This window comes from Micromonospora cremea, assembly GCF_900143515.1.
Taxonomy (GTDB): Bacteria; Actinomycetota; Actinomycetes; order Mycobacteriales; family Micromonosporaceae; genus Micromonospora; species Micromonospora cremea.
Window position 1 is genome coordinate 1,148,942 of record NZ_FSQT01000002.1, and the last position, 113,298, is coordinate 1,262,239.

At 72.3% G+C, this 113,298-nt stretch carries 102 protein-coding genes and 2 pseudogenes (1 of these 104 running past the window's edge); 50 read left to right on the top strand and 54 right to left on the bottom strand.

The genetic code is table 11. From position 1 onward, the window contains the following. From BUS84_RS18630 to BUS84_RS18645, 4 genes are all read right to left on the bottom strand, one after another. Nucleotides 1–106, bottom strand: the start of a protein-coding gene (locus BUS84_RS18630; protein ID WP_074314245.1) for a hypothetical protein. It extends 818 nt beyond the left edge of the window; the window shows 106 of its 924 coding nt (coding positions 1–106); its start codon is at nucleotides 104–106; its stop codon lies off the left edge, out of view. Further along, nucleotides 96–605, bottom strand: a complete 510-nt coding sequence (locus tag BUS84_RS18635; RefSeq protein WP_074314246.1) for an RNA polymerase sigma factor — start codon at nucleotides 603–605, stop codon at nucleotides 96–98. The genes BUS84_RS18630 and BUS84_RS18635 overlap by 11 nt, the downstream gene beginning before the upstream one ends. 183 nt (nucleotides 606–788) lie before the next feature. Next, nucleotides 789–3,785: a UPF0182 family membrane protein gene (locus tag BUS84_RS18640; protein ID WP_074318921.1), complete on the bottom strand. Its 2,997-nt coding sequence runs from the start codon at nucleotides 3,783–3,785 to the stop codon at nucleotides 789–791. Nucleotides 3,786–3,882: 97 nt separating this feature from the next. Next, nucleotides 3,883–4,896 carry a YlbL family protein gene (locus tag BUS84_RS18645; protein WP_208869693.1) on the bottom strand — a complete coding sequence of 338 codons (1,014 nt, stop codon included), beginning with the start codon at nucleotides 4,894–4,896 and terminating at the stop codon, nucleotides 3,883–3,885. Between the two features lie 184 nt (nucleotides 4,897–5,080). Here BUS84_RS18645 and BUS84_RS18650 point away from each other — a divergent pair, with 184 nt between their 5' ends. Continuing rightward, entirely contained in the window at nucleotides 5,081–6,307 is a 1,227-nt protein-coding gene (locus tag BUS84_RS18650; protein ID WP_074314248.1) for a zinc-dependent metalloprotease, read from the top strand. 123 nt (nucleotides 6,308–6,430) lie between these two features. Here the strand turns inward: BUS84_RS18650 and BUS84_RS18655 are convergent, their stop codons facing one another. Next, entirely contained in the window at nucleotides 6,431–7,039 is a 609-nt protein-coding gene (locus BUS84_RS18655) for a hypothetical protein (protein WP_074314250.1), read from the bottom strand. Nucleotides 7,040–7,237: 198 nt separating this feature from the next. Continuing rightward, entirely contained in the window at nucleotides 7,238–7,768 is a 531-nt protein-coding gene (locus tag BUS84_RS18660) for a M48 metallopeptidase family protein (protein ID WP_074314252.1), read from the bottom strand. A gap of 514 nt (nucleotides 7,769–8,282) precedes the next feature. Here BUS84_RS18660 and BUS84_RS38290 point away from each other — a divergent pair. The 3 genes from BUS84_RS38290 (at nucleotide 8,283) to BUS84_RS18675 (ending at nucleotide 11,109) form a co-directional block, all read left to right on the top strand. Continuing rightward, nucleotides 8,283–8,453, top strand: coding sequence for a DUF5679 domain-containing protein (locus tag BUS84_RS38290; RefSeq protein WP_208869694.1), 171 nt, complete (start codon nucleotides 8,283–8,285; stop codon nucleotides 8,451–8,453). Nucleotides 8,454–8,653: 200 nt separating this feature from the next. Then, nucleotides 8,654–9,766 carry a hypothetical protein gene (locus BUS84_RS18670; RefSeq protein WP_074314256.1) on the top strand — a complete coding sequence of 371 codons (1,113 nt, stop codon included), beginning with the start codon at nucleotides 8,654–8,656 and terminating at the stop codon, nucleotides 9,764–9,766. Further along, complete coding sequence (locus BUS84_RS18675; RefSeq protein ID WP_074314258.1) at nucleotides 9,763–11,109, top strand: ABC1 kinase family protein; 1,347 nt, start codon at nucleotides 9,763–9,765, stop codon at nucleotides 11,107–11,109. The genes BUS84_RS18670 and BUS84_RS18675 overlap by 4 nt, the downstream gene beginning before the upstream one ends. A gap of 340 nt (nucleotides 11,110–11,449) precedes the next feature. Here BUS84_RS18675 and BUS84_RS18685 read toward each other — a convergent pair whose 3' ends face one another. The 3 genes from BUS84_RS18685 to BUS84_RS18695 all read right to left on the bottom strand — a co-directional run bounded on the left by BUS84_RS18685 (nucleotide 11,450) and on the right by BUS84_RS18695 (nucleotide 14,481). Then, a complete protein-coding gene (locus tag BUS84_RS18685; protein ID WP_074314263.1) occupies nucleotides 11,450–11,815 on the bottom strand; it encodes a WhiB family transcriptional regulator in 366 nt (121 codons plus the stop codon). Between the two features lie 130 nt (nucleotides 11,816–11,945). Then, nucleotides 11,946–12,194, bottom strand: coding sequence for a hypothetical protein (locus tag BUS84_RS18690; protein ID WP_074318923.1), 249 nt, complete (start codon nucleotides 12,192–12,194; stop codon nucleotides 11,946–11,948). A 121-nt stretch (nucleotides 12,195–12,315) separates the two neighbouring features. Further along, nucleotides 12,316–14,481, bottom strand: a complete 2,166-nt coding sequence (locus tag BUS84_RS18695; RefSeq protein ID WP_074314265.1) for an ATP-dependent DNA helicase UvrD2 — start codon at nucleotides 14,479–14,481, stop codon at nucleotides 12,316–12,318. Nucleotides 14,482–14,573: 92 nt separating this feature from the next. On the opposite strand from BUS84_RS18695, the gene BUS84_RS18700 reads away from it, so the two are divergent. Beyond that, nucleotides 14,574–14,816, top strand: a complete 243-nt coding sequence (locus BUS84_RS18700; protein WP_074318924.1) for a mycoredoxin — start codon at nucleotides 14,574–14,576, stop codon at nucleotides 14,814–14,816. 70 nt (nucleotides 14,817–14,886) lie between these two features. On the opposite strand, the gene BUS84_RS18705 is transcribed toward BUS84_RS18700, so the two are convergent. Continuing rightward, complete coding sequence (locus BUS84_RS18705) at nucleotides 14,887–16,182, bottom strand: MFS transporter (RefSeq protein ID WP_074314267.1); 1,296 nt, start codon at nucleotides 16,180–16,182, stop codon at nucleotides 14,887–14,889. Between the two features lie 217 nt (nucleotides 16,183–16,399). Between BUS84_RS18705 and BUS84_RS18710 the strand changes: the two genes are divergently transcribed. The 3 genes from BUS84_RS18710 to BUS84_RS18720 all read left to right on the top strand — a co-directional run bounded on the left by BUS84_RS18710 (nucleotide 16,400) and on the right by BUS84_RS18720 (nucleotide 18,184). Further along, nucleotides 16,400–17,380: a helix-turn-helix domain-containing protein gene (locus tag BUS84_RS18710; RefSeq protein WP_074314269.1), complete on the top strand. Its 981-nt coding sequence runs from the start codon at nucleotides 16,400–16,402 to the stop codon at nucleotides 17,378–17,380. A 74-nt stretch (nucleotides 17,381–17,454) separates the two neighbouring features. Continuing rightward, nucleotides 17,455–17,694 (top strand): DUF397 domain-containing protein, encoded by a 240-nt coding sequence (locus tag BUS84_RS18715; protein WP_074314270.1) that lies wholly within the window; start codon nucleotides 17,455–17,457, stop codon nucleotides 17,692–17,694. Nucleotides 17,695–17,908: 214 nt separating this feature from the next. Then, nucleotides 17,909–18,184 carry a hypothetical protein gene (locus tag BUS84_RS18720; protein WP_074314272.1) on the top strand — a complete coding sequence of 92 codons (276 nt, stop codon included), beginning with the start codon at nucleotides 17,909–17,911 and terminating at the stop codon, nucleotides 18,182–18,184. 125 nt (nucleotides 18,185–18,309) lie between these two features. Here BUS84_RS18720 and nudC read toward each other — a convergent pair whose 3' ends face one another. From nudC to BUS84_RS18735, 3 genes are read right to left on the bottom strand one after another with little or no spacing between them, the layout of a single operon-like run. Continuing rightward, complete coding sequence (gene nudC, locus BUS84_RS18725; protein WP_074314274.1) at nucleotides 18,310–19,269, bottom strand: NAD(+) diphosphatase; 960 nt, start codon at nucleotides 19,267–19,269, stop codon at nucleotides 18,310–18,312. Nucleotides 19,270–19,303: 34 nt separating this feature from the next. After that, entirely contained in the window at nucleotides 19,304–20,650 is a 1,347-nt protein-coding gene (locus tag BUS84_RS18730) for a M16 family metallopeptidase (RefSeq protein ID WP_074314276.1), read from the bottom strand. Then, a complete protein-coding gene (locus tag BUS84_RS18735; RefSeq protein ID WP_074314278.1) occupies nucleotides 20,647–21,957 on the bottom strand; it encodes a M16 family metallopeptidase in 1,311 nt (436 codons plus the stop codon). Before BUS84_RS18735 ends, BUS84_RS18730 begins: the two co-directional genes overlap by 4 nt. Before the next feature lie 298 nt (nucleotides 21,958–22,255). Between BUS84_RS18735 and BUS84_RS18740 the strand changes: the two genes are divergently transcribed. From BUS84_RS18740 to BUS84_RS18755, 4 genes are read left to right on the top strand one after another with little or no spacing between them, the layout of a single operon-like run. After that, the gene (locus tag BUS84_RS18740) at nucleotides 22,256–23,320 is read left to right on the top strand and encodes an ABC transporter substrate-binding protein (protein ID WP_074314280.1); all 1,065 of its coding nucleotides are present in this window, start codon (nucleotides 22,256–22,258) and stop codon (nucleotides 23,318–23,320) included. Continuing rightward, complete coding sequence (locus tag BUS84_RS18745) at nucleotides 23,317–24,096, top strand: ABC transporter ATP-binding protein (RefSeq protein ID WP_074314282.1); 780 nt, start codon at nucleotides 23,317–23,319, stop codon at nucleotides 24,094–24,096. The genes BUS84_RS18740 and BUS84_RS18745 overlap by 4 nt, the downstream gene beginning before the upstream one ends. Then, nucleotides 24,086–24,970 (top strand): ABC transporter permease, encoded by an 885-nt coding sequence (locus BUS84_RS18750; RefSeq protein ID WP_074314284.1) that lies wholly within the window; start codon nucleotides 24,086–24,088, stop codon nucleotides 24,968–24,970. The genes BUS84_RS18745 and BUS84_RS18750 overlap by 11 nt, the downstream gene beginning before the upstream one ends. 1 nt (nucleotide 24,971) lies before the next feature. Next, nucleotides 24,972–25,451, top strand: coding sequence for an RrF2 family transcriptional regulator (locus BUS84_RS18755; protein WP_074314286.1), 480 nt, complete (start codon nucleotides 24,972–24,974; stop codon nucleotides 25,449–25,451). A 153-nt stretch (nucleotides 25,452–25,604) separates the two neighbouring features. Here the strand turns inward: BUS84_RS18755 and BUS84_RS18760 are convergent, their stop codons facing one another. The 7 genes from BUS84_RS18760 to BUS84_RS18795 all read right to left on the bottom strand — a co-directional run bounded on the left by BUS84_RS18760 (nucleotide 25,605) and on the right by BUS84_RS18795 (nucleotide 36,964). Further along, nucleotides 25,605–25,805, bottom strand: a complete 201-nt coding sequence (locus BUS84_RS18760; RefSeq protein ID WP_074314288.1) for a hypothetical protein — start codon at nucleotides 25,803–25,805, stop codon at nucleotides 25,605–25,607. A gap of 536 nt (nucleotides 25,806–26,341) precedes the next feature. Next, the gene (locus tag BUS84_RS18765; protein WP_074314290.1) at nucleotides 26,342–27,664 is read right to left on the bottom strand and encodes a DEAD/DEAH box helicase; all 1,323 of its coding nucleotides are present in this window, start codon (nucleotides 27,662–27,664) and stop codon (nucleotides 26,342–26,344) included. A gap of 223 nt (nucleotides 27,665–27,887) precedes the next feature. Next, the gene (cspE, locus tag BUS84_RS18770; RefSeq protein ID WP_007464836.1) at nucleotides 27,888–28,091 is read right to left on the bottom strand and encodes a transcription antiterminator/RNA stability regulator CspE; all 204 of its coding nucleotides are present in this window, start codon (nucleotides 28,089–28,091) and stop codon (nucleotides 27,888–27,890) included. A 226-nt stretch (nucleotides 28,092–28,317) separates the two neighbouring features. Beyond that, on the bottom strand, nucleotides 28,318–31,695 hold the full coding sequence (locus tag BUS84_RS18775) for an ATP-dependent helicase (protein ID WP_074314292.1): 3,378 nt from the start codon (nucleotides 31,693–31,695) through the stop codon (nucleotides 28,318–28,320). Nucleotides 31,696–31,705: 10 nt separating this feature from the next. Continuing rightward, nucleotides 31,706–35,389 carry an ATP-dependent helicase gene (locus BUS84_RS18785; protein WP_143728458.1) on the bottom strand — a complete coding sequence of 1,228 codons (3,684 nt, stop codon included), beginning with the start codon at nucleotides 35,387–35,389 and terminating at the stop codon, nucleotides 31,706–31,708. 166 nt (nucleotides 35,390–35,555) lie between these two features. Continuing rightward, nucleotides 35,556–36,101 (bottom strand): LOG family protein, encoded by a 546-nt coding sequence (locus tag BUS84_RS18790; protein WP_074314296.1) that lies wholly within the window; start codon nucleotides 36,099–36,101, stop codon nucleotides 35,556–35,558. After that, nucleotides 36,101–36,964, bottom strand: coding sequence for an LOG family protein (locus tag BUS84_RS18795; protein WP_074314298.1), 864 nt, complete (start codon nucleotides 36,962–36,964; stop codon nucleotides 36,101–36,103). The genes BUS84_RS18790 and BUS84_RS18795 overlap by 1 nt, the downstream gene beginning before the upstream one ends. A gap of 155 nt (nucleotides 36,965–37,119) precedes the next feature. Here BUS84_RS18795 and BUS84_RS38295 point away from each other — a divergent pair, with 155 nt between their 5' ends. Then, on the top strand, nucleotides 37,120–37,284 hold the full coding sequence (locus tag BUS84_RS38295; RefSeq protein ID WP_159451048.1) for a hypothetical protein: 165 nt from the start codon (nucleotides 37,120–37,122) through the stop codon (nucleotides 37,282–37,284). A 40-nt stretch (nucleotides 37,285–37,324) separates the two neighbouring features. Here the strand turns inward: BUS84_RS38295 and dapE are convergent, their stop codons facing one another. Further along, on the bottom strand, nucleotides 37,325–38,398 hold the full coding sequence (gene dapE / locus BUS84_RS18800) for a succinyl-diaminopimelate desuccinylase (RefSeq protein ID WP_074314300.1): 1,074 nt from the start codon (nucleotides 38,396–38,398) through the stop codon (nucleotides 37,325–37,327). A 79-nt stretch (nucleotides 38,399–38,477) separates the two neighbouring features. Here dapE and dapD point away from each other — a divergent pair, with 79 nt between their 5' ends. After that, a complete protein-coding gene (gene dapD, locus BUS84_RS18805; protein ID WP_074314302.1) occupies nucleotides 38,478–39,437 on the top strand; it encodes a 2,3,4,5-tetrahydropyridine-2,6-dicarboxylate N-succinyltransferase in 960 nt (319 codons plus the stop codon). Nucleotides 39,438–39,487: 50 nt separating this feature from the next. On the opposite strand, the gene BUS84_RS18810 is transcribed toward dapD, so the two are convergent. Then, nucleotides 39,488–42,787: a S8 family serine peptidase gene (locus tag BUS84_RS18810; RefSeq protein ID WP_074314304.1), complete on the bottom strand. Its 3,300-nt coding sequence runs from the start codon at nucleotides 42,785–42,787 to the stop codon at nucleotides 39,488–39,490. 158 nt (nucleotides 42,788–42,945) lie between these two features. Here BUS84_RS18810 and BUS84_RS18815 point away from each other — a divergent pair, with 158 nt between their 5' ends. Further along, a complete protein-coding gene (locus tag BUS84_RS18815; RefSeq protein ID WP_074314305.1) occupies nucleotides 42,946–43,503 on the top strand; it encodes a sugar O-acetyltransferase in 558 nt (185 codons plus the stop codon). An 88-nt stretch (nucleotides 43,504–43,591) separates the two neighbouring features. Here the strand turns inward: BUS84_RS18815 and BUS84_RS18820 are convergent, their stop codons facing one another. From BUS84_RS18820 to fdxA, 5 genes are read right to left on the bottom strand one after another with little or no spacing between them, the layout of a single operon-like run. Beyond that, complete coding sequence (locus tag BUS84_RS18820; RefSeq protein ID WP_074314307.1) at nucleotides 43,592–44,239, bottom strand: nucleoside/nucleotide kinase family protein; 648 nt, start codon at nucleotides 44,237–44,239, stop codon at nucleotides 43,592–43,594. Next, on the bottom strand, nucleotides 44,239–44,877 hold the full coding sequence (locus BUS84_RS18825; RefSeq protein ID WP_074314309.1) for an SIMPL domain-containing protein: 639 nt from the start codon (nucleotides 44,875–44,877) through the stop codon (nucleotides 44,239–44,241). The genes BUS84_RS18820 and BUS84_RS18825 overlap by 1 nt, the downstream gene beginning before the upstream one ends. A 10-nt stretch (nucleotides 44,878–44,887) precedes the next feature. Beyond that, nucleotides 44,888–45,916: a prephenate dehydrogenase gene (locus BUS84_RS18830; RefSeq protein ID WP_074314311.1), complete on the bottom strand. Its 1,029-nt coding sequence runs from the start codon at nucleotides 45,914–45,916 to the stop codon at nucleotides 44,888–44,890. Nucleotides 45,917–45,930: 14 nt separating this feature from the next. Further along, a complete protein-coding gene (dapC, locus tag BUS84_RS18835) occupies nucleotides 45,931–47,037 on the bottom strand; it encodes a succinyldiaminopimelate transaminase (RefSeq protein WP_280175166.1) in 1,107 nt (368 codons plus the stop codon). Further along, entirely contained in the window at nucleotides 47,034–47,360 is a 327-nt protein-coding gene (gene fdxA / locus BUS84_RS18840; RefSeq protein ID WP_007464872.1) for a ferredoxin, read from the bottom strand. Before fdxA ends, dapC begins: the two co-directional genes overlap by 4 nt. Nucleotides 47,361–47,439: 79 nt before the next feature. Between fdxA and BUS84_RS18845 the strand changes: the two genes are divergently transcribed. Further along, entirely contained in the window at nucleotides 47,440–48,477 is a 1,038-nt protein-coding gene (locus BUS84_RS18845) for a GNAT family N-acetyltransferase (RefSeq protein WP_074314315.1), read from the top strand. A gap of 155 nt (nucleotides 48,478–48,632) precedes the next feature. On the opposite strand, the gene BUS84_RS18850 is transcribed toward BUS84_RS18845, so the two are convergent. The 3 genes from BUS84_RS18850 to mshB form a co-directional block, all read right to left on the bottom strand. Beyond that, nucleotides 48,633–49,097, bottom strand: coding sequence for a hypothetical protein (locus BUS84_RS18850; RefSeq protein WP_074314316.1), 465 nt, complete (start codon nucleotides 49,095–49,097; stop codon nucleotides 48,633–48,635). 81 nt (nucleotides 49,098–49,178) lie between these two features. Continuing rightward, complete coding sequence (locus BUS84_RS18855; protein ID WP_074318925.1) at nucleotides 49,179–49,613, bottom strand: hypothetical protein; 435 nt, start codon at nucleotides 49,611–49,613, stop codon at nucleotides 49,179–49,181. Nucleotides 49,614–49,630: 17 nt separating this feature from the next. After that, the gene (gene mshB / locus BUS84_RS18860) at nucleotides 49,631–50,557 is read right to left on the bottom strand and encodes an N-acetyl-1-D-myo-inositol-2-amino-2-deoxy-alpha-D-glucopyranoside deacetylase (RefSeq protein ID WP_208869695.1); all 927 of its coding nucleotides are present in this window, start codon (nucleotides 50,555–50,557) and stop codon (nucleotides 49,631–49,633) included. An 86-nt stretch (nucleotides 50,558–50,643) separates the two neighbouring features. Here mshB and BUS84_RS18865 point away from each other — a divergent pair, with 86 nt between their 5' ends. Beyond that, a complete protein-coding gene (locus BUS84_RS18865; protein ID WP_074314319.1) occupies nucleotides 50,644–52,788 on the top strand; it encodes a S9 family peptidase in 2,145 nt (714 codons plus the stop codon). 112 nt (nucleotides 52,789–52,900) lie between these two features. Here BUS84_RS18865 and BUS84_RS18870 read toward each other — a convergent pair whose 3' ends face one another. The 5 genes from BUS84_RS18870 to BUS84_RS18890 all read right to left on the bottom strand — a co-directional run bounded on the left by BUS84_RS18870 (nucleotide 52,901) and on the right by BUS84_RS18890 (nucleotide 58,902). Continuing rightward, entirely contained in the window at nucleotides 52,901–54,643 is a 1,743-nt protein-coding gene (locus BUS84_RS18870) for an ABC transporter substrate-binding protein (protein WP_074314321.1), read from the bottom strand. A 154-nt stretch (nucleotides 54,644–54,797) separates the two neighbouring features. Continuing rightward, nucleotides 54,798–55,784: an ABC transporter permease gene (locus tag BUS84_RS18875; RefSeq protein ID WP_074314322.1), complete on the bottom strand. Its 987-nt coding sequence runs from the start codon at nucleotides 55,782–55,784 to the stop codon at nucleotides 54,798–54,800. A gap of 9 nt (nucleotides 55,785–55,793) precedes the next feature. After that, nucleotides 55,794–56,801: an ABC transporter permease gene (locus tag BUS84_RS18880; protein WP_074314324.1), complete on the bottom strand. Its 1,008-nt coding sequence runs from the start codon at nucleotides 56,799–56,801 to the stop codon at nucleotides 55,794–55,796. Beyond that, nucleotides 56,798–57,832, bottom strand: coding sequence for an ABC transporter ATP-binding protein (locus BUS84_RS18885; protein WP_143728459.1), 1,035 nt, complete (start codon nucleotides 57,830–57,832; stop codon nucleotides 56,798–56,800). The genes BUS84_RS18880 and BUS84_RS18885 overlap by 4 nt, the downstream gene beginning before the upstream one ends. Continuing rightward, nucleotides 57,829–58,902 carry an ABC transporter ATP-binding protein gene (locus BUS84_RS18890; protein WP_084757801.1) on the bottom strand — a complete coding sequence of 358 codons (1,074 nt, stop codon included), beginning with the start codon at nucleotides 58,900–58,902 and terminating at the stop codon, nucleotides 57,829–57,831. Before BUS84_RS18890 ends, BUS84_RS18885 begins: the two co-directional genes overlap by 4 nt. 463 nt (nucleotides 58,903–59,365) lie before the next feature. On the opposite strand from BUS84_RS18890, the gene BUS84_RS40040 reads away from it, so the two are divergent. From BUS84_RS40040 to BUS84_RS18920, 6 genes are all read left to right on the top strand, one after another. Continuing rightward, nucleotides 59,366–59,515, top strand: a complete 150-nt coding sequence (locus BUS84_RS40040; RefSeq protein ID WP_244298639.1) for a hypothetical protein — start codon at nucleotides 59,366–59,368, stop codon at nucleotides 59,513–59,515. A gap of 33 nt (nucleotides 59,516–59,548) precedes the next feature. Continuing rightward, nucleotides 59,549–60,985 (top strand): TldD/PmbA family protein, encoded by a 1,437-nt coding sequence (locus BUS84_RS18900; protein ID WP_074314330.1) that lies wholly within the window; start codon nucleotides 59,549–59,551, stop codon nucleotides 60,983–60,985. Continuing rightward, a complete protein-coding gene (locus tag BUS84_RS18905) occupies nucleotides 60,982–62,394 on the top strand; it encodes a TldD/PmbA family protein (protein WP_074314332.1) in 1,413 nt (470 codons plus the stop codon). The genes BUS84_RS18900 and BUS84_RS18905 overlap by 4 nt, the downstream gene beginning before the upstream one ends. A gap of 263 nt (nucleotides 62,395–62,657) precedes the next feature. Beyond that, nucleotides 62,658–63,464, top strand: a complete 807-nt coding sequence (locus BUS84_RS18910) for a hypothetical protein (RefSeq protein WP_074314334.1) — start codon at nucleotides 62,658–62,660, stop codon at nucleotides 63,462–63,464. Between the two features lie 11 nt (nucleotides 63,465–63,475). Then, nucleotides 63,476–65,404, top strand: a complete 1,929-nt coding sequence (locus tag BUS84_RS18915; protein ID WP_074314336.1) for a fumarate reductase/succinate dehydrogenase flavoprotein subunit — start codon at nucleotides 63,476–63,478, stop codon at nucleotides 65,402–65,404. Beyond that, a complete protein-coding gene (locus BUS84_RS18920) occupies nucleotides 65,401–66,468 on the top strand; it encodes a succinate dehydrogenase/fumarate reductase iron-sulfur subunit (protein ID WP_074314338.1) in 1,068 nt (355 codons plus the stop codon). Before BUS84_RS18915 ends, BUS84_RS18920 begins: the two co-directional genes overlap by 4 nt. A gap of 108 nt (nucleotides 66,469–66,576) precedes the next feature. On the opposite strand, the gene BUS84_RS18925 is transcribed toward BUS84_RS18920, so the two are convergent. Continuing rightward, nucleotides 66,577–67,032, bottom strand: coding sequence for a (deoxy)nucleoside triphosphate pyrophosphohydrolase (locus BUS84_RS18925; protein WP_074314340.1), 456 nt, complete (start codon nucleotides 67,030–67,032; stop codon nucleotides 66,577–66,579). A gap of 183 nt (nucleotides 67,033–67,215) precedes the next feature. Here BUS84_RS18925 and BUS84_RS18930 point away from each other — a divergent pair, with 183 nt between their 5' ends. Together BUS84_RS18930 and BUS84_RS18935 are read left to right on the top strand one after the other, a co-directional pair. Continuing rightward, a complete protein-coding gene (locus tag BUS84_RS18930; RefSeq protein WP_074314342.1) occupies nucleotides 67,216–67,524 on the top strand; it encodes a 4a-hydroxytetrahydrobiopterin dehydratase in 309 nt (102 codons plus the stop codon). A 129-nt stretch (nucleotides 67,525–67,653) separates the two neighbouring features. Next, nucleotides 67,654–67,977: a hypothetical protein gene (locus BUS84_RS18935; protein WP_074314344.1), complete on the top strand. Its 324-nt coding sequence runs from the start codon at nucleotides 67,654–67,656 to the stop codon at nucleotides 67,975–67,977. 67 nt (nucleotides 67,978–68,044) lie between these two features. On the opposite strand, the gene BUS84_RS18940 is transcribed toward BUS84_RS18935, so the two are convergent. Further along, nucleotides 68,045–68,194 carry a VOC family protein gene (locus BUS84_RS18940; RefSeq protein WP_244298641.1) on the bottom strand — a complete coding sequence of 50 codons (150 nt, stop codon included), beginning with the start codon at nucleotides 68,192–68,194 and terminating at the stop codon, nucleotides 68,045–68,047. Between the two features lie 68 nt (nucleotides 68,195–68,262). On the opposite strand from BUS84_RS18940, the gene BUS84_RS18945 reads away from it, so the two are divergent. Next, nucleotides 68,263–68,544, top strand: coding sequence for a hypothetical protein (locus BUS84_RS18945; RefSeq protein WP_074314346.1), 282 nt, complete (start codon nucleotides 68,263–68,265; stop codon nucleotides 68,542–68,544). Nucleotides 68,545–68,602: 58 nt separating this feature from the next. Beyond that, on the top strand, nucleotides 68,603–68,977 hold the full coding sequence (locus BUS84_RS18950; RefSeq protein ID WP_074318926.1) for a VOC family protein: 375 nt from the start codon (nucleotides 68,603–68,605) through the stop codon (nucleotides 68,975–68,977). A 119-nt stretch (nucleotides 68,978–69,096) separates the two neighbouring features. On the opposite strand, the gene BUS84_RS18955 is transcribed toward BUS84_RS18950, so the two are convergent. After that, nucleotides 69,097–69,474, bottom strand: a complete 378-nt coding sequence (locus BUS84_RS18955) for a four-helix bundle copper-binding protein (RefSeq protein WP_208869696.1) — start codon at nucleotides 69,472–69,474, stop codon at nucleotides 69,097–69,099. A gap of 365 nt (nucleotides 69,475–69,839) precedes the next feature. Further along, nucleotides 69,840–70,682: a DUF4253 domain-containing protein gene (locus BUS84_RS18960; RefSeq protein ID WP_143728460.1), complete on the bottom strand. Its 843-nt coding sequence runs from the start codon at nucleotides 70,680–70,682 to the stop codon at nucleotides 69,840–69,842. Between the two features lie 330 nt (nucleotides 70,683–71,012). Between BUS84_RS18960 and BUS84_RS18965 the strand changes: the two genes are divergently transcribed. After that, nucleotides 71,013–71,525 (top strand): NUDIX domain-containing protein, encoded by a 513-nt coding sequence (locus BUS84_RS18965; RefSeq protein ID WP_074314350.1) that lies wholly within the window; start codon nucleotides 71,013–71,015, stop codon nucleotides 71,523–71,525. On the opposite strand, the pseudogene BUS84_RS18970 reads toward BUS84_RS18965, so the two are convergent. Then, a pseudogene (locus tag BUS84_RS18970) lies at nucleotides 71,522–71,821 on the bottom strand (hypothetical protein); the annotation flags it as partial. The gene BUS84_RS18965 and the pseudogene BUS84_RS18970 overlap by 4 nt on opposite strands. Before the next feature lie 11 nt (nucleotides 71,822–71,832). Between BUS84_RS18970 and BUS84_RS18975 the strand changes: the two are divergent. Continuing rightward, nucleotides 71,833–72,054, top strand: a complete 222-nt coding sequence (locus BUS84_RS18975) for a site-specific integrase (RefSeq protein WP_084757521.1) — start codon at nucleotides 71,833–71,835, stop codon at nucleotides 72,052–72,054. 20 nt (nucleotides 72,055–72,074) lie between these two features. Here BUS84_RS18975 and ychF read toward each other — a convergent pair whose 3' ends face one another. The 3 genes and pseudogenes from ychF to BUS84_RS18990 form a co-directional block, all read right to left on the bottom strand. Beyond that, nucleotides 72,075–73,160: a redox-regulated ATPase YchF gene (ychF, locus tag BUS84_RS18980; protein WP_074314352.1), complete on the bottom strand. Its 1,086-nt coding sequence runs from the start codon at nucleotides 73,158–73,160 to the stop codon at nucleotides 72,075–72,077. Between the two features lie 94 nt (nucleotides 73,161–73,254). Continuing rightward, a complete protein-coding gene (locus BUS84_RS18985) occupies nucleotides 73,255–73,989 on the bottom strand; it encodes a Type 1 glutamine amidotransferase-like domain-containing protein (RefSeq protein WP_074314354.1) in 735 nt (244 codons plus the stop codon). Nucleotides 73,990–74,331: 342 nt separating this feature from the next. Beyond that, nucleotides 74,332–74,760, bottom strand: a pseudogene (locus BUS84_RS18990) (hypothetical protein); the annotation flags it as partial. A gap of 137 nt (nucleotides 74,761–74,897) precedes the next feature. Here BUS84_RS18990 and BUS84_RS18995 point away from each other — a divergent pair. The 9 genes from BUS84_RS18995 (at nucleotide 74,898) to valS (ending at nucleotide 87,908) form a co-directional block, all read left to right on the top strand. Next, entirely contained in the window at nucleotides 74,898–75,407 is a 510-nt protein-coding gene (locus BUS84_RS18995; RefSeq protein ID WP_074314356.1) for a SigE family RNA polymerase sigma factor, read from the top strand. After that, nucleotides 75,404–75,853, top strand: coding sequence for a hypothetical protein (locus BUS84_RS39060; protein ID WP_074314358.1), 450 nt, complete (start codon nucleotides 75,404–75,406; stop codon nucleotides 75,851–75,853). Before BUS84_RS18995 ends, BUS84_RS39060 begins: the two co-directional genes overlap by 4 nt. Before the next feature lie 374 nt (nucleotides 75,854–76,227). After that, nucleotides 76,228–77,598, top strand: a complete 1,371-nt coding sequence (locus BUS84_RS19005) for an FAD-binding oxidoreductase (protein ID WP_074314360.1) — start codon at nucleotides 76,228–76,230, stop codon at nucleotides 77,596–77,598. A 69-nt stretch (nucleotides 77,599–77,667) separates the two neighbouring features. Further along, nucleotides 77,668–79,149: a DNA-3-methyladenine glycosylase 2 family protein gene (locus tag BUS84_RS19010; protein WP_074314362.1), complete on the top strand. Its 1,482-nt coding sequence runs from the start codon at nucleotides 77,668–77,670 to the stop codon at nucleotides 79,147–79,149. Next, nucleotides 79,146–79,655 (top strand): methylated-DNA--[protein]-cysteine S-methyltransferase, encoded by a 510-nt coding sequence (locus tag BUS84_RS19015; protein WP_074314364.1) that lies wholly within the window; start codon nucleotides 79,146–79,148, stop codon nucleotides 79,653–79,655. Before BUS84_RS19010 ends, BUS84_RS19015 begins: the two co-directional genes overlap by 4 nt. A gap of 37 nt (nucleotides 79,656–79,692) precedes the next feature. Beyond that, nucleotides 79,693–81,558, top strand: a complete 1,866-nt coding sequence (locus tag BUS84_RS19020) for an ABC transporter ATP-binding protein (RefSeq protein WP_074314366.1) — start codon at nucleotides 79,693–79,695, stop codon at nucleotides 81,556–81,558. Beyond that, the gene (locus BUS84_RS19025; protein WP_074314368.1) at nucleotides 81,555–83,432 is read left to right on the top strand and encodes an ABC transporter ATP-binding protein; all 1,878 of its coding nucleotides are present in this window, start codon (nucleotides 81,555–81,557) and stop codon (nucleotides 83,430–83,432) included. The genes BUS84_RS19020 and BUS84_RS19025 overlap by 4 nt, the downstream gene beginning before the upstream one ends. Nucleotides 83,433–83,552: 120 nt before the next feature. Then, the gene (locus tag BUS84_RS19030; protein ID WP_074314370.1) at nucleotides 83,553–85,127 is read left to right on the top strand and encodes a trypsin-like serine protease; all 1,575 of its coding nucleotides are present in this window, start codon (nucleotides 83,553–83,555) and stop codon (nucleotides 85,125–85,127) included. A 165-nt stretch (nucleotides 85,128–85,292) separates the two neighbouring features. Next, nucleotides 85,293–87,908, top strand: coding sequence for a valine--tRNA ligase (gene valS, locus BUS84_RS19035; protein ID WP_074314372.1), 2,616 nt, complete (start codon nucleotides 85,293–85,295; stop codon nucleotides 87,906–87,908). Nucleotides 87,909–87,968: 60 nt separating this feature from the next. Here the strand turns inward: valS and BUS84_RS19040 are convergent, their stop codons facing one another. From BUS84_RS19040 to BUS84_RS19060, 5 genes are all read right to left on the bottom strand, one after another. Next, entirely contained in the window at nucleotides 87,969–88,613 is a 645-nt protein-coding gene (locus BUS84_RS19040) for a hypothetical protein (protein WP_074318928.1), read from the bottom strand. Nucleotides 88,614–88,706: 93 nt separating this feature from the next. After that, on the bottom strand, nucleotides 88,707–89,417 hold the full coding sequence (locus tag BUS84_RS19045; RefSeq protein ID WP_074314374.1) for an ABC transporter permease subunit: 711 nt from the start codon (nucleotides 89,415–89,417) through the stop codon (nucleotides 88,707–88,709). A gap of 1 nt (nucleotide 89,418) precedes the next feature. Further along, nucleotides 89,419–90,330 carry an ABC transporter ATP-binding protein gene (locus tag BUS84_RS19050; RefSeq protein WP_074314376.1) on the bottom strand — a complete coding sequence of 304 codons (912 nt, stop codon included), beginning with the start codon at nucleotides 90,328–90,330 and terminating at the stop codon, nucleotides 89,419–89,421. Continuing rightward, entirely contained in the window at nucleotides 90,330–91,235 is a 906-nt protein-coding gene (locus BUS84_RS19055; RefSeq protein ID WP_074314378.1) for an ABC transporter permease, read from the bottom strand. The genes BUS84_RS19050 and BUS84_RS19055 overlap by 1 nt, the downstream gene beginning before the upstream one ends. Continuing rightward, complete coding sequence (locus BUS84_RS19060; RefSeq protein ID WP_074314380.1) at nucleotides 91,228–92,142, bottom strand: ABC transporter ATP-binding protein; 915 nt, start codon at nucleotides 92,140–92,142, stop codon at nucleotides 91,228–91,230. The genes BUS84_RS19055 and BUS84_RS19060 overlap by 8 nt, the downstream gene beginning before the upstream one ends. A gap of 240 nt (nucleotides 92,143–92,382) precedes the next feature. On the opposite strand from BUS84_RS19060, the gene BUS84_RS19065 reads away from it, so the two are divergent. The 4 genes from BUS84_RS19065 (at nucleotide 92,383) to galT (ending at nucleotide 97,522) form a co-directional block, all read left to right on the top strand. After that, nucleotides 92,383–93,897, top strand: a complete 1,515-nt coding sequence (locus BUS84_RS19065) for a glycosyltransferase family 2 protein (RefSeq protein ID WP_074314382.1) — start codon at nucleotides 92,383–92,385, stop codon at nucleotides 93,895–93,897. A gap of 88 nt (nucleotides 93,898–93,985) precedes the next feature. Continuing rightward, nucleotides 93,986–95,515 (top strand): adenylyl-sulfate kinase, encoded by a 1,530-nt coding sequence (gene cysC / locus BUS84_RS19070; protein ID WP_074318929.1) that lies wholly within the window; start codon nucleotides 93,986–93,988, stop codon nucleotides 95,513–95,515. A gap of 109 nt (nucleotides 95,516–95,624) precedes the next feature. Further along, the gene (locus tag BUS84_RS19075) at nucleotides 95,625–96,449 is read left to right on the top strand and encodes a DeoR/GlpR family DNA-binding transcription regulator (protein ID WP_074314384.1); all 825 of its coding nucleotides are present in this window, start codon (nucleotides 95,625–95,627) and stop codon (nucleotides 96,447–96,449) included. After that, nucleotides 96,446–97,522: a galactose-1-phosphate uridylyltransferase gene (gene galT / locus BUS84_RS19080; protein WP_074314386.1), complete on the top strand. Its 1,077-nt coding sequence runs from the start codon at nucleotides 96,446–96,448 to the stop codon at nucleotides 97,520–97,522. The genes BUS84_RS19075 and galT overlap by 4 nt, the downstream gene beginning before the upstream one ends. A 323-nt stretch (nucleotides 97,523–97,845) precedes the next feature. Here the strand turns inward: galT and BUS84_RS19085 are convergent, their stop codons facing one another. Continuing rightward, a complete protein-coding gene (locus tag BUS84_RS19085) occupies nucleotides 97,846–99,063 on the bottom strand; it encodes an NADP-dependent isocitrate dehydrogenase (protein ID WP_074314388.1) in 1,218 nt (405 codons plus the stop codon). Between the two features lie 138 nt (nucleotides 99,064–99,201). On the opposite strand from BUS84_RS19085, the gene BUS84_RS19090 reads away from it, so the two are divergent. Next, complete coding sequence (locus BUS84_RS19090) at nucleotides 99,202–99,999, top strand: MBL fold metallo-hydrolase (RefSeq protein WP_074314390.1); 798 nt, start codon at nucleotides 99,202–99,204, stop codon at nucleotides 99,997–99,999. 208 nt (nucleotides 100,000–100,207) lie between these two features. Here BUS84_RS19090 and BUS84_RS19095 read toward each other — a convergent pair whose 3' ends face one another. Continuing rightward, complete coding sequence (locus BUS84_RS19095; RefSeq protein ID WP_074314392.1) at nucleotides 100,208–101,158, bottom strand: malate dehydrogenase; 951 nt, start codon at nucleotides 101,156–101,158, stop codon at nucleotides 100,208–100,210. Between the two features lie 152 nt (nucleotides 101,159–101,310). Beyond that, nucleotides 101,311–102,171, bottom strand: a complete 861-nt coding sequence (locus BUS84_RS19100) for a bifunctional methylenetetrahydrofolate dehydrogenase/methenyltetrahydrofolate cyclohydrolase (RefSeq protein WP_074314394.1) — start codon at nucleotides 102,169–102,171, stop codon at nucleotides 101,311–101,313. A 448-nt stretch (nucleotides 102,172–102,619) separates the two neighbouring features. Between BUS84_RS19100 and BUS84_RS19105 the strand changes: the two genes are divergently transcribed. The 5 genes from BUS84_RS19105 (at nucleotide 102,620) to BUS84_RS19125 (ending at nucleotide 108,371) form a co-directional block, all read left to right on the top strand. After that, nucleotides 102,620–104,221 (top strand): peptide ABC transporter substrate-binding protein, encoded by a 1,602-nt coding sequence (locus tag BUS84_RS19105; protein ID WP_074314396.1) that lies wholly within the window; start codon nucleotides 102,620–102,622, stop codon nucleotides 104,219–104,221. 196 nt (nucleotides 104,222–104,417) lie between these two features. Then, entirely contained in the window at nucleotides 104,418–105,356 is a 939-nt protein-coding gene (locus BUS84_RS19110) for an ABC transporter permease (RefSeq protein WP_074314398.1), read from the top strand. Then, nucleotides 105,349–106,305: an ABC transporter permease gene (locus tag BUS84_RS19115; protein WP_074314400.1), complete on the top strand. Its 957-nt coding sequence runs from the start codon at nucleotides 105,349–105,351 to the stop codon at nucleotides 106,303–106,305. Before BUS84_RS19110 ends, BUS84_RS19115 begins: the two co-directional genes overlap by 8 nt. Nucleotides 106,306–106,312: 7 nt before the next feature. After that, nucleotides 106,313–107,350 carry an ABC transporter ATP-binding protein gene (locus tag BUS84_RS19120; protein WP_074314402.1) on the top strand — a complete coding sequence of 346 codons (1,038 nt, stop codon included), beginning with the start codon at nucleotides 106,313–106,315 and terminating at the stop codon, nucleotides 107,348–107,350. Next, on the top strand, nucleotides 107,334–108,371 hold the full coding sequence (locus tag BUS84_RS19125; RefSeq protein WP_074314404.1) for an ABC transporter ATP-binding protein: 1,038 nt from the start codon (nucleotides 107,334–107,336) through the stop codon (nucleotides 108,369–108,371). The genes BUS84_RS19120 and BUS84_RS19125 overlap by 17 nt, the downstream gene beginning before the upstream one ends. A gap of 134 nt (nucleotides 108,372–108,505) precedes the next feature. On the opposite strand, the gene purH is transcribed toward BUS84_RS19125, so the two are convergent. Both purH and purN read right to left on the bottom strand, forming a co-directional pair. Further along, the gene (gene purH, locus BUS84_RS19130; RefSeq protein WP_074314406.1) at nucleotides 108,506–110,077 is read right to left on the bottom strand and encodes a bifunctional phosphoribosylaminoimidazolecarboxamide formyltransferase/IMP cyclohydrolase; all 1,572 of its coding nucleotides are present in this window, start codon (nucleotides 110,075–110,077) and stop codon (nucleotides 108,506–108,508) included. Beyond that, nucleotides 110,074–110,694, bottom strand: coding sequence for a phosphoribosylglycinamide formyltransferase (purN, locus tag BUS84_RS19135; RefSeq protein ID WP_074314408.1), 621 nt, complete (start codon nucleotides 110,692–110,694; stop codon nucleotides 110,074–110,076). Before purN ends, purH begins: the two co-directional genes overlap by 4 nt. Nucleotides 110,695–110,873: 179 nt before the next feature. Here purN and BUS84_RS19140 point away from each other — a divergent pair, with 179 nt between their 5' ends. Next, complete coding sequence (locus tag BUS84_RS19140) at nucleotides 110,874–111,173, top strand: CD225/dispanin family protein (RefSeq protein ID WP_074318930.1); 300 nt, start codon at nucleotides 110,874–110,876, stop codon at nucleotides 111,171–111,173. 26 nt (nucleotides 111,174–111,199) lie between these two features. Next, the gene (locus BUS84_RS19145) at nucleotides 111,200–111,757 is read left to right on the top strand and encodes a DUF4190 domain-containing protein (RefSeq protein WP_074314410.1); all 558 of its coding nucleotides are present in this window, start codon (nucleotides 111,200–111,202) and stop codon (nucleotides 111,755–111,757) included. A gap of 69 nt (nucleotides 111,758–111,826) precedes the next feature. On the opposite strand, the gene BUS84_RS19150 is transcribed toward BUS84_RS19145, so the two are convergent. Continuing rightward, nucleotides 111,827–113,116, bottom strand: coding sequence for a cell division protein PerM (locus BUS84_RS19150; RefSeq protein ID WP_074314412.1), 1,290 nt, complete (start codon nucleotides 113,114–113,116; stop codon nucleotides 111,827–111,829). Nucleotides 113,117–113,298: the final 182 nt, after the last annotated feature.

Here is a 113,298-nt window from a genome sequence, read left to right on the forward strand (position 1 = left end):
GGGCCCGCCGGTCGGCGCGCCGCCGAACCAGCTCGGGGTGGGCGAGCTCCTGGTCGTCGGCAGCGGCGCTGAGCGACCGGTAGAGGTCGGAGAGTTCAGCTGACATCGTTCGCCTCCAGCTTCACGGTGGAGAGGTCGGGCAGCAGCGCGGCCAGCCGGGACCGGCCGCGGGACAGCCAGGACTTCACGGTGCCGACCGGCACGTCGGTCTCCCGGGCGATCTCCTCGACCGACATGTCGAAGAGATAGTGCAGGGCCAGCGCCTGCCGCTGGGCGGCCGGCAGCTGGCGGAGGGCGCGAACCAACAGGACGCCGTCCTCGCTCGGCGCCGGGGCGTCCGGCGGCGGTCCGGTGCGGCTCAGCGCCGCCCGCCAGCGCTGCAGGCGCCGCCAGCGGTCCGTGGCGAGCCGGGCCACCACCAGCCGCAGCCACGCCTCCGGCGCCGGATGCGCCGACAACCGTCCCCACTGACGCCAGGCCCGGGCGAACGCCTCCTGCACCAGATCCTGCGCCTCGGTGTGGTCGCCCGTGACTGCGTAGCCGTACCGCAACAGCCGCCGGGCGGTGCCGCGATACAACTCGTCGAAACTCTGTGCGTCCCTCATCGGTGGATTCCCCTCGTCCGCACCCCGTTGCAGAGAGGACGGCGGACCGGTGCCGCAGGTTGCGGGCCAGCCGATCGCAGTGTGTCGGGGAGGCGACAGACGGACACGGCGGAGCCCCCGACGTCAGGACCAGGTGCGGTCCGACGACGAGGGCTCCGAGAGGTATTCCCCGAGAGCGTCGGGTCAGCCGCCCGCGGTAGCGGTCGGGCTTGCGGTCGGCGCCGGCGCGCTGCCGCTGGGCGACGGGCTGCCGCTGGGCGCAGTGGGCGGGTTGGCCGTCTGCTGAGCCTGCTGGAAGGCGGTGAGCGCCTCGTCCAGCGCCTTGAGCGCACGGCCGTACCGCTCGAAGTCGCCGGAGGTCTGGGCGGCCCGGACCTCGGTGATGGCGGTCTGCACCCGGTCCGCCGCGGCGGCCAGCTCGCCGGTCAGCGGCGGGGTGCCGTCGCCGGTGGTCGGCGGCGGCGGGTTGCCCCCGGTGTTCGGGGGTGGCGGTGCACCCTGCCCGGCCTTCTTGCCCTGCTCGACCAGTTGCTTGATGCCGTCGTTGATGTTGTCGGCGAGCGCCACGAAGGACCCGCCGTCGCCGTACGAGAGCAGCACCTTCTGCAGCAGCGGGTACGCGTCCTGCTGGTTGCTCTTCACATAGACCGGCTCGACGTAGAGCATGCCGTCGGCGAACGGCAACGAGAGCAGGTTGCCGTACTGCACCTGCGCCTGGTTGCTGGAGAGCAGGTTGAGCTGCTGGCGGATGTTGGCGTTGTTGGTCATCTGCTGGTGCACCTGCACCGGACCGGAGATCCGGGTCTGGTCCGGCAGCTCCAGCACCTCCAGCCGGGGCTTCCCTTCGACGTACGACCCGGAGATCAGCGCGGCGAGGTTCTGCCGGCCGTTCGGGGTGACCGCGGAGGTGAGCTGGAACCGCGGGCTCTCCTGCCCCGGGAACTGGGTGAACAGGTAGTACGGGGGCTGCTTCTGGCCGCTGTCCGGCGCGTCCGGCACGTTGGGCACCTGCCAGAAGTCCTGTGCCGAGTAGAAGTCGCCCGGGTTGGTCACGTGGAACTTGGTGAGCAAGTTGCGCTGCACCTTGAACATGTCCGCCGGGTAGCGCAGGTGCTCGGTCAGCTCGACCGGGATGTCCTTCTTCGGCAGCACCAGGTCACCGCCGAACGCCTTGTTCCACGCCTTGAGCACCGGGTCGGTGTCGTCGTACTCGTAGAGCTTCACGGTGCCGTCGTACGCGTCGACGGTGGCCTTCACCGAGTTGCGCATGTAGTTGACGTTCTCCCGGGCCAGCTGGAAGGTGCCCCGGTTGGTCAGCTCGTCGGTGGTCTCGGTCTGGAGGTTGACCCGCTCCGCGTACGGGTAGGTCGCCGCCGTGGTGTAGCCGTCGACGATCCACTGCACCCGACCGTCGACCACCGCCGGGTACGGGTCGCCGTCCAGGGTGAGGAACGGCGCGACCTTCTCCACCCGGTCCCGCGGGTTGCGCACGTAGAGCAGCTTGGAGTCCTTGTTGACCGCCTCGGAGAGCAGGAAGTTCGACTCCTGCTCTTTGATGGCGTACAGCAGCCGCCGGGTGAACGAGCCGATCTCGACGCCGCCCTCACCGGTGTAGGTGTAGGACTCGCCGCCACCGTCACCGACCGGCCGGTCGAACTCGGCCTTCTTGTCCGGGTCGGCCTGGCCGACGATCGCGTAGTCGTCGGGGGCCATCCGCTCGCCGTAGTAGATACGCGGCTGCTTGGCCGGGATCTGCTCGGTCTGCGAGGAGCAGGCCTCCTGGGTCTTCTCGCCGAGGAAGCCGGAGACGAAGAACGGCTGCCCGCCGCAGACCACCTGGTTCGCCGGGGCGGCCACCAGCCCGTACCCGTGGGTGTAGACGGTGTGCCGGTTGATCCAGGTGTTCTGCTGGTCGGTCAGCTCGCCGTAGTTGATCTCCCGTACGCCGACCACGTAGTCGGAGACCTTGCCGTTCACCCCGTACCGGTCGATGTCCAGCTTGGGGCCGAAGTCGTAGAAACCGCGCACCTGCTGGAGCTGGGTGTAGGTCTCGCTGACCAGCTGCGGGTCGAGCAGCCGCACGTTCGACACCACCGAGGTGTCGGTGGCCAGGTTGGCCGGCGGGGTGAGGTTGCTCGCCGCGTACGGGGTCGTCTCGGTGGCCGCCAACCCGAAAGCCGCCCGGGTCGCGTCGATGCTGCGCTGGATGTACGGCGCCTCCTTGTCCTTGGCGCTCGGCTTGACCTCGAAGGTCTGCACCGCCCAGGGGTAGATGCCGCCGATGGCCACCGCGGACACGCCGAGCAGGGCGAGCGAGATGCCCGGCCAGACCAGGTTCCGCATCCACGCGTTGGAGAACACGATGATCGCGATCGCCACGACGATCGAGATGTAGGCCAGGATCTCCTTCGCCGGCAGCAGCGCGTTGACGTCGGCGTAGCCGGCGCCGTACAGCTTGGCGCCCTCGTTGTACTCCAGCAGCATCGCCCGCCGGTCCAGCACGTACGCGACCGACTTGAGCAGCACGAAGACCGCGACGAGGCTGCTCAGGTGGGCGCGGGCCGCGTTGCTCATCCGGTCCCCGACGCCCTGGAGGCGGACCCCGCCGAAGAGGTAGTGCACCGCCAGCGCGCCGATCACGGCCAGCACCACCGCGGTGAACGCGACCCCGAGCAGGTAGCGCCAGAACGGCAGCTGGAAGACGTAGAAGCCGATGTCGACCCCGAACTCCGGGTCCTTGATTCCGAAGTCGCCGCCGTTACGGAAGAGCAGCCACTGGTTCCACCGGCTCTGCGCGGAGAGGCCGGCGAAGAGCCCGACCACGGCGGCGGTCAGCGCGATCCAGGTGCCGAGGCGCGGGCTGAGCGCCATCCGGTAGCGCTCCAGGGTCGCCTGCTCGACCGAGTGCGGACGCATCCGCGGGCGCAGCCGGTGGGCCAGCCACAGGTTGCCGCCGACGATGACGGCCATGCCGAGGCCGACGGCGACGAAGAGCAGCAGCCGGGTGACCAGTACGCCGGTGAAGACCTCGGTGTAGCGGACCTCGTCGAACCAGAGCCAGTCCGTCCACGCCTGGACACCCCAGCCGAGCAGGGTGAAGAGCACGAACACCCCGACCAGGACCGCGATGGTGACGCGTCCGCGCCGGCTCATCCTCGGTAGGGGGCTGCTGCTACGCATGACCACTGTTGGCTCCGCACGCTCGAATGTGATCGGCTCCGACCAGGCACCCAGAGTACGGGGTGTTCCTGAACGCGGCGGGGCACGGTCACGCGCGTCAGCAGCGGGTCGGTTGTCCCCCCGCCCGCAGCGTCTCCAGCGCGGTCAGCCCCTCGTCCAACGAGCCCACCCGCAGCAGCGGCAGATCGGGCTGCGGGTTGCGGACCGCCTCGGCGCAGTTGTCCGCCGGCACGAGGAAGACCTTGGCCCCGGCACGCTTCGCACCGACCAGTTTCTGGGCGATCCCGCCGATCGGGCCGACGTTGCCCTCGTCGTCGATGGTGCCGGTGCCGGCGATGACCTGCCCGCCGGTGAGATCGGCCGGCGTCAGCTTGTCCACGATGCCCAGGGCGAACATCAGGCCGGCACTCGGTCCGCCGATGTCCTCCAGGTCGATGCCGAGCGTGAACGGGTGCGGCTGCTGCTGGTCGATCTCGACGCCGATCCGTGGCCGGCCGTCCTGCTCCTGACTGGTCACCGTCGCGGTGGCCGGCGCGCCGTCGCGGGTGTAGCCGATGGTCAGGGCCGTGCCGGCCGGCTTGGCCCGGACCAGCTCGGTGACCTTCGAGGCCACCGGCACCGGCTGACCGTCGACCGAGGTGACCACGTCACCGACCTTGAGCACCCCGGCGGACGGGCCGTCCGCGGCCACCGTCTTGATCACCACCTGCACCGGGAAGCCGAGTTCGCGAAGCGCGGCGGTCTCGGCGCTGGTCTGCGACACCTTGAAGTCCTCGGCGTTGCGCTGCTCGACCTGCTCCGTCGACTCCCCCGGCGGGTACACCAGCTCGCGGGGCACCACCGCCTCGTCGTCGGAGAACCAACCGGCGATCGCCCCTCGCAGCCGCACCGTGGGCTGCACGCCCACCGTGGTCAGCCGGAGCTGGCCGGCGGAGGTGGACGTCTGCCGCCCGGAGACCTGGATGACCTCCTTGCCGTCGGCGGTGCCGAGGGTGTTGACGGTCGGGCCCGGGCCGAGCACCACGTACGGGATCGGCACCCGGAGCACCCCGATGCTCAGCAGGGCGGTGAACAGGGCACCGAGCAGGACCGTCAGGCCACGACGTCTCATGCGGCAGAGCGTACCGACCGCTCGGGGCCCGGCTGCCGGATGCGCCACGCGACTTCGCCCTCAGCGCAACGCCAGCAGCGGCGACCTGGGGCGCGGCGCGCGTACCGTAGACGTCGTGCCTGATATTCCGTTCGGTTTCGCGCTACCGGGTGGGCAACCACCAGACCCCAACGATCCCGCGCAGATGCAGCAGTTCATGTCGCAGTTGCAGCACCTGCTCTCCGCGCCGGGCAGCGGGCCGGTCAACTGGGACCTGGCCCGGCAGGTCGCGGCCAGCCAACTGGCGGCCGCCGGCGACCCGGCGGTGTCGCCCTACGAGCGCAACGCGGTGGAAGAGGCGCTGCGCCTGGCCGACCTGTGGCTGGAGCCCGCCTCGGCATGGCCGACCGGCATCCAGTCCCCGGTGGCCTGGAACCGCAATGAGTGGATCTTCAAGACGCTGGACGTGTGGCGCAAGCTCTGCGACCCGGTGGCCAGCCGGATGGTCGGCGCGATGGGCGACCTGGTGCCGCCGGAGGCGCGCGCCCAGCTCGGCCCGATGCAGTCGATGGTGGCCACCCTCGGTGGCGCGCTCTTCGGCGGGCAGTTGGGCCAGGCCCTCGGCTCCCTCGCCGCGGAGGTGCTGTCCGCCGGCGACATCGGGCTGCCGCTCGGCCCGGCCGGCACGGCCGCGCTGATCCCGGCCAACATCCGGGCGTACGGCGAGGGCCTGGAGCTGCCCGAGGACGAGGTACGCCTCTACGTGGCGCTGCGCGAGGCCGCCCACCAGCGGCTGTTCCAGCACGTCCCGTGGCTGCGCGGGCACGTGCTCAGCGCCGTGGAGATGTACGCCTCGGGCATCCGGGTCAACCGGGAGGCGATCGAGGAGGCGATGGGCCGGGTCGACCCAACCGACCCGGAGTCGATGCAGGCGATCGCCCTGGAGGGCATCTTCACGCCGGAGGACAGCCCGGCGCAGAAGGCCTCGCTGGCCCGACTGGAGACCGCGCTGGCCCTGGTCGAGGGCTGGGTGTGCCACGTGGTGGACAGCGCCGCCAGCGACCGGCTGCCCAACGTCGTCCGGTTGGGTGAGGCATTCCGCCGCCGCCGGGCCGCCGGCGGTCCCGCCGAGCAGACCTTCGCCGCGCTGGTCGGCCTGGAGCTGCGCCCGCGCCGGCTGCGCGAGGCGGCAGCGCTCTGGGCCGCGCTCACCGAGCACCGCGGCATCGCCGGCCGGGACGCCGTCTGGGGTCACCCCGACCTGCTCCCGTCGGACGACGACTTCGCCGACCCGGTCGCGTTCGCCATGAACGACATGGACCTGAGCGAGCTGGACAACTTCGACTTCACCGCGCCCGGTGGAGTGGAGGAGAAGGCCCCGGGCCAGCCCGACGACACCGACGGCGACACCGACGGCGACGCCAAGCCCTGACGACGAAGCCTGGGTACCCGCTGATTCGTGGCGGGTACCCGGTCGGAGTCCACCGCGGACCACCCCTGGCCGGCGGCCGGGGTAGGCAGGCAGGCCCGCGGGTCAGGCAGGCCGGCGGTCGGGTCAGGCAGGCCGGCCCGAGCCCGAGAGCAGAGCGCGGGTGGCCTCCCAGCCTTCGAAGGCCGGGTCCAGGGTGGCCAGGTCGGCCGGTCCGCGCAGCCGCCGCCACCCGGCCGTGACGGCAACGTCCCCTGGCCGGGGGGCACCGGCCCGCGCGTCGGCCGGCGTGGCCGTGTCCAGGTCCAGCGAAGGTAGCCAGTCCGGCACGGGCAGCCGCGCGGCGACGCCGAGCAGGCCCGGCCCGCCGCCCTCCACCGGGGCGACCGCGACCGGCCGGGTGGTGAGCGGACGGAGCAGCTTGCCCACGGTCAGCGCGGGCAGGTCCGGCACGTCGCTGGCGAGCACGGCTGCCTGGTCGTAGCCCTCGATCGCCGCGAAAACCGCGGTCGGTGTCGGCTCGGGCACCTCGTACACGACCGTGCCGGGCCAGACCAGCGCGTCCGCCAGAGCACGGTCGGCCGGGGTCACCGCGACGGCGACGTCCACCTCGTTGAGGGTGGCGATCAGGTCGACGACGTCCTCGGCGAGCGCCGCCCGCCAGGTCGCCCGGTCGACGCCGGGCGGCGCCCAGTGGACCGGCCCGAGCAACGCCACCACCAGCCGCCGTGCCATGTCCCCGACCCTACGCCTGCCCCAGCGCGGCCCGCCGCACCCTGGCCGTCCCCCAGCCAGGCGCCTCACCCCGGCCGACCTAACGTGATCGACTCCGTTTCGGCGACCTGGGGGTGTCCTCCAGCAGTGGACAGCGCAACATCGGGGAAGTGGAGTCGATCCAGGGGCCGGCTCTGTGGCGAGCCGGGGGCCGACGGGTCAGGTGGCGACCGGGGCGCAGGAGGCGGCGGCTACGCCCTCGAGGTAGCCGCGGGCCCGTTCCGCCTTGGGGTAGCGGCCGACCAGCGCCCAGAACCGGGCGTTGTGGCTGGGCACGATGAGGTGGGCCAGCTCGTGCAGCAGCACGTAGTCGATCACCCACTCGGGCATGTCCTGCACGCGGTGCGAGATCCGGATGCTGCGATCGGCGGGCGTACAGGAGCCCCACCGGCCGTTCTGGTTGGTGACCCACCGGACGCTGGCCGGCACCGCCTTGGCGCCGTACCCGGCGAGGTAGAGGTCGATCAGCCGGGTGGCCCGGGCCAGCAACTCCGCGTCCGAGCGGGCGAGCCGGCCCTCCCGGGCGGCGAGCCGGGCGAGCATCCGGTCGACCCACTCGCTCTCCTCGGCCCGGGAGAACTGGTCCGGGATGAGGACGACGACCCGCTCACCGTCACGGTACGCAGACACCGTGCGTCGTCGGCGCTGGCTGCGCCGCACCTCGACGACCGGCTTGCGCGTCCCCGCCATCACTGGCCCGCGCAGCCTCGGCTACGTGTCACGAAGGAAAGCTAATGCGTACTGACCAGGGGTCCGCAAGGGTCAACCACGCGACACGCGCCCAGAAAATGGTGATTGGTCGCTGGGCGTCCCGAAAATTTCTTGGCCGGGTCGCCGCTGCGCCATCTCGTCACCCTTGGTGAACGCCGATGGCGGCCCTGTCCGGGCCCCCTCCACCGTAGGTGATCACCGTGCTCGGCGCCGCCGCGGGGGCACCCGCACGGGTGGCTGAGAGGGTTTGGCCGGCGTGTCCCCGCCAAACTGACTTATCCGACCTATTTCGCCATGCACACTCTCGACGTCGACTAGCTCACAGTGTCGATGCACAGCTGACATGGAACTGCCCAGACCTGGGTAGGGTCCGCGGACCAGCGGTCACGATGGTGGCCGCGGAGTGAGACCCAGCGCCGGCGCCCCCTGTGGCCCGCCGCCGGGCACCCCCGCCGGGACGGCATTGACCGGCGGACGAGACGAGGAGGGCACCGTGGCCGACCAGGCCCAGACGACCTACAACGGTTACTGCGTGAAGTGCAAGGAGAAGCGGGACTTCGAGGGGCACATTGAGGTCTCGAAGACCGGAATGAACATGGCCAAGGGCAAGTGTCCGGTTTGCGGGACAACAGTGAACCGCATCCTCGGCAAGGCCAAGGTCTGACGCGTACGGGTAATCGGGGGCGGGGTGGCCGGCAGCCACCCCGCCCCCGTTGCCGTTCCGGGGTTGCCGACGGGTGGCCGACACCATCACCGGCGGGCTGTGGATAACCCGGCGAATCCTGTGGACAGCGCTAGACAGCGGCCCGGCCACCTGTGGACAACGATCGACCGAGCGCAGGGAAGCGGTCACGATTCGTCATCATGAGTCGTACCGCACTGCCGCGCCCGACCCTGCTGCCCGGCCTCAGCCGGCTCTGGCGGGACCGGCACACCCTCCAGCTCGGCGTCGGCCCCGGGCCCGCCGTGCTGCTGGAGCTGGCCAACCCGCGCGCCGCCCACCTGCTCGACCTGCTGGACGGCACCCGCAGCGAGCGCGCCGTGCTGGCCCACGCGGTCACCGCCCGGGTCACCGCCGACGAGGCACGTGACCTGCTCGACGCCCTGCGCACGGCATGCCTGCTGGTGCCCGCGCACAACCTGCTCCCCCGCGAGCTGACCGGGCCGGTCCGGGCCCGGCTCGCCGCGGAGGCCGACGCGCTGGCCCTGGCCGCGGCCCGACTGCCCGGCACCCCCGCACAGTGCCTGCGCCGGCGGCGGGCCGCCCGGGTGCTGCTCACCGGGGCCGGAGCGCTCGGCGCACCGCTGGCGGTGGCCCTGGCGCAGTCCGGCGTCGGGCAGGTGATTCCGCACCTCACCGGCCCGGTACGCCCCATCGACCTGGTCGGCACCGGCATCCCGGCCGCCGAGCTGGGCCACCCGCTGGCCCCGGCGGTACGGGCCGCGCTCGACCGCGTCGCGCCGGGCACCGGCACCCACCCGGGTCGGACCGCCCCGGTCGACCTGGTGATCCAGCTCGGCACCGACCGTCCTCCGGCGCTGCTCGCCGCCGGTCTCGCCCAACGCCGCCAGCCGCACCTGCTGATCACCCTGCGCGAGGGCGTACCGGTGATCGGGCCGCTGGTCCGCCCACCCGCCGGGCCCTGTCTGCACTGCGTGGAGCTGCACCGGGCCGACCGCGACCCGGACTGGCCGCGGCTCGCGGCCCAACTCGAGGCTTCCGAGCCGGCCGCCGCCGGCGCGACCGGCACACTGCTCGCGGCCACCGGGTACGCGCTGGCCGAGGCGCTGGCGCAGCTCGACGGCGGCAGCCCGGAGACGCTCGGCGGTGCCACGGAGATCACCGGCGCGGGCCGGTTTCGCCGCCGGGGCTGGCCACGCCACCCGGCGTGCGGGTGCTCGCCGAGCCGAGTGTGGGCACCAGCCCGGCGGCAGAGCAGCAGCGGGGCCCTCCGGTCGGTAACAATGACCGAGTGACCGACATCCCGCGCCGGGCCGTGTCCCGGACCGCCAAACTCGCCGCTCTGCCGCTCGGCTTCGCCGGTCGGACCGTCCTCGGCATGGGTAAGCGCGTCACCGGGCTCGCCTCCGACGTGATCTCCGCGGAGATCCAGCAGCGCACCGCCGAGCAGCTTTTCAGCGTGCTGGGCCAGCTCAAGGGCGGCGCGATGAAGTTCGGCCAGGCACTGTCGGTCTTCGAGGCGGCGTTGCCCGAGGAGATCGCCGCGCCCTACCGCCAGGCGCTGACCAAGCTCCAGGAGGCCGCTCCGCCGCTGCCGGTCGCCAGCGTGCACAAGGTGCTGACCGAGCAGCTCGGGCCGGACTGGCGGGACCGGTTCGTCGAGTTCAACGACACCCCGGCCGCCGCGGCCAGCATCGGCCAGGTGCACCGGGCGCGGTGGCGCGAGCCGGGGTACGGCCCGTCGGGCGAGCCGAACAGCCGCGACGTGGCCGTCAAGATCCAGTATCCGGGCGCCGGCGACGCGCTGCTCTCAGACCTCAAGCAGCTCTCCCGGCTGGGCGGGATGTTCCGGGCGATCCAGCCCGGTCTGGACGTCAAGCCGCTCCTGGTCGAGCTGCGCGAACGGATCACCGAGGAGCTGGACTACGAGCTGGAGGGCGAGTCGCAGCGCACCTTCGCCGCCGCGTACGCGGACGACCCGGAGATCTACATCCCGGCGGTGGTCTCAGCGTCGCCCCGGGTGCTGGTCACCGAGTGGGTGACGGGCACCCCGCTGGCCGACATCATCCGGGAGGGCACCGAGGAGCAGCGGGACGAGGCCGGGCGGTTGATGGCCGTCCTGCACCTCTCCGCACCGCAGCGGGCGGGGCTGCTGCACGCCGATCCGCACCCGGGCAACTTCCGGATCCTGCCCGACGGCCGGCTCGGGGTGATCGACTTCGGTGCGGTGGCCCGGATGCCGGAGGGCACGCCGGAGCCGATCGGTCGCATCGCCACGCTGGCCCTGCGGAACGACGCCGACGGGGTGGTGGCGGGGCTGCGGTCCGAGGGGTTCATCAGCCCCACGGAGGAGATCGACGCCGCAGGGGTGCTCGACTTCATCCGTCCGATGCTGGCGCCCATCGCTGCCGACGAGTTCCGCTTCACCCGGGCCTGGCTGCGGGCCGAGGCGGCCCGACTGGCCAGCCCCCGCTCCCCCACCTACCAGCTCAGCCGGCAGCTCAACCTGCCGCCGTCGTACCTGCTCATCCATCGGGTGACGCTCGGGTCGATCGGGGTGCTCTGCCAGTTGGAGGCGAAGGCGCCGTACCGGGGCATCCTGGAGCGCTGGCTGCCCGGCTTCGCGCCGGTCGCCTGAGCACCGCCGGCCATCAGCGCCGGCTGTCAACAAGGTGCCCTTCCTTCGGACGGCGAAAGGGGCGGGTGCCGGTGGCACCCGCCCCTTTCAGTGTGGGTGGTACTAGAGAACGCCCAGGTCGCGGGCCGACTGGTTGCGGCTGGTCATGGCGACGGTACGGGCGGATCGGGTTGCCTCAGTGCTCGTGGTGGTACGACCGGCCTGAGGCCGGCGCATTCGAGCCCGGGACAACGCTTCGTGGAGTAGTTGCATCTCGAAGGCTCCAGTCGGTACGTGCAGCATGGTCTTCTCACTCGCTGCCGGTGTGACACCGGCGTAGTTGGTACGGATCGGGAACATGTCAGGCCGCCAGTCGGACCGCGCCACGCACCTCGGACAGCCCACTGGCCGCCAGGCGCGCCTCGGCCTCGACCCGGAGCGCGGCGTCACGGGCAACGTCCTCCTTGCGCGGACGGCCACGGGGCCGCTTGCGCGGGACAACCGCGCCACGCTCGAAGATCTCGCCGCCCCAGACGCCCCACGGCTCCGCTCGCTCCACCGCCCCGGCCAGGCACTCGACGCGCAGCGGGCAGTCCCCGCAGAGCGACTTGGCCAGCTCGAGCTCGGCAGGCGAGTCGGAGAACCACAGGTCGGGGTCGAACTTCCGGCAGGGCAGGTTCGCCTCCATCTCGACGCTTACGTCGAGGGGGGCCAACGCCAGACTCATCGCCCGGTCACCTCTCTCTCACTTCGATCTCGTGGATCGCATTCCGACGTACTTCGGCGGGGCAAAAAACTGAGGCCGCGGATCCCGGTAAGCGGGTTCCGCGGCCTCGAGGTGAGCCGGTGTCTGATGGTCAGACCGGTCTACCTCGAGGTGGAACGCCGCGGACATCCGTGCGCTTCTTGGCGCCCTGAATGCCCATGCCCGTGAAGCCACTGGTCCCCTCGACTCCGGTGGGTGCGACAGTCAGGTTCAGCTCGGCCTGAACCTGGTGCACCTGCGGAACCGACGGTCGTGCGGCCGCGAGGGCCACCCGGACAGCCGACAGCGGAGCGTGGACAGCTGGCATCGCCGCCAGACGCTCATAGGTGAAGATCTCCACGGGTGCCACCTCCCTCACGTTCCTCGAATCGACCGGACCAACCCCGTGAGCAGCCGGAATGGCGCCGCTCGCGTGGTGTGTTCTGAGGTTATTCCTCGCGCCGGGGCGAGGGCAAACGAATTTACGACGAGATTTCGAAAGTTTTCTCCGGGCAGACGTCGTCCACCCCCGCGCCCCCGACGAGCGCCAGCACCGACTCCCCATAGAGGCCCAGCTTGCGGGGGCCGATGCCGGCGATGGCGATCAATTCCTCCGGCCGGCCGGGCCGCCGCTCGGCCAGCGCGATCAGCGTGGCGTCGGTGAAGACCACGTACGCGGGGACCTTCTGCGCCCCGGCCACCCGCTGCCGCCACTCGCGCAGCCGTTCGTGCAGCTCATCGTCGATGTCGGACGGACAGGTGGGGCAACGGCCCAGCTTGCGGTCCGGGCCGGCGAGCAGGGTGGCGCCGCAGATCCGGCAGGAGACGATCTGGGCCCGGCGCCGCTCGGGGCGCCGGACCGGACCGGCGCCACCGGTGGCCCGCTCGGTCCCGCCGGAGCGGTCCAGTTGGGGCAGGAACCGCGACGGCCGCCGGGCCCGTCCGCCCGGCGAGCGCGCGGCGGCGTACGACAGCCAGAGCCACTGCCGGGCCCGGGTGATGCCGACGTAGAGCAGGCGGCGCTCCTCCTCGACCTGCTCGACGGTCTTCGCGTACGTGGTGGGCAGGGTGCCCTCGGCGAGGCCGACCAGGAAGACCGCGTCCCACTCCAGCCCCTTGGCCGAGTGCAGCGAGGCCAGCGTCACCCCGTCCACCGTCGGCACGTGCTGCTGGGCGGCCCGACGGGCCAGCTCCTCGGTGAAGTCGGCCAGGGTGACCGGGCGCTCGACCGCCGCCGCCTCGCCGATCGGCACCACCTCGGGGGTGGCCGCGTGCTCCTCGGCGAGCTGGACCAGCGCGGCCAGCGCCTCCCACCGCTCACGGGCCGCGCCGCCGGCCGGGGGCGCGTCCGGGGCCCAACCGACCGCGGTGAGCGCCTCGACGACGGCGGTCGGCAGCGGGGTCTCCCCGGGGATCGACCGGGTGGCGGCGCGCAGCGCGACCATCGCCTGGCGCACCTCGGCCCGCTCGAAGAACCGCTCCGCGCCCTGCACCACGTACGGCACCGCGGCCTCGGTGAGTGCCTTCTCGTACGCCTCGGACTGCGCGTTGATCCGGAACAGGACGGCGATCTCCTTGGCCGGTGTGCCCGCGTCGATCAGAGACCGGCAGCGGGCGGCCACCGCGTTCGCCTCGGCCGGCTCGTCGGTGAAGATCCGCAGGTCCGGCTCGGGGCCGGGCGGCCGCTGTCCGCTCAACTCCAGCCGCAGCCGCGCCTCGGTGCCGCGGGCCTGGGAGATCACCGCGTTGGCCAACCCGACGACCTGCGGGGTGGACCGGTAGTCACGAACCAGCCGGATCACGGTGGCGCCCCGGTGCCTGCGCGGGAAGTCGACCAGGTACGCCGAGGTAGCCCCGGTGAACGAGTAGATCGTCTGGCTGGCGTCGCCGACCACGGTCAGGTCGTTCCGGCCGCCCAGCCAGGCGTCCAGCAACCGTTGCTGGAGCGGGTTGACGTCCTGGTACTCGTCCACCACGAAGTGCCGGTACTGGCCGCGGACCTGCTCGCCGACGTCCGGGTGCTCCTCGATGCCCCACACCGCGGCGCGCAGCATGTCCTCGAAGTCGATCACGCCGTTCGAGCGCTTGAGCTGCTCGTACGCGGTGAACACCTCGGCCACCTTCGTCGGCTCGTGCGGCGTGTCGCGCAGCGCGCGGGCCGCCGAGACCACGTACTCCCCCGGCTCGACCAGCGACGACTTGGCCCACTCGATCTCGCCGGCCAGGTCCCGCGCGGCGGCCCGGTCGGTCCGCAGGCCAACCCGGGCCGCGGCGAGGGTGACCAGCCGCACCTTGCTGTCCAGCAGCTCGGGCATGGCCCGGCCGGCCAGCAGCCGGGGGGCGAAGTAGCGCACCTGGCGCAGTGCGGCGGCGTGGAAAGTGCGCGCCTGCACGCCACCCACCCCGAGGACGGTGAGTCGACTCCGCATCTCGGCGGCGGCCCGGGCGGTGAAGGTGACCGCGAGCACGTGCCGGGGGGAGATCTCGCCCGAGAGCGCCCGGTGGGCGATCCGGGAGGTGATCGCGCGGGTCTTGCCGGTACCGGCGCCGGCCAGGATGCAGACCGGGCCGGCGGGTGCGGTCACCGCGGAGCGCTGCTCCGGGTCCAGCCCGGCGAGCACGCGTTCCGACTCTGAGTGAACCACCACAACCAGGAATCATCTCAGCCGTCCCGGACGTTGCAGCGAACAGCCTCGGCTTGATCCGCAAGCCGGCGGCGGATGAGTTGGAGGGCCCGACCATGCTGACGATGTATTCCACCCCCTGGTGCGGCTACTGCCACCGGCTGAAGTCGCAGCTAGACCGGGAGGGCATCGGGTACGAGGTGGTCGACATCGAGCAGGACCCGAAGGCCGCTGAGTTCGTCATGAGCGTCAACGGCGGCAACCAGACGGTGCCGACGCTGCGCTTCGCCGACGGCAGCGCCCTGACCAATCCCTCGATCACCCAGGTCAAGCAGCACCTGACGAGCCTCACCGCCTGACCGACCGGGTCATTCTCGACGAGCGGCCGCCCCCCCTTTCGGGGCGGCCGTTCGTCGTGTCCAGTATCCGTCAGCGTCGCGGCGACCGGTGGCTCCCGGTCGCCACCTGCTGGTCGGCGTCGTCCGCCGGGCGCCGGGGCGCGGGAAGGATCGGGCCGGTCGGCGGTGTGGGCGGGCGCGCGCCGGGCGGCGCGCTGAGGTGCCGGCCCCGCCAGAGGTAACCGCCGGCGATCAGGGTGGCCACCCCGACCAGCGCGAACAGCGCCCGGTAGTCCACAAACCCGACCAGCAGGGCGCCCGCGCCGATGGAGAACGCCTGTGGCCCGCCGACCACCGCCTCGGTGGCGGCGGCGGCCCGGCCGACCAGCCCGGGCGGGGTGCGCCGCTGGATCAGCGTGTGCAGCCCCACCATGGTCAGCGGGAGCGAGACGCCGGCCAGCAGCACCGCCGCGACCCCGAGCCGGAGATCGGGGTACGCGAGCGCGAGCGCGGCCGGCCCGAAGAAGGCGACCCCGGCGGCCAGCGTGCCGACCTCGCCGAGCCGACGGACCAGCGCCGGCGAGCAGAGCCCGCCGAGCAGCCCACCCACGCCCTGCACGGTGACCAGCACGCCCACGAACGCGGCGTCCCGATCGAGCCCCTGGTCGACGTAGGCGAAGATGAGCGACTCGCTGAAGCCCATCACCAGCGACCCGAGCCCGTAACCGAGCAGGGCCCGGCGCAGAGCCGGCTCGCCGGCCAGGTGTCGCAGCCCGGCACCCAGCTCGGCCGGCCAGCGCAGCCGTACGGTCGGCGGCGCCGGCTGCGGCGTGGGCAGCGCGGTCACCACGGCGGCCGCGGTCAGGAACCCGACCATGCCGATCCCGGCCAGCGCCCACCCGCCGATCGCCGCGTAGAGCGCCGCGCCGGCCAGCGGGCCGATCAGCCGCAACCCCTGGCGTACGGTCTGCAACACCCCGTTCGCCTCGGCCAGCAACTCGACCGGCACCAGTTGTCGGATCAGCCCGCTGAGCGCCGCGCTGAGCGTGATGTAGGACAGGCCGTACAGGGCGGCCACCAGGTAGACGAGCCAGACGTCGCCCGCGTCCCGGACCGTGAACAACGGGGTGAGCAGCACCGCGGTGACCAGGTTCGCGGCCAGGAAGAAGGGCCGGCGCGGGTAGCGGTCGACGAACCAGCCGACCAGCGGCGCGAGCGTCATCGGGGCGATGACGGCGAAGATCGTGGCGCCGGCGAGCCCGTCGGAGCCGGTCAGGTCCTTGACCCAGATCGCGAGCGCGAGCAGCAGGATCGACTCGGCGGTCATGCTGGCCAGCAGGCCCCCGAAGAGCAGGCGAAAGTCGGGTCGGCGCAGGACGGTGCGCATGGGTCCCTCCGGCGGGGATGGCGCGCCCGGGCGGGCGTGGTCGACGGGGCCGCGACCTCGGGGCGCACCGTCGTCCGGCGTACCCGAGGTCCATTTTTCGCGAGACACGCCCCCGCCGGAACTTCCGACGCCGGCCGCGCCGTCCATACTGACCGTGGGGGGCGAATTTCATACAGTTACCGTCGCGTCTGCGGCGGTCGACGGGAAAGAGGAGATCGTGCCTCCTGCCGCACCCAGCCCGATCCTGCGTCGTCGCCGGTTGGGCACCGAGTTGCGCCGCCTGCGTGAGGCCGCGGGCCTGACCGGGGACCAGGTCATCGAGCGGATCGGCTGGGCCTCCGCGTCGAAACTGTCCCGGCTGGAGAACGGCCGCAGCCGACCCGACCCGCAGGACGTCGGGGTGCTGCTCGACCTCTACGGTGCCGACGCGGCACTGCACGAGGAGCTGCTCGGGATCACCAGCGAGGCCGGCGACATGCGGGGCTGGTTGAAGAACTTCCCGGTGATGACGCAGCAGCAGCGCAGTTGGGCCGAGTTGGAGGCGGGCTGCGCGGAGATCTCCGAGTACAACCCGGTGCTGGTGCCGGGGCTGTTGCAGACCCCCGGGTACGCGCAGGTCCGGATCGTCTCGGCCCGTCAGGTGGCCGAGGGCGCCGGTGAACCGCAGCCCGGCGAGGAGCCCGAGACCGAGGTGCAGGCACGGCTGGCCCGCCAGACGCTGCTCACCCGGGAGCCCGACGCGCCCCGCTACACAGCCGTGCTGGAGGAGGCGGCCCTCGGCCGCCGGGCCGGGCCGCCCGAGGTGCTGCACGAGCAACTCCGCCAGCTCTGCGAGCTGGCCCTGCTGCCCAACGTGACGCTGCACGTGCTGCTCCGGGACACCCAGATCGGCGATTGGTTCCTTCCGCCGACCGCGTTCTCCCTCTACCGGTTCGCCGATCCGCTCGATCCGGAGACGCTGGCCATTGAAGGGGGGTTCACCGACGTCATGTCGACCGAGGCAATCGCGCTAAATCGCTATAAAGTGGTGTTCGAGTGGCTATGCACGGCGGCACTTACCGCCTCGGACACCCTCTCCTGGCTGATCGAGGCGACGGGACGGCTGACCGAGGCGGCGCCCCCTTCCACAGTGGCGTTCGGGCCGGCAACGGCGCCGCCCCAACGCCGCCGGGCCTCGGGGCGGCTGACGGAACGGTGATCCACGGGGGACCCTCCGTCGGGGCGTGCGGCACCACTCGTCCCATCGGAGCGGTTCACACCAGGAGCAGAAGCATGAACGACATCCGCAACACGCCGTCCGTCCCCGCCCACCGACTGTCGGACGCCCCGTGGCGTACCAGCACGCGCAGCCAGACCTCCAACTGCGTGGAGGTCGCTCCGCTGGGCACCGGCCCATCGGCGGTCGCTCTGCGCGACAGCAAGGACCGGGGTGGCCCGGTGCTGCTGTTCAACCGGGCGGGTTGGCTCGGCTTCATCGCCGGCGCGAAGAAGGGCCAGTTCGATCTGACCTGATCCGGTGACCGGGACGGGGCCGTCGGCGCACTGCCGGCGGCCCCGTCGCGTTACCCGCCGCCGACCCCGCTGAGCAGCCATCCGCCGATCGGACGAGGCTCGAAACCAATAGGCGCGTTTCAGTTGCTGGGACGAACACGCGGCGTAACATGGCCATCGAGATACGTGGAACTTCCACACTGGCTCATCCGTCGCGGTTCATCCGGAGACCCTCATGCGGTTCCTGATCGTTCGCACCGACATCCGCGCCGTCGCTGACGGGGACATCGCCGCCGCCTGGGCGGACGGCCATCGACTCCGCGACGAGACGACCGCCCCCGAGCCACGCCGGCAGATCGTGCACGCCGAGGACCGCGACGCCGCGCTGCTGCTGGCCCGGGCACTCGCCACGGTCGGCGCGGTCCGCGCCGGCAAGCAACGGGTCAAGGTCCTGCCGCTGAGCGAAGCCCGACCCGCGTTCCGGCACAGACCGGGCCACACCGTCACCTGACCCACGAGACGTCCGTCGTGGTCGGACCGGCTCCCCCGCCGCGTTTTCGCCCCAGCCGACCACGACGGCCCGTGTTCCCGGCCCGTGACCGCCGCGGCAACGGCGGCCACGGGCCGGGACCGTGTTCACCGGTCGGCGTCCACCCAGCCGTCCAGCCAGCGGTGGATGAGGAACAGCGCGATCGACGACGGTGGCGGCAGGATCAGCTGGGCCCCGTCGCCCACGTCCACGGTCCTCCCGGCCAGCGCCGCCCCGATCTCCCGCCGAGTGAACCAGCGGGCGTAGGCGATCTCGGACGGGTCGACCTCCACCGGGTCGGTCGGGTCGGCGGTGGCCAGGAAGCCCAGCATCAGCGAGCCGGGGAACGGCCACGCCTGGCTGCCCACGTACCCGATCCGCTCGACCCCGATGCCCACCTCCTCGCGGACCTCGCGCAGCACGGCGGCCTCCGCCGACTCCCCCGGCTCCACGTAGCCGGCCAGGCAGGAGTAGCGCCGGCCGCCCGGGGTCCCCGGCCAGCCGGCGTTGTTGCCGAGAAGGCAGCGCCCGTCCGGGCCGTCGACGCCGTCGTGCACCAGCACGATCATCGCCGGGTCGGTGCGCGGCCAGATCCGCCCGCCGTTGCGGTCCACCCGGGACCAACCGGCCTCGTCCATGACGGTCGGTGCTCCGGTGGCCGCCGAGTAGCCGTGCCGGGTGTGCCAGTTGACCAGCGCCAGCGCGGTGGTGAAGATGCCGGCCTCGCGGTCGCCGAGCAGGTGGCCCACCTCGCGCAGGTTGACCGCCCGGGTGCCCGGCAGCACCGGCAGCGGCGTGTCGACCGCGAAGACCGGCACCCCGTCCGGCTCGACACCGAGGAACATCGCGATCGACTCCGACCCGGCCGGCACGTCCGCCGCCCCGAACAGCACCAACGCCGGAGGCGACGCCTCGGTACGCGCCAGCGTCCGCCCCTCGTCGGTCGAGTCGAGCAGCAGCACCCGGGCACGCAGCCACGCCTCGGTCAGCCACTGCGCATCGCCCCGCCGGTGCGCGGCCCGGTCCAGCGTGGACCGGGCCAGCGGTGGCGACGTCTCCCCACTCACGCCGCGCCCTCCGCGGCCGGCGCGGGCCTCCGGCTCACTGCTGCACCGGCTCGGTCCGGACCGCGGTCAGCGCGGCCAACCCCGGGGTGACGCGCTCGGCGTCGCCGAGCACCACGACCGCCGCCCGGGCCGGCGCGAGGTAATGGGCCGCCACCCGTGCGACGTCGTCGGTGGTCGCCTTCGCCAGCCGGGCCGCGTACTCGGCGAGGAAGTCCAGGCGCAGGCCGTTGCCGGCGTACGCGCTGGTCAACGCGGCCAACCCGGCCTGGGTGGACATGCCGAGCTGGAGGGTGCCGAGGGCGTACTGGCGGGCCTGCTCCAGTTCCTCGGGCTTCGGTGGCAGCGACGCCAGCCGGCCCAGCTCGTACGTCGTCTCCAGCAACGCCGGGCCGGTGACCTCGGTGGCCACCTCGGCGGCGGCGACCAGCACCGACCCGGCTACCGAGTGCTCGATCACCGAGTGCGGGCCGTACGTGTAGCCCTTGTCCTCGCGGATGTTCTCCACCCAGCGGGAGGAGAAGTAGCCGCCGAAGATCAGGTTGGCCAGTTGAAGCGGCGCGTGGTCGGGATCGGTGCGTGGCACGGCCGGCAGCGCGATCCGCAACGAGGACTGGACCGAGCCGGGCCGGTCGACGAGCAGCAGCGGCCCCGGCTCCAGCGGCGGGGTCGGAGGTAGCTCGGCGACCCGCCCGGCGCCGGCCCAGCCGCTGAGCGCCCGCTCGGCCGCGTCCAGGGCCTTCTCCGGCTGCACGTCGCCGACCAGCACCAACTGCGCGCCGGCCGGATGCACCCGCTCGGCGTGCAGGGTGCGCAGCGCCGCCGGCCGGACGGCGCGGATCTGGCCGGGCTCCGGGGTCTGCGTCGCGTACGGGTGGCGGCCGTAGATCCGCTTCAGCAGCGCCTCCCGGGCCAGGTGCGCCGGCTGACTCTGCGCCACCTGGATCCGGTCGACCAGCCGGTCCCGCTCGGTGGCCACGTCGTCGCCGGGGTAGCTGGCCCCGGTCAGCACCTCGGCCAGCAGCTCCAGCATCCGGTCCAGACCGGTGACCAGGCCGGCGCCGGAGAGCATCAGCCGGTCCGGGTCGACGCCGGCCGAGAGCCCGCCGCCCACCTTCTGCAACTCGGCGGCGATCTGCACGCTGGTCATCGACTCGGTGCCGGAGAGCATGGTCTGCGAGAGCATCGCGCCGCGGGCCAGATGGGCCCGCCCGAACGGGACCCAGAGCCGCAGCTCGACCAGGGGCACGGCGGGCCGGCGTACGGCGATCACGGTGAGGCCGTTGCGCAGCGTGCGTTCGGCCTGCTTGGGCACCTTGAGCTTGCGGGTGGGGCCGAGCGGGGGCAGCGTGCGCGGGCCGGTCGGGACGGTGGTGGTGGTCATCGGGCACCTCCGGCGATGACCTCGACGGCGGCGCGGCGTTCCGGGCGCACGGTGGCGGCGGCGGCTCGCACCTGCTCCTCGGTGACCTCGCCGACCAGCCGGGGCAGATCGTTGAGCAGGCCCGGCTCGCCACGTTGCTGTTCCAGCACGGCCATCCGCAGCGCCCGGCCGAGCACCGCGTCGGTGTCCCGCAGCAGGTGGGTCGCCATCCGGGCCTGGGTCCGGGCCAGCTCCCCCTCGGTCAGCCCGTCGGTGGCCAGCCGGTCCAGCTCCTCGTCCATCGTGCGCAGCACCTTGTCCACGTCGCCACCGGGTGGCAGGTGCGCCTGGAGCAGCAGCGCCGTCGGGTCGCGCACGTCGAACGGGTCGCCCATGAAGCCGAGGTACCCGCCGAGGCTGGTCACCGTCCGGTCGCGCTGGACCAGCCGCTCGACCAGCCGCGACGCGTCGCCGTCGGTCAGCACCTCGGCCAGCACCACGTACGGCAGGTAGGCGGCGAAGTCGGTGACCGGGTCGGGCACCCGCCAGGCGCCGGCCACCGCCGGCAGCGGCGCCAGCGCGTCGGTGTACGAGGTGCGCCGCTCGGCGGTGAGGTCGGGCTCGGTGAAGTCGGGCCGCCGCGGCGCCGGGCGGGCCGGCACGTCGCCGAAGTGGCGGGTGACCAGCTCGGTCGCCTCCGCCACGTCGATGTCGCCGCTGACGGCCAGCACCGCGTTGCCGCTGGCGTAGTAGCGGCGAAAGAAGTCCGCGGCGTCGGCGACGGTCGCCGACTCCAGGTCGTCGAAGGAGCCGTAGCCGTCGTGCGCGTTCGGGAAGGTGTCGAACATGACCGGCGGCAGGGTCAGCCAGGGGAAGCCACCGTACGGACGGTTGAGCACGTTGACCCGGATCTCCTCCTTGACGACGTCGACCTGGTTACGCAGGTTCTCCTCGGTCAGCCGGGGGCCGCGCATCCGGTCCGCCTCCAGGAACAGCGCGCGTTCCAGCGCGTTGCTCGGCAGCGTCTCGAAGTAGTCGGTGTAGTCCAGGTGGGTGGAGCCGTTGAAGGTGCCGCCGGCGCCCTGCACGTGCCGGAAGTGAGCGAGCTTCTCCAGGTTCTCCGAGCCCTGGAACATCAGGTGCTCGAAGAGGTGGGCGAAGCCGGTGCGCCCCTCCGGCTCGGAGCGGATGCCGACGTCGTAGACCACCGCCACCCCGATCACCGGGGCACTGCGGTCGGGGGTGAGCACCACCCGCAGGCCGTTGTCGAGGGTGAACCGCTCGACCGGGTACTTCGTCGCTGGAATTCTGGATCTCCGCGCCGCCACGGGATCGACCCTAGCGCGTCGGCACCTCCACCACCTGCGACCTCCGTGGAGCCGCCGCCACCGGGTGGGCCACCAGGGTCAGCACCTCCGCGCCGACCCGTCGATCCGCGCCGCGACCTCGGCGCCCTCGCGGACCGCGCGGACTCCGGCCCATGGCTCGGATGCCCTAGCAAACTGGTGGGAGATACCGACATATCTGGAACGCGGTGTCCCGGCATGTGGATGGGTCTTGACGCTGCGTCCGACCTGCCCCACTCTTCCTACCAACTAAGTAGGAATACTGCGGATTGGACGGACGATGAGACGGCTCCCCCTGCGCCGGTTGGTCACCCTGGCCACCCTCGCCGTGGTCGGCGCGGCGACCCTGGGCAGCACCGCCGCGTGCGGCGACGACAGCGAGGCCGCGGGCGGCAGCTCCGGCCCGGTGACGCTGCGCCTCGGGTACTTCCCCAACATCACCCACGCGCCGGCGGTCGTCGGCCTGGAGAAGGGCATCTTCGCCGAGAAGCTCGGCGCCAACGTGAAGCTGGACCCGAAGACGTTCAACGCCGGCCCGGCCGCCATCGAGGCGGTCTTCTCCGGTGCGTTGGACGCCACCTACATCGGCCCGAACCCCACCGTGAACGCGTTCTCCAAGTCCAAGGGGGAAGCGGTCCGGGTCGTCTCCGGCGCCGCCTCCGGTGGCGTGGCGCTGGTCGTCAAGCCCGGCATCAACGGCCCGCAGGACCTGAAGGGCAGGAAGATCGCCACCCCGCAGCTGGGCAACACCCAGGACGTGGCGGTCCGCTACTGGCTCAAGCAGCAGGGGCTGACCACCACCAAGGAGGGAGGCGGCGACGTCAGGATCGTGCCGCAGGAGAACGCCCAGACGGTGGAGACCTTCAGCATCGGCGCGATCGACGCCGCCTGGGTGCCCGAGCCGTTCGTCTCCCGGTTGGTCAACGCCGGCGGCAAGGTGCTGGTCGACGAGCGGGACCTGTGGCCGGACAGGAAGTTCGTCATCACCAACCTGCTGGTGAGCACGAAGTTCCTCAAGGCCCACCCGGACGTGGTGCAGAAGCTGGTCGACGGCCAGGTCGCCGCGAACGAGTTCGTCAACAGTAGGCCGGACGAGGCCCAGCAGGCCATCTCCGCGGCGATCGGCAAGATCACCGGCAAGCCGCTGGACCTGAAGCTGATCAAGCAGGCGTGGCCGACCTTGGAGTTCACCAACGACCCGATCGCCAGCTCGCTGAAGGCCGGGCTCGACCACGCCGTCGAGGTGAAGCTGACCGATCCGGTGGACCTCAAGGGCCTGTACGACCTGACGTACCTCAACAACGCGCTCAAGGCCCAGGGCAAGCCCGGGGTCGTCCAGCCATGACGTCAACCACGACGACGCCGCGGAGCGCGACCACCGCGGTCGCGCTCTCCGACGTGACCAAGGTGTACGGACGCGGAGCGAACGCCGTCCTGGCCCTGGACGGCGTGTCCCTGGACGTGGCGCCGGGCGAGTTCGTCTGCCTGGTCGGCGCCTCCGGCTGCGGCAAGAGCACCCTGCTCAACCTGGTCGCCGGGCTGGATCGGCCCAGCGGTGGGCAGATCGCCCTGGCCGGCGACGCCAGTCCTGGGCTGATGTTCCAGGAGCCGGCGCTCTTTCCCTGGCTGACCGTCGACGGGAACGTGGAGGTCCCGTTGAAGCTGCGCGGGCTGCCCCGGGCCGAGCGGCGCGCGCGGGTGGCGGAGCTGCTGCGCACCGTGCACCTGGCCGACTTCGGCCGCAAGCGCCCGCACGAGCTCTCCGGCGGAATGCGGCAGCGGGTCGCGCTGGCCCGCACGCTGGCGCTGGACACCCCGGTGCTGCTGATGGACGAACCGTTCGGCGCGCTGGACGCGATGACCCGGGACATCCTGCACGACGAGCTGGAACGGATCTGGTCCGAGCGCAGGCTCTCGGTGCTCTTCGTGACCCACAACGTCCGCGAGGCAGCCCGGCTGGCCGACCGGATCATCCTGCTCTCCAGCCGCCCCGGCCGGATCATCTACTCCACCACGGTGGACATCCCGCGCCCACGGCGGATCGACTCCCCCGAGGTCGCCGCCATCGCCGCCGAGGTCACCGAGCGGCTCCGTACGGAGGTGGGCCGCCATGGCCAGTGACACCCTGACCAGCACGGCGCGTACCGACGCGCAGATCTCCGGCCTCGACGCGCTGGAGATCGCCGGCCGGGAGAAGGAGATCTCCCGGGGCACCCGGGTCTGGGCGGCCACCTGGCCCAAGCTGGCCGCGCTGGCCATCGTCATCGCGGCCTGGCAGTTGGTGGTCTGGTCGGGCTGGAAGCCGCCGTACTCGCTGCCGGGGCCGCTGGTCGTCGGCCGCGAGCTGATGACCCAGGCCCAGGGTCCACAGCTCTGGGAGGGCCTGCTGACCACGCTGCGCCGGGCAGCCGTCGGGTACGTCTTCTCGGTCGCGGTCGGCCTGCTCATGGGCCTGGCGGTGGCCCGGTCCACGATGCTCCGGGCTGCCATCGGCTCGATGATCACCGCGTTGCAGACCATGCCGTCGATCGCCTGGTTCCCGCTGGCCATCCTGCTGTTCGAGCTGAGCGAGAAGGCGATCTTCTTCGTGGTGGTACTCGGCGCGGCACCGTCCATCGCCAACGGCGTGATCTCCGGTGTGGACTACGTGCCGCCGCTGCTCCTACGCGCGGGCCGCAACCTGGGTGCCCGGGGGCTGAACCTCTACCGGTACGTGATCGCACCGGCCGCGCTGCCGGCGATCGTCGCCGGGCTCAAGCAGGGCTGGGCGTTCTCCTGGCGTAGCCTGATGGCCGGCGAGCTGATCGTGGTCGGCATCTCGCAGACCTCCCTCGGCGCCCAGCTCACCTACTCCCGTGAGCTGTCCGACGCGCCCTGGCTGCTCTCCACCATGATCGTCATCCTGGTGCTCGGCCTGGTCGTGGATGCCGCGTTCGGTGCGGCGGACAAGGCGATCCGGCGCCGCTGGGGTGTGCTGGACCAGGCTGGTCAGTGACGTGTACGTCTCCGCGCGCAGCGATTACGCGCTCCGGGCCATGCTCGGCGTCGCCGCCGCTGCCGCCGACAGTGGCGGTGGCGGTGGCGCTGCCGCCGACGGTGGCGTTGGCGGTGGTGACCTGGTGAAGGCGGCCAGCCTCGCCGAGGTGCAGGAGATCCCGCTCAGCTTCCTCCAGGGCATCCTGCTGGACCTGCGCCGCGCCGGCCTGCTGCTCAGCCATCGCGGCACCGAGGGCGGGTACGCGCTGGCCAGAGCGCCCGACGAGATCACCGTGGGGGACGTGCTGCGAGCGGTCGGCGGCTCGCTGACCACGGTGCGCGGACTGCCGACCGAGCGGGCCGGCTACCACGGGGTGGCCGCCGGGCTGACCGAGGTCTGGCTGGCGGTGCACGGGGCGATCGCCACGGTGGTGGACAGCACGACCCTGGCCGACCTGCTGACCCGCGGCTCGACCGGCCGCGCCCACACACCGTCCTGATCGCCTGACGCCGACGGGCGGGGACCACTCGCCAGCAGGTGATCGACGGTGGTGGCGGCGTGGTCGGGCCGGTGCCCCGCCGACCCGACCACGCCTCGTACCGATCCTGACCGGGCCTGCCCCTCCGCCGGCACCGGTCGGTCCGGCCGCTGCTCAGCCCACGTGTGCGACCGTCGGGCCGGAGCCCGGGTCGCCGGGGCTGTGCAGCTCCACCAAGCCGGCGGGAGCATTACCCACCGGGGTGGCGTGCCAGGGCGCGAAGGCTGCAACCATGGCGAGCAACAGTCCGGCGAGCGCGACCGCGACCACCAGGATCAGTTCGCGCAGCGCACCCGAGCCGGCTTCGCCCGCCATGGTCACCCCTTCCGTGCCGGGCCCCCGCCCGGCGTCCCCGGGTGGTCAGCTTCGACCACGATTCCTCGGAACACAGTCGGCCAGCCGACCCAGCCGAGGCTGATTACCGACTCAGAGGAACGGTCGGACGTCGATCCAGGGGTTCCTGGCCACCGTGGCGACGGGCCGGGGCCGGGCCGAGGGCCGGGGCCGAGGGACTGATGCGGCCGCCTTTGCTCTGCTTCAACCGGCGCAACAGCCGGTGTCCGCTATCCGGACAGCGCCCGTTGCGTGGGTTGAAGCAGAGCAAAGGGCGTCACCAGGGGTCGGTGGACCCCCAGGCGACCAGGGCCGCGGATGCCTGGCCCCGCGCGATCAGACCTCGTGCGACCAAGCCCCGGCCCTGCGTCCAGTCCGCATGTCGTCGGAGACCCCGTCGCACGACCAGGCGGGCCTGCGCGTGGCCAGGCCTGCGTCACCGGCCTGGCCTGCGCCACCCCCGCAGACAGACCGACCCGCCCAGCCGGAGCGGGGCGGGTCGGTTCGTGCGGAGAACGTCAGACGGTGCGGGGCCGGCGCGGGCGGCGGGACCGGCCCGACGCGCGGTGCGCCGGCCGGGCGGCGCCGTCGGCGACCGAGCCGCCGGATCCACCGGCGGTGCGTCCCCGACCAGCGGGCGCCGGCGGGGCGGCGATGGTCACCGGCACGCCGGAGGGCTCGCGGGCACCGGTCACCCGGGCCAGCGCCCCGTCACCGGGACGGACCTGGACCGACTCGGGCCGGATGCCCGCGGTGGCCATCAGCCGGGACACGTCCCGGCGCTGCTCGGGCAGGACCAGGGTGACCACGGAGCCGGACTCGCCGGCCCGGGCGGTCCGGCCGCCCCGGTGCAGGTAGTCCTTCGCCTCGGTCGGCGGGTCCACGTTGACGACCATGTCCAGGCCGTCGACGTGGATGCCCCGGGCCGCCACGTCCGTGGCGACCAGGGCGGTCACCTGGCCGTTGCGGAACTGCTCCAGGATCCGGGTGCGCTGCGGCTGGGACTTGCCGCCGTGCAGCGCGGCCGCGCGTACCCCCTTGGAGAGCAACTGGCGGGCGAGCCGGTCGGCGCGGTGCTTCGTACCCATGAACAGGATGGTGCGGCCGTCACGGGCGGCGATCCGGGTCAACGCGTCGGGCTTGTCCACCGCGTCGACGTGCAGCACGTGGTGGGTCATGGCGGTGACCGTGGCGGTGCCGGGGTCGACCGAGTGGGTCACCGGGCTGCTCAGGAAACGGCGGACCAGCCGGTCCACGCCACCGTCCAGGGTCGCCGAGAAGAGCATCCGCTGCCCCTGCGGCGCGACCTGCTCCAGCAGCTTGGTGACCTGCGGCAGGAAGCCCATGTCGGCCATCTGGTCGGCCTCGTCGAGCACGGTGATCTCGACCTGGTCGAGCCGGGCGTCGCCGCGGTTGATCAGATCGTGCAGCCGACCGGGGGTGGCCACGACCACCTCGGCGCCGGCGCGCAGGGCGTCCGCCTGGCGCTGCAACGACAGCCCGCCGACGACGGTGGCGCAGCGCAGCCCGACGGCGCGGGCGTACGGGGACAGCGCGGTGGTCACCTGCTGGGCCAACTCCCGGGTCGGCACCAGCACCAGGGCCAGCGGACGACCCGGCCGGGCCTTGCGGCCGGCGGTGCGGGAGAGCAGCGGAAGCCCGAAGGCGAGGGTCTTGCCGGAGCCGGTACGACCCCGGCCGAGCACGTCCCGGCCGGCGAGCGAGTCGGGCAGCGTGGCCGACTGGATCGGGAACGGCTCGGTGATGCCCTGCGCGGTCAGCGCGGTGAGCAGCGCCGGCGCCAGACCGGTATGGGCAAACGAAGGAATAACGGTGGTCACGCAGGAGCCTTCCTCGACGCGGCACGTGTCGAGGGAGGGCGCCGAAGATCGGCGCTGTCGCCAGCGGAAAAGGCCGCCAGGACTCACAAGCACGAACCGAAGGGGGTACGGGCCGGCCCGCCGCCGGGCCGCCGCCTGCGTACGCAGGTCGACGACGGGGCGGGCCGGTCCCGTCACCGCCGCGCCCGGAGGGCGCGACAGGTAATGCTGGCCGATCCGAAGATCAGAGCGGGCGGATGTTCTCCGCCTGCGGGCCCTTCTGGCCCTGGGTCACCTCGAACTCGACCCGCTGGTTCTCGTCCAGGCTCCGGTAGCCGGAGGACTGGATCGCCGAGAAGTGGGCGAAGACGTCAGCGCCGCCGCCGTCCGGGGTGATGAAGCCGAAGCCCTTGTCAGCGTTGAACCACTTCACGGTGCCAATAGCCATGTGTTTCGTCTCCTTGACGGAACGTCGGACTCGCACTTGTTGCGAGCCCGAAGAGGAGCGCTCCGCGCGGGAATGCGCGAATCGCCTGTCGCTTCTGGTCGCCCCGCCCGGAGAACTCCGGACACAACAAAGAGCGCCTGGGGCCACAATCCCGCCAGGCGCACACAGAGTCTCTGGTAACCAAAACTGCAACCCGTTCAACCTACCACGGATTTTCGCGCCGTGGTCAATGTTGGACGGAATCTTCGGGCAACTTGGCGATCAGGGCCGTGAGCCCGGTCACGTCCAGCAGGTCGGCGGGGCGAACCGTCACCCCGTGCCGGACGTAGTGGAACGCCGCTCCCACCCGGTCGACCGGCACGCCGGCCAGCTCCGCCCAGGCCAGCCGATAGACGGCCAACTGCACCGCGGCCACCTCCGCCGCCGGGCCGGTGGGTTGCGCCCCGGTCTTCCAGTCCACCACGTCGAACCGGCCGCCCGGCCGGGCGAAGACCGCGTCCATCCGCCCCCGCACCACCACCCCGGCGATCACCGTGGCGAAGGGCACCTCCACCTCCACCGGCACCCGATCGGCCCACTCGCTGGCCAGGAAGCGCTCCTGAAGCTCGACGAGCGCCTCGTCCGGCGCGGCGTCCGCGTCGGCGGCGCCGGGCAGCTCGTCCACGTCGAGCAGCCGGTCGGCGCCGAAGCGCTGTTCCAGCCAGGCGTGGAAGGCGGTGCCGCGGCGGGCGTACGGGTTGGGCTCGGTGGGCACCGGGCGGCGCAACGCGCGGGCCAGCGCCGCCGGATCACGGCGCAACGCGACCAACTGGGTGACGCTCAGCTGCCCGGGCAGGGCCACCTCGACCGCGCCGGAGAGCCGGGTCAACTCCGCCCGCTCGGCCAGCAGCAGGTCCGCCTCGCGCCGCCAGCGCGCCACCTCCGGATCGACCTCCGGCTCGACCGGTCCACCGCCGACCACCACCTCGGCCGGGCCGTCGGTCATCAGGCGGCGAACCAGCGCGGCCGCCTCGGCCAGCGCCGGCCGGCGGCCGCCCAGCGGGTCGGCCGGCCACTCCGCGCGGAGCACCACCTCGGCGGTCGGGTTGGTCGCATCCGGGGTCGGTTCCGGCGCCCACGCGTCGACCAGGTGCCCCGGGCCGCCGTCCAGGCAGGCGTCGTACACCTCGCGCAGGAAGACCGACGGCCCGCGCGGGCGCTTGGTCCCCTCCCCCCACCAGTAACCGGAGCAGAGCAGCAGGCGGCGCGGCCGGGTGACGGCCACGTACGTCAGCCGCCGCTCCTCCCGCTCGTCGTGGGCCCGCCAGGCGTCGGTGAAGTCGGTCACCGCCCGGGCCACGGCCCGCTGGTCCGCCGCCTCGTCGAGCGCCAGCTCGGGCAACCCGTCGGCGTCGCCGCGCAGCGGGAACGGCAGCACCCCCAGCCCGCCCAGCCAGTGGTCGGAGTTGCGCACCGGCCCGGGCCACAGCCCTCGACTCAAGCCCGCCACCGCCACCACGTCCCACTCCAGGCCCTTGGCGGAGTGACCGGTGACCACCTGCACCGCGCCCTCCACCACCTCGACCTCGCCCGGGGCGAGCCCGCGCTCCTCATCCTCGGCGGCGGCCAGGTAGGACAGGAAGCCGGCGAGCGTCGCACCCGGGGTCTCCCCGCTGAACCGGGCCGCCACGTCACCGAGGGCGTCCAGGTGCCCCCGGGCCAGGCCGGCGTCGCCGGCGCCGTCCCGGCCGGCCCGCACCGCGACCTCCACGTCCAGGCCGATGGTCCGCTCGATGTCCGCGATCAGGTCCGGTAGCGACTGGTCCAGCCGGTAGCGCAGCAGCGCCAGCTCCCGGCCGTACGCGCGCAGCCGCGCGAAGCCCTCCGCCGAGTACGCCTGCGCCGGGCCGAGGTCGGCCAGCGCCTCCACCAGGGTCGCCTCGTCCAGCAGGTCGGGGCTGATCTCCGAGGTGTCGTCGGCGGCCACCTGTCGCCGGGCGTTGGCGATGGACCGGGCCCGCCGGTGCAGTGCCACCAGATCGCGCGGCCCGATCCGCCAGCGGGCGCCGGTGAGCAACCGCAGCAGCGCCGCCCCGTCGGTCGGGTCGGCCAGCACCCGCAGCGTGCAGACCACGTCGCGTACCTCGGGGGTGTCCAGCAGGCCGCCCAGCCCGACCACCTCGACCGGAAGGCCGCGCTCGCGCAGCGCCGACTCGATCGCCGGGATCTGGCTGCGAACCCGGACCAGCACGGCCGTCGTCGGCCGCTGCGCCACCGGAATGTGCTCGGGCACCGCGCCGGGCATCCGCGCCGCGCCGCGCCAGGCGGCGAGCACGCTGTCCGCGATCCAGCCCGCCTCGTCGGCGTACGTCGGCAGCAGGGCGCAATGCACCGTGCCGCCGGCCGCCCCACCGGGACTGCGGTGCGGGATCGGGTCCCGGACGGTCAGCGCGGAGCGCAGCTCCGGCACCCGGGCGCCGGCCGCGCGCAGCGGGGTGGACAGCGCGTTCGCCACCCGGAGGATCTCCGGGCGGTTGCGCCAGCTGGTGGTGAGCCCGAGCGCCTCGGCCGGCCGGCCGCCGGCCCGGGCGAACTCGGCGGGGAACCGGTCCAGGGTGCCGGCGCTGGCCCCCCGCCAGCCGTAGATCGACTGGCACGGGTCACCCACCGCGGTCACCGGATGCCCGCCGCCGAACAGCGCGTTGAGCAGCACCACCTGGGCGTGGCTGGTGTCCTGGTACTCGTCCAGCAGCACCACCCGGTAGCGGTCCCGCTCGATCTCGCCGACCCCCGGGTGGTCCCGGGCCACCCGGGCCGCCCGGGCGAGCTGGTCCGCGAAGTCCATCGCCTCGAAGTCCGCCTTGCGCCGGGCGTACGCCCGCACCAGCGGCAACAGCCGCAGCCGGGTCTGCTGGAGGGCGAGCGCCTTGCGCACGTCGGCGTAGACCCGGCCCGGCCGGGACTGCACCTCGGCGAAGAACCGCCCGGTCCAGGCGGCCAACTCGTCCGGGGCGACCAGGTGCTCGTCCAGCTCCCCGGCGAGGGCCAGCACCGCGTCGGTGATGGTGCTCGGCATCCGGTCCACCTCGGACATGTCGCCGTCGTAGTTGCGCACCAGCAGGTCGACCAGCTGCCAGCGGGAGGCCTCGGTGAGCAGCCGGGTGGACGGCTCGTAGCCGGCCCGCAACCCGTGCTCGGTGACGATCCGCCCGGCGTACGAGTGGTACGTGGAGACGGTGGGCTCGCCGGCGAGCGGGTCGTCCAGCGGGTCCCGGCCCTGCCGGCCGAGCCGGCGGATCAGCTGGTCGAGCCGGGTTCGTACCCGGTGGGCCAGCTCGCCGGCCGCCTTACGGGTGAAGGTCAGCCCGAGGATCTGCTCCGGCCGCACGTACGAGTTGGCCACCAGCCAGACCACCCGCGCGGCCATCGTCTCGGTCTTGCCGGACCCGGCCCCGGCGACGACCAGCAGCGGCTCCACCGGGGCGGCGATGATCGCTGCCTGCTCCCGGGTGGGCGCCGGCAGCCGCAGCAGCTTGGCCAGCTCCACCGGGGTGTACCGGGGGCCGGCGTCGGCCAGTCGGGGCGCCGGCGCCGGACCGGCGCCGAACAGAGCGGGCTGGGTCACGGGGCTACGCTCACTCCTCGCCCTCACGGCTGCTCCGGGTGGTCGGCGGCTCGACGACCTGGCGCCCCTGCCCGGAGACCGGGCAGCTGGTGCGCACCGGGCAGACCCGGCACTTCGAGTTGGCCACCGCGGCGAAGGTGGCAGCGGCCATCGTATCGGCGGTCCGCCGGACCAGCGCCGTCGCCCAGCCAGCCGCCGGACCCTCGCCGACCGCCGGCTGGTTCTGCTCCCTGGCGTCCTTGGCGGAGGTGCCGAGCTGCACCAGCGCGGCACCCCCGGACTCCTCGCCGAACTCGGCGAACGCCCCCGCCTCCACCGCCGCCTGGTACGCGCCGAGCTGCGGATGCTCGGCCAGATCGGTGCCGGTGACGGCGGTGGACTTGCCCGTCTTCAGGTCGATCACCACCAGCCGCCCGTCCTCGTCGACCTCCAGCCGGTCGACCCGGCCGGTCAGGTCGACCGGCCGGTGCGGGTCGTCCAGGCGGACCGCGAACTCGTGCTCGATGGCGAGCAGCCGGCGCGGGTTGGTGGCCAGCCAGCGCAGCAACTTGTCGACCATCGCCTCGGCGCGCTCCCGCTCCGGGCCGGCCATCCACCGGGCGGCCAACTCGATCGCGTCGAACCGGGCGGCCACGTAGTCGAGCAGAGCGCCCCGGTCGGCGCTGGCGTCCTCGGCGAGCATCGCGGCGGCGTGCACCAGGTTGCCCACGCCCTGGGCGGTGCTGGCCGGACCGCTGCCGCCGTGCCGTTCCAGCAGCCAGCGCAGGCTGCACCGCAACGCGCTCTCCATCGCCGACGGGGTGACCCGCACCGGCTCGCCGTCATCGACCAGCGGCCGGTCGTCGGAGAGCGCCCGCAGCCCCCACCAGTCGTCCGGATGCGCGCCGGGCACACCGGCGGCGGCGAGCCGGGCGAGCTCGGCCGCCGCGGCACGCTGCCGGAACGCCGGCGCGGCCGGGTCGGTGATTGCGGTACGCAGCTCGGCGACCAGCGCCGGCAGGGTGAGCGCCCGGGGTGACCGGGTGACCGGCAGCGCGCCGGGCCGGTCCGGCTCCCCGTCGCCGTCCTCCCCAGCGATCTCACCGCCGACGCCGGTAGCCGCGGCCGCGGGGGCGCCGTTGCCGCTGTGCGCGTTCGGCGCGCCGTTGCCGCTGTGCGCGTCAAGGGTGCCGTCGCCGGCGTCCGGGTTCGGATCGCCGTCGCCTGCGGGACCACTGGTCGGCGGGCCGGTGCGCGGACCGGGCGGACCGGACGGGCCGACCGGCCCGGCGCCGCCCGGCGGGGTGGGCGGCGCGGTGGGACCCAGCTCGTGCAGGAACCGGCTCGGCTGCTCCTCGTGATCGTCGCCGCCCACCGCGGCCGACGCCACGGCGGTGACCAGCAGCCGGTGTCGGGCGCGGCTGACGGCGACGTGGAAGAGCCGGCGTTCCTCGTCCAGCAACGCCGAGGTCTGACCCACCACGTTCGCCACGGTGGCGCCGCCGACGGACCGACCGGCCAGCACGTCGACCAGTCGCTCCGAGCCGAGCAGGCTGCCGCGCAGGCGCAGGTCCGGCCAGATGCCCTCCTGCACACCGGCCACCGCGACCAGGTCCCACTCCAGGCCCTTCGCGGCGTGCGCGGTGAGCAGCCGGACGGCCGCACCCCGGTCGGCGGTCGGGGCGATGGTGTCCGCCGGCAGGTCCTGACCGAGCACATGGTCGAGGAAGACCTCGGCGCGGGCGCCGGGAAGCCGGTCGGTGAACCGGGCCGCCGCGTCGAAGAGCACCAGCACGGCGTCCAGATCCCGGTCGGCCGCCTCGGCCCGCCGCCGCCGGGCCAGGTCGCCCTCGCCGGCCGCCGGTCGCCCCTGGCCGATCGCGCCGGCCCAGCGTTCGGCCAGCCCACTGGCGTGCCAGACGGCCCAGAGCACGTCCTCGGCGGTCGCGCCAAGCCGGGCGGCGGCCGCGCGGGCGGTGGCCAGCAGCTCGGCCACCGCCTGCGCCGGCTCCGCCCACCGCCGCTCGATGCCGGCCAACTCGGCCGGGTCACGCAACGCCTCGACGATCAGCTCCCCGGACGGGCGACGGTCTCCGCCGGACAGTGCCAGAGCGCGCAGGCCCTGCCGCAGCCGCCGCTCGGCCAGCGGGTCCGCCCCGCCCAGCGGCGAGTGCAGCAGCGCGACCGCCGCCTCCTCGTCCAGGCGGTCCGGCTCCAGCGCGCAGCGCAGCAGGAGCAGCAGCGGGGCCACCGCCGGTTGCAGGTGCAGCGGCAGGTCCTCGCCGTGCACCACGGTGGGTACGCCGGCAGCGTGCAGCGCCCGTTGCAGGGTGGGCAGCTGCAACGCGGTCGACCGCACCAGCACCGCCATCCGCGACCAGGGCACGCCGTCGAGCAGGTGCGCGGAGCGCAGCGCGTGCGCCAGCCAGGCGGCCTCGCTGGTCGCCGAGCGGAACGTGTGCACCTCGGCGACGCCGGCCGGCGCATCCGGCAGCGGGTGCAGCCGGCGGTGCGCCGCCGGACCCCGCAGTCGGCGGCTCAGCCGGGCGATCGCCGCGAGCAGGCCCGGCCCGGCCCGGTAGGACGTGGTCAACAGCACCTGCGCGGCCGGCGCCCCCGAGGCGGTCCGGAACCGGTGCGGGAAGGTGCTCACCCCGGCCGGGTCGGCGCCGCGGAAGGCGTACGTGGAGGAATCCGGGTCGGCGAAGGCGACCAGCGGCTTGCCGCCGCCGGCGATCACCGAGAGCAGTTCGAGCTGGGCGGGGTCGGTGTCGGCCAGTTCGTCGACGTACACGTGGGCGAGCCGGCGGCGCTCGGCGGCCAGCAGCTCCTCGTCGTCGCGCAGCAACCCGGTCGCCGCCCGGACCAGCTCGGCCGGGTCGTACGCGATCGAGCCCCGGTTGCTGACGTCGCGCAGCGCGAGCACCGCGACGTACTCCCGCAGGAAGCGCGCGGCGGCCGGCCAGTCGGCGCGGCCGAGCTTCTCGCCGAGCCGGGCCAGGTCGGCCGGGCCGATGCCACGCTCGGCGGCACGCATGAGCAGGTCGCGCAGTTGGCCGGCGAAGGCTCGGGTCCGCAGGGCCGGCCGGAGATCCGTCGGCCAGCCGACCGGGTCGTCCTCGGGCTCCTCGCCCACCACGTCCAGCAGCTCGCGAATGATCAGATCCTGCTCGGGGCCGGTGAGCAGCCGGGGTGACGGCTCGCCACGTTCGGCGGCGGCGCGGCGGAGCAGCCCGAAGGCGTACGCCGGGAAGGTGCGCACCAGGGGCTCACGCAGCACCCGGTGGCCGTCCTGCGCCACCCGGGCCTCGATGCGCTGGCGTAGTGCGGTAGCGCCTCGACGGCCGAAGGTCAGCACCAGGATCCGTTCGGGGTCGACCCCCTCGGTCACCCGGGCGGCGACCGCCTCGACCAGGGTGCTGGTCTTGCCGGTGCCCGGCCCGCCGAGCACCAGCATCGGCCCGTCGGTGTGCCCGACCACCTCGGCCTGCACCGGATCGACCCGTCGGCCGGCTCCCCCGGCACCGGGCCCGGCTGCCCGCTCGTGCCCGTCCCGACTGTCCGCCCCGCTGGGGGCGGACAGCGCAGCCCCACCGGCAGGCACGGTGCCGCCCTCAGCCGCGCCGCTACCGGCGGGCACGGTGCCGTCGGCAGGCACGCCCCCGTCCCCCCGCGCCGGCCCTCCGGACCGCCGCACCAACCGGTACGCCTGCATCAGCTCATCCCATCACGCCCATACGACACCCCACCCACCCCCAACCCCCACCCGGCCCACCCCACCCCACCAGCTCCGTCGATCATGAAGTTAGCGGCGCGACACGCCGACGGCTGCGCCGCTAACTTCATGATCGACTGGGTGGGGTGGGGTGGGGGGCGGGGGGTCAGGTTAGGTGGGATTCCAGGGCGTCCAGGGCGGTGGGGATGGAGTTGGCCACGGTGAGGAGCTGGAGGCCGGCCGGCTTGAGGAAATGCTGGTCGGCGAGCGTGCCGAGCCAGTCCAGCAGCGGCCGGTAGAAACCGTCGGTGTCGATCAGCACCATCGGCTTGGTGTGCAGGGTGAGGGTGGCGGTGGTCCAGACCTCGAACAGCTCGTCCAGGGTGCCCAGCCCGCCGGGGAGCGTCAGGAACGCGTCCGACTTGTCGATCATCAGGGTCTTACGGGTGGCCATCGAGTCGGTCACCAGCAGCTCATCCGAGGCCAGGTCGGCGACCTCCAGGTCCACCAGCGCCTGCGGGATGACGCCCAGGGTGCGGCCACCGGCAGCCCGGGCGCCGTCCGCCAGCGCGCCCATCATGCCGACGCAGCCGCCGCCGCTGACCAGAGTGTGCCCGCGCCGGGCCAGCTCCGCGCCGGTCTCGGCGGCCAGGTCCAGCCAGCGCTGGTCGAGGGTACGGGAGGAGGCGCAGAAGACGCAGATAGCCGCCATCAGCTCTCCCGCGGCTGGTCGGCCGCTTGCTCCGCGGCGGCCCGCTGGTCGGCACCGGTACGGGCGACGGCCTCGTCGCGGACCGCCTCCTGCTCGGCGGAGAGCGTCGCCTCGGCCTCGATGATGTGCCGGACCGCCGCGTTGACGTCGTCGGTGAGGCAGATCAGCTCCAGGTCGACGGGCCCGATCTTTCCACCTGTGGCCATCGTGTCGCGCATCCAGTCGAGCAGCCCCTGCCAGTAGGCGACCCCCATCAGCACCACCGGGAACCGGGTGACCTTGCCGGTCTGCACCAGGGTGAGCGCCTCGAACAGCTCGTCCATGGTGCCGAACCCGCCGGGCAGCACCACGAACGCCTGCGCGTACTTGACGAACATCGTCTTGCGGGCGAAGAAGTAGCGGAAGTCGATGGCCAGGTCGACCCATTCGTTGATGCCCTGCTCGAACGGGAGCTCGATGCCGAGCCCGACGGAGAGCCCGCCGGCCTCACTGGCCCCCCGGTTGGCGGCCTCCATCACCCCCGGCCCACCACCGGTGATCACCGCGTAGCCGGCCCGGGCCAGCGCGCCGCCCAGCTGCTCGGCCAGGCGGCACTCGACGGTGTCCGGGCCGCTGCGCGCGGAGCCGAAGACGCAGACCGCCGGCGGCAGGTCGGCGAGCGTGTCGAAGCCCTCGACGAACTCGGAGAGGATGCGCAGCGCCCGCCAGGCGTCCCTGGTCTTCCAGTCACCCCGCCCTTGCGAGTCCAGCAGCCGCTGGTCGGCGGTGCTGCTCGGGATCGCCCCCCGGCGCAGCGTCACCGCGCCCCGATGCCGCTCCTGTCCGGGACCGCGGCCCGCCTCCCGCCCGTTGCTCTGGCTCATGGGAGCAACCGTAGTGGAGCGGCAGCTGTCGGGGGTGCGGGGCGCGGACGCCGAGAAATAGTTCGAGATCTTGGGCAACTATTCGGCTCGCTCGTACGTCTTACTATTCACATACCGGGTATGCCCCGGCGCGCGCCTTCGGGGGAGGAGACAGCGTGATCAGCAACAGCGAGATGATCCGGATCCGTCGCCAGATGCAGCGACGGATCCGAGACGTGGTGGCCGAGCGCCGCCGCACCCGCCAACTGGACGAACCCCTCCCCCTCACCCCGTCCGGAGCTGATCAAGAGGTTTGCGTCGCCGACAACGGGCCCGGCTGACGCAAACCTCTTGATCACCGGCACGGGGGCGGGATCGGGGTCAGGCTGGGGCCAGCCAGCGGTGCAGGGTCGCGGCGCCGTCGCGGATCTTGGTGATCTCGACGTGCTCGTCCGGATGGTGGGCCAGGTTGGGGTCGCCCGGGCCGAAGTTCAGCGCGGGGATGCCCATGGCCGCGAACCGGGCCACGTCCGTCCAGCCCAGCTTGCCGATCGGCGCCGCGCCGACCGCCGCCAGGAACTCCTTCGCCGGGGCCGCCTCCAGCCCGGGCAGGGCACCGGCCGCCACGTCGGTCACGGCCAGCTCGAAACCCGCGAAGACCTCCCGCAGATGCGCCTCCGCCTCCGCGGGGGTGCGGTCCGGAGCGAACCGGTAGTTGACCTCGATCTCACACCGGTCCGGAACCACGTTGCCGGCCACCCCGCCGTGGATCCGCACCGCGTTCATGCCCTCGCGGTAGTCGCAGCCGTCGATGGTGACCCGGCGCGCCTCGTACGTCTGGAGCCGCCGGAGCACCTCGCCGGCGGCGTGGATGGCGTTGACCCCGTGCCAGGAGCGCGCCGAGTGGGCCCGTACGCCGGTGGTGGTGACCACCGACCGCATGGTGCCCTGGCAGCCCGCCTCGACGATGCCGTACGTCGGCTCCAGCAGGACGGCGAAGTCCGCCTCCAGCCACTCCGGGTACGCCTGCGCGACCAGGTTCAGCCCGTTGTACCGGGACTCGATCTCCTCGGCCTCGTAGAAGAAGTACGTCACGTCGTAGCGCGGCTCGGGCAGGGTCACGGCGAGGTGCAACGCGTACGCCACGCCGGACTTCATGTCCGAGGTGCCGCAGCCGTACATCAGGTCGCCGCGCATGGTCGACGGGAAGTTGTTGTTCAGCGGCACCGTGTCCAGGTGCCCGGCCAGCACGACGCGCTGCGAGCGGCCCAGGTCGGTGCGCGCCATCACCGTGTTGCCGTGCCGGTGGGTGGTCAGGTGCGGTACGCCCCGCAGCACCTCTTCAACGCAGTCGGCGATCGCCTTCTCGTTGAGGGACACGGACTCGATGTCTACCAGAGCGCGGGTCAGCGCCACCGGATCGGCGAGGACCTCGGGGGTCAGCGGGTTCTCCATGGTTCGCACGGTACCTTCAGGTCTGTCAGCGCGAGGAGTGAGCTTGCGGCCTTCGCAGCCCCGACCGAGAGGTGCAACAGTGACGTCCGCAGATTCGGCCTGGGGCATCGGCCTGGCCACCGTCACGGCCGACGAGCAGGTGCTCGACACCTGGTACCCGACCGGCAAGCTGGGCCTGGGTGAGCTGCCGCTGGTCGCCGGTGAGGACGAGACCGACGTGCTCGACCTGCCGCCGGCCGCGCTCGGCGACCGGTCGCTGCCCGGTCTGCGTACCGTCCAGGTGGTCACCGTGATCGGCTCGCTGGACGACCCGATCAAGGACGCCCCGGACGCGTACCTCCGGCTGCACCTGCTCTCGCACCGCCTGGTCCGGCCCAACCAGCTCAACCTGGACGGCATCTTCGGCAAGCTGGCCAACGTGGCGTGGACCTCCGCCGGGCCGTGCCCGCCGGAGCGGGTCGACGAGCTGCGGGTGATCGAGCGGGCCGCCGGCCGCCACCTGGCGGTGTACGGGGTGGACAAGTTCCCCCGGATGACCGACTACGTGGTGCCCGCCGGTGTACGGATCGCCGACGCGGACCGGGTCCGGCTCGGCGCACACCTGGCCGCCGGCACCACGGTGATGCACGAGGGCTTCGTCAACTTCAACGCCGGCACGGTGGGCACCTCGATGGTGGAGGGTCGGATCGTGCAGGGCGTGCTGGTCGGCGACGGCTCCGACGTCGGTGGCGGCGCCTCGATCATGGGCACCCTCTCCGGTGGCGGCACCGAGAAGGTGAGCATCGGTGAGCGGAGCCTGATCGGCGCGAACGCCGGCGTCGGCATCTCACTCGGCGACGACTGCGTGGTCGAGGCCGGCTGCTACATCACCGCCGCCTCGAAGATCACTCTGCCGGACGGCCGGGTGGTCAAGGCCCGCGAGCTCTCCGGCGTCGACGGCCTGCTGTTCTGGCGCAACTCGGTGACCGGCGCGCTGGAGGCCCGCCCGCGCACCGGCCGGGGCATCGAGCTGAACGCCGCCCTGCACGCCAACGACTGACGGCCCCGCCGGGTCCGCGGCGCTCGGCCGCGGACCCGACGGGGTACGCCTCAGCGCAGCCGGTACGCCTGGATGATCCGTTCGGTCACCGTGTTGCCGGCGGCGTCCCGGGCGGTGGCCCGCAGGGACGCGTATCCGGCCCCGGCGGGATGCCGGACGGTGGCCGTCCAACCGTTCCCACCGTGCCGAACGTGGGCGGGTCGCCAGCTCTGGCCGCCGTCGTACGAGACGTCCACGGTCAACCCGGTCACCCGCGACCCGGCGGCGCCGGGCTGCCGCTGCACCTGCACCGGAATGACCAGGGTCCGGCCGGCCCGGGCGGCGTTGGTGTCGTCGAGCGGTGGCGTGAACCGGATGGCGGACACCGCCAGCGCCCGGTGGTCCTCACCCGGCACGTGCCGGGACCGGAACGTCCATGCCGTGCTGACCTCGGTGCTGAGATCCGTGAAGCTCCGCTTCGCCGAAACCTCCAGCCGGTAGTCAGCGGCACCGGGCGGCACCGTGAACTGCCCGAAACCGGGCTCCGGCGACTCGCCCACCAGCACACCCTCGCGGTAGAGGGCGGTCCGATCGGTGTCGCCGTACGAAATGCCGGCGTGCCCCTCGGCGTCGCTGTGCAGCGGCACGTCCACCTGGATCTCATCACCGAGCCGGGTGACGCCCTGCCCGGGCCAGCGCGGGGCCGGGAAGGACGGCCCGTACGGCGCGCTGTTCCAGCTCTCCCGGGTGTGCCGCCCGGGCCGGTACGCCCGTGGTTCGGCGCTCAGCGACATCTTCCGCTCCGGCCACCCCTCGTCGGTGGGTACCGCGAACATCAGCTCGGAGGACCAGCGCAGCCCGCGGGTGTTGTAGTGCTCGACCCGCTGCCCCGGCACCGCGGTGGGCAGGCCGACCCCCCAGGCGCCCAGATCCGGGTCGAGGTGCGGGAAGACCAGCCGCTCGGCGACCAGGCCCGGATAGCCGCCCCGGAACTGGTGCGTGACGCTGGCCAACTCGCGACTGCGGTAGGTCTTGTCGAAGCCGGTCGGCATCCGACCGGGGAACTTCTCGGCGAGCGCGTACAGGTAGGGGCTGTTGGCGACCTCCGGCTGCCTCCACTGGCTGCTCACCGTGGCGAAGAACCGGTCGCCGGAGACCGCGCGACCGAGGTGCCCGGTGGTCAGCCCGGTGAAATCGACTGAGATCACGCCGAACCCGTAATAGTCGCCGTCGCCGGTGACCCAGTTCGCTCCGATGTCCACGAGCGCCGGCGCGGCCGAGCGCTCCGGAACGGCGGTGCGCACCGGCCGGGCCTTCCGGGCGTCGACGGTGAGGGTGGTGTCGCCGTCGATGATCAGCTCCGGCTGGGCCAGCTGGGCGAGCCCGTCCTCGGCGAAGAGGAGGCTGACGAGTCCGTAGCGGCCCTTCGGCATCCGGGTGTCGACGGTGCCGTCCGGGTCGTACAGGTCGTAGGTGGCGAAGGTGTCCAGGTTGACGAGACCGGTGAGGTGGTCGGTGGCGGCCGCACCGGTGGCGTCCAGGTGTCGCACGGTGAGCTGGTAGCTCTCCACTTCCCGGTTCACCGCGACCGGGGTGACCGCCACGGCCGTCCCGGAGCGGGCCACGATCCGCCCGGTCCAGTAGCCGTCCGTTCCGAGTCGGGTGTCCGCGGTGACGGTGGTGCCGGCGGTGCCGCCGGCCGGCACGGTGACCTGGCTCGCGCCGAGGGCGAACATGCCGGCGGGCGCCGGCTGGCCGTCCGGGCCGGTCACCTCGAGGGTCAGGTCCAGGGTGAGCGGGTCCGGGCCGTCGTTGCGCCAGCCGACCTCCCTGGTGACCGGGGTGTCGTCGCCGTGCGGCCAGGCCGGCTGGCCGAAGGAGACGCTGACCGGGTCACTGACCACCCGCTGGGTGATCGCCCGGGCCACGTCGACCCGGCCGGCGCCCTGCTGGAAGGCGGTCTGCGCCGGGTGCGGCTTCGCCGAGGCCATCAGGGTGGCCTTGAGCTGGGCCGCCGCCCAGTCGGTGTGCTGCTGGGCGAGCAGCGCCACCGCGCCGGTGACGTGCGGCGCGGCCATCGAGGTGCCGGAGAGCGAGACGTACTGCTCCCCCACCGGCTCGCCGAGCAGCGTGCCGTCGCCGCGGGCGGCGACGATCTCCACGCCGGGCGCGGTCAGGTCCGGCTTCAGCCCGCCGTCGCCCACCCGTGGCCCCCGGCTGGAGAAGTCGGCCAGCGCGTCGTCACGGTCCACCGCGCCCACGGCGAGGGCGGCGTCCGCCGTGCTCGGTGAGCCGACCGAGCCGTCGGTGCCGTCGTTGCCGGCGGAGATCACGAAGAGAGCGCCGGTCTGCGCGGTCAGCGCCTCGACGGCCGCCTCCAGCGGGTCGACGTCGGGCGTGTCGCGACCGCCCAGGCTCATGTTGATCACGTCGGCGTGCTGGTCGACGGCGGCCCACTGCATGCCGGCCAAAATCGCCGACTCCGGGCAGCCCGCCTCCTCACAGACCTTGCCGTTGAGCAGCGTGGCGTCCGGGGCGACGCCCCGGTAGCTACCGCCGGAGGCGGCGCCGCTGCCGGCGATGATCGAGGCGACGTGGGTGCCGTGCCCGACGGCGTCACCGGCCCCGGAGGCCTCGGTGAAGTTCTGCGACTCGGCGACCCGGCCGGTCAGCTCGGGGTGGTTGACGTCGATGCCGGTGTCCAGCACGGCGACGCGTACACCCTGGCCGGTGAAGCCCGCCTGGTGCGCGGCCGGCGCGCCGATCTGCGGCACGCTGTGGTCCAGGGTGATCTGCCGGCGGCCGTCGAGCCAGATCCGGTCGGCACCCCCCGCCGTGCCGACCCGGGCGCCGGCGCCGGTGAGCGCCGGCCAGACCGTCGCGACTCGCTGCTTGTCGGCCCTCGCGGCGACACCGCCGATGGCCGGCAGTTGTGTGGTGACGGTCAGTCCGGCGGGAGCGGCGGCGCTCCGGCGGGCGCCCGCGTCACCGGTCACCAGCACCGGCAGGTGGTCGCGGCGGGCGTCGTCGTAGCCGGCGGCGATCAGCCCGGTCACGTCGAACAGCCGCCGGTCGACCCGGCCGGCGCGGACCAGTGGCAGGGCATCCTGCGGCAGCACCGTGAGGTGACCGTCGTCGCGGGTGGTGAGGAAGCGGATGTCGGTACGCCCGGGACCGGGACGCACGGCGGCGGACCCGGACGCGGTGACGGTGACCCGGTCCCCGGTGAGCAGGGTGACGGTGGTCGTCGGAGATGCGGCGTCGGTCGAGGTGCGCCCGACGGCGTCCGGGGTGGCGGCGGTGGTCGACGGGGCTGCCACGGCGACCGCCGGACTGCCCAGCACGAGGGCGACTACGGCCGCGGCGGCCATTCTGCTGCTTCGATGCAACGGATCCTCCTCGGTGGAGCGCCGTTACGAATAGAGACGCATTGACCACCGTCAGAGTTGCATACCACGTATGCATAAGGAAGACGAAAAAGTGACGGACTAACCAACCCGTACCCAGTCGGAACGGCATCATCGACCGGGTGACCTCCATGAAGGACCGAATGCTCGCCGGTGAGCCTTACCTCGCCGACGATCCCGAGATCATCGCCGACCTGGACCGGGCCGCCCGGCTGATGGAACGCTTCAACACCAGCTCCGCCGCCGACGAGGACGCTCGCCTCGCGGCGCTCCGCGACCTGCTCGGCGAGCTGGGCGAGGGCACCTGGATCCGGCCACCGTTCTACTGCGACTACGGCTGGCAGATCCGGATCGGGCCACGCAGCTTCGTCAACTACCAGGCGGTCTTCCTCGACGTCGCCCCGATCATCCTCGGCGCGGACGTCCAGGTCGGACCGAACGTGCAGCTGCTGACTCCGACGCACCCGGTGGAACCCGGGACACGCCGGAACAAGTGGGAAGCGGCGAAGCCGATCACCATCGGCGACAACGCCTGGCTCGGCGGCGGCGCGATCGTGCTGGCCGGGGTGACGATCGGTGCGAACACCGTCGTCGGCGCCGGCGCGGTGGTGACCCGCGACCTGCCCGCCAACGTGGTCGCGGTCGGCAACCCGGCCCGGCCGGTCCGCCAGCTGGACTGATCAGCGCGGCCCGACACGGCCCGACGCGACACGGCCTGACGCGACGTGGCCCGACACGGCCCGGCCCGACGCGGCCCCGGCGCCCGGGTCAGGGCGAAGGCGGCTCGGGCAGGCGGACCACCAAGTCGGCGGTGCCAGCGGTGCCGGTGACCAGGGAGGCATTGGCCTCATCGCTGCCCAGCGCCCAGGCCCGCGCCTGCTCCGGCGACCGCCCGAACGCCTCGTGCCGGGCGGTCAGCCGGCGCTGCCGCAGCTCTGCGTCCAGATCGAGGAACCAGGCCTCGTGCAGCAGCGACCGGATCTCCTGCCACGGAAAGTCCGGCAGCAGCAGATAGTTGCCCTCCGTCACCACCAGCCGGACCGATGGCGGCACCTCGATCGCCCCGGCCACCGGCTCCTCCAGATCCCGGCGGAACTCCGGCACGTAGACCGAGGTCGGCTCCAGCCGGTGCAACCGGCGCAGCAACGAGACGTACCCGTTGGCGTCGAAGGTGTCCACCGCGCCCTTGCGGTCGGCGCGTCCCAGCCGGACCAGCTGCGACTGCGCCAGGTGAAAGCCGTCCATCGGCACCAGCCGGGCGGTCGGACCGACCCCGGCAACGATCTGCTCGGCCAACGTGGACTTCCCGGCGCCCGGCGCGCCGGCGATGCCGAGCAGTTGCCGCGGACCGGCGTCGGCCAGCGCCCGCGCCCGCGCCACCAACTCGTCAACGGAGAGCACCCGGGCCGGCGGCATCAGCCCAGAACCGGTTGGCTGATGGTGAACCGCGCCTGCACGGCCGCCTGGACGGTCTGTGGCTGCGGGTCCAGCTCCAGCTCCGGCCCGCCGCCGCCCCCGTCGTACGCCGCGCGGGCGAACATCGGCCGGTCGCCCGGGCCGGCGTCGGCCAGCTCGATCAGCGAGGTGACCCGGGCGCCCAGCGCCTCGGCGTACTCCCGGGCGCGCAGCAGCGCGTCGGTGATCGCCGCGTGCCGCGCCTCGCGGTGTGCGGGGCTGTCCGGGCGCAGCTCCCACCAGGGGCCGGCCACCTCGACCTGGTCCTGGTCGGCCAGCCGGAGCATCAGCTCACCGAGGGCGGTGAAGTCGGTGACGGTGACCGTGGTGGTCACGCTGCCGTGCCAGGCCACCACCCGCTCGCCCGAACGCCGGGTCTCCGGCCGGACCCGCAGGTCGCCGGTCTCCCGCCGGGCCACGACCGGCTCGGAGCTGTCCAGCAGCACCCGGACGGCGGCGGCCCGCTCGGCCAGCCGGGTCAGCGTGGCCTCCCGGTCCCGGTCCCGGGCCGTCGCGGTGACCGCGAAACGGGCCAGCTCGGGCGGCACCTCCCGGTACGCCTCGCCGCGCACCTGCACCACCGGGCCATCCAAAGCCATACCCCTGAGCCTAGTCAGCCAACGGACACCATGCCGTGTAGGAGACCGTCGTCGCGTCAACCTGGCACCCGGTCAGGTGCCCACCCTCCTCGCCCAGCCCTCGCAGCCAGCTCACCTCGGCGGCATGGTCGCCATCGGTGCGGAACTCCCGGTCCCGCCCGGCGTACCGGGGGTCGAGCAGCGCGGACCGGGCTGCGGCGGCCTCCGCGTACCGAGCGGTGAGCGCCGCCGCGTCACCGGCCCTAAGCGCGGCCGCCAGCTCGCCCAGGAATGCGCTCACCTCGGCCAACTCGTCCAGCACCCGGGCCCGGTTGCCGAGCAGCATGTTCGCGGTCCGCTCCGCCGGGGTGCCGGCGACCCGGGTGCCGTCCCGGAAGCTGCCCGCGGCGAGCGCCAGCACCGCGTCGCGCACCGGCGCCCGCTGCACCGCCCCGGCCAACGCCCCGGCCAGCAGGTGCGGTACGTGCGAGGCGAGCGCGGCCGCCGAGTCGTGCGCCGGCGCGGACATCGGCACCACCCGGGCGCCGAACAGCTCCACCAGCAGCCCGGTCAGCCAGCGGAAGGCGTGCGTCGCCGCGGCCGGTGCCGGGCAGAGCACCCAGGCGGCGCCGGCCAGCAGCGTCGTGGAGGCGGCGGTCAGGCCGGCGGACTCCGCGCCGGCCATCGGGTGCCCGGGCACGAACCGGTCGGTGAGCCCGAGCCGGTCGGCCGCCTCGGCCACGTCGACCTTGGTGCTACCGACGTCGGTGAGCACACAGCCCGGCGCGGTCGCGGCGGCGACCCGGGCCAGCGTCCGGGGCAGGGTGGGCAGCGGGCCGCCGAGGAAGACCACGTCCCGGCCGGCCACGGCCTGCTCGATCGTGTCCGGCGTAACCAGACCCGCAGCCCGGGCCCGCTCGCGGGTCGCCGGGTCGGGATCCCAACCGGCCACGTCCAGGCCGGCGTCGGCCAGGCGCAGCAGCACCGAGCCGCCGATCAGGCCGGTGCCGACCACCGCCGCCCGCACTCCGGCGTACCGCCCGGTCGCGTCGCCGGTCATCACCGGGCCCCGGGTCAGGCCCGCAGCCGGCCGGCGACCGCGGCGACGTGCTCGTCGGACTCGGTCAGCGCCACCCGGACGTGCTGGTTCGCGGTGGGACCGTAGAAGACGCCGGCTGCGACCAGGATGCCGCGCCGGGCCAGCCAGTCGACCGTCTGCCAGCAGTCCTCACCACGGGTGAGCCAGAGGTAGAGGCCGGCCTCCGAGTGCTCGACCGTGAAGCCGGCGCCGGTGAACGCGGCGGTCAGCACCTCACGCCGGGCGCGGTACCGCTCCCGCTGCTCGTCGGCGTGCCGCTGGTCCTGCAGAGCGGCCACCATGGCCGCCTGCACGGGAGCGGGCACGATCATGCCGGCGTGCTTACGGACCTTCAGCAGTTCGGCGACGAGCGCCGGGTCGCCGGCCACGAAGCCGGCGCGGTAGCCGGCGAGGTTGGACCGCTTGGAGAGCGAGTGCACGGCGAGCACCCCGTCGTAGCTGCCGCCGCTGACCTGCGGCGACAGCACCGAGACCGGCTCGGCCGACCAGCCGAGCGGCAGGTAGCACTCATCGCTGGCCACCACCGCGCCGCGTTCCCGGCCCCAGTCGACCACCTTACGCAGGTGCGCCGCGGGCAGCACCCGGCCGGTCGGGTTGCCGGGCGAGTTGACCCAGACCAGCCGGACCCGGGAGGTCGGCCCGACCGCGGTGAGCGAGTCGGCGCGGACCACGGTGGCTCCGGCCAGCCGCGCCCCGGCCTCGTACGTGGGGTACGCGACCGACGGCACCACCACCACGTCACCCGGACCGATGCCGAGCAGGGTGGGCAGCCAGGCGACCAGTTCCTTGGAGCCGATGGTCGGCAGCACGCCGAGGCCATCGACCCCGGCGCCACAGGCCCGGGCGACCCACGCCGCGATCGCGTCCCGCAACGCCGGGGTGCCGGCGGTCAACGGGTAGCCGGGAGCGTCGGACGCGTCGGCCAGCGCCCGCCGGATCACCTCGGGCACCGGGTCGACCGGCGTGCCCATGGAAAGGTTGATCAGGCCCTCCGGGTGCGCCGCGGCCAGGGTGGCCGCGGCGGCCAGGGTGTCCCAGGTGTATTCGGGCAGCCGCGACGAGACCGGCGCGGGCCTGTTCAGTGGCCCTCGCCGCGCGGCGGCTGCGCGGCGACGAACGTGGCGTCCTTCTCCACCTTGCCGATCTTCGAGGCGCCCCCGGGCGAGCCCAGGTCCTCGAAGAACTCGTAGTTGGCGCCGGTGTAGTCCTTCCACTGCTCCGGGACGTCGTCCTCGTAGAAGATCGCCTCCACCGGGCAGACGGGCTCACAGGCACCACAGTCGACGCACTCGTCGGGGTGGATGTAGAGCATCCGGTTGCCCTCGTAAATGCAGTCGACCGGGCATTCCTCGATACATGCCTTGTCGAGCACATCCACGCACGGCTCGGCGATGATGTAGGTCACCGGTCTTCTCCTCCGCAAGACACGCCGCGATCTCCCGCGACGGTTAGAGCCTAGTATCTCGCCGGGGAGGGGGTCGATCGTGCTCCGACAGCAGGATGTGGGACACCGGATCGTGGTCCGCCGGATTGTGGGGATTCGCGAAGGCCGCCCGCTCTTCTCGGATGCCCTCGGCGAGCTGGTGGAGCTGAGCGAGACTCATCTCACGTTGGCCACCGCGCAGGGCCAGGTGCGGGTTCCGGTGGCGCAGGTGCACCGGGCCAAGCGGGTGCCACCGACCCGCCGACCGACCGCCGCAGCGGTGGTGGCGCTCGAGCGGGCCGCCGACGAGGCCTGGCCGGCACCGACGCGGGGCCGACTCGGCGACTGGCTGCTCCGGGCCGCCGACGGCTGGACCGGACGGGCCAACTCGGCACTGCCGATCGGCGACCCGGACCGGCCGCTGCCGGCGGCGGTGGACGCGGTCGAGCGCTGGTACGCCGAGCAGGGCCAACCGGCGCTGATCAACACGCCGCTGCCGCTCGCCGCGCCGGTCGGCGCCGAGCTGGACACCCGGGGCTGGGGCAGCCGGCCGCCGACGCTGGTGCAGACCGCGCGCCTCCCCCTGTCGGCACCGTCGGGCGCCGGCCGGACGCCCCGATCCGGATCGCCGACCACCGCGGGTAGCGCCGACGAACAGCCCGGCGTTGCCGACGTGGCGGCACTCGACCATGCCGACGTGGTGATCGAACTGGCCGAGGCGCCGAGCGAGGCGTGGCTGGCCGTCGCCGCTGGTCGCAAGGGCGGCCTCCCGGACGCCGCCCGGCACGTGCTCACCGCCGTGGACCAGGTCCGCTTCGCCCACGGGTACGCCGACGGCACGCTAATGGCGATCGGCCGGGGCACGGTGACGGGGCAGGGCCGCTGGCTCGGGCTCAGCCTGATCGAGGTGCTGCCGGCCGCACGGCGGCAGGGGCTGGCCCGCCGCGTGATCGACGCGCTGGCCGGCTGGGGCGGCGGTGTCGGCGCGACGCACGCCTTCCTCCAGGTGGAGCAGCACAACGCGGCGGCGGTCGCGCTCTACCAGCGGCTCGGCTTCACGACCCACCACACCTACCTGACCCGGGTCGCCCCGGGCTGACCCCGGCTGCCACGCAGCGATGATCAACTCGACATCCCCGATGTCGGGGTATCCGGTCCCGGGATACCGCCGGATCGGCGAAGGCGAGTTGATCAAGCGCCGCGCTCCCCCGGCCGGCCCAGCGGCGGGTCGGGCCGGCGGCCGTCAGCGGCGGGTCAGCGGCGGACGACCCGGCGCGGCTTGGCGGCCTTGACCTCGGCGTACCGCTTGAGCTGCTGGGAGCGGTGGTCGAGCCCGAGCGCGGTGAGCACCAGGTACCCGATCAGCACCCCGGCGCCGCTGGCGAGCAGGTAGAGCCAGATCTGGGCGAAGAACGTGCCCGCCCCGCCGGCGAACGGGTTGTGCCCGACGAGCAGCGGCCCGACCAGCACGGTCAGGGCCATCGCCACCAGCACCGCGACGGTCACGTCGGCCGCCCACGCGGCCAGCGGCCGACGGCGCCCCCAGCGGAAGGCGACCACGGCCAGGATCAGCCCGATCACCACGAACATCGCCAGCGACACCCGGTCGGCGACGGTGTCGTCACCGTCGAAGCCGAGCCGAATGATCAGCCGGGCGACCACGTTGACCGCGAACAGCGCTCCCGCGAGCACCCCGACGTCACGCCACCGTCCGTCCATCGCACGACCTCCTGCCGTACGCCCCGTTGCGGGGCTCCATCCCTGGCACGAATATTTACCACCCGTACCTGGGTGGCGTCATCAGCCGCCGAGGGTGGGCGGAGGGGCGAGGATCTGCCGGAAGCCCATCACCGCGAAGGTCATCGCGCCGGCCACGATCATGGCCAGGCCGACCCAGTTGTCGCCGGCCAGCAGCAGGTCGCCCTCGCTGGTCCGGACGGCGGCCACCGCCATCAGCACGAACCACGGCACCGCGGGCAGCGCCACCGCCCACCGGCGGCCGACCACCTCGTGCGCGAACCAGCTCAGCGCGATGTTGGCCCCGACTGCGAGCAGCGCCGACACGCCGATCAACTGGCCGCCGACCCGGACCGTGGAGAGCAGCAGCTCCAGCACCCCGGTCAGCACCCCGGCCACCACCACGACGATCGCGCCGGCCAGCCGCAGGCCCAGGTCCAGCAGGCGCGGCGGCGGCCCTGCCGGGGGCGGGGCGTCCTGGCCTTCCACGAGCGGCATCGGAGCGGCGGGCAGGGTCACCGGAGACCGGCCCCGGCGACCGAGAGCCGGTCCGGGGCACTCCCCTCGGGCAGCCCGGCGAAGAGGTCGTCCTCCCAGCGGTACGGGCCGGCGCCGGGGCCCTTGTCGCCGACCGCGAGCGTGAAGTACTCCACGCCCATGAACTCGCCGCCGAAGTTGCCGGCGATCGAGTAGAGCCAGGAGGTGGCCGGGATCTGCGTAGCGTGCGCCCGCATCGCGGCCTCCTTCGCGGTGTGCTGGTCCGTGGCGTCGATCCGGGCGGCGATCTGGTCGTCCGGGGTGCCGAAGGGCAGGTCGGCGATGTCCTCGATGCCGGCGAACGGGTTGTCCGAGGACTCGGCGAAGTGCGTCATGCCGGCCTCCAGCACGCTGCGCGGCATGGCCGTCCAGTAGACCTTGGCGGGGGCGCAGCCCTCGGCGGCCGCCAGCTCGACGGCGCGCATCGCCACCCGGTGCGCCTGGATGTGGTCGGGGTGGCCGTAGAAGCCGTTCGGGTCGTACGTGATCATCACCTGCGGACGGAGCTCCCGCATGATCTCCACCAGGTGCCCGGCGGCCTCGTCCAGGTCGGCCTGCCAGAAGGCGCGGGGGTGGTCGTTGGTCGCGAGCCCCATCATCCCCGAGTCGCGGTAGCGGCCGGCGCCGCCGAGGAAGCGGTGATCGGTGACGCCGAGCGCGGCGCACGCGGCGGCCAGCTCGGCGATCCGGTACCCGCCGAGCTGGTCGGCCTCGGCGGCGGCGAGCTGGGCCAGCGCCGGTACGTGGATCTCGCCCTCCTCGCCGAGGGTGCAGGTCACCAGCGTGACGTGCGCGCCGGTGGCGGCGTAGTGGGCCATCGTCGCGCCGGTGCCGATCGACTCGTCGTCGGGGTGCGCGTGGACCAGCAGCAGGCGGCGGTCGGGCAGCGTCGTCACGACGGTCACTCTAACTGGCGGTTCCGGCCGGCGGCCGTCGACGCGTCCGCCCAGGTCGGCCACATCACGCCCGGCACGCCTCTACGATTTGGCCTGTGGACTTTCCGGAGCTGGCCGCCCGCACCCGCCGGTTCAGCCACGGCGCGCCGCGCGCTGTCTCCGTGGCCGAGGACGGCTCCCGAGTGATCTTCCTGCGCTCCGCCGGCCCGGAGGATCCGGCGGACGCGCTCTGGCTGCTGGACGTGGCCACCGCCGAGGAGCGGCTGGTCGCCGACCCGGCCACCCTGCTGGGCGCCGACGGCGACTCCCGGGCGCTCTCCCCCGGCGAGCGGGCGCTGCGTGAGCGGCTGCGGCTCAGCGCCGCCGGCATCGGCTCGTACGCGCTGGACGCCGCCGGTCGGGTGGCGGTGTTCGCGCTGGCCGGCCGGCTGTTCCGGGCCGACCTGGTGCACGGCGACGTGGTGGAGGTGGCCGCCGTCGGACCGGTGCTCGATCCACGGCCGGACCCGACCGGGCAACGACTGGCGTACGTGACCGACGCGGCCGAGGGCGTCCGCCGGGGCGAGCTGCGGGTGGTCGACGCCGACGGCACCGACACCCTGCTGGCCGGCGAGGACGCCGGGGTGAGCTGGGGGTTGGCCGAGCACATCGCGGCCGAGGAGTTCGGGCGGTTCCGGGGCTACTGGTGGGCGCCGGACGGCGGCTCGGTGCTCGCGGCCCGGGTCGACGAGTCCCGGCTGGACCGCTGGCACCTGCACGACCCGGCCGAGCCGGCGAGCCCGCCGACCGCCGTCGCGTACCCGCGGGCGGGTGGGCCGAACGCGGAGGTCAGCCTGCACCTGCTGGACCTGGACGACGGCTGGGTCGACGTGCACTGGGACCGGGAGACCTACCCGTACCTGACCGGGGTCTGCTGGGCCGAGGGCAGCCCCCTGATCACCGTGCTGCGCCGCTCGCAGCAGCACGGGCTGGTGCTCGCGGTGGACCCGCGGACCGGTGAGACGCAGGTGCACGCCGAACTGGCCGATCCGCGCTGGGTCGAACCGATCGCCGGCACACCGGCGCACCTACCGGACGGCCGGGTGCTGGTCGGTGGCGAGCTGGCCCACGACGGGTACGACGCGCGGTGCCTGTTCGCCGACGGCACCCTGCTCACCCCGCCGTCGCTGTACGTGCGGCGGGTGGTGGGTCGCCTGCCTGCCGGCACCGGCCCGGCCGACCTGCTGGTGGAGGCGAGCGACGGCGAGCCGAGCGAGCGGCACCTGTTCCGGGTCCGCACCACCATCGGCGGCGGGGTGGACGCCCGTCGGCTCACCACCGACTCCGGCTGGCACACCGCCGCCGTCGGCGGGGACGTGCTGGTGGTCGGGGTCGCGTCGCTGGACCACGCCGGGATGCGGTGGACGGTCCACCGCGGCGATCAGGAACTTGCCGAGCTGCGGTCGCTGGCCGCCACCCCGCCGTACTCTCCGCTGCCGCTGTTGGAACGGGTGACCGACCGGCGGCTGCCGGCGGCGGTGCTCTACCCGGACAACCACGTGACGGGCCGGCGGCTGCCCGTGCTGCTGGACATCTACGGCGGTCCGGGGCACCAGGAGGTGGTGGCCGCCCGGGCCGCCTGGCTGGAGCGTCAGTGGTGGGCCGACGCCGGGTTCGCGGTGGTCACCATCGACAACCGGGGTACGCCGGGAGTGGCCCCGTCGTTCGAGAAGGCGATCCATCGGCGGGTGGCCGACGTGATCCTGACCGACCAGGTGGACGCGCTGACCGCGCTCGCCGGCAAGCACCCTGACCTGGACCTGGGCCGGGTGGGCGTACGCGGCTGGTCGTTCGGGGGCTGGTTGGCCGGGCTGGCGGTGCTGCGCCACCCGGAGCTGTTCCGGTGCGGGATCGCCGGCGCCCCGGTGACCGACTGGGCGCTGTACGACACCGCGTACACCGAGCGCTACCTCGGGATGCCGGAGGACGGGGCGGACATCTACGCGCACCACTCGCTGGTCGAGCTGGCCGCCGAGCCGGTCACCGGCCCGGACCAGGCCCGGCCGTTGCTGCTGGTGCACGGCCTGGCCGACGACAACGTGGTGGCCGCGCACACGCTCCGGCTCTCCGCGGCCCTGCTGAACACCGGCCGGCCGCACGCCGTGCTGCCGCTGACCGGCGCCACCCACATGGCCGCGAACGGCACGGCCGAACGCCTGCTCCCACTCGAACTCGACTTCCTCCGCACCCACCTGCTCTGAAAGGAAGCCTTTTAACGCCTGAGGTAGAGGAAGGGCCCCTTCTCAACGACGCTGTCAAGAAGGGGCCCTTGCTTACCGGGTGAGGGGTGGCCTCGACCGGGTGGTGTAGCTGTTACGGCTTGACGTACGCGTTCACGAACGACGAGTAGCCGAAGACGCTGGAGATGAAGACCCCGCCGACCTTGGACCCGTGCACGTTGTAGGCCACGTCGACGAAGAGCGGCACCACCGGGGCGTGCTCCTTCATGATCCGCTCGTCGAGCTTGGCCCACTCCGGGCCCTGGTCGGCCGGGGGCATGGCCAGGATGCGGTCCATCTCGGCGTTGATCGTCGGGTCGTTGAAGTACGACTGGTTGCTGTTGCCCTCGGCCTTGATGGTGCGGCCGTCGTAGAGCACCGGCAGGATCGAGGCGCCACTCGGCCAGTCCGCCGCCCAGTTACCGATGTACAGGTCCCAGGGGTTGTCCTTCTTCTTGATCTCGTCCAGCTTCGCGTCGTCCGAGATGTTCCGCAGCGTGATCTTGAAGCCGGCCCGCTCCAGGTTGGCCTTGAGCTGGGCACCCTCCTGCTGCTCGGTCGTGTTGTCGGCGACACCGAGGACCAGCTCCGGCGTCTGCCCGCCGAGCAGCTCCTTGACCTTGGCCATGTCGCCGTTGGGGCCCGCCGGGTACGCCTCGTACGCCTTGTAGCCGATGGTGGCCGGCGGCATGAGCGTGGTCAGCGGCGCGGCGACGGTCTGCCCGCCGAGCGCCTTGATCAGGCCCTCCCGGTCGATGGCGTAGTTGAGCGCCTGCCGGATCTTGAGGTCCTTGACCCGCTGGTTGTTGATGACCAACTGGTTGGCGCTGGGGGTCGGCGAGAGGATGCTGCGCGACTTCAGCGAGGCGTCCCCGGCCACCCGGGCGACCAGCGAGGCGGGCACGGCATTGAAGGCGTGCGCGCTCTGGTCGGCGCCGTTGTCGGCGATCACCCGGTTGTTGGCGGCGTCCGCCGTCGGGCCGAAGCTCCACACGAACTGGTCCGGGTACTGGTGCCGGACCGGGTCGGTGTTCGGGTCCCAGTTGGGGTTGCGGTCCAGGGTGATCTGCACGCCGGTCTGGTTCTTGGCGATCTTGTAGGGCCCGGAGGAGAACGGCTGCTTGTCCAGGTTGACGCCGGTGTCCTTGTCCGGGGGCAGCGGCGCCGTGGTCGGCAGCGAGACCGCGAACGGCAGGTCACAGCGGGGCTTGGCGAACTCGAAGCGCAGCGTCTTGTCATCCGGCGTGCTCAGGCCCGGCGGCAGCGACGTCTTGTTCTTCTTGAAGTCCCACTTGGTGTCGAACTCCGGGCTGTCGGCCAGCCACTCCTGGATGTAGGTCGGGCCGCCGGAGAGGTCGGGATCGAAGGAGCGGGCGATGCCGTACGCGATCTCCTTGGAGGTGATCGGGCGACCGTCCTCGAACTTCACCCCGTCCTTGATCTTGAATTCCCAGACCTTGCAGTCCTTGTTGACATTGGTGCCCGGCGTCTCGGCCAGGTCGCCGACGAGAACCAGGCCGCCCTTGCCGTCGTCCTTCCAGGTGGTCAGGTAACGGGCGAAGAGCGGGTTCGCCATCAGACCCGCGAACGAGTACGTCCGCTGCGGGTCCAGGTGGGAGATGGGCGTCTCCCGGATGATGGTGAGCGTGCCGCCCTTCTGGGCGCCGCTCACCTCGGCGGCAGGGCCCTGGGAGTCCTTGGGGTCGGTCGCGATGACCCCGCTCTGCTGCCGGTTCGTGTCCACCGTGGTGCCCTCGCCCGTGTTCTCCGAGCACGCACCCAATGCCACAACCAGAGCGATCGCGCCGCCTGCGGCGGCCGCCACGCGTGGTCGCATGAAGTACCTCCTTCATCAATGTGCCGTGCGGTCCGTCGGGGCGAGAACCGCCGACGTCTCGAGGATCGTAAAGAAGAAAACCTACGAATTGTGTAACAGTTGTCGATAAATTTCGCCGCCGACCGGGTGGTGGACACCCAGAACGACGACCGGTTCAGCGCAGCCGGACCCGGGGGTCGATCGCCGCGTAGAGCAGGTCGACCAGCACGTTCGCCAGCACCACGAAGACGGCCGAGATCAGCACGGTGGCCATGATGGTGGGCAGGTCGCCGGAGCGCACCGCGTCCACCGCCGTGCGACCCAGCCCCTGGATGCCGAAGGTGGTCTCGGTGATGACGGTGCCGCCGAGCGCACCACCGACGTCCAGGCCGGCGATCGTCACCACCGGCGTGATTGCCGCGCGCAACGCATGTCGCCCGTACACCGCGGGTTTGGCCAGGCCCTTGGCCCGCGCGGTGCGGACGAAGTCCTCCGACAGCGTCTCCAGCATCTGCGCCCGGGACAGCCGGGCGTAGATGGCCGAGAAGAGGAAGGCCAGCGCGACCCAGGCCAGCACCAGACCACTGGCCCACTTCGCCGGATTGTCGAAGATCGAGGTGTAGCTCGGCACCGGCAGCAACCGCAGGTTGTAGACGAACACCAGCAGCAGCACCGCGCCCACGAAGTAGAGCTGCAACGAGGCGCCGGTGAGCGAGAAGCCGATGGCGGCCCGGTCCAGCCAGGTGCCCCGGCGCAGCGCGGAGACCATGCCCAGACCCACCCCCAGCAGCAGCCAGAGGATCGCCGCCGGGATCACGATGCTCAGCGTCACCGGCAGCACCCGGGCGATGGTGTCCGAGACCGCCTCGTTGGTGACGTACGACCAGCCCAGGCAGGGCGCGTCACAGCGGCCGCCCTGGGCGCTGCCCAGGTCGCGCCCGGTCACGATGCCCTTCATGTAGCCGGCGTACTGGCTGATCAGCGGGTCGTTGAGGCCTAGCTCGGTCCGGACCCGCTCCAGCCGCTCCGGGTTGCAGTTCTTCGGGCACATGCCGGTGACCGGGTCACGCGGCAGGGCGAAGAACATCAGGAAGGTCAGCACGCTCACCGCGAACAGGGTCAGCGTGGCGGAGAAGAGCCGCTTGATCAGGAATCGCGCCATGGGAAACCCCTACCGGGACGACTTCGGGTCGAGCGCGTCACGCAACGCGTCGCCGAAGAGGTTGAAGGCGAACACCAGCGCGAAGATCGTGATGCCCGGGAAGAACACGTACGCCGGGTCGGTCTGGAGGAAGTCCAGACTGCGGTAGATCATCCGGCCGAAGCTCGGCGTCTCGTCGCTGAGGCCGACGCCGATGAACGACAGCGCGGCCTCGCTGGTGATGAACTGCGGCACCGCCAGGGAGAACGAGACCAGGATCGGCGCCCAGATGTTCGGCAGCAACTGCCGGAAGAGCATGTGCCCCAGCCCGGCGCCGCTGGCCTTGGCCGCTTCCACGAATTCCCGCTCGCGCAGCGCGATCACCTGCCCGCGGACCAGCCTGGCCGTGCTGGTCCAGCCGAAGACGGCGAAGACGGCGATCAGCACGCCCACTCCGAAAGCAGACGACACCTGCCCCCGCTCGCCGTAGAAGCGCAGCGTCAGGGTGGGGGTGAGCGCCAGCGCGATGATCAGGAACGGCATGGCCAGGGTCAGGTCGGTGATCCAGTTGATGACCGCGTCGAGCCAGCCACCGAGGTAGCCGGCGAGAGCGCCGAGCACGACGCCGATCGTCGCGGTGATCACGGCCGCGGCGAACGCGATGAAGAGCGAGGTCCGCAGCCCGTAGATCAGCCGGATGAAGATGTCCCGGCCCAGCCCCGGCTCCAGGCCGAACCAGTGCTCCCCGTTGACGCCGCCGACGTAGCCCAGCGGCATGCCGAAGCCGTCTAGCAGGCTCTGGAACTGCTCACGTGGGCCGATCCCGTAGACCATCTCGATCAGCGGAGCAGCGAGCCCCAGCAGCATGAAGAAGATCAGCAGCACCCCGCTGACCATGGCCGTCCGGTCGCGCCGCAGCCGGAGCCAGGCGAGCTGACCGGGCGAGCGACCGACGACACCCTTGGCCGCGGGCCCGCCCGCGTCCGCGCTGGACTCGATCTCGGCCAGCGCCACACCCTCCACCGGGGACAGGCTCACGGCGACACCTCCTCGACGATCGCGTCGGCAGCATCCCCTTCGGGGCTCGTGCTGGCCGCCTCCACCTCAGGGAAGTGACACGCGGCGGCCTGGTTGCCGCCGTCGCGCGGCACCAGCGCCGGCTCCTGGGTGGCGCAGATGTCCTGCGCCTTCCAGCACCGGGTGCGGAACCGGCAGCCCGACGGCGGGTCGAGCGGGGTGGGCACGTCTCCGGTCAACCGGATCCGGCCCCCCGGGCCGAGGCGGGTGACGTCCGGGATCGCCGAGAGCAGCGCCCGGGTGTACGGGTGCTGCGGGCGCTCGTAGATGTCCGCCCGGTCACCGATCTCCACGATCCGTCCCAGGTACATCACCGCGACCCGCTGACAGAAGTGCCGGACCACGGCCAGGTCGTGGGCGATGAACACGAACGCCAGGCCGAGGTCCCGTTGCAGATCCCGGAGCAGGTTGACCACCTGCGCCTGGATCGAGACGTCCAACGCGGAGACCGGCTCGTCGGCGACGATCAGCTTGGGCCGCAGGGCCAGCGCCCGGGCGATGCCGATGCGCTGGCGTTGGCCACCGGAGAACTCGTGCGGGTACCGGTTGTAGTGCTCCGGGTTCAGCCCGACCAGTTCCAGCAGCTCCTGCACCCGGGCCTTGATCCCGCCCGGCGGCTTGATCCCGTTGACCTGAAGGGGCATCGCCACGATGCGGCCCACGGTGTGCCGGGGGTTCAGGGAGGCGTACGGGTCCTGGAAGATGATCTGAAGGTCCTGGCGCAGCGGGCGCAGCTCGCGCCGGCCGGCGTGCGTGATGTCCCGCCCGGCGAACTCGATGCTGCCGGCGGTCGGCTCCAGCAGCCGCACCAGCATTCGACCGGTGGTGGTCTTGCCGCAGCCGGACTCCCCCACCAGGCCGAGCGTCTCGCCCGGGCGCACGTCGAAGTCGAGCCCGTCCACCGCCTGCACCAGGCCGGTGGAGCGCAACCCCTGGCGTACCGGGAAATGCTTGGTCAGGCCGCGTACCCGCAGCAGTGGCTGATCGCTCATCGGGCCACCCCCACGGATGCGATGTCCTCGGCGTAGAGCGTGGTGCGCTCCTCGGCGGTCAGGTGGCAGGCGACCAGGTGGCCGTCCGCGCCGGCTGAGCCGGTTACGCCCGCCGGGCGCAGCTCGGGCACCTCGGTGCGGGCCCGGTCGCCGGGGCGGTCCGCGTACCGGCAGCGCGGGTGGAAGGCGCAGCCGGGCGGCAGGTTGATCAGGCTGGGCGGGTTGCCCCGGATCGGCAGCAGGTCCGCGTCCGCGTCGCCGTGCAGCGACGGCACGCTGGAGAGCAACCCCCAGGTGTACGGGTGCTGCGGCGAGCGGAGCACCTGCTCGACACTGCCCCGCTCCACGGCTCGTCCGCCGTACATCACCAGCACCTCGTCGGCGACCTGGCCGACCACGCCGAGGTCGTGCGTGATCAGGATGATCGCGGAGTGGAACTCGGCCTGGAGGTCGGCGAGCAGGTCCAGGATCTGCGCCTGCACGGTGACGTCCAGCGCGGTGGTCGGCTCGTCGGCGATCAGCAGGGCCGGATCGTTGACCAGCGACATGGCGATCATCGCCCGCTGGCGCATGCCGCCGGAGAACTCGTGCGGATACTGGTCGAAGCGGCGCACCGGCTGCGGGATGCCGACCCGGTCCAGCATGTCCACCGCCCGCTGGCGGGCCTCTCGCCGGCCGGCCTCCGGGTGGTGCACCCGGTACGCCTCGGCGATCTGCCGGCCCACCGTGTAGTACGGGTGCAGCGCGGAGAGCGGGTCCTGGAAGATCATCGCCATGTCGCGGCCGCGCAGCCGGCGCACCTCCTCGTCTCCGAGGCCCACCAACTGCCGACCGCCGACGGAGATCTCGCCGGTGATGGTCGTCCGCTTGGGGTCGTGCAGGCCGAGGATGGCCAGCGAGGTGACGCTCTTGCCGGAGCCGGACTCGCCGACGATGCCGAGGGTGCGACCCCGCTCGACGGCGAACGACACTCCGTCGACCGCGCGCACCACGCCGTCCTCGGTGTCGAACCGGACCCGCAGGTCGGTCACCCGCAGGTAGGCGTCCTGGTCGGAACGCTGCACCGGCACGGTGGGACGGTCGTCCGGTTCCCCGGACGGCGCCGGATCCGAGCTGTCCACGGCCGCCTCCCTCAGTGACGAAGAGAACTTACAGGAAAGTCCCGAGGGTGAAAATAAGCTACAAAGTCGGCACCTGTCAGCGGGCCCGAGCGTAACGAGTCGGCATCGGCCTTGAACACCCCTCACCTCGCCATTCATGGCCATTCATGCCGCGCTCACACGCCACGTGCGACGTCGGTGGCGCGACCTCAGCTGCAATGGGCAGGTGGTACCTGCCGAGATTCTTGGCCACCGACTGCCCTGGACCGAGTCGGATCACCTCGCCCTCGATGTCACGGCGTGCCGGATCGAACTCCTCGACGGCGGACTACTCGTCGGCCCTCCGCCGACAGTCCGGCACCAGGCGATCGTCGGCCCCCTGGCAACGGCGTTGGAGCCCGGGTGCGTAGCGGCAGATCGCACCCTGCTCCCGGTGATCAACCTACGGCTCGACGCCACGCGGATCCTCTACCGCCGGCAGGGTAGCCATTACACCGAGCAGTCCGAGACCAGGCCAGGTGATGTACTCGCGCTCACTGAGCCGGTGCGGGCCACCATCCGGCCGGAGGATCTGCTCGCCTGACGGGCGTCGGCCGGCTGGCCTAGGGTCGGTCGCATGACCGAGTTCGACGCGGCCGCCGCCGCTGTGCAGGCCGCCCTCGACGCGGGCGCCCGGTACGCCGACGCGCGCGTGATGCACCGCCGCTACGAGTCGATGACCGCGCGCAACGGTGACGTGGAGGAGCTGACCCAGGACGAGAGCATCGGGATCGGCGTCCGGGCGCTGGTCGGGGCGAGCTGGGGCTTCCACGCCGTACCCGATCTCTCCGACGCGGCCGCCCGCGACGCCGGCCGGCGCGCGGCCCGGATCGCCACGGCGAGCGCGCGGGTTCCCGGCCCGCCGGTCGACCTGGTGCCGGTCGAGGCGGTCACCGCGAGCTGGGCCTCGGGCTGCCAGATCGATCCGCTCGGGGTGCCCCTGTCGGACAAGGGCGACCTGCTGGTCGGCGCGACCCGCACGATGGCCGAGCACGGCGCCGACCTGGCCGAGGGGCTCTACCAGATCTGGGACACCGCCAAGTGGTTCGTGTCCAGCGAGGGCCACCGGATCGACCAGCGGATCCGCGAGTGTGGTGGCGGCATCTCGGCCACCTCGATCGGTGACGGCGAGACGCAGCGCCGCTCCTGGCCCAGCTACCGGGGGCAGTACGGCACCACCGGTTGGGAGCTGGTCGAGTCGCTGGACCTGGCCGCCCACGCCGCGCAGATCGCCGAGGAGTCCCGGGCGCTGCTCACCGCGCCGCCCTGCCCCGCCGGCGAGACGGATCTGATCCTCGGCGGCGAGCAGTTGGCCCTGCAGATCCACGAGTCGGTCGGGCACGCCATCGAGCTGGACCGGATCCTCGGCTGGGAGGCCGCGTTCGCCGGCACGTCCTGGCTGGACCTGGCCCAGCTCGGCTCGCTGCGCTACGGCTCCGAGCTGATGAACGTCACCATCGACCCGACCATCCCGGGCGCGCTGGGCAGTTTCGGCTTCGACGACGAGGGCTCCCCGGCGGTCAAGCGGGACGCGGTCCGCGACGGGCGGTGGGTGGGCGTGCTCGCCGGCCGGGATTCGGCCGCCATGGCCAGCCTCGACTACGGCGGCAGCGTACGCGCCGACGGGTGGGCCCGGCTGCCGATGGTGCGGATGACCAACGTGGGCCTGGAACCCGGCCCACACACGCTGGACGAGATCATCGCGGCCACCGACGACGGGGTGCTGATGGACCTCAACCGATCCTGGTCGATCGACGACAAGCGCCTCAACTTCCAGTTCGGCTGCGAGATCGGCTGGGAGATCAAGAAGGGTCGGCGGGGGCGGATGCTGCGCAACCCCACCTACACCGGTATCGGCCCGCTCTTCTGGCGCTCGATGGACATGCTCTCCGGCGAGACGGTGCCGTGGGGGACGCCCAACTGCGGCAAGGGCCAACCCGGCCAGACCGGGCACACCGGCCATCCGGCAGCGCCGGCGCGCTTCCGTAACGTCCGGGTGGGGGTGTCGGCATGAGGCCGGGTGACCCCACGGAGCTGGAGCTGGCCGGGCAGGTCATCGAGCTGGTCCGGCGCCTCGGCGGCCCGGCCGCGCAGGCCGAGGCGGTGGTGACCCGCGCCGACCTGGCGCTGACCCGGTTCGCCAACTCGGCCATCCACCAGAACGTCGCCGAGTCGACCGTCGGAATCCGGCTGCGGGTGCACGTCGACGGGCGGACCGCCGCTGGCAGCGGCAGCGTCGTCACCGCCGACGGGTTGCGCACGCTGGTCGAGCGCACCCTGGCCGCGGCACGGCTCTGCCCGCCCGACCCGGGCTGGCCGGGGCTGGCCCCGCCCACGCCCGCGCCGCTCGCCCCGCCCGTGGACGAGGCCACGGCGCACGCCGAGCCGGATCAGCGGGCCGACCGGGTGCGGGCGTTCGTGGCCGCCGCCGGGGGTCTCAGCACGGCGGGCTACTGCCGCACCGCGCACCGTTCGTCGGCGTTCGCCAACTCGGCCGGGCACACCGCGCACGGCCGCTTCGTGGAGGCGGCGATGGACGGCATCGCCCGCCAGGGCGGCGCGGACGGGGTGGCCCGGCGCTGCGCCGATCGGCTGTCCGACATCGACGGTGCCGAGCTGGGCGGGCACGCCGCGGCGAAGGCCCAGGCCGCGGCCGACCCGATCGAGCTGCCGCCGGGGCGCTACGAGGTGGTGTTCGAGCCGGCCGCCGTGGCGGACCTGCTGCAAAACCTGTCCTGGTACGGCTTCAACGGCAAGCGGTACGCCGAGCGGCAGTCCTTCGCCGAGCCGGGGGCGGACCAGTTCGACCGGGCGGTGACCCTGGTGGACGACCCGCTGGGCGCGTCGGGGCTGCCGTTCGACGCCGAGGGCACCGGCCGGCGGGCGCTGACCCTGGTCGAGGCGGGCACCACCCGCGCGGTGGCGCACGACCGGCGCACCGCCGCCGAGGCGGGCGCGGAGTCCACCGGGCACGCGGTCGCGGGCGGGGCCACCTGGGGGCCGATGGCCCGCAACCTGCGCCTGTCCGGCGCGGCGGCCGGCCCCGCCAGCGCGGTGGGCCGGAGCACCACCGGCACGGCGGCCGGCGCCGTGGTCGACTCGGACACCGCCGCGCTGATCGCCGGCGTACGCCGAGGGCTGCTGGTCACCGACCTCTGGTACACCCGCGTGCTCGACCCGAAGAGTCTCGTCGTCACCGGGTTGACCCGCAACGGCGTCTGGCTGGTCGAGGACGGCACGGTCGTGCGGGCGGTCCGCGATCTGCGGTTCACCGAGTCGTACCCGCGAGCGCTCGGGCCGGGCGCGGTGCTCGGGCTGGGCGCGCGGCCGGTACGCCAACCGGACCGGGTGGACGGTGCCTGGTGGGCGGCGCCGCCGGTGCGACTGGCCTCCTGGCACTTCACCGGGGGTGCCTCCGGCTGAGCGTGCCCGGGGGTAGTGACTTTCTCAACAACCGCGCCATCGATCGCCGTACCAGGGCTTTTCCGCAGGTCAGACACACGGGACGGTCCCTTGCGCGGACGGCTCGTAGAGATCGGCGTAACGTGTGTCACTTAGCTGCGCCGGTCGATCCGGCGGGGTTGTTGGTGTGCGCATGACGTGGCAGCGGGTGCGGGTTCGCCGGTCCGCGTGCCGACCGGAGAAGATCAGCCCGCCCGTACGGGCCCGTCGAGGAGACGACTCGAATGACATCAACGGCAACGAGGCCGCGGGGAGCGCGGGCGCGCGCCGCCATCGCGGCGAAGACGTTGCGTACCGACCGCTGGTGGTTCGCCCCGCTGATCACCGTGATCGGGCTCAGCGCCTGGATCGCGTACGCGACGGTCCGGGTGTTCATGCACAAGTGGTACTGGGTCGACGAGTTTCACTACCTGACCCCGTTCTACTCGCCCTGCGTCACCGAGCGGTGTGTGGAGGGGGCCTCGCACTTCGGCCGGTTCCTGCCGGGCTGGTGGATCATCCCGGACGCCGCGCTGACCCTGCCGTTCCTGCTCCTGTTCCGGCTCACCTGCTACTACTACCGCAAGGCGTACTACCGGTCGTTCTGGCTGTCCCCGCCGGCCTGCGCCGTGCCGGACGGTCACGCCGAGTACGGCGGTGAGACCCGCTTCCCGCTGCTCGGCCAGAACCTGCACCGCTACTTCTTCTACGCCGCCGCGATCATCTCGCTGATCAACACCTGGGACGCGATCCTCGCCTTCCACTCGCCGAAGGGCTTCGGCTTCGGGCTGGGCAACATCGTCCTGCTGGTCAACGTGGTGATGCTCTGGGCGTACACCATCTCCTGCCACTCCTGCCGGCACATCATCGGCGGGCGACTCAAGCATTTCTCCAAGCATCCGGTGCGCTACCAGGCCTGGACCTTCATCTCGGCGTTGAACGTCCGGCACATGCAGCTCGCCTGGATCACCCTCGGCACGCTCGCGCTGACGGACTTCTACATCATGGCGATCGCCGCGGACTGGTTCCCCGACCTGCGGTTCATCAACTAAAGGGCCCCGACATGACCACTACCACGCGAATCGAACGACACCACTACGACGTCGTCGTGATCGGGGCCGGCGGCGCCGGCCTGCGCGCGGCGATCGAGGCCCGGCTCGCCGGCAAGAAGACCGCGATCATCTCCAAGTCGCTCTTCGGCAAGGCGCACACGGTGATGGCCGAGGGCGGCGCCGCCGCCGCGATGGGCAACGTGAACAGCCGGGACAGCTGGCAGGTGCACTTCCGCGACACCATGCGCGGCGGCAAGTTCCTCAACAACTTCCGAATGGCCGAGCTGCACGCGAAGGAGTCGCCGCAGCGGATCTGGGAGCTGGAGACGTACGGTGCGCTCTTCGACCGCACCAAGGACGGCAAGATCTCCCAGCGCAACTTCGGCGGCCACGAGTACCCCCGCTTGGCGCACGTCGGCGACCGGACCGGCCTGGAGCTGATCCGCACCCTCCAGCAGAAGATCGTCTCGCTCCAGCAGGAGGACCACCGGGAGTTCGGCTCGTACGACGCCCGGATCAAGGTGTTCTCCGAGACCACCATCACCGAGCTGCTGCTCGACGGCGACCGGATCGCCGGCGCGTTCGGCTACTACCGGGAGTCCGGGGAGTTCGTCCTGTTCGAGGCGCCGGCCGTGGTGCTGGCGACCGGCGGCGTCGGGCGCTCCTACAAGGTCACCTCGAACTCGTGGGAGTACACCGGGGACGGACACGCGCTGGCACTGCGCGCCGGGGGGACTCTGATCAACATGGAGTTCCTCCAGTTCCACCCGACCGGCATGGTCTGGCCGCCCTCGGTGAAGGGCATCCTGGTCACCGAATCGGTACGCGGCGACGGCGGCGTGTTGAAGAACTCCGACGGCAAGCGGTTCATGTTCGACTACGTCCCCGACGTCTTCCGCAAGCAGTACGCGGAGACCGAGGAGGAGGCGGACCGCTGGTACACCGACCCGGACAACAACCGGCGCCCGCCGGAGCTGCTGCCCCGCGACGAGGTGGCCCGCGCGATCAACAGCGAGGTCAAGGCCGGTCGGGGGTCCCCCGCCGGCGGCGTCTTCCTGGACATCGCCAGCCGGCGCTCGGCCGACGAGATCCGCCGGCGGCTGCCCTCGATGTACCACCAGTTCAAGGAACTGGCCGACGTCGACATCACCGCCGAGCCGATGGAGGTCGGGCCGACCTGCCACTACGTGATGGGCGGCGTCGAGGTGGACCCGGACTCCGGTGCCGCCTTCGGCCACGTACGCGGGCTCTTCGCCGCCGGTGAGGTCTCCGGCGGTATGCACGGCTCCAACCGGCTGGGCGGCAACTCCCTGTCCGACCTGCTGGTCTTCGGCAAGCGGGCGGGTGGGCACGCGGCCAGCTACGCCGACGGGCTGGCTGGCCGGCCGAAGGTGGCCGTGGACGCGGTCGAGGCCGCGGTGGAGACGGCGCTGGCCCCGCTGCAGCGGGACACCGGCGAGAGCCCGTACACCCTGCAGCAGGACCTCCAGGCGGTGATGGGGGATCTGGTCGGGATCATCCGGCGGGAGGGCGAGCTGGCCGATGCTCTGGGCCGGCTGGCGGAGCTGCGCGAGCGGGTGGCCAAGGTGAGCGCGGCCGGCGGCCGGCGCTACAACCCCGGCTGGCACCTGGCACTGGACCTGCGCAACATGCTGGTGGTCTCGGAGTGCACCGCGAAGGCGGCGCTGGAGCGGCAGGAGTCGCGCGGCGGGCACACCCGCGAGGACTACCCGGCGATGGAGCCGAAGTGGCGGCAGGTGAACCTGGTCTGCGCGCTGAACGGCGACACCGTGCAGCTGACCCGCAAGCCGCTGCCGAAGATGCGGCCGGAGCTGATCAGCCTCTTCGACCGGGCGGAGCTGGCCAAGTACCTCACCGACGAGGAGCTCGCCGATTTCGACGCCCTCGTCGCCGACGCTGGAGAGGCGGACAACCGATGAGCGCGAAGCGTCAGTTCCGGATCTGGCGGGGCGACGAGACGGGCGGGGACCTGCAGGACTACATGGTCGAGGTGAACGAGGGCGAGGTCGTCCTCGACGTCATCCACCGTTTGCAGGCGACCGACGCGCCCGACCTCGCGTGCCGGTGGAACTGCAAGGCCGGCAAGTGCGGCTCCTGCTCCATGGAGATCAACGGCAAGCCGCGGCTGGGCTGCATGACCCGGATGTCGACCTTCGGTGACGAGGAGACCGTCACGGTCACCCCGCTGCGCACCTTCCCGGTGATCCGGGACCTGGTCACCGACGTCTCGTTCAACTACGAGAAGGCCCGGGAGACGCCGGCGTTCGCCCCGCCGGCCGACGTGGCCCCGGGCGACTACCGGATGCAGCAGGTCGACGTCGAGCGCTCGCAGGAGTTCCGCAAGTGCATCGAGTGCTTCCTGTGCCAGACCGTCTGCCACGTGATCCGCGACCACGAGGAGAACAAGCAGGCGTTCTCCGGGCCGCGGTACTTCATCCGGGCGGCCGAGCTGGACATGCACCCGCTGGACGCCCGGACCGACCGCAAGGAGTACGCGCAGGCCGAACAGGGCCTCGGCTTCTGCAACATCACCAAGTGCTGCACCGAGGTCTGCCCGGAGCACATCAAGATCACTGACAACGGGATCATCCCCATGAAGGAACGGGTCGTCGACCGCAGGTACGATCCCCTTGTGTGGCTTGGTAGCAAGATCTTCCGCCGGGGCGAGACGCCCCAGACCAGCGTGACCACCGCCCGTCAGGGCTCGGCGACACCGCCGAGTACGAGCCGGGGCGGGACGCACTCGCACGCGGGTGGTTCGCACGACCCGCAGGCCGAGGAGCAGGCGCAGAGCGGCGTCAACTGGCACCGGGAGGTGCCGCACCCGACCGCTCCGGCGGTCGACGACCGGGGCAGGCTGCCGCTGACCGAGCTCACCTTCGACCGGGCCGCCGCGCCGTCGCCGTTCGGTGACGACGTGACCTTCCCGCTGCCTCCGGAGCACCTCAACTTCGCGCACCCGGAGCAGGACAACAAGCACTGAGCACGACCACCAGGACGGGGGCTCGCCGGCATCGCCGGGGCCCCCGTCCCCCATGTCAGCGTTGATCATGGGGTTGGCGGGTACTCGACGAGCCCGCCCACCCTGTGATCAGCGGGCCGGTGGCCGGGGATCCGCGAGCAGGGGGCGGAGCGCGGCGACGATGGGAGCGTCGGCGGGGAGCCAGGTGACCGAGTCCAGCTCGTCGGCGGAGAGCCAGCGAAGCGCCGAGTGCTCCAGCGCCTGCGGCTGATCGTCGTGCAGCAGCCGGGCGGCGTACACCTTGAGCACCGAGCGGCCGTGCGCCATCCGCACGTTGCGGCCGACCCGGTCGCCGATCTCCACGCGTACGGCCAGCTCCTCGACGCATTCCCGGACCAGCGCGTCGGTCTCGGCCTCCCCCGGCTCGACCTTTCCGCCGGGAAACTCCCACATCCCCGCCACCTCGGGCGGGGCGGAGCGGGCACAGGCGAGCACCCGCCCGTCCCGGATGATCGCCGCTCCCACGATCACCTTCAGGTCCCGTCGTTCAGCCTGCCCGCCACCATTAGCCCGTTCGGTCCGCACGGGCGTCCAGGGTGCCAGATCAATCGGCGGTTTGGGTACCGTCGCCGTCCGCTAGGCCAACAGAACACGGAAGTGTGGGCGTGGACACCCCTTCCGAGCGACGACAAACTAGAGGGCACCGACAAGACACGGGATGGCGACGATTTGGCCACAAGCCGGCAACGGCGCTTGGGGGGTGCGGTTATGCGCGTGCTGTTCAACAGCCGGGCCAAGCACGACTACCTTTCCGACGCGTTGACCCTGCTCTCAGGTTGGACGCGTGAAGGCGAGCAGATCCGACGGACTCTCGAGATCGACGATACCCAACACGCGGCGTTGACCGAACGGGTGAAGGTCGTCGCCGACGCGCTGCGTCTGCGCCCCGAGATCAGCCGCCGGGCAGACAGTACCCAGATCCGGGTCGGGCACGGTAACGGCGAGCCGCTGACCGAGGGCGAGGTCCTGCTGGCGGCCCGGATCGAGGACGCCTACCGCGCGGTCACCGAGTCCTGACCGCTCGCTGCGAAGTTCTGAGAATTCTGAGGTTTTCCTGAAAAGCACCCGGGTATCGATTCGGCGCGGTAGCGGACAACATGCCGCAACCAACTCAAATCTCTGATACCTCGCTTTTCAGGAGCTGACATGACCACCCCCATCCAGAACCGCGGCACCGACCACGTCGAGCACACCGGCCAGCACGACATTCGCCGCGTGCACCGCCACGGCGACGAGACCAAGCCGTCCTGGAAGACCACCGAGCTGGCGGTCTACCTGCTGGCCGTCATCGGGGTCCTGATCGCCTCGAACGCCGTCGGCGACGGCGCCGCCAACAACGGTGGCGACTACTTCGCCGCCGACAAGGCCTGGTGGTACATCACCCTGCTGACCATCGGTTACCTGGTCAGCCGCGGCCTGGCCAAGTCCGGCACCCGCAGCGCCGACCACGACCCGCGCAGCGACCACTGACGTACGCCGGAAGCCCCGCGCTTCCCGTTTCTCGGACGGGAACCGCGGGGCTTCCGCGTGGTCGGGCTCATCCGTCGGCGCGGGCGTCCTGCGGGTACCAGCGCAGCTCCACCGAGTTGCCGTCCGGGTCCCGCACGTAGATCGAGGTCGCCGAGCCGCGGGCACCGAACCGGTCGACCGGCCCGGTCAGCACCGTGAAGAGACCCGAGTCGATCACCTGCGCCCAGTCACCCGACCTCCACGGAACCGGAGTCGATCTCCGTCAGCGGAAACGAGGTGCCCGCCATGAGCAGACGGACCGGCCTGGTCGTCCGGGCACTGTCGGTGATCCTGTTGATCGTGGGCCTACTCGTGAAGGGAGCCAACGACGGCACGGCCTACTGGATCGGCTGGTTGCTGGTGGCCCTCGCCTGGGTGGGCGTCATCGTCGCCGGCATCGGCTCGAGCCGCCGCGCCGCACGCGAGAACGCCCGACTGCGGGCGGCACTACTCGGCGGCGAGGTCCCACCGAGAGCAGACGTACATCCTGAGCGTCCTCGCGTCGACGACGACCGCCCGGACCGGTGACCCCGGCCCGCTGGTGGGCGCCCTGACCATGTCGTACCCGGCGGGCACGATGCGGAGCATGTCTGAGCCATCTCCGCACCGACACCACGCCATCGACTACGTGGAGCTCACGGTCACCGACCTCGACCGGGCCAAGCGCTTCTACGCCGAAGCGTTCGACTGGCAGTTCAACGACTACGGGCCGGGGTACGCAGGCATCCGCAGCCCGCACGGTGACTCCGCGGCCGAGGTGGGCGGTCTGCGCGCCGACCAGGAGGTCCGGACGGGCGGCCCGCTCGTGCTGCTCTACTCGACCGACCTGGACCGGTCCGTGCAGGCGGTGGAGGACGCCGGCGGCCAGGTGGTGAACGGGCCGTACGAGTTCCCCGGTGGCCGCAGGTTCCACTTCACCGACCCCAGCGGCAACGAACTGGGCGTCTGGTCCGAGCTGTAGCGGGCCCGGACGGCGGACCGATCGCTACCAGCGGCACTGTCTTGTGCCCGCTGTGCCCCACACTGGCAGAAGCGGACGGCATCTGGTCGGCCTGGTCCTGCGCTGGTCAGCCGGAACTGTCAGACGGCAACGGCGGCCATCTGGGTGCACGAGTCCGCGCACCGACGGCACTGCTCGGCGCAGCGCATCATCTGTTCGTCTCCGCTGAACTGCGCGCAGTCGACCGCGCACGCCTGGCAGATCTGAGCACAGATACGCGATATCTCCGCGTTGAACCGCGACCCGCGCGCCATGAACGCCGCCGCCGTCCGGCATATCGCCGCGCAGTCCACCATCAGCTTGATGTGCTCGGCCTCGACGTGCCGGCCACCTTGATGCAGGCAGTAGGACAACGTCTCTTCACAGATCCGCAAACATTCCAACGCGTCGGTGATCGCCCGGTCCATCACGGCCTTGGTCATGCCTTGCGGCGCCATCTCGAAACCGACCTCCCTCACACAGGGTCTCGTCAACGCTGCGGGGTACCCGGCCCCGGCTTGGCTAACCGGGATCGGAATCGGAAGCACGAGTCATGGCTCGTCCAGCCGGAGGCGCCCCAGAGCGAGACACCTACCCCTGGCCTGCGGGAACGGCCGGATTCAGACGTTGAAGCGGAACTTAGAGCCGCTGTCCTGCTACCAGCGGGAACGCTCGTCCGCGCGTGCTCACACGGCGTCTCGGGCTGCCATCGCTGGTGGCTGCTTGACGACGTTTGACGGTGTCTTGTGCCCCCTGTGTGCCCCACACTGCCAGGAGCCCGGCCGCCCCCTCGACGGCCACGAAAGTTACCCGACCAGCTCGCCGCTTGCACTCGCCGACCTGGTCAGGGGCGGTCGTGCAGGAACCAGGCGTCGCTACGGGTTAGCGCGAGCGCGAGCTCCCAGGGATTCGATTCGAGATTGCCGGCTAGCGCCAGGATCTGGAGGGCAAGCTGCCACGCCTGCTCACCCAGAGCCGGCTGCCTGTCGACCACGAACTGCAGCATCGTCCGCCAGGACGCCACGAGTTCGGCTCCCCACTGCTGCTCCCATTGGCGGATCGCAGCCGCGAGTCCCTCCGGCCCCTGTGGTCGGAGGGCTCCGAAGTAGCTGAGCCAGGCGGGGGTCAACCACTGCCTCGGGGTCGGCAACAGCACAAGCTGCACCCCCTCGGGAGGCGTGTACCAGTTCCGGGTGCCGACCAGGCTCGCCGCTGTCCGCCAAACCCGCTCGACCGCGGCAGGGTCGGTCAACAGCCTCTCCCAGGTTAGACGTTCGACCGCCAAGAGTGTCGTTGGCAGAGTCACGTCCCGACCCACCTGCTGGGCGAAGTCCTCGCCGAGCCGGAGGGGCAACCACAGGTGCAACTCCTCGCGGTCGAGCGGCGAGTCTGTGCCCCACCAGCGATAGACCGTCCACGGGTCGACTGTCTGGGCCGCCTGGTCGAGGGCTTCAATCTCTTCGCTGGTCGGGTCGTGCCATTCCTCGTTCACACCGGTGAGAACGGGCCACCGGCCGATCTCGGAAACCGCCGCTCGAGCCGCCCGCCAGGCGGAAAGAAGCTGACTCTGCTCGATGCCGGTGACCACCCACGTCTGGCCCAGGCCCTCCTTAATCGGAAGCCCATCCAGCACCGTCCCCCGCAGCGCAGCGGCGATCTCATCTGGGTCCTCCATCACCCTCGTCACGCCGCGACCGTAGCCCACACCGCCGACACCGTCCGTCCTGGACAACGATGCCGCCTGCCAGCGGCACACCCGTCAGATCCGGTGGCGCACACCTGCTCAGGCCGGCGCGGCCCCTTCGGTGTGAACGCGGGTACGGGGCAGCGTTGTGTGTCATCCAGTGCCGTCTTGCACTGTCGAGGTCCGCGACACGGGCGCGCATCGCGGCATGGCCGAACCGCCGGCGATGGGCTGCCACGACCCGTAGTGATCGAATCGCGGCAGAGATCCGGACGTCTGGGTGCCCCCTTTGGCTGGAGCGAGCTTGTCCTACCCCTCTGCTCCAATCCCGTCATGCATGTCGTCGTCACAGGCGCACTCGTTGAAAACGGCGCGGTCCTGCTAGTACACCGCAGGCCGACCAAACGGGCATACCCAGATGTCTGGGATCTGCCCGGGGGGCAGGTCGAAGCGGGTGAGTCGGAACTACAAGCCCTCGCGCGTGAGATGCACGAGGAGCTCGGTGTTCACATTGTGGCGGAGTCCGCTTCACGGTTGGGCGTCTTGCATGCCGGCAGTGGTGAGGACGCCCTTCACGTGGGCGTCTGGCAAATTGGAGACTGGGTCGGCTCTCCGACCAACCGTGCACCTGACGAGCATGACGACATCGCATGGGTCGGGATCAGCGAGCTGGGCGGCCTTCCCCTCGTGCATGGCGTCTTGGCGGCAATGGTTCGTTCTCTGCCTGAGTTCGAGTGCGCTCGCAGGCACTCAGATGTCACCGACTGCAACCAGGACGACCGAAGAACCAAGGCCGACTGTCATGCATGTGCTGGGACGGATTCGTCAAGCAGGTGGCGGGACTAGACACGCCGGCAGCCGGCTGCGTCCTTCACCGGGTGATGCTTGACGTCGGCCGACGACAAAGCCGCGGGCTTGCTGCCGTTGGCGGTGGTGGCCGGCTTCTTGGCCGGCTTGCCCTGTGCCGGGAGGGTGATCGTCGGTGCGTCGACGTCCGGCAGGTCCAGGGCGGTCGGCACCGTCAGCGGTGCCTGCTCGACCGTCGGGGTGGCCGGGTCGATCACGTCGACCAGCGGCGACCCCACGGTCGCGTTCAGCACCTCGCGGCGCTTGATGTCGAACCGCAGGTACGCGGCGTTGCCTACCGGAGAGCATCACGACCCACGACCTACGCCACCACTACGCCTCGGTACTGCTGATGCAGGGCGAGTCGGTCATCGTGGTCGCCGAGCGGCTGGGGCACGAGAACGCAACCCTGGTCCTGTCGACGTACGGGCACCTGATGCCGGACTCGGAGGAGCGCACCCGACGCGCCGTCAATGAGGCGTGGGGTTGTGCCCCCGGTGTGCCCCAGAACGAGGTTCCAACGTCTTGAGCTGCGGTAACGGGCCGGATTCAGACGTTGAAGCGGAACTCCACCACGTCGCCGTCCTGCATGACGTACTCCTTGCCCTCGATGCGGACCTTGCCCGCCGCCTTGGCCGCCGCCATCGAACCGTGCTCGACCAGGTCGTGGTACGAGACCACCTCGGCCTTGATGAAGCCGCGCTGAAAGTCGGAGTGGATGACGCCCGCGGCCTCCGGCGCGGTGGCGCCGACCGGGACGGTCCAGGCCCGCGCCTCCTTCGGGCCGGCGGTCAGGTACGTCTGGAGCCCGAGGGTGCGGAAGCCGACGCGGACGAGCTGGTTGAGGCCGGGCTCGTTCTGCCCGATCGACTCCAACAGCTCGCGGGCCTCCTCCTCGGGCAGGTCCACCAGCTCGGATTCGATCTTGGCGTCCATGAAGACGGCCTCAGCGGGGGCGACCAGAGCGCGCAGCTCGTCGAGGAACGCCTCGTTGGCCAGTTCGGCCTCGTCGACGTTGAAGACGTACAGGAAGGGCTTGGTGGTGAGCAGGTGCAGCTCGCGCAGGTGCTCCAGCTCGATCTTGGCGGCGGCGGCCCCGGCGTACAGGGTGGTGCCGCCGTCGAGCACCTCGATGGCAGCCTTCGCGGCGGCGACCGCGGCCAGGCGGTCCTTGCGGAGCTTGGCCTCCTTCTCCAACCGGGGCAGCGCCTTGTCCAGGGTCTGCAGGTCGGCGAGGATCAGCTCGGTGTTGATCGTCTCGATGTCGTCGGCCGGGGAGATCTTGCCGTCGACGTGCACCACGTTCGGGTCGGAGAAGGCCCGCACCACCTGGCAGATCGCCGAGGCGTCCCGGATGTTGGCCAGGAAGGCGTTGCCCCGACCCTGCCCCTTCGACGCGCCACGGACCAGGCCGGCGATGTCGACGAACGACACCGGCGCCGGCAGAACCTTCTGCGAGGAGAAGATCTCGGCCAGCTTGCCCAGCCGCTCGTCGGGCAGCCCGACCACGCCGACGTTGGGCTCGATGGTGGCGAACGGGTAGTTCGCCGCCAGCACGTCGTTCTTGGTCAACGCGTTGAAAAGCGTGCTCTTGCCGACGTTGGGCAGGCCGACGATGCCGATGGTGAGACTCACGACGGGCCAGCTTACGCCGGTGCTGGGCGGGCCGGTCCACGCGGCTCGGTTTTCGACTCCGGCGGACCCGTGCCAGCGGGGCGCCGGCCGGCCGTCAGCCGAGCAGGCGTGGGGCGATGACCGCCTCGCGGACGCTGCCGTCCGCGCCGCGGCTGACCTCGTACGCCGAAACGCCCTCGCGGTCCGCGACCGCCTCGACCAGTCGGGTGCCCCGGTAGACGAGCCCGACCCCGTCGTCGGTGCAGTGGCTGGTCGGCAGAGTCTCGTCGCCGACCAGCTCGTGCATCAGCGGTCGCCGCTGGCCCTCGCTGTCGTAGTGCACCCCGTTGCCGTACGGCAGCCAGCCCAGGCCGTCGGTGAAGCCGCGCAGCCGCGGGCCGAAGCTGTCGGTGGCGCCACCCACATGCCAGCAGATCGAGCCGGCGGAGACGCCGCCCAGCACCACGCCGGCCTGCCAGCACTCGTGCAGGATCTCGTCGAGCCCGTGCACCCGCCACAACGCGACAAGGTTGGCCACGCTGCCGCCGCCGACCCAGATCACGTCCTGGGCGAGCAGGTGGGCGCGGACGTCCTCGACGTTCGGCATCGGGAACAGGGCGAGGTGCGACAGCCGGAAACGGGTGTCGGCGAACGCGCCGTAGATGGCCGTGAACGAGGTGGGCTGGTCCCCGACGGCCTGCCCGAGGTAGCAGATGCGCGGCTGCGGGCCGGCGTCGGCCAGCTCCGCGGCCAGCTCGAACACCGGGCCGGGGCGCAGGTCGGTGGGGCCGCGGTCGCCCCGGAAGAAACCCATGCTGGTGGCGAGGATGGTCGGTTCGCTGGCGGGCATGCGGGTCCTTCCGTCGGTGCGGGACGGCTCTCATCCTGCCGCAGCCGGCCGCCGGCCGATCACCCCGCCCGGGGCGGCCAGGCCAGGCCAGGCAGGACGCCGGCCCACTCAGCCGGCGCGTCGCTGACGGGGCACCAGGGCCATCGCCCCGGCGATCCTCCCGGTCGGCTCGCCGCCGCCCGCCCGACCCGACGTGGCCTCGGCGGACGGATCCGACTGGGCCGGTCGGTCCGGCTCCGTCCCGGTGGGATGGCCCTCAACTGGATCGGCGGTGCGCTGGCCCTCGGCCGGCTCGCTCTCCGGCCAGTGACCCGGACGCAGCTCCCCGAACGGCCGTTCCTCCGGGGGCAGTTGCGCGGCGGCGGCGCGGGGCAGGGTGAACCGTTCGGCGGCGGCCGGGCCGGCCCAGACCGACTCGCGCAGCATCCAGCGCACCTCGTCGGCCGTCCAGCCCAGACCCGACCGGACGGCGATCTCCCGAACCAGCCGCCGGCCGACCCTCGTGTCGTCGTCGTAGAAGCGCATGCACCAGTGGTGCGTCCACATGCCCAGCGCACGCAGGCCCGCGTCGTCGAGCGAGCGGGCCAGCCGGCCACAGGCGGTGTCGGCGAAGGCCCGCTCGGCGTCGGCCGCCCGGTCCCGCTCGATCGCGCCGACGGCGGCCGGCGCCACGGCCCGCATCCGGCGGTAGAAGGACTGCACCACCGCGCGGGGCAGCGGCGGGAACGCGTCCCGTGTCGATGCCGCCGCCCGACCCGCCACGCTCGCCATCACCGCACCCCTTCTTGAGTTGGTGGCCGGACGTTACCCCCCACGACCGACACTTCCGGGCGGAAAAGCCGCTCGGATCATGGATAGCGAGGATGACCTGGGGCGTCTGTACGGGTGACAACGAAACGGGGTGGTGAGTGGACGAGGACGAGCGCGCCCGGTTGGCCGAGTTCGTCGCCAGCCGGACTCCGGCGTTGATGCGGGTCGCGTACCTGCTGACCGGGGATCGCAACGCCGCCGAGGATCTGTTCCAGTCGGCGTTGGCACGGACCATCCCGAAGTGGGGGTCCATCCGGCACGCCGACCCCGAGGGGTACCTGCGCGTGGTGATGTACCGCGAGCAGATCAGCTGGTGGCGGCGACTACGGCGGTGGCGGGAGACGCCGCTCAACCCGGCGGACGAGCCGGTGGGCGCCGATCCGAGCGGCGGGTCGGACGTGCGGTTGGCGATGCGCGCCGCACTGCGCCACCTGCCACCGGCGCAGCGGACGGTGGTGGTCCTGCGCTACTACGAGGACCTGCCCGAAGCGCGGGTCGCCGAGCTGCTCGGCTGCTCGGTGGGCACGGTGCGCAGCCGTACCCACCGGGCCGTCAGCCGGCTGCGCGAGTTGCTGCCGGAGGTCGAATTGCTGGAGGTACGGCGATGACCGATCCCTTCGAGCACCTCATCCGCTCCACCCTCACCGACCTGGCCGAGGAGGCACCGATCGTGCATGACCAGTTGAGCCGAGCGGAACGGCGGGTGCGCAACCGACGCCGGGCCACGGTGACCATGGGGGCGGTGGGCACCCTCGCGGCCGTCCTGATCGCCGCCCCGTTCGCTCTCGCCGGGACCGGGTCGGACCAACCCCGGCCGGCCGCGCCCAGCCCGGCGAGCCCTTCGGTCGGGCCCAGCCTGCCCGCGCCCACCCCCTCCGGGCCGGTCGTCGTACCCAGCCCGCCCGGCGTGCCGAGCCCGGCGAGTCCGACGATCGTGCCGACTCCGCTCGGCCCGCCCGGCGTGCCCGGCCCACCCGGCGTACCGACGCCGGCGCGACCGACGGTCGAGCCGAGCCCGCTCGGCCCGCTCGGCGTGCCGAGCCGGGCGAGCTGATCAGATCCGGTCAGATCGGGCGGCTTCTCCGCCCGATCTGACCGGCCGGCCGCCGTCGGCTCGGGACGTGGCGGATCTGCACCGACGACGTCGGCAGCACGATCCGCTCGATCGACCCATCGCTCTCCAGCTCCTTGGAGCCGCTGGGCGAGGCCTTCGGTCCGAGATCCCGGTCACCATCGCGCGGTATTCCCCGGACCGGCGGGCTCCCGCACCCCGGCGAGCCGGAGCAGTAGCCAAGCCTGGTTTGCCGGGGCCGGTACGACCGCCCACTCTTGGGCCATGACCGATCACGGACACCGGCCCGCCTCCGGCCTGATCCTCGACCCGCCTGTCGTGCCGGCGGTCGGCGAGCAGGTGCGGGAGGGTCAGCGATGAGCCGCGCCCTGGCCCGGGTGCCCGACTCGCTCACCGGTCAGATCGTCACACCCGGCGACCGCAGGTACGCGCAGCTGCGCTCGACGTACACCACGACGGCGTCGCCGGCCGGCGTCCTGCTGCCGAAGAACACCGCGCAGGTGGTCGCCGCGATCCGCTACGCGCGCGAGCAACGGCTGCCGATCGCCGTCCGCAGCGGCGGACACGGTCTCTCCGGCGCCTCCTCCAACAACGGTGGCCTGGTCATCGACCTGTCCATGCTCAACCGGGTGCAGGTTCTCCACGAACGGTCCGGGCTGTTCCGGGTCGAGGCCGGCGCGCGCTGGGCGAACGTCGCGAAGGCGCTGGCGCCGTACGGCCTGGTGATCAGTTCGGGTGACCACGGCAACGTCGGCGTCGGCGGCCTGGCCACCGGCGGTGGCGTCGGCTGGCTGGTCCGCTCCTCCGGCCTCACCATCGACCGCGTCCGTGCCGTGGAGGTGGTGCTCGCGGACGGGACGCTGGTGCGCGCGGACGCGGAGCACGAGCCGGAGCTGTTCTGGCTGGTCCGGGGCGCCGGCGCGGGGGCGGGGATCGTGGTGGCGTTCGAGATCGAGGCCACTGAGCAGCGCAGCGTCGGGGTGGCGCAGCTCGTCATCGAGGCGCACCCGGACGGCCGCACCGTTCGGGACTGGGCGGGCTACCTGGCCCAGGCCCCCCGAGAGCTGTCCGCGGCCGCCGTGCTGTTCTCGGAGGGACGGTCGGCCCTCATGTCCATCACCGCCGTGGTGGCCGCCGAGAGCCTGCGCCGGGCCCGGCCCCTGGTCGAGCCGCTGCTGGCCATCGGGAAGGTGCTCGAACACCGGACCGACCTGCTGCCCTACCCGACCCTGGTGCCGACCGCACACCTGCACCCGAACGTCGGGCAGCAGCGGGGCACGACCACCAACGGTTTGTTCACCGAGCTGGGCGACGCCGCCGCGCGGGCGGTGACGCGGGCGGTCACCGGACCGGGGCGGGCAGTCATCCAGCTCCGCTCGCTGGGCGGGGCGGTCAACGACGTCGCCCCCGAAGCGACCGCCTACCCGCACCGGCACCAGAACACCCTGGTCATCGCCTCGACGTTCCCTCCGCAGAGCGGCGCGGCGTTGGACGCCGCCTGGCGGAGCGCCGCCGGCCGGGCCGACGGGTCCTACGTCAACTTCGAGAGCCGGCCGGACCCGGCGGCGTTCGCCCGGATCTACCCGGGTGAGACCGGTGCCCGGGTACGGCGGCTGTGGCGGCGGTACGACCCGGACGGCGTGTTCCGGCCGGCCCTGCTCACCGGCCAGCCGACCCGATCCGGCCAGTCGACCCGATCCGGCCAGCCTCATCGGCGCCGCCGCTGAGCCGCCAGCGCACGGCCACGTCCGATTCCCGCCAGCCGACAGCCCGCGGAGCGGAGCATCATCGGTGACGTGGAGATGGACTTCGAGCGGTGCTACCGGGCCGTGGACAGCCGTGACCAGCGGTTCGACGGCTGGTTCTACACCGGCGTGACGTCGACCGGGATCTACTGCCGGCCGTCCTGCCCCGCGACCACGCCCAAGCGACAGAACGTCCGGTTCTTCCCGTCCGCCGCCGCGGCGCAGGGCGCCGGGCTGCGCGCCTGCCGCCGCTGCCGGCCGGACGCCGCACCGGGCTCGCCCCAGTGGGACGTCCGCGCCGACGTCGTCGGCCGGGCGATGCGACTGATCGCAGACGGGGTGGTCGACCGGGACGGCATCCCCGGGCTGGCCGCCCGGCTCGGCTACACCGAGCGGCACCTGCACCGGATGCTGCGCGCCGAGATGGGTGCCGGTCCGCTCGCGCTGGCCCGGGCCCAACGGGCGCAGACCGCCCGGGTCCTGATCGAGACGACCGGCCTCGGGATGGCCGAGATCGCGTTCGCCGCCGGCTTCGGCAGCGTGCGGCAGTTCAACGACACGGTCCGCGAGGTGTACGCGATCGCCCCGTCCGAGCTGCGGGCGGCCCGCGGCCGGCACCAGGCGCCGGTCGGGGCGGGAACGATCACGCTCCGGCTGGCGTACCGTCCGCCGCTGCACGCCCGGGCGCTGCTGGACTTCCTCTCGGTGCGGGCGCTGCCCGGGGTGGAGGAGGTCCGCGACGGGACGTACCGCCGTGGGTTGCGGTTGCCGCACGGCGCCGGCGAGGTGGCGCTGACACCGGCGGACGGGCACGTGGCGGCGACCCTGCGCCTGGCCGACCTGCGCGACCTGGCGCCGGCGGTGGCCCGTTGCCGCCGGCTGCTCGACCTGGACGCGGACCCGGTCGCCATCGACGCCACACTCGCCGCCGACCCGGCGCTCGCCCCGGCGGTCGCCGCCGAACCCGGCATCCGGGTACCCCGCGCGGTGGACGGCTTCGAGCTGGCGGTCCGCGCCATCGTCGGCCAGCAGGTCTCGGTCACCTCCGCCCGCACCACCCTCACCCGCCTGCTGGCCGCCCGCGACCGCGTCGATCATGAGGTTGGCGGGTCGGACGGAGATCGAACCCCCGGTCAACCTCATGATCAACGCGGTCTCCGCGGGTTTCCCAGTGCGGAGGAGGTGCTGGGGGTGCCGGATGAGGGGTTCGGGATGCCGGTCGGGCGGCGGGAGACGGTGCGCGCCCTGGCGCGGGCGGTGGCCGACGGGGAGCTGGACTTGGCGTCGGGCGGTGACCGCGAGGAGACCGTCCAGCGGCTGCTGGCGCTGCCCGGCATCGGCCCGTGGACCGCCGGCTACCTGGCCATGCGCGCCTTCGGCGACCCGGACGTCCTGCTCCCCACCGACCTGGCGGTCCGACGCGGCGCGGCCGCGCTCGGCCTGCCGGACACCGCGAAGACCCTCGACGCGTACGCCGAACGTTGGCGCCCCTGGCGGTCCTACGCCACGATCAGACTCTGGAGAGCGGCATGAGCATCGACAGCACCGTGCTGAACACACCGACCGGCCCGCTGAGCATCCTCGCCGGTCCGGACGGTGAGGTCCGGGCGGCCGGCTTCACCCCGGACCCGGCGGCGCTGCTGCCCCTGGTCCACCCCACCCTGCGGGCGGCACTGCGACCGCGCGCCGACCTCGGCCCGGTCAGCGTGGCCGTCCGGTCCTACCTGGACGGTGACCTCACCGCCATCGACGCGGTGCCGGTGCGGCAGAGCACCGGTGGCGAGTTCATGGCGCACGCCTGGCAGGTGCTGCGCGAGGTCCCGCCGGGCAGCCCGGTCACCTACACCGGGTACGCCGCGCTGGCCGGCCGGCCGCCGGCGGTGCGGGCCGCTGCGGCCGCCTGCGCCCGTAACGCGGTGGCGCTGTTCGTGCCCTGCCACCGGGTGCTGCGTACCGACGGCACGCTCGGTGGCTACCGCTGGGGGCTGGACGTGAAGAAGTGGCTTCTCGGTCATGAGCGGCGGTTGACAACAACCTGACACAAGCATCGACACCCGTTGACGCTACCGTCGGGTAGTGCCTGCGGAGAGCGACGGCGACCCGGCCGCCCGGGTCGCCGCGGGCCCCCACCCCGTGCACAACCTCTGGCGGCTGCGCCGCTACCTGCGCCCGTACGCCACCGAGTTCGCCTGGCTGCTGGTCGCCGGGCTCGCCGGCACCGCGGCCGGGATCGCCGTACCGCTGGTGGTGCGGCGGGTGGTGGACGGGCCGGTGGCCCGGCACGATCCCGCCGGCCTGCTCCAGCTCGGTGGTTTGGCGCTGCTGCTCGGCGTGGTCGAGGCGGTGCTCATCTTCATCCGCCGTTGGGTGCAGTCCTCCTCGGCGGTGGGCATGGAGGCGGCGCTGCGCGCCGACGTCTACGCGCACCTGCAAGGGTTGCCGACCAGCTTTCACGACCGTTGGCAGTCCGGCCAGTTGCTCTCCCGGATCACCAGCGACCTCTCGGTGATCCGGCGGTTCCTCTCCTTCGGCGTCTTCTTCCTGGTGCTCAACCTGACCACCTACCTGGTGGTGGTGCTGCTGCTGATCCACCTGCACGCGGCGCTCGGGCTGCTGGTCGCGGCCAGCGCGGTGCCACTGTTGCTGATCAGCCGCCGGTTCGGCCGGCACTACCACGCCGCGTCCCGCCGGATGCAGGATCAGCAGGGCGACGTGGCGACCCTGGTCGAGGAGACCGCGCAGGGCCTGCGCACCATGAAGGCGTACGGCCGGGGGGTCGAGTTGGCCGCCCGCTTCGCCGGCGGCGCCCGGACGCTGCACGACACCGGCGTGGGCAAGGGTCGGCTGCTGGCCAACACCGCGGCGCTGCTCGACCTGGTGCCCAACCTGACCCTCGGCGTGGTGCTGGTGGCCGGGGCGGCCGCCGCCGCGCGGGGGGCGCTCACCATCGGCGAGCTGGTCGCGTTCGTCAGCCTCCAACTGATGCTCATCTGGCCGGTGCAGTCACTGGGTTGGATCATCGCCAACGGCCAAGAGGCGGCCACCGCCGCCGACCGGATCCAGGAGGTGCTGGACACCCCGCCGCAGATCGTGGATTCTCCCGGCGCGCTCGCCCTGCCCCGCGACGCGGTCCACGGTCGACTCCGTTTCGAACGGGTCGCGTTCCGTTACCCGGGCACGGCCACGCCGGTGCTGCGCGAGATCGACCTGACCATCGAGCCGGGCGAGACGCTGGCGCTGGTCGGTGCCACCGGCTGCGGCAAGAGCACGCTGCTCTCCCTGGTGCCCCGGCTGCACGAGGTGACCGGCGGCCGGATCACCCTGGACGGGCACGACCTGCGCGAGCTGCGGCTCGACTCACTGCGCCGACTGGTCGGGGTGGCGTTCGAGGAGCCCACGCTCTTCTCCATGTCGGTCCGGGAAAACCTCACCCTGGGGCGCCCGGACGCCGGCGACGACGAGGTTCGCGCCGCCCTGACGCTGGCCCAGGCCGACTTCGCGTACGACCTGCCGTGGGGGTTGGCCACCCGGGTGGGTGAGCAGGGGTTGTCCCTCTCCGGTGGCCAGCGGCAGCGGCTGGCGCTGGCCCGGGCGGTGCTCGGTCGCCCGGCACTGCTGGTGCTGGACGACCCGCTGTCCGCCCTCGACGTGCACACCGAGGCGCTGGTCGAGGCGGCGCTGCGGCGGGTGCTGCGGAACAGCACCGCGCTGCTGGTGGTGCACCGGCCGTCGACGATCGCGCTGGCCGACCGGGTCGCCCTGCTCGACGGCGGGCGGATCACCGCGATCGGCCGGCACTCCGAGTTGCTGGCGACCGTACCGGCCTACCGGGCCCTGCTGGCCGCCGAGCCGCCAGCCGGGCAGCCACCGCCGCCCGCGGCTACCGGGCCGGCGACGCCTGCGACGCCCACTGTGGATGGACGGGGGCTGGTGCGTTCGTGAGCGTGCCGGAGCAGGCCGATCCGCCCGGGGAGGAGCCCGAGCTGACCCGCTGGCGCGGGACGGCCACCGACCCGGAGGCCGACCGCAGCCGGGCCGAGGAGAACAGCCCCGAGGCGGTCGCCCGGCTGCGCCGGCACAGCCGGTCACTGCTGGCCGACCTGCTCCGCCCGCACCGGAGGCGGCTCGCCGCCGCGGTCGGCCTCCTGCTGGCCCAGAACGCCGCCGCGATGGCCGGCCCGTACCTGGTCATGATCGGCATCGACCGGGCCATCGCGCCGCTGCGGGCCGGCAACCCCGGCCCGCTGGCCGCCGTCGCCGGGGCGTTCGCCGCCGCCGCGGTGACCGAGTACGCGGCCCGGCGCGGCTTCCTCGCCCTGTCCGCCCGGATCGGCCAGGCCGTCCTGCTGGACCTGCGGCAGCGGGTGTTCGGGCATTTCCTGCGGCTGTCGGTGGGCTTCCATGAGCGGTACACCTCCGGCCGGATGGTCTCCCGACTCACCAGTGACCTCGACTCGATCGCCGAGCTGGTCGACGGCGGGATCGACAGTCTGGTGCTCGCCGGGCTGTCGATCCTGTCGGTGGCCGCCATCCTGCTCTGGCTGGACCTGCCACTGGCCGCGGTGACGCTGCTCGCCTTCCCGTTCCTGTTCTGGCTCTCGCGCTGGTTCGCTCAGGCGTCGGCCAGCGCCTACCGGCGGACCCGGGAGGCGGTCGCGCTGGTCATCGTGCACTTCGTCGAATCGATGCGGGGCATCCGGGCCGTGCAGGCGTTCCGCCGGGAGCCGCGTAACCAGCGAATCTTCGTGGCGCTCGGCGAGGACTACCGGTCGACCAGCCTGCACGCCTTCCGGCTGATCGCCACGTACTCCCCCGCGATCAAGCTGATCGGCAACGTCACGGTGGCGGTGGTGCTCTGCTACGGCGGCTGGCGGGTGCTCGGCGGACGCACCGAGGTCGGAGTGCTCGCCGCGTTCCTGCTCTACCTGCGTCGCTTCTTCGAGCCGATGCAGGAGCTCAGCCAGTTCTACAACTCGCTCCAGTCGGCCACCGCCGCCCTGGAGAAGCTGGCCGGGGTGCTGGACGAGCGGCCGGCGGTCGCCGAGCCGGCCCGGCCGGTGCCACTGCCGACCGGCGCCGGCCGCGGCGAGCTGACCTTCCGGGCGGTCTCCTTCGGCTACCGCGCGGACACCCCGATCCTCGCCGGACTGGAGCTGACCGTGCCGGCCGGGCAGACCGTCGCGCTGATCGGGCCCACCGGCGCGGGCAAGTCGACCATCGCCAAGCTGGTGGCCCGGTTCCACGACCCGGACGCCGGCACGGTCCGGCTGGACGGGATCGACCTGCGCGAGGTCAGCGACGCCGACCTCCGCCGCGCGGTGGTGCTCGTGACCCAGGAGAACCACCTGTTCAGCGGCACCGTGGCGGAGAACATCCGGTTCGGCCGGCCGGACGCCGACGACGCCGCGGTGCAGGCCGCCGCCCGGGCGATCGGCGCGCACGAATTCATCGCCGCACTACCCGAGGGGTACGGCACCCAGGTGCACCGGCGCGGCGGCCGGCTCTCCGCCGGACAGCGGCAGCTGGTCGCGTTCGCCCGGGCGTTCCTGGCCGATCCGACCGTCCTGATCCTGGACGAGGCGACGTCCTCGCTGGACGTGCCGACCGAGCGGCTGGTGCAGCGCGCGCTCGGCACCATCCTGCGGGACCGGACCGCGCTGGTGATCGCCCACCGACTCTCCACGGTGGAGACCGCCGACCGGGTGCTCGTCCTCGACGGCGGGCGGGTCGTCGAGGACGGTCCGCCCGGCCAACTCGCCGACGCCGGTGGCCGATACGCCGCCCTGCACCGGCAGTGGCGGGAATCGCTGTTGTAGCTACAATCACGGCTCGTCGGTCGCACACCGCCCGGTGCGGCCGGCATCGACGACTGGTTTGTTCAGGTCGGGCACCGCCGAACGCACGGGGGAGGGCACGGGGTGCGCACACGGGGACGCATGATCGTGGCTGGGCTGGCCATCGCCGGCCTGATCGGGGCCGCCGTCGCGGTGACCACCGGGGACGGCGCCGAGCGCCCCGCGGTGACCACGGCCGCGGCCGCGGCTGAGGAAGGGCTGGGCAGCGCGACAGCCAGCGGACCGACCGCGCCACCCGGCGCGACCGCCTCCGCTGGAGCCGCGCCCGCCCGGCAGACGGAGACGGAGCCGCAGCGGGAGCCCACTTCCGGGCCGGTGCGCGCCCGACCAACCGAAGTGGTGGCTCAGGCGGCGCCCGCGTCGGTGGCGTACCTGCAGGACCGCTACCGGATCTCCGCGACCGAGGCGGCCCGGCGGCTCGCCCTCCAGGAACTCTCCGCGCCCCTCGCCGCGCGGCTGACCGAGCAGGTCCCGCGCTCGTACGGCGGCATGTGGCTCGACCAGGCGGCCGGCGGCGTGCTCACGGTCGGAGCGACCGACGTCGCGGCGGTCCAGGCGGCCGTGGCCGACGTACCGGACCGGACGCACGTCCGGGTGGTCGCCGTGCGGCACACGCTGAGTCAGCTTGCCGAGGCCGCAACCGGTGTCGCCGCCGCACTCGACGCGTCCCCCGGCTCGGACGTGGTGGTGGACCAACAGGCCAACGAGGTCGTGGTGCTCACCGGCGACCGGATCGCTGCGGACGAACCGCGCCTCGCCGAGGCGCGCCGCGCCGCCGGGGTGCCGACCCGGACCCAGGCCCGGACCCCGGCGACCAACGTGCCGAAGGCGTGTGACCCGCGCTACTGCCCGCAGGCGCCGATGCGCGGCGGCATCCGCCTGGACGTGCCGCGCGACGACGGCAGCGTCGGTGGCTGCACCACCGGCTTCAACCTGATCGTCGGAGTGCGCGAGGCGTACGTGCTGACCGCGGGGCACTGCGTCGTCGGCGGACGGCATCAGCAGGTGGACCGGACCTGGCACCAGTTCCTCGGCCCGAAGGTGCCGGTGAACGTGGAGGCGCCGAACCCGGACCTGGCCGAGAACGCCTACCCGTACGACTACGCGATCATGCCGTACCAGACCGGGGCGCTCTCCCGATGGGCGTACCCGCGGGGCGCCACCGCGGGGCCCAGCCTGGTCAACTACTGGTGCGTTCCGGACAACAAGCAGTGCGCCACCCGCGGCAGCCGGGACGTGCCGATCACCGGCTACGTGCCGTGGAAGGACATCCAGACCGGTTGGGTGGTCTGCGCGACCGGGTCGGCGTACACGCCGAAGGCCGGTGAGCAGTACGTCGACTCCGGCGCCGGGGCCGGCTACGTGCCCGGCACCCGGTGCGGGGAGATCATCGGCAAGAGCAGCGGTGGCATCGACGTCCAGATCTGTGCCAGGCCGGGAGACAGCGGCGGCCCGCTGTTCACCGAGGCCGACGGCAAGGCGCTGGGCATCCTCTCGAACGGCGACCCGGGGCAGGGCGCCTGCACCAACCCGAACGAGAAGAACTTCTACGCCCCGATCTCCACGATCCTGGATCGGGCGAACGCCCGCAGCGGCGAAAGGCTGCGGATCCGGCTGGCCACCTCCGGCCCGGTGGACGGTCCGGTCGCCCGGTGACGTGACCGACCGGCGCAAGCCGGTCGGTCACCGACGATCGACGTGCCGCACCTCGTCCAGCGGTTGCCGGCTCATGAGGGCCCAGCGGAGGCGTCGGCACGAAATCCATCGTGGCACGAGCGTTAACCCGTGGTCCGGCCGTTGGCCCCTGCCTACGATCGCAGGATGACCGATACGGCAAGGACGGCCCGCGCCAGTGTCCCCGAGCGTCCGACCCTGGACGGGCTCGAGGAGACCTGGGCGCACCGCTGGCAGGAGGAGGGCACGTACGCGTTCGACCGCTCGAAGGTGACTGTTCCGGGTCGTGGCGCGGCGTCGGACGCGCCGAGCCGGAATGCTCGCAGGGCCGAGGTGTACTCGATCGACACCCCACCGCCGACCGTATCGGGCGAGCTGCACATGGGGCACGTCTTCTCGTACACGCACACCGACACCACGGCGCGCTACCAGCGGATGCGCGGCAAGGCGGTCTTCTACCCGATGGGCTGGGACGACAACGGCCTGCCCACCGAGCGCCGGGTGCAGAACGTGTACGGGGTGCGGTGCGACCCGGCGCTGCCGTACGACCCGGTGTGGCGGCCGCCGGCGACGCCGATCGACGAGGCGGCGCGCCGCGACCCCACCCCGATCTCGCGGCGCAACTTCATCGAGCTGTGCGAGCGGCTGACGGTTGTCGACGAGCAGGCCTTCGAGGCGCTCTGGCGGAGGCTCGGGCTCTCCGTGGACTGGTCCCTGACGTACACCACGATCGGTCGGGTGGCTCGGGCGACCAGCCAGCGGGCGTTCGTGCGCAACGTGCGCCGCGGCGAGGCGTACCAGGCGGAGGCGCCGACGCTGTGGGACGTCGGTTTCGCGACCGCGGTCGCCCAGGCCGAACTGGAGGACCGGGAACGACCCGGCGCCTACTACCGGCTGCGGTTCACCAGCTCGGAGGGGCGAGAGGTGCTCATCGACACCACCCGGCCCGAGCTGCTGCCGGCCTGCGTGGCGCTGGTCTGCCACCCCGACGACGAGCGGTACGCCGACCTGGTGGGCGGCACGGTGCGCAGCCCGCTGTTCGACGTCGAGGTGCCGGTGTACGCCCATCCGCTCGCCGACCCGGCCAAGGGCACCGGCATCGCGATGGTCTGCACGTTCGGCGACCTGGCCGACGTGACCTGGTGGCGAGAGCTGCGGCTGGACACCCGGGTGGTGATCGGCCGGGACGGCCGGCTGCTCCCCGAGCCGCCCGCCGGGGTGCCGGCGCAGCCGTACGCGGCACTGGCCGGGCAGACCGTCAACAGTGCTCGCCGGGAGATCGCCGGGATGCTCGCCGACGCGGGTGACCTGATCGGCGAGCCGCGCCCGATCACTCACCCGGTCAAGTTCTACGAACGCGGCGACCGGCCGTTGGAGATCGTCTCGACCCGGCAGTGGTACCTGCGCAACGGCGGACGGGACGCCGAGCTGCGGGCGACGCTGCTGGCCCGGGGCGAGGAACTGCACTGGGTGCCGGCGCACATGAAGCACCGCTACGACAACTGGGTGGGCGGCCTGACCGGCGACTGGCTGGTCAGCCGGCAGCGCTTCTTCGGGGTGCCGGTGCCGGTGTGGTACCGGCTCGACAGCGCTGGCGAGCCGGACTGGTCCCACCCTCTCACGCCGGACGAGTCCGCGCTGCCGGTCGACCCGTCCAGCGACCCGGCGCCCGGCTACGACGAGTCGCAGCGCGGCCGGCCCGGCGGCTTCGTCGGCGACCCGGACGTGCTGGACACCTGGGCAACCTCGTCGCTGACCCCGCAGATCGTCGGCGGCTGGGAGACCGACCCGGAGCTGTTCGCCCAGGTCTTCCCAATGGACCTCCGCCCACAGGGGCAGGAGATCATCCGGACCTGGCTCTTCGACAGCGTGGTCCGATCGCACTTGGAGCACGGGGTGCTGCCCTGGCGGGACACCGTGCTCTCCGGGTGGATCCTCGACCCGGACCACAAGAAGATGGCCAAGTCCAAGGGTAACGTGGTCACCCCGCTGGCGTTGCTGGAGCAGCACGGCTCGGACGCGGTGCGCTACTGGGCCGCCAGCGGCAAACCCGGCATGGACCTGGCGTTCGACCCGGCACAGATCAAGGTCGGCCGGCGGCTGGCCACCAAGCTGCTCAACGCGTCGAAGTTCGCGCTCGGGCTGGGCGCTGCGGACGCGCTGCGCGCCCCGGCCACCGCTCCGCTGGACCGGGCCATGCTCGCCGAGCTGGCGACCGTGGTCGCCGCGGCGAGCGCCGCCTTCGACTCCTACGACCACACGGCCGCGTTGCAGGCCACCGAGGCGTTCTTCTGGCGGTTCTGCGACGACTACATCGAGCTGGTCAAGGAGCGCGCGTACGGCACCGGAGCGGCGGCCGACTCGGCCCGCGCGGCGCTGGCCTCGGCGCTGTCGGTGCAGTTGCGGCTGTTCGCCCCGGTCCTGCCGTACGTCACCGAGGAGGTCTGGTCCTGGTGGCGGTACGGCTCGGTGCACCGGGCGCCCTGGCCCACCACACATGAGGTGGCCCGGACGATCGAGGGGACGGGCGAACCGGCGCTGCTGCGGCTGGCCGGCGACGCGCTGAGCCAGGTGCGGCGGGCCAAGTCGGAGCGGAAGCTGTCGATGAAGGCGGAGGTGCCGCTGGCCGAGGCGCTCGGCCCCGCGGCGCTGCTGGACCAGCTCACCCTCGTCGCCGACGACCTGCGCGCGGCCGGCCGGATCGGCAAGCTCGACCTGCTCCCCGACCGCACCCCGGAGCTCGTCATCGCCTGCGCCTTCTGAGCGGCAAGGAAGGGCCTCTTCTTAACGCCTGATGCAGAGGAAGGGGCCCTTCCTGACAGCTCACCAGCCGCGCAGGAAGCGCAGGCCGAGCAGGAACGAGACCACCGCCGGACCGACCAGCAGGGTGATCGCCTGGAGCCGGTACGGCATCCGGTGCCGGGTCAGCTCGACGGCGTTGCCCAACACGATCGCCCCGGCCAGCATCAGGAACGCACCCCACCAGCCGGTCTCCAGGTGGATCAGATCCACCCGGATCAGTTGCAGGGTCAGGCCGAGCAGCGCGCCGGTGAGCGCGAGCAGGGCCACCGCCCGGTGCAGGCCGCGGGCCAACGGGTGGGCCGCCCGCCACAGGTAGGTGCCGGCGACCGCCAGGCAGGGCAGCACCACCAACACCGGCCAGCCCCGGCCCATCACACCGAACATCAGCAGCGCGCCCACCGCGAACACCAGCGTGCCGACGCAGGCGATGACGTACCCGGCGAAGGCCCGGCCCCCGCGCCGGGCCAGCAGCGGCCCACCGCTGGCCGCGATCAGCGCGCCCGGGATCAGGACGAACCCGGCCCACCAGTGGAACCGTCCGCTGCCCTGGGCTGCCGTCGCGACCGTGGCGCAGGCCAGCCCGGCGACGGCCAGGCTGGTCAGCCAGGGCCGGCTGCTGCGGGAGTACGGCTCAGCCAACGACGTCTGCTCCACTTCGACGCTCACGCCCACCAGCCTGGCCCGCGACGCCCCTACCGGTCCATCCGGCCAGCCCTACCGCCGGAGGGTGGCTGGCCGGAACAGCACCTCGCACCGGGTTCAGCTCGTCTCGCCGGCCACGCTGAACGAGCGGAGACGGTCGATGGCCAGCACGGTGAAGCCGACGCTGACCAGCGCGGTCATCACCGACGCCACCGGCACCGACACCGTGGTCTCCATCAGCCCGGTGGGGGCGAGCCGGTCGGCGAGGGCGATCACGTACTGCTGGATGGAGAGCACCTTGGTGCCGCTGACGAAGTTGCCCAGCAGCCCCTCCCAAATCAGCACGTAGACCAGGCCGAGGAGCACCGGCCGCCGGGTGACCAGGCTGAGCGCGAGGAACAGCGCCGAGTACGCCAGCGCGCCGAGCGCCGCCGCGGCGGCCAAGGCCAGACCGAGGCGTACCGAATCGGCCAGCACGCCCGCGACGTAGAGCGGCAGCGCGACGGTGGCCGCGGTGACCCCGGCGGCCACCGCGAGCTTCGGCAGCACGATCTGCCACCGCGGCAACGGCTTGGTCAGGATGTGCACCACCGTGCCGTCGTCGATCTCCGCGCCTAGCACACCGGTGCCGATGATCAGCGACACGACCGGCAGCACCACCGCCAACCCAAGGCCGACCAGCACCGGCGGGCCCCACTCGCCCGGGTCCACCCCCAGCGACCGGCAGAGCACGGCCAGCCCCAACAGCACCAGTGGCAGCGGGAGCAGCAGCAGGAACCGGCGCCGGCCGAACAGCCCGCGCGCGGTGATCCAGGTAATGGTCGACATGTCAGGCCTCCACCAGGTAGGAGAAGACACTCTCCAGGGACTCGTCGGACGGCACCAGCTGGCGCACCCGGATGCCCCGGGTCAGTGCGATCCGGGGCAGCGCCCGGGTGAAGGCACCGTAGTCGCCGGCGCGCACGGTCAGGCCGGTGCGGTCCAGCTCGACGCCGCTCACCGACGGTTCGGCGATCAGCGCGACGGCCAGCGCCCGGTCGTCGGTGGAGCGCACCGCGAAGACGTGCGGGCGGTTGGTCATCAGCCGGCGGATGGTCCGGAAGTCACCGGAGGCCGCCAGTCGGCCGGCCACCATCACCTGCACCGTCCCGGAGACCTGCTCGACCTCCTCCAGGATGTGCGAGCTGAACAGGATGGTCCGGCCGGCGTCGCCCAGGGTGTGCAGCAGCTGCATCATGTGCAGTCGCTGGCGCGGGTCCATCCCGTTGAACGGCTCGTCGAGCAGCAGCACCTGCGGGTCGTGCACCAGCGCGGCGGCCACCCGGGCCCGCTGCCGCATGCCCTTGGAGTACGTGCCGATCCGGCGGTCCTGCGCGGACTCCAGCTCCACCAGGTCGATGGCCCGCCGGGCCGCCGCCGCCGGGTCGGCCAACCGGTGCAGCTTCGCGCTGGCCAGCACGAACTCGTACGCGGTCAGGAAGCCCTGCACCGCCTCGCGCTCACTGACCAGACCCAACCGGCGGTAGACGCTCGGGTTGCGCCAGGTCGGCTCGTCGTCCAGGGTCACCGTGCCCCGCGACGGGGAGAGGAACCCGGCCATCATGTGCAGGAGCGTGGTCTTGCCGGCACCGTTCGGGCCGAGCAGCCCGGTCACTCCCGGCCCGAGGGCCATGCTGATGTCGTTGACGGCGACCACGTTGCCGTACCACCGGGACACCCCGGTCAGGCTCAGCGTGCTCATCAGGAGGCGACCTTCCGGTAGCGGGCCAGCAGGAGGGCGGTCGCGCCGGCGACCAGCAGCAGCGCGGCCAGGGCGTAGACCGGACCGAAGCCGCCGATCGACGGGCCGCCCTGGTCACCCTCCACGAGCAGATCGCCCAGCGACCAGATGCCCACGCCCTGCACCAGGGTGGAGGGCGAGGCCAGCCCGGCCAGCTCGTTGGCCGTACGCGACGGCAGGATGCTCAGCGTGCCCACGATCGGGGTGGTCATCAGGAAGACCGCGACCACACCGCCGGCGGCGAACGCCCGCTTGCCGGTCATCGACGCGACCAGCAGCCCGATCGAGGCGAACACCACCGCCCACAGCCCGGCGTAGAGCAGCCCCGGCAGCAGGTCGAGCAGCTCGTTCCACACCCCGCGCAGGCCTTCCTTGGTGGTGAACGCGGCGCCCAGGAACATCACCAGCTGAGGCCCGCCGAGCAGCAGCCAGAGCGCGGTGATCAGCGCCAGCAGCTTGGCCAGCGCGTAGTCACCGCGCGGCAGCGGTCGGGAGAAGTACAGCGGCAGCACCCCGCTGCGCAGGTCCCGTGAGACCAGCTCCGGCGCGGCGACCGCGACGAAGAAGAGGACCAGCCAGCTCATCGCGTCGGCGAACTGGGCGTACGTGGCGACCGGCTCGCCAATCTGGCTGCGTACGGCGGCCAGTGCCACCGCGACCAGGGTGACGATGCCGACCACCAGCCAGGGGAAGATCTTCGCCTTGGCGCTGCGCCCGAACCCGAACGCGGTGCGCAGCCCGTGCAGGTAGAGCGCACCGAAGACGTGCCGGCGGCCCAGCCGTGGGCCCTCGTAGCGTTGGTAGCCGATGTCGTGGATGACGCCGGTCGGTGTGGAGCGCAGCGCGGCGGTTGACGGCTCAGGCATGGGAGAGCTCCCTCGTGGCGAAGAGTTCGGCCACCCGGTGCCGGCGCTGGTCCAGTCGGTGCAGCGGCAGGTCCAGCTCGGCGACCGCACCGAGGATCAGGTCGTAGGTGCTGTCGTCGGCGAGCGGTACGAGCAGCAGCCGGCCGTCCCGCGCCACCGGCAGGTCGAGCGCGGCGAGCCGGGCGGCGAGCTCCTCCGTGCCCTCGCTGACCTCCACGGCGAGCACGTCGGTCGCCGACGTCATGGCGGAGATGTGGTCGGCGCGCAGCAGCCGGCCGCCGTCGATGGCGATCAGCGTGTCGCAGATCCGTTCCACCTCGCCCAGCAGGTGCGAGCAGACCAGCACGGAGATGCCGAACTCGGTGCCGATGCGGTGCACCAGCGCGAGCATGGCGTCCCGGCCGGCCGGGTCGAGGCCGTTGGTCGGCTCGTCGAGCAGCAGCAGGTCGGGGTCGTGCACCAGCGCCTGCGCCAGCTTGACCCGCTGCTTCATACCGGTGGAGTAGCCGCCGACCGGGCGGTAGCGCTCCTCGTAGAGCCCGACGTGCCGCAGCGCCTCGGAGGCCCGCTCGCGGGCCGCGGTGCGCGGCAGGCCGCTCATCCGGCCGAGGTGGGTGACCAGCTCGGCGGCGGACAGGTCCGGCGGGAGGCAGTCGTGCTCGGGCATGTAGCCGACCCGGGCGCGGACCGCCGCCGGGTCGGCGGTCGGGTCGATGCCGAGCACCGAGACCTGACCGCTGGTCGGGGCGATCAGGCCGAGCAGGATCTTGATCAAGGTGGATTTGCCGGCGCCGTTCGCGCCCACCAGGCCGATGATCCCCGGCTCGACGGCGACGGTGAGGTCGGCGAGCGCGGTGACCCGACCTCCGTACGTCTTGGTGAGCGACTGGGTCGCGATCAGTGTCACGATGCCCAGCGTAGGGAGTCGATGGCCCCCGCGGACACCGGCGCGCCCCCGGCGCTCCCCTGATCCTCGCGGCGGCCGACCCCTAGGGTGCGTTTTTCGGTGCGGGCGACGTTTGCGCCGGTCCCGCGTTCGGCCCGACCCCGCCGCCGGAAAGACCCGGTCCGGGTGGCACGATTCACTACCCGTTCACCGGGCAGTTGTTCCGGGGGATTTACGACCGCCGACGCGGGAGGGATCGTGATGGTCGAGGTGGGCGTCCCCAAGGTGAGTGTCGTCGTGCCGGCGTACAACTGCGGGCCGCACATCGAGAAGCTCACGGCCTCGCTGCTGCGCCAGTCGCTCCCCGCCGACGAGTTCGAAGTGATCTTCATCGACGACGGCTCGACCGACGACACGGGCGAGCGGCTGGATCGACTGGCGGCCGCACACCCACACATCCAGGTGCTGCACACCGAAAACTCGGGCTGGCCGTCGCGGCCGCGCAACCTGGGCATCGAGCGGGCGCGCGGCGAGTACGTCTTCTTCGCCGACGACGACGACTGGTTTGCCGACCAGGCGCTGGAGCGGCTCCACGACTGCGCGAAGACGTACGACGCGGACCTGGTGATCGGGAAGATGGCGGGGCACGGGCGGAGCGTGCCGCGGGAGCTGTTCCGGAAGAACCGCTTCGACGCCACGCTGCAGAACGCCCCGCTGATCGACAGCCTGACGTGTCACAAGCTGTTCCGCCGATCGTTCCTGAACGAGCACGGGCTGCGGTTCCCGGAGGGCGGCAAGCGCCGGCTGGAGGACCACTCGGTGGTGGTGCGGGCCTATTTCCTGTCCCGCCGCACCTGCGTGCTGTCCGACTACACCTGTTACCACCACGCCCAGCGGGGCGACGCGCGCAACGTCACCTCGGCCCTGCTGGAGCCGTCCAGCTATTTCGAGAGCGTGCGCGACGCGCTGGACATCGTGGACGCCAACACCGAGCCGGGACCGCTGCGGGACCGGCTGCACCGGCGTTGGCTGCGCAACGAGATGATCAACCGGCTACGCGGCAAGCGGCTGCTCGAAGCCCCCGAGGACTGGCTGGAGCAGGTCGCCCTGGAGACCCAGAAGGTCATCCAGGACCGGTTCGCCCCCGGCGTCGCCGCCGGCCTGCCGCCGCTGCAGCGGGCCGTGGCGTACCTGACCGAGCGGGGCCGATTCGCGGACCTGCGCCGGCTGGCCCGCTGGGAGGCGGGCATCGCCGGGCACGGCAGGGTGGACGCGCTCCAGTTGGATGACCGGGCCGTCACGGTGAGCGTCGCCGCCGAGATTCGCTCCGCGGACGAGCCGATCGGCTTCCGCGCGGACGACGGGCGCGACGTGCTGGTGCTCCCGGTCGACGAGATCGCCCCCGAGGTGCTCGACTCCACCACGCAGGTGCGCAAGGCCCGGCTGGATGTGGTCGCCCGCCGGCGGGAGACCGGTGACGAGATCTTCCTGCCGGTGACCTTCCAGATCGAGCGGGTCGGCGCACCCGACGGGACGGACTCCGTCCACCTGGTGCACCGGGCCACCACCACGATCGACTTCGGCGCCCTCAACGGCGGCCGGACCCGGGGCAGTTGGTTCCTCAAGGCGCGGATCACCAACGCCGGCTGGACCGAGGACGCCCGTCTGCCGCTGCTGTTCATCTGCCGGGCCGACGGCGCGCCGCCCCGGATCCGGGACGAGCGGAAAATCTGGAACCGGCTGCGTTCGGCGGTGGGTCGCCGGATCCGCCGCTGACCCGTTCGCCCGGGTCGTGGAGTGGCGGCCTCGACCGATCGACGGTCGGCTGCGAAACTGTGTGCCGGTCAGCGAGTGGGGGGTGTGGATGAGCAACGGCTGGGTGCTGCCCGACGAGGTGCTCCGGGACGCGCCGGCGTACACGCCGCGTCCCGGTGAGCTCGCGGATCTTGAGCTGCTGCTGACCGGCGCGTACGCCCCCCTCACCGGCTTCATGACCCGCGCCGACCTGGTCTCCGTCAGCCGGCGGGGCCGGCTGGCCGACGGCACGCCGTGGCAGGTCGCGGTGACCCTCCAGCTGCCCGCCGCGCTGGCCCAGGGCTTCGATCCGCGCGACCCGGCCCGCCGGGCGCTGGTGCTGACCGACGGCGAGGGCGCGCCGGTGGCCGCCCTGGACGTGGCGGACGTCTGGCCGGTACGCGAGGGCGTGGCCGGGGTGGGCGGCCAGGTCTGGCGGCTGGGTGACGGTGGCCACGGCCCGTTCCAGCGGTTGCGCCGCAGCCCGGAGGAGGTCCGCGCGCTGCTGCCGCCGGGCCGGGTGCTCGGGGTGATCGCCGACCGGCCGCTGCACCGGCCACAGCTTGCCCAGATCGCGCACGCCGCGCGCACCCTTGCCGCGCACCTGCTGGTGATGATTCCGGTCGGTGAGGGTGGCGTCGCCGGGCTCCCGCCGGAGGCTCTGGTGCGGAGCATCTTCGCCGCCCGGGACCGGATGCCGCCGGCCACCCTGGTCGCGGTGCCACTGTCGCACCGGCGGGAGGAGATCGCCGACGCGCTGCTGCGCGCCAGGGTCTCCGCCGCGTACGGGGTCACCCACCTGCTTTCCACCGGGGAGATGCTCTCCGGAGCCGGGCTGCGGGTGCTGGTGCCGCGCGAGCTGGCGTACGACAACCGGGACGGGCAGTGGCGCTGGCGGGAGGACATCCCCCCGCGCAACCGCCGTCTCGCGCTGACCCAGGAGGAGATCGACGACCTGCTGGACCGGGGCTTCCCGCTGCCGGAGTGGCACACCCCGCCGGCGGTGGCGAAGGAGCTGGCCCGGGCCCGGCCGCCGCGCCGGCACCGGGGCCTCGTGGTCTTCCTGACCGGCCTCTCCGGCTCCGGCAAGTCGACCATCGCCCGGGGTCTGGCGGACGTGTTACGCGAGAGCGGCGACCGGACGGTGACCCTGCTCGACGGGGACGTGGTGCGCCGGGAACTCTCCGCCGGGTTGGGCTTCAGCAAGACCGACCGGGATCTCAACATCCGGCGGATCGGCTGGGTGGCGGCCGAGATCGCCCGGCACCACGGCGTGGGCATCTGCTGCCCGATCGCCCCGTACGCGGCGGGCCGCGCCACCGCTCGGGAGATGGCCCTGGCCGCGGGGGCCGGTTTCGTGCTGGTGCACGTCGCCACCCCACTCGAGGTGTGCGAGCAACGGGACCGCAAGGGCCTATACGCGCGTGCCCGGGCCGGCCTGCTCACCGGGATGACCGGCATCGACGACCCCTACGAGGAGCCGGCGGACGCCGACCTGGTGGTGGACACCACCGACCTGAGCGTGCCGGAGGCGGTGCAGGCCGTGCTGCACCACCTGACCGAGACCGGCTGGGTGGAGATCAAAACTCCGTCCGCCTGAGGCGGCGCCCACCCCGTTCCTTCCACCGCTGCCGGCTACGCGCTAGTGTTCATCTTTGTTGGAACACGTTTGACCGCGTGAGAGTACGTGGACCCGGGAGGCACGGCGGATGCTCGCTCAGCAGCGGCAGGCGGCCATCCTGGAGCGGGTCCGGTCGACGGGCGGCGTCCGGGTGACCGAGCTGGCAATCGAGTTCGGCGTCTCCGACATGACCATCCGGCGGGACCTGGAGGCGCTGCACGAGCGCGGCCTGCTGGCCAAGGTGCACGGTGGCGCCACGGCGGCCGGCCCGAGCTCGACCGACGAGCCGGGCTTCCACGCCAAGTCGGTCCGCCAGCTGCCCGAGAAGGCCGCCATCGCGGACCGGGCCGCCCAGCTGGTCCGGCCGGGTGCCGCGGTCGCGCTCTCCGCCGGCACCACCACCGCCGAGCTCGCCCGAAGGCTGGTCGACGTGCCCGGCCTGACCGTCGTGACCAACTCGCTGCCGGTGGCCGAGATCCTGCACGCCGGCGGTCGGCCGGACCAGACGGTGGTGCTCACCGGGGGCGTACGCACGCCCTCGGATGCCCTGGTCGGCCCGCTCGCAGTCGGCGCCGTCCGGACGCTGCACCTGGATCTGCTCTTCCTCGGGACGCACGGCATCAGCGAGCGGGCCGGCTTCACCACCCCGAACCTGATGGAGGCGGAGACCGACCGGGCACTGGTCGCGGCCGCGGACCGGCTGGTGGTGCTGGCCGACCACACCAAGTGGGGCACGGTGGGCATCTCCTCGATCGTCGAGCTGGCCGCGGCGCACGTGCTGGTGAGCGACGACCGGTTGCCTCCGCCCGCGCGACGGGTACTCGAGGAACAGGTGGGCGAATTGATCATTGTGAACCTGACGGGGGCGGGCCGCATGACGCGCACGCCGACGAGTGAGGGGACGGCGCAGTGAAGCGCACCGCGATCGACCTGGCCGACGGCCGGGAGCTGATCTACTTCGACGAGCGCGACGACGCCGTCCGCGACCAGCCGGACCGCCGGGACCTTCCGCCGCCGCCCCCCGCGTCCCAACTGCGCTACGACCCGCTGACCGACGAATGGGTGGCGGTCGCCGTGCACCGGCAGACCCGCACCTTCCTCCCGCCGGCGAACGAGTGCCCGCTCGACCCGTCGGTGGGCGACCGCCTGACCGAGATCCCCGCCCCCGACTACGACGTGGTGGTCTTCGAGAACCGCTTCCCGTCGCTGAGCGGCCGGGTGGCCGACGAGCCCGGGGAGATCACCCCGCTCACGCCGGTCCGGCCAGGCCTCGGCCGGTGCGAGGTCGTCTGCTTCACCTCGGACCACAACGCCTCCTTCGCGAGCCTCCCCCCGCGCCGGGTCCGCACCGTGCTGGACGCGCTCGCCGACCGGACCGAGGTGCTCGGCGAACTGCCCGGCGTGGAGCAGGTGTTCTGCTTCGAGAACCGGGGCGTCGAGATCGGTGTCACCCTGCACCACCCGCACGGGCAGATCTACGCGTACCCCTTCGTGACGCCGCGCACCCGGGCGCTGCTGGCCGCGGCACGCCGGCACGCCGAGCGGACCGGCGGGGGCAACCTCTACGCCGACATGCTGGCCGCCGAACGCGCCGCGGGCGACCGGGTGGTGGCCGAGAACGAGCACTGGACGGCGTTCGTGCCGGCGGCGGCCCGCTGGCCGTTCGAGGTGCACGTGGCGCCGCGCCGCGTCGTGCCGGACATCCCGGCGCTCAGCGACAGCGAGCGGGATGCCTTCGGGCCGCTCTACCTGGACCTGCTGCGCCGCTTCGACGGGCTGTTCGACATGCCGATGCCGTATATCGCGGCGTGGCACCAGGCGCCGGTGCGGATCGACCGCGAGCTGGGCCACCTGCACCTTCAGCTGTTCAGCATCCGGCGCGCCAAGGACAAGTTGAAGTACCTGGCGGGCTCCGAGTCCGGGATGGGCGTCTTCATCAACGACATCTCCCCTGAACGCGCCGCCGACCTCCTGCGCGCCGCCTGAGACAGGCCCTCCTGCGCGCCGCCTGAGTCAGGCTTCCTGCGCGCCGCCTGAAAGCGGCCGGAGAACAGGGCGCGGGGGGCCCGGGACTGGGCCCCCCGCAGGGAAGGGACGGCTGGCTGTGCACGACACAGCCGGGAAGGCTGGCTGATCGGCACGCATGCCGCGGGTCGACCGCGGTCAACCTTCCTGGACGCGACTGGCATCTCGTCCACCCTGGTCAACGAGGCGCGCCGGCCGGGGTGACGCGGGCGGTGTGTCGACCGCGGACACGCCGGAGCCCGCCGGCGGGTGCCGACGGGCTCCGTTGAAGCGGTACGCCTGGATCAGGCGGCGATCTTGCGCGCCAGGTTCTCGTCGAGCGCGTTCATGAACTCGTCGGTGGTCAGCCACGGGGCGTCGCGCGAGATGAGCAGCGAGAGGTCCTTGGTCATCTGGCCGCCCTCGACCGTGTCGACGATGACCTGCTCCAGGGTGTTGGCGAACTCGGTCACCGCCGGCGTGCCGTCCAGCTTGCCCCGGTGGGCCAGGCCCCGGGTCCAGGCGTAGATCGACGCGATCGGGTTGGTCGAGGTCTTCTCGCCCTTCTGCCACTGCCGGTAGTGCCGGGTGACCGTGCCGTGCGCGGCCTCGGCCTCGACGGTACGACCATCCGGGGAGAGCAGGACCGAGGTCATCAGACCCAGCGAGCCGAAGCCCTGCGCGACGGTGTCCGACTGCACGTCACCGTCGTAGTTCTTGCAGGCCCAGACGTAGCCGCCCTCCCACTTGAGCGCGGCGGCGACCATGTCGTCGATCAGCCGGTGCTCGTAGGTGATGCCGGCGGCGTCGAACTCGGCCTTGAACTCGTTCTCGAACACCTCGGCGAAGATGTCCTTGAACCGGCCGTCGTACGCCTTGAGGATGGTGTTCTTGGTGGACAGGTAGACCGGGTAGTTGCGGTCCAGGCCGTACCGGAACGAGGCCCGGGCGAAGTCCCGGATCGACTCGTCGTAGTTGTACATGCCCATGGCGATGCCGCCGCCGGGGAAGTTGGCGACCTCCATCTCCATGGGCGCGCCGCCGTCGGCCGGGGTGTAGGTGATGGTCACCGTGCCCGGGCCGGGGACGACGAAGTCGGTGGCCTTGTACTGGTCACCGTGGGCGTGCCGGCCGATGATGATCGGCTTGGTCCAGCCGGGGACCAGCCGCGGCACGTTGGACATGATGATCGGCTCGCGGAAGACGACGCCGCCGAGGATGTTGCGGATGGTGCCGTTGGGCGACCGCCACATCTTCTTCAGGCCGAACTCCTCGACCCGGGCCTCGTCCGGGGTGATGGTCGCGCACTTGACGCCGACGCCGTGCTCCTTGATGGCGTTGGCGGCGTCGACGGTGACCTGGTCGTCGGTCTCGTCGCGGTGCTGGATCGACAGGTCGTAGTAGTGCAGGTCGACGTCGAGGTAGGGCAGGATCAGCTGCTCCCGGATCTGCTTCCAGATGATCCGGGTCATCTCGTCGCCGTCGAGCTCCACGACCGGGTTGTTTACCTTGATCTTCGCCATCGGCCGGCGCTCCTCTCGGGGGACACGTGCTCAAGCAGTACGAGCGTACTGGAAACAGGCCGGCAGCCCCCAGCCGGCCTCGGCCGGCCGGTGGAAACCGGGCTGCACGGCGCGGAAATCTCCTGACATCATCGCCCGATGCCACTGAGCCGCACCCTCGGGTCTATCACGGTCACCGCCCTCACCGACGGGGAGGGTCCCTTCTTCCAGCCCCGGACGGAGGCGTTTCCGCACGCCACGGCGGCGCACTGGCGGGAGGCCGACCGGCGCGACCCCACCTCGGTGACCGCCGACGGGCAGTGGTGGCTGCCGTTTCGCAGCTTCGCCATCCGCACCGGCGACGGGCCGGTGACCCTGGTCGACGCCGGGATCGGCCCGGCCGACGCGCCCGCCGCGAGCTGGGCGCCCGTACCCGGTCGACTGCCCACCGAGCTGGCCGCCGCCGGCATCGACCCGGCCGACGTCGACACGGTCGTGCTGACGCACCTGCACAGCGACCACATCGGGTGGGCGGTGACCGGTACGCCGGGGCGGCCGTACTTCCCGAACGCGAGCTACCTGGTGCAGCGCGCCGAGCTGGACGCCGCCGAGACGCTCAATCCAGGGCTGCCGGCCGGCCTGGTCGCGCCGTTGCGCGCCGCCGGCCAGCTCCGGGTCGTGGACGGCGAGACGACCCTCACCCCGGCGGTACGCCTGCTGCCCACCCCGGGGCACACCCCGGGCCACCAGTCGGTGCTCCTGACGGCTGCCGACGAGCGGATGCTGTTCACCGGCGACCTGCTGGTGCACGCCGTGCAACTGGTCGACCCCGTCCTGTCGTACGCCCACGAGGAGGACCCCGACGCGGCCCGCCGTTCCCGCACCACCCTGCTCAAGGCCCTCTCCCCCGCCACCCTGGCCACCCCCCACCTGGGCACCCCCTTCACCCCCGCCTAACCCCCACCCCCGCCGGCCTCCCGCCCCCGCCCCCCGCCCCCGACCCCGCCGTCGATCATGAAGTTATTGCTCCGACACGCCGGGTGGGCCGGCAACAACTTCATGATCGACGGGCTGAGGGTGGGCCGAAGGCCGGGTGGGTGGGTGGGAGATGCGAAGGGGCGCGCCGGCACAGCCGGGCGCGCCCCTTCGGGGTTGTCTGGTGCGGTCACATGTTCGCGACGTCGCCCTGCTTGGCGCGGACGGCCTCGGCGGCCGCCAGGAGGCTGGCCCGCTCGTCGGCGTCCAGGTCGGTCTCGACGACCCGCTTGACGCCCTCGGCGCCGATCTCGGCCTCGACACCCAGGTAGACGCCGGAAATGCCGTACTCGCCGTCGACCCAGGCACAGACCGGCATGACCTCGCCGGAGTCCTCGGCGACGGCCTTCGCCATCCGGGCCGCCGCGGCGGACGGGGCGTAGTACGCCGAACCGGTCTTAAGCAGCGCGACCACCTCGGCGCCACCGTTGCGGGTCTTGACGACCAGCTCCTCGATCTGCGCGGCCGGCATCGCCTCGCGCAGCGGCTTGCCGTTGACCGTGCTCTTCGACGGCACCGGGACCATGGTGTCGCCGTGCGAGCCCAGGGTCAGCGTGCGGACCGACGCCACCGGCACGTTCAGCGCCTCGGCGACGAAGTTGCTGAACCGGGCGGTGTCCAGCATGCCGGCCTGGCCGAGCACCCGGTTCTTCGGGAACTGGGTGGCGAGCTGCGCCAGCGCGGTCATCTCGTCCAGCGGGTTGGAGACCACGATGACGACGGCGTTCGGGGCGTACTTGGCGACGTTCTCGGCGACCTGCCGCACGATCTTGGCGTTGGTCTCCAGCAGGTCCATCCGGCTCATGCCCGGCTTGCGCGGCAGGCCAGCGGTGATCACCACGACGTCGGAGCCCTCGATGGACTCGTAGCCCTCGCCGTTCGGGCCGGTGGTCACGCCGACCACCTTGGTCTCGAAGCCCTCGATGGCCCGCGACTGGTTGAGGTCGAGTGCGAGACCCGCGGGCTTGCCCTCCACGATGTCGGTGATCACTACGGTGTCGAAGACGTCGTACTCGGCCAGGCGCTGTGCGGTGGTGGAGCCGTAGAAGCCAGCCCCGACGACAGTGACCTTCTTACCCATGGTCGTCCCACTCCCTGATACCAGTCGGTTTTCCGGACCGTATCAGTCATCCTGGCACCGATCAGGCCAGGGGCGGACGGTTACGGCCTCGTCGGGTCAGGAAGGGCCCCTTCACATGCACCAGGCGTTAACAAGGTGCCCTTCCTTACACGTCAGCCGCGTTCGGCGCGCTCGACGACGTTGCTGAGCAGCATGGCCCGGGTCATCGGCCCGACGCCGCCGGGCATCGGGACCAGCGCGCCGGCCGTCTCGGCCACGCCCGGGTCCACGTCGCCGGTGTAGCGGCCCTTGCCGTCCGGGCCGATCACCCGGGTGATGCCGACGTCCACCACCACCGCCCCGGGCTTGATCATGTCGGCGGTGAGCAGGCCCGGTACGCCGGCCGCGACGATGACGATGTCGGCGGCCCGGGTGTGCGAGGCGAGGTCGAGCGTGCCGGTGTGGCACAAGGTGACGGTGGCGTTCTCACTGCGCCGGGTGAGCAGCAGGCCGAGCGGGCGGCCGACGGTGTTGCCCCGGCCGACCACGGCGACGGTGGCGCCGCGCAGCGCCACGTCGTGCCGGCGGAGCAGCTCCACGATGCCGCGCGGTGTGCAGGGCAGCGGACCGTCGTAGCCGAGGACGAGCCGGCCGAGGTTGACCGGGTGCAGGCCGTCGGCGTCCTTGGCCGGGTCGATCAGTTCCAGGACCCGTTGGGTGTCCAGGTGGGCCGGCAGCGGCAGCTGGACGATGTAGCCGTGGCACGCCGGGTCGGCGTTCAGCTCGGCCAGCACGTCGTCGACCTGCTGCTGGGTGGCGTCGGCAGGCAGCTCCCGGCGGATCGAGGCGATGCCCACCTCGGCGCAGTCCCGGTGCTTGCCGTTGACGTACGCCTGGCTGCCCGGGTCCGCCCCGACCAGGACCGTGCCCAGCCCGGGAGTGATGCCACGCTCCGCGAGCGCCTTCACCCGTATCCGCAGCTCGTCCTTGATTTCCGCCGCGGTCGCCTTGCCGTCCAGAAGCGTTGCCGTCACGACCAAATCGTCTCACGGCTGCGGCCCACCGTTCGGACGACCTGGATCGGGCCGGCTGCCGAGATCTCCGCCACCCGCTGGTTGTAACGAAGTGTGACGTGTTGCTCATCACTCTCAGTGACGATTTGTGGAGCCGGTCACCACCGAACGAGACAAGCCGGTAGCGCGGGACAGGGACCGGGCGTCCGCCCCACAGCAGCCGAGTCGCGCCGACACGGCCACATCAGGTACCGGAACGGGCCGGACAATGCGCACGTCAGGGCGGTTGAACCTCGTTGGGATTAGCAGGTCCCCGAGCGCTCGGCAAGGAAGGACACCCCGGACCGTTATGCAGCCGCAACCGCGTCGTTGTCGAAGCCAGTCAGCCGACCTACCGTTACCGCTTGTTGCGCAGCGTAAACCCCAGCGTCGGGCCTGACTGCGCAGCGTGAGGAGATGAGGAGGCTCAATGCGAGTTCGTAGACTCGCCGCCTGGACCGCCCTCCCGCTCGCGGTGACGCTGGGCCTCGCGGCCTGCGGCAGCGGCGGAGACGGTGGATCCGGTAGCGGTGGCAGTTCAGCTGTCAGCATCCAGATCGCGGAACCGAAGCACCTGGTTCCCACCAACACCACCGAGACGTCCGGTGCGCAGGTCCTTACCGGCCTGTTCGCCCCGCTCGTGGACTACGACGCCCAGAACAAGCCGTACGAGGTCGCGGCCGAGTCCGTGACGTCGTCGGACAACAAGGTCTGGACGGTCAAGCTCAAGGACGGCTTCACCTTCCACAACGGTGAGAAGGTCACGTCCGAGGACTACGTCAACGCCTGGAACTACGGCGCGTACGCCCCCAACGGGCAGGACAGCAACTACTTCTTCGAGAAGATCGCTGGCTACCCGGACCTGCAGGGCAAGGCGCCGAAGGCGAAGGAGATGTCCGGTCTGAAGAAGGTCGACGACCTGACCTTCCAGGTGACGCTCTCCGAGCCGTACATCGACTTCCGGACGATGCTCGGCTACACGGCGTTCTACCCGATGCCGGATGCCGCGTTCTCCGCCCCGGGCGTGCTCAAGGACTCCTACGAGCAGGCGCCGATCGGGCAGGGCCCCTTCAAGATGAAGGGCACCTGGCAGCACGACAGCAAGATCGATGTCGAGCGGTACGACGCCTACCCGGGCGAGAAGCCCAAGGTGAAGGACATCGAGTTCCGGATCTACCAGCAGCTCACCGCGGCCTACGCGGACGTCCTGGCGGACAACCTGGACGTGCTGCCCACGATCCCGACCGAGAGCCTGAGCACCGCTCCGACCGACCTGGGTGACCGGTACAAGACCAGCCCCATGTCGTCGTTCCAGTTCCTGGCGTTCCCGACGTTCGACAAGGACTTCAGCAAGCCGGACGTGCGCAAGGCCATCTCGATGGCGATCGACCGGGACGAGATCACCAAGTCGGTCTTCAAGGGTTCGCAGCAGTCGGCCCGCTCGTTCGTCTCGCCGGTGCTGCCGGGCTACCGGGACAACAGCGCTGGTGCGGCCGGGGAGTTCAACCCGACCGAGGCCAAGAAGCTCTACCAGGCCGCCGGCGGCCCGTCGAAGATCGTCATCTCCTACAACGGGGACGGCGGCCACAAGGACTGGGTCGACGCCACGGTCAACCAGCTGAAGGCCAACCTGGGTGTCGACGTCGTCGGCTCGGCCGAGCCGAAGTTCGCCGACCTGCTGACCAAGGTCGAGAAGAAGCAGCCGGTGGGCATGTTCCGGATGGGTTGGGTCATGGACTACCCGACCATGGAGGACTACCTCGGCCCGCTGTACAGCACCAACGGCTCGTCGAACTACTACGGCTACAGCAACCCGGAGTTCGACAGGCTCGTCAAGGAGGGTTCCGCCGCCAAGACGCAGGACGAGGCGATCGCCAAGTACCAGCAGGCGGAGGACATCCTGGCCAAGGACATGCCGGTGATCCCGCTCCGCTTCGGCGAGAACGTGTTCGGCCACTCGTCCAAGGTCAAGAACGTCCAGATGGACCTGTTCCAGCGGGTCAACCTGGTCAAGATCGAAGCGGCCAGCTGAGCTGACCATGGTGCGGGCCACCCGGGCGATGACGCCCGGGTGGCCCGGACCGCGCTCCGCGGGACCGGACCACCGGAACCGACGTCGGTAGCGCCGGCCTTCCCCGGGCCGGACGGCAGATAGACCGGATATTTCGGGTACGACCAGAGATGCCGTCCTGCGACCCTTTCGCACATTTCCGGAGAGACTGCTAAGCATGTTCCGCTACATCTTGCGGCGCCTACTGCAGATGGTCCTGGCGTTCTTCGGGACCACCCTGATCGTCTACGCGCTGATGTTCGCCGGCCAGGGCGACCCCATCCAGGCCCTCGCCGGCGAGCGGCCGGTGACCGAAGCCCAGCGGGCCTACCTGACCGAGAAGTACCACCTGGACGCCACCGGCGTCGGAGGCTTCTTCTACCGCTACTTCGACTACGTCAAGAGCCTGCTCCAGGGTGACCTCGGCCAGTCGCTGACCGGCCGCCAGATCGGCGACATCCTGCAGGGGGCCTGGCCGGTCACCGTGAAGCTGGCGCTCATCGCGCTCGCCGTGGCGGTCATCTTCGGAGTCACCGCCGGCGTGGTGGCCGGCATCCGCCGGGCCAGCATCTTCGACAACTCGACGCTGGTGCTGACCCTGCTGGTGCTGGGCATCCCGACCATCGTGCTGGCGCCGCTCGCGCAGTACTTCCTGGGCGTCAAGTGGCAGCTCTTCCCGCCGACCGCCGGCTCCGAGCCGACGTTCTACGCGCTGCTGCTGCCGGGCATCGTGCTCGGCTCGCTGTCGCTGGCCACCGCGCTGCGGCTGACCCGCACCTCGGTGGCGGAGAACCTGCGCGCCGACTACGTACGGACCGCCCGGTCCAAGGGCCTGGTCAAGCGCCGCATCGTCACCGTGCACGTGCTGCGGAACTCACTCATCCCGGTGATCACCTTCCTCGGTGTGGAGCTGGGCAACCTGATGAGCGGCGCGATCATCACCGAGGGCGTCTTCAACATCCCCGGCGTGGGCTTCAACCTCTTCCGCGGCATCCGCACCGAGGACGGCCCCCTGGTGGTGGGCATCGTCAGCGTGCTCGTCGTGGTCTACCTGGTCTCGAACCTGGTGGTGGACGTCCTGTACGCCGTACTCGACCCGAGGATCCGCTATGAGTGACTTTGAAACTGTGGCGGCCACCGAGAACCAGGCCGCACGGCGTGGCCCCTCGGGCGAGCCGGGCACGCCGAACCAGATCGGCGCGCCGAACAAGGCGCGCAGCCTGGCCGGGGACGCCTGGCGCGACCTGCGCCGCAACCCGATCTTCTGGATCTCGCTGGCGCTGGTCGTCGTGTTCACCCTGATGGCCCTGGCCCCCGGGGCGTTCACCGCCAACAGCCCGAACGACTGCCTGCTCTCCCGGCAGCACGCCGGACCGTCCGGAGGGGCCATCTTCGGGTACGACTTCCAGGGCTGCGACACGTACTCCCGGGCCGTCTACGGCACCCGGGCCTCGCTGCTGGTCGGCGCGCTCTCCGCGCTCGGCACCGGGGTCATCGCGCTGGTGGTCGGCATGCTGGCCGGCTACTTCGGCCGCTGGGTCGACGCGGTGCTCTCCCGGGTGATCGACGTGGTGCTCGGAATCCCGCTGCTGCTGGCCGCGATCGTGCTGCTCAAGCGGGTGTCCAGCGACAGCGTGAACGCCCGGATCGCCGCGGTGATCTTCGTGCTGGCCATACTGGGCTGGACCACGGCCGCCCGGGTCGTGCGCTCCTCCGTGATCACCGCCAAGGAGCAGGACTACGTGGCGGCGGCCCGGATGCTCGGCGCCGGCCACGGCCGGATCATGTGGCGGCACATCCTGCCGAACTCGCTGGCCCCGGCCATCGTCGTGCTGACCATCGCGCTCGGCTCCTTCATCGCCGCCGAGGCGACGCTCTCGTTCCTGGGCATCGGCCTGAAGGCGCCGACCATCTCGTGGGGCCAGGACATCGACACCGGCCGGATCCACATGCGGGAGGCGGCCACGCCGCTGATCGTCCCGTCGGCCTTCCTCGCGCTGACCGTGCTGGCGTTCATCATGCTCGGCGACGCGATCCGTGACGCCTTCGACCCGAAGCTGCGGTGAACCTCTCATGACGCACTCCACCGTCCAACCCACGCCCGCCTCCGCCACTCCGGAGGGCGGCCACCTGCTGGAGCTCCGGGACCTGCACGTCGAGTTCCGGACCAACGAGGGTGTGGCCCGGGTGATCAACGGCGTGTCGTACCACCTGGACGCCGGGGAGACTCTCGCAGTGCTCGGCGAATCCGGTTCCGGCAAGTCGGTCACCGCGCAGGCGATCATGGGCATCCTAGACACGCCGCCCGCGGTCATCCGCTCCGGCCAGATCCTCTACCAGGGTCAGGACCTGCTCACCCGCTCCGAGGAGCAGCGCCGGCAGGTGCGCGGCAAGGAGATCGCGATGATCTTCCAGGACGCGCTCTCCGCGTTGAACCCGGTGTTCCCGGTCGGCTGGCAGATCGGCGAGACGCTGCGCCAGCGCGCCGGCATGTCACGCGGTGACGCCCGCCGGCGGGCCATCGAGCTGATGGACCTCGTCAAGATCCCGGGTGCCGCGAAGCGGATCGGCGACTACCCGCACCAGTTCTCCGGAGGTATGCGGCAGCGGGTCATGATCGCCATGGCGCTGGCGCTGGACCCGAAGGTGCTGATCGCCGACGAGCCCACCACGGCGCTCGACGTCACCGTGCAGGCCCAGATCATGGACCTGCTGGCCGACCTGCGCCGGGACCTGAACATGGCGATGATCCTGATCACCCACGACCTGGGCGTGGTCGCTGGCGTCGCGGACCGGATCGCGGTCATGTACGCCGGCCGGATCGTCGAGCACGCCGACGTCCGCTCGCTGTACAAGGCGCCGGCCCACCCGTACACCAAGGGGTTGCTGGAGTCGATCCCGCGGATGGACGTCCGCGGCCAGGAGCTTTCGACGATCAAGGGGCTCCCGCCGAACCTGATGCGGATCCCCTCCGGCTGCACGTTCCACCCCCGGTGCCCGTACGTGCAGCAGGTCTGCGTGGACGTGGTGCCGCACGACCTGGTCCTCGGCGACGGCCGGACCAGCGCTTGCCACTTCGCGCAGGAGGTCCGTGATGACAGCGCCCGCTAGCTCCACCAAGGTCCGGGGCGAGACCATCCTCTCCGTCGACAACCTGGTCAAGCACTTCCCGATCAGTCAGGGCGTGTTGTTCCAGCGGCAGATCGGAGCGGTCAAGGCCGTCGACGGCGTGAGCTTCGAGCTGCGCCGCGGTGAGACGCTGGGCGTGGTCGGTGAGTCCGGCTGCGGGAAATCGACCCTCGCCCGGCTGCTGATGCGGCTGGAGACGCCCACCTCCGGGCGGGCCACCCTCGAGGGCAAGGACCTGTTCAAGGCGTCCGGGGCCGAGCTGCGCCGGCTGCGGCGCAACATGCAGATGGTCATGCAGGACCCGTACACCTCGCTGAACCCGCGGATGACCGTCGGCGACATCATCGGCGAGCCGTTCGAGATCCACCGCGACGCCGCGCCGAAGGGCAGCCGGGGTCGACGGGTCCAGGAGCTGCTGGATGTGGTCGGGCTCAACCCGGAGCACATCAACCGGTACCCGCACCAGTTCTCCGGCGGCCAGCGTCAGCGCATCGGCATCGCCCGGGCGCTCGCGCTGCGGCCCGAGGTGATCGTCTGCGACGAGCCGGTGTCGGCCCTGGACGTCTCCATCCAGGCCCAGGTGATCAACCTGCTGGAGCAGCTCCAGGACGAGTTCGGGCTCTCGTACATCTTCATCGCGCACGACCTGTCGGTGGTGCGGCACATCGCCGACCGGGTCGCGGTGATGTACCTCGGCCGGATCGTCGAGATCGGCACCGAGGACGAGATCTACGAGCGGGCCACCCACCCGTACACCCAGGCGCTGCTCTCGGCGGTGCCGGTTCCGGACCCGGAGGCACGCGAGCAGCGCAACATGATCCGGCTCGTCGGCGATGTGCCCAGCCCGGCCGACCCGCCGAGCGGCTGCCACTTCCGGACCCGCTGCTGGAAGGCCCAGGACATCTGCGCCATCGAGGATCCGCAGACCGTGCCCCGCGCCGCGGACCCGCACCCGTCGGCCTGCCACTTCGCCGAACTCCGCCCGGCCGCCCCGACCCTCTGACCCACCCTCCCCGCCCCACGCCCCCCACGCCGTCGATCTAGGGCTTATCGCTGCTGTTCGAGATCAACGAGCGACAACATTCCCTAGATCGGCACGGGCGTGGGGTGGGGTGGCACGGGCGGGGGTGGGGTGGGTTAGTGGAAGAAGTGGCGGGTGCCGGTCAGGTACATGGTGACGCCGGCTTCCTTGCAGGCGGCGATGACCTCTTCGTCGCGGATCGAGCCGCCGGGCTGGACGATCGCCCGGACGCCCGCCTCGATGAGGATCTTCGGGCCGTCGGCGAAGGGGAAGAACGCGTCTGAGGCACAGACCGAGCCGCGGGCCCGCTCGGCGCCGGCCCGGTCGACCGCCAACCGCGCCGAGTCGACCCGGTTGACCTGTCCCATGCCGACCCCGACGGTGGCGCCGTCGCGGGCGAGCAGGATCGCGTTGCTCTTCACCGCGCGGACCGCCCGCCAGGCGAACGCGAGGTCGCGCAGCAGGTCCTCGTCCGCCGCCTCGCCGGTCGCCAGCCGCCACCTCGCCGGGTCGTCGCCGGGGGCGTCCACCCGGTCGGCGACCTGGGTCAGCACGCCACCGGTCACCGGCCGCCACTCGACCTTCGCCGGGTTCCAGGCCGGCGCGCGCAGCAGCCGGATGTTCTTCTTGCCCTGCAACACCTCCACCGCACCCGCGTCGAAGCCGGGGGCGACCACCACCTCGGTGAAGATGTCGGCCACCTGCCGGGCCAGCTCGACCGAGACCGGCCGGTTGACCGCGATCACCCCGCCGTACGCCGACACCGGGTCGCAGGCGTGCGCCTTGCGGTGCGCCTCGGCCACGTCCGCGCCCACCGCGATGCCGCAGGGGTTGGCGTGCTTGATGATCGCGACGGCCGGCTGGTCGGCGAAGTCGTTCGCGGCCCGCCAGGCGGCGTCCGCGTCGACGTAGTTGTTGTAGGACATCTCCTTGCCGTGCAACTGCTCGGCCTGGGCGAGCCCCGCCGGCGCGTCCGGGTCGGTGTAGAGCGCGGCCGGCTGGTGCGGGTTCTCGCCGTAGCGCAGCACGGCCGACTTGCGCAGCGCCTGCCCGGTGAACGCCGGCCACCCGTCGTCGGCCGGTGCCAGCTCCTGGGCGCACCACTGGGCCACCGCCACGTCGTACTCGGCGATGTCGGCGAACGCCCGGGCGGCCAGCGCGCGGCGCTGGGCCAGGGTGAACCCGCCCTCGCCGAGCGCGGCGCGCAGCGCCGGGTACTCGGCGGGGTCGGTGAGCACGGCGACCGAGGCGTGGTTCTTGGCGGCGGCCCGCACCATGGCCGGGCCGCCGATGTCGATCTGCTCCACGCACTCCTCGACGCCGGCGCCGGAGGCGACGGTCGCCTGGAACGGGTAGAGGTTGGAGACCAGCAGGTCGAACGCGGCCACTCCCAGCTCGTCGAGCTGCGCGACGTGCGTGTCCTTGCGCAGGTCGGCGAGGAGACCGGCGTGCACCTTCGGGTGCAGGGTCTTGACCCGGCCGTCGAGCACCTCGGGGAAGCCGGTCACCGTCTCCACCGGCGTCACCGGCACCCCGGCGGCGGCGATGGCGCCCGCCGTGCTGCCGGTGGACACGATCTCCACGCCGGCCGCGTGCAGGGCCTGGGCCAGCTCGACCAACCCGGTCTTGTCGTAGACGCTGACCAGCGCCCGCCTGATCGGGCGGCGCCCGTCCTGAGTGGAACTCACGGAACCGTGACCTTCCTTCCGGTGATGGTCCAGCCTTCGCGGACCAGACGGCCGACCTGCTCGACGAGCTGGCGCCGCTCGGCTTCCTTGATGCGCTCGGTGAGCGTCTCCACGTCGTCCCCGTCGAGGACCGGAACCGCGACCTGCGCCACGATCGGCCCGGTGTCCATGCCGGCGTCGACGAAGAAGAGCGTGGCCCCGGTGAGCTTCACGCCGTAGGCGAGAGCGTCGCGCGGGCCGTGGATGCCGGGGAACGCCGGCAGCAGGGTGTTGTGCGTGTTCAGGTAGCGGTCACCGAAGGCGGCGAGGAAGTGCGGGCCGACCAGCTTGAGGAACCCGGCGGAGATGACCAGGTCGGGTTGGTGCTTCGCGACGTGCGCGGTGAGCGCCCGGTCCCAGTCCTCCCGGGTGTCGTGGTCGCGGACCCGCTCGACGAACGTCGGCACCCCGGCGGCCTCGGCCCGGTCCAGGCCCGCGATGCCGTCACGGTCCGCGCCGACCGCGACGACCTGTGCGCCGTACGCGGGGTCGGCGGCGGCGTCCAGCAGCGCCTGCAGGTTGCTTCCGGAGCCGGAGACGAGGACGACGATGCGGGCGGCGGACGCGGGCTCGGTCACCGGACCACCCTATCGGGCAGGTCAGGACGCCCTTCGGCTGGGCGGCGCGCCGATCTTTGACAGTGCCGACGGGCATCGACCCGGTACGCTGCCGGTCGCTCGGGCTGGACACCGTGCCGGCCCGCACCCCCGTCACTGATCCGGCACGCCAGCCGTGTCGTTGGAATGAGGAGCACCCCGTGCAGCCCGGTTATCACCCCCAGCAGCAGCCGCCACCGATCAACAACAACATGACGATGTCGATCGTCGCCATCTTCCTCTTCTGGCCGCTGGCCATCCCGGCGATCATCAATGCGTCGAAGGTCAATCCGCTGCTCCAGCAGGGCGACTACGCCGGGGCCCAGGCGGCCGCCGCGGAGTCGCGGAAGTGGTCGAAGTGGGCCCTGATCGTGGGCATCGCGTGGTATGCCATCTTTTTGGTGTGCTGTGCTTTGGGCGGTCTGGGCGCGATCATGAGTAGCGACAACAACAGCTACTGACGGAACCAGTCCAAGGAGCTTCTCGAATGCAGCCCGGTAACCCCGGTCAGGACCCGTACGGCCAGCAGCCCAATCAGGACCCGACCGCCCCCCAGCCGCCGCACGACCCGTACGCCCCGCCGCCGGCCGCCCCGTACGGCCAGCAGCCGCAGAACCCGTACGGCCAGCAGCCGACCTCCGGCCAGCCGTACGGCCAGCAGCCCACCTCGGGGCAGCCGTACGGCCAGCAGCCGCCGTACCAGGACCCGTACGGTCAGCAGCAGCAGCCGCCGTACGGCGCGCCGACGTATCCGAACGCCGGCTACCCGCAGCAGCAGGGGCAGAACAACACCCTCGGCCTGGTGTCGATGATTCTCGGCATCGCGTCGATCCCGCTGGTCTGCTGCCTCTACCTGGGCATCCCGCTCGGCATCGCGGGCGTGGTGACCGGTTACCTGGCCCGGCAGAAGGTCGCCCAGGGCCAGGCCAGCAACGCGGGGCAGGCCAAGGCCGGCCTGATCTGCGGCGCGGTCGGTGTCGGGCTGGGCATCCTGCTGCTCATCCTGAGCGTCGTGGCGCAGGTCAGCCTGCCGACCCAGCCCTGACGAATCCGGTTCTGACGGGGCGCTCCGGATTCGTCCGGGGCGCCCCGCGGTCGTACCGGTGGCTTGTGGTCACTGAGCAGGGGCTCGGGTGAGCGCGCGGGTGGCGGCGGCACCGAGCAGCGCGCCAACCGCGATGACACCGGCCGCCACGAGCCCGACCTGCCAGGCCACCGGCCCGAGCTGCGCCAGCCGGCCGGCGCCGAGCGGGCCGCCGGAGATCGCGGCGGCCACCCCGACCAGCACGCCGGCCACCGGCCCGGCCAGCGCCGCCGGTGCCAGCAGCTCGGCCCAGCGCCGCGGGGCGCGCTCCGGCCCGGCGATCCGGGCGACCCGGCGCGCGAGCAGCCAGCCGGCGACCATCCCGACCAGCACCGGCACCGCGAGCAGCAGGGCGCCGAGGCCGTCCACCGGGCCGCGCGGCAGGCCGGCGAGCAGCGGTACGGCCGGCAGGGCGCCGACCGACACTTCACTGGTACGGACCGCGGTGTCGGTGCCGACCGCGAAGCCCGGCCCGAGCAGGTAGCTGGTCGACCAGATCGCGGCGTTCGGCGCGTACGCCACGCTGACCAGGGTGATCCCGGCCTGCCCGGCCACCCCGGTCCGGTACGCCCCGATCATGTCCGCCGCGTCCCCACCGCCGGTGGCCACGGCCAGGCCGGCCGCGCCGGCACCCGCCCCGAGCAGCAGCAGCACAGCCACCAGCCCGGTGCGCACGCCGTCGCGCAGCGGACCCGGCATCCGGGCGACCAGCAGCCGGGTGACGGCGGTGATCCGGGTCGCGCCGACCAGCGCGGCGAGCGTGCCGACCACCGCGAACGTGGCTGCCGCCCGGACCGGGGACACGTCCGGCCCACCGGCGCCGACCAGCACCGCCGCCAGGGCGCCGAGCAGCGCGTACGCCATGCCGACCGTGCCCGCGGCGAGCAGCGCCCGGCGTGGTGAGCGGGTGTCGCGGGCACCGATCGCGCGGCTGACGTGCACGCCGGCTCGGGTCAGCCGCCAGAGTGCGAGCACGGTCAGGGCCAGCGGGGCGAGCGCGAACGGGCCGGACTCGGTGCGCAGCGGCACGCCGTGCCCGAGGATCCAGCCGGCCAGCGCGGTGCGCAGGGTGCCGCTCAGCGTCGCCGATTCCGCGCTGAGCTGGACCAGGCCGAGCACGATGGCGACCGGCAGGTACGAGGTGAGTGCGGCCCAGCCGGCGGCCACCCCGGCGGCGACGGGCAGTGGCGCGCGCCCGCGCGGCGACCCGCCGGCGCGGGGCGCGGGCACCCGCCGGGCCGGCACGGCACGGTCGACGGGCCGGTTGTCGGCGCTCACACCGCCGGCACGGCTGGGATGGTCAGGGGTGACGGGGGACATCCGCTCTACTCTGGCACGTCGCGGGTGCGGGAGCAGTCCGTTAAGCCGCCCCGAAGGACGGCGAGTTGACCGAATCGGGCTTCGGGACGCCCGGCCCGGTCTAGCCTCGGCCACAGAGGGGTCGGCTGTCGCCGCCGGCCGGGTCGGGGCCGCCGGTCGCGGTCCAGGTCGGCCCACCGCCC

What these genes read in the sequence shown, in the direction of transcription:
- BUS84_RS18635 (WP_074314246.1), bottom strand. Translation starts at nt 605, where the DNA reads ATGAGGGACGCACAGAGTTTCGACGAGTTGTATCGCGGCACCGCCCGG.
- BUS84_RS18640 (WP_074318921.1), bottom strand. Translation starts at nt 3,785, where the DNA reads ATGCGTAGCAGCAGCCCCCTACCGAGGATGAGCCGGCGCGGACGCGTC.
- BUS84_RS18645 (WP_208869693.1), bottom strand. Translation starts at nt 4,896, where the DNA reads ATGAGACGTCGTGGCCTGACGGTCCTGCTCGGTGCCCTGTTCACCGCC.
- BUS84_RS18650 (WP_074314248.1), top strand. Translation starts at nt 5,081, where the DNA reads ATGCAGCAGTTCATGTCGCAGTTGCAGCACCTGCTCTCCGCGCCGGGC.
- BUS84_RS18655 (WP_074314250.1), bottom strand. Translation starts at nt 7,039, where the DNA reads ATGGCACGGCGGCTGGTGGTGGCGTTGCTCGGGCCGGTCCACTGGGCG.
- BUS84_RS18660 (WP_074314252.1), bottom strand. Translation starts at nt 7,768, where the DNA reads ATGGCGGGGACGCGCAAGCCGGTCGTCGAGGTGCGGCGCAGCCAGCGC.
- BUS84_RS18670 (WP_074314256.1), top strand. Translation starts at nt 8,654, where the DNA reads ATGAGTCGTACCGCACTGCCGCGCCCGACCCTGCTGCCCGGCCTCAGC.
- BUS84_RS18685 (WP_074314263.1), bottom strand. Translation starts at nt 11,815, where the DNA reads ATGAGTCTGGCGTTGGCCCCCCTCGACGTAAGCGTCGAGATGGAGGCG.
- BUS84_RS18700 (WP_074318924.1), top strand. Translation starts at nt 14,574, where the DNA reads ATGCTGACGATGTATTCCACCCCCTGGTGCGGCTACTGCCACCGGCTG.
- BUS84_RS18705 (WP_074314267.1), bottom strand. Translation starts at nt 16,182, where the DNA reads ATGCGCACCGTCCTGCGCCGACCCGACTTTCGCCTGCTCTTCGGGGGC.
- BUS84_RS18715 (WP_074314270.1), top strand. Translation starts at nt 17,455, where the DNA reads ATGAACGACATCCGCAACACGCCGTCCGTCCCCGCCCACCGACTGTCG.
- BUS84_RS18720 (WP_074314272.1), top strand. Translation starts at nt 17,909, where the DNA reads ATGCGGTTCCTGATCGTTCGCACCGACATCCGCGCCGTCGCTGACGGG.
- BUS84_RS18730 (WP_074314276.1), bottom strand. Translation starts at nt 20,650, where the DNA reads ATGACCACCACCACCGTCCCGACCGGCCCGCGCACGCTGCCCCCGCTC.
- BUS84_RS18740 (WP_074314280.1), top strand. Translation starts at nt 22,256, where the DNA reads ATGAGACGGCTCCCCCTGCGCCGGTTGGTCACCCTGGCCACCCTCGCC.
- BUS84_RS18745 (WP_074314282.1), top strand. Translation starts at nt 23,317, where the DNA reads ATGACGTCAACCACGACGACGCCGCGGAGCGCGACCACCGCGGTCGCG.
- BUS84_RS18750 (WP_074314284.1), top strand. Translation starts at nt 24,086, where the DNA reads ATGGCCAGTGACACCCTGACCAGCACGGCGCGTACCGACGCGCAGATC.
- BUS84_RS18760 (WP_074314288.1), bottom strand. Translation starts at nt 25,805, where the DNA reads ATGGCGGGCGAAGCCGGCTCGGGTGCGCTGCGCGAACTGATCCTGGTG.
- cspE (WP_007464836.1), bottom strand. Translation starts at nt 28,091, where the DNA reads ATGGCTATTGGCACCGTGAAGTGGTTCAACGCTGACAAGGGCTTCGGC.
- BUS84_RS18785 (WP_143728458.1), bottom strand. Translation starts at nt 35,389, where the DNA reads ATGCAGGCGTACCGGTTGGTGCGGCGGTCCGGAGGGCCGGCGCGGGGG.
- BUS84_RS18790 (WP_074314296.1), bottom strand. Translation starts at nt 36,101, where the DNA reads ATGGCGGCTATCTGCGTCTTCTGCGCCTCCTCCCGTACCCTCGACCAG.
- BUS84_RS18795 (WP_074314298.1), bottom strand. Translation starts at nt 36,964, where the DNA reads ATGAGCCAGAGCAACGGGCGGGAGGCGGGCCGCGGTCCCGGACAGGAG.
- dapE (WP_074314300.1), bottom strand. Translation starts at nt 38,398, where the DNA reads ATGGAGAACCCGCTGACCCCCGAGGTCCTCGCCGATCCGGTGGCGCTG.
- BUS84_RS18810 (WP_074314304.1), bottom strand. Translation starts at nt 42,787, where the DNA reads ATGGCCGCCGCGGCCGTAGTCGCCCTCGTGCTGGGCAGTCCGGCGGTC.
- BUS84_RS18820 (WP_074314307.1), bottom strand. Translation starts at nt 44,239, where the DNA reads ATGCCGCCGGCCCGGGTGCTCTCCGTTGACGAGTTGGTGGCGCGGGCG.
- BUS84_RS18825 (WP_074314309.1), bottom strand. Translation starts at nt 44,877, where the DNA reads ATGGCTTTGGATGGCCCGGTGGTGCAGGTGCGCGGCGAGGCGTACCGG.
- BUS84_RS18830 (WP_074314311.1), bottom strand. Translation starts at nt 45,916, where the DNA reads ATGACCGGCGACGCGACCGGGCGGTACGCCGGAGTGCGGGCGGCGGTG.
- BUS84_RS18850 (WP_074314316.1), bottom strand. Translation starts at nt 49,097, where the DNA reads ATGGACGGACGGTGGCGTGACGTCGGGGTGCTCGCGGGAGCGCTGTTC.
- BUS84_RS18855 (WP_074318925.1), bottom strand. Translation starts at nt 49,613, where the DNA reads ATGCCGCTCGTGGAAGGCCAGGACGCCCCGCCCCCGGCAGGGCCGCCG.
- BUS84_RS18870 (WP_074314321.1), bottom strand. Translation starts at nt 54,643, where the DNA reads ATGCGACCACGCGTGGCGGCCGCCGCAGGCGGCGCGATCGCTCTGGTT.
- BUS84_RS18875 (WP_074314322.1), bottom strand. Translation starts at nt 55,784, where the DNA reads ATGGCGCGATTCCTGATCAAGCGGCTCTTCTCCGCCACGCTGACCCTG.
- BUS84_RS18885 (WP_143728459.1), bottom strand. Translation starts at nt 57,832, where the DNA reads ATGAGCGATCAGCCACTGCTGCGGGTACGCGGCCTGACCAAGCATTTC.
- BUS84_RS18900 (WP_074314330.1), top strand. Translation starts at nt 59,549, where the DNA reads ATGACCGAGTTCGACGCGGCCGCCGCCGCTGTGCAGGCCGCCCTCGAC.
- BUS84_RS18905 (WP_074314332.1), top strand. Translation starts at nt 60,982, where the DNA reads ATGAGGCCGGGTGACCCCACGGAGCTGGAGCTGGCCGGGCAGGTCATC.
- BUS84_RS18910 (WP_074314334.1), top strand. Translation starts at nt 62,658, where the DNA reads ATGACATCAACGGCAACGAGGCCGCGGGGAGCGCGGGCGCGCGCCGCC.
- BUS84_RS18915 (WP_074314336.1), top strand. Translation starts at nt 63,476, where the DNA reads ATGACCACTACCACGCGAATCGAACGACACCACTACGACGTCGTCGTG.
- BUS84_RS18920 (WP_074314338.1), top strand. Translation starts at nt 65,401, where the DNA reads ATGAGCGCGAAGCGTCAGTTCCGGATCTGGCGGGGCGACGAGACGGGC.
- BUS84_RS18930 (WP_074314342.1), top strand. Translation starts at nt 67,216, where the DNA reads ATGCGCGTGCTGTTCAACAGCCGGGCCAAGCACGACTACCTTTCCGAC.
- BUS84_RS18935 (WP_074314344.1), top strand. Translation starts at nt 67,654, where the DNA reads ATGACCACCCCCATCCAGAACCGCGGCACCGACCACGTCGAGCACACC.
- BUS84_RS18945 (WP_074314346.1), top strand. Translation starts at nt 68,263, where the DNA reads ATGAGCAGACGGACCGGCCTGGTCGTCCGGGCACTGTCGGTGATCCTG.
- BUS84_RS18950 (WP_074318926.1), top strand. Translation starts at nt 68,603, where the DNA reads ATGTCTGAGCCATCTCCGCACCGACACCACGCCATCGACTACGTGGAG.
- BUS84_RS18965 (WP_074314350.1), top strand. Translation starts at nt 71,013, where the DNA reads ATGCATGTCGTCGTCACAGGCGCACTCGTTGAAAACGGCGCGGTCCTG.
- BUS84_RS18985 (WP_074314354.1), bottom strand. Translation starts at nt 73,989, where the DNA reads ATGCCCGCCAGCGAACCGACCATCCTCGCCACCAGCATGGGTTTCTTC.
- BUS84_RS39060 (WP_074314358.1), top strand. Translation starts at nt 75,404, where the DNA reads ATGACCGATCCCTTCGAGCACCTCATCCGCTCCACCCTCACCGACCTG.
- BUS84_RS19005 (WP_074314360.1), top strand. Translation starts at nt 76,228, where the DNA reads ATGAGCCGCGCCCTGGCCCGGGTGCCCGACTCGCTCACCGGTCAGATC.
- BUS84_RS19015 (WP_074314364.1), top strand. Translation starts at nt 79,146, where the DNA reads ATGAGCATCGACAGCACCGTGCTGAACACACCGACCGGCCCGCTGAGC.
- BUS84_RS19030 (WP_074314370.1), top strand. Translation starts at nt 83,553, where the DNA reads ATGATCGTGGCTGGGCTGGCCATCGCCGGCCTGATCGGGGCCGCCGTC.
- valS (WP_074314372.1), top strand. Translation starts at nt 85,293, where the DNA reads ATGACCGATACGGCAAGGACGGCCCGCGCCAGTGTCCCCGAGCGTCCG.
- BUS84_RS19045 (WP_074314374.1), bottom strand. Translation starts at nt 89,417, where the DNA reads ATGTCGACCATTACCTGGATCACCGCGCGCGGGCTGTTCGGCCGGCGC.
- BUS84_RS19050 (WP_074314376.1), bottom strand. Translation starts at nt 90,330, where the DNA reads ATGAGCACGCTGAGCCTGACCGGGGTGTCCCGGTGGTACGGCAACGTG.
- BUS84_RS19055 (WP_074314378.1), bottom strand. Translation starts at nt 91,235, where the DNA reads ATGCCTGAGCCGTCAACCGCCGCGCTGCGCTCCACACCGACCGGCGTC.
- BUS84_RS19065 (WP_074314382.1), top strand. Translation starts at nt 92,383, where the DNA reads ATGGTCGAGGTGGGCGTCCCCAAGGTGAGTGTCGTCGTGCCGGCGTAC.
- cysC (WP_074318929.1), top strand. Translation starts at nt 93,986, where the DNA reads ATGAGCAACGGCTGGGTGCTGCCCGACGAGGTGCTCCGGGACGCGCCG.
- BUS84_RS19075 (WP_074314384.1), top strand. Translation starts at nt 95,625, where the DNA reads ATGCTCGCTCAGCAGCGGCAGGCGGCCATCCTGGAGCGGGTCCGGTCG.
- BUS84_RS19085 (WP_074314388.1), bottom strand. Translation starts at nt 99,063, where the DNA reads ATGGCGAAGATCAAGGTAAACAACCCGGTCGTGGAGCTCGACGGCGAC.
- BUS84_RS19090 (WP_074314390.1), top strand. Translation starts at nt 99,202, where the DNA reads ATGCCACTGAGCCGCACCCTCGGGTCTATCACGGTCACCGCCCTCACC.
- BUS84_RS19095 (WP_074314392.1), bottom strand. Translation starts at nt 101,158, where the DNA reads ATGGGTAAGAAGGTCACTGTCGTCGGGGCTGGCTTCTACGGCTCCACC.
- BUS84_RS19105 (WP_074314396.1), top strand. Translation starts at nt 102,620, where the DNA reads ATGCGAGTTCGTAGACTCGCCGCCTGGACCGCCCTCCCGCTCGCGGTG.
- BUS84_RS19110 (WP_074314398.1), top strand. Translation starts at nt 104,418, where the DNA reads ATGTTCCGCTACATCTTGCGGCGCCTACTGCAGATGGTCCTGGCGTTC.
- BUS84_RS19115 (WP_074314400.1), top strand. Translation starts at nt 105,349, where the DNA reads ATGAGTGACTTTGAAACTGTGGCGGCCACCGAGAACCAGGCCGCACGG.
- BUS84_RS19120 (WP_074314402.1), top strand. Translation starts at nt 106,313, where the DNA reads ATGACGCACTCCACCGTCCAACCCACGCCCGCCTCCGCCACTCCGGAG.
- BUS84_RS19125 (WP_074314404.1), top strand. Translation starts at nt 107,334, where the DNA reads ATGACAGCGCCCGCTAGCTCCACCAAGGTCCGGGGCGAGACCATCCTC.
- BUS84_RS19145 (WP_074314410.1), top strand. Translation starts at nt 111,200, where the DNA reads ATGCAGCCCGGTAACCCCGGTCAGGACCCGTACGGCCAGCAGCCCAAT.
- BUS84_RS19150 (WP_074314412.1), bottom strand. Translation starts at nt 113,116, where the DNA reads ATGTCCCCCGTCACCCCTGACCATCCCAGCCGTGCCGGCGGTGTGAGC.